The sequence below is a fragment of the Undibacterium sp. Ji49W genome, from assembly GCF_049340205.1.
Classification (GTDB): Bacteria; Pseudomonadota; Gammaproteobacteria; order Burkholderiales; family Burkholderiaceae_D; genus Undibacterium.
Genome location: NZ_JBMPOW010000002.1, coordinates 1 through 115,343 on the forward strand (window position 1 = coordinate 1; position 115,343 = coordinate 115,343).

Genomic DNA, 115,343 nt, shown 5'->3' on the forward strand with positions numbered 1-115,343 from the left:
GCTTTACAGAGTCGACAGAGTTCAAGGCCAGTTCCCAATCCAAGGTCTCGCTGACGCTGGATTATATCGGGCTGCTGGGTCATGCACCGGATGCAGCAACCTTCAATCAGTTGCTGGCGCAGTCGGGCACGGATGCGGTGACGCTCATCGGGCAGTTTATTAATTCGCCTGAGTATTTGGCGAGGTTTATGCCGGTTTGAGGGGGGGTGACCCAAGTTAGTTTGTACTGATTTATTCTGTTAATGCAATAAAGCACTGCCCCTTGTTTTACTTCCTTATGGATGAAAAACAAGGGGCAGTGATGTTATAGAACCCAGACAATATCAAGCCTGCGTTGGCCATTGCATAATGGCCAAATCAGGGCCAAATCAGGGCCAAATCAGGGTCAGATCAGGCGCCGTTACGTTGCGTCCACGGTATCACCGTTGACGCCTCTTTCTTGGCTTGCTTTGCTGCCTTCTTTTCCTTGGGTGTGCTGGCGGCCTGCTTCTTGGTTTCTTTATTACTCTGTTGTACCTTACTCACGATAATCTCCTGGTAACACCAAGAATTTGGTGACTAACCAGTATAGGCGCATGCGCCTGCCATAACCGTCGCCACAAAAATATATTCAGTAGGACTTACGCAAAACCGCCGCAGCTACGTTGCAGCGCCTTGCTGGGACAATTTTGCGTAAGTCCTATTCAGAAGACATTCCTTCCAGACTGGTAGGCAGGTGTCAGCTGCCAGACCGGAAAATCTCCCTTCCATCCCAAGAAATCTGCATTCCGTCTCTTACTCAGCATTTTTGAAGCTGGCTTGTACTACAGTCATAACATCAAAATGCTAGAACTCATTTCATAGGGATACGTCATGCTAGAGATACGCCACGTCAGCAAACATTTCGGCAAAAAACTGACTGCGGTCAAGGATGTGTCCTTGCAGCTTGAAGCCGGCGTGGTGGGTTTGATAGGGCATAACGGTGCAGGCAAGACGACCCTGATGCAAATGGTGGCAACACTGACGCAACCCAGCAGTGGCAATATCCTTTTCCAGGGACAGGATATTGCCAAAAAACCGCAAGCCATGCGTAGCCGGCTGGGGTTTCTGCCGCAGGATTTTGGCGTATATCCGAATCTGACAGCACTCGAATTCATGCAATATTTTGCGGCCCTGAAAGGGGTACGTGACCCGGCCCGCATCCATCATTTGCTGGAACTGGTGAATCTGCACGATCAGGCAAAACGTCAGGCCGCGAGCTTTTCTGGCGGCATGCGACGTCGCCTGGGTATCGCCCAGGCTTTGCTGAATGATCCGGACATCCTGATTGTCGATGAACCAACCGCAGGTCTGGATCCGGAAGAACGTCTGCGTTTCCGCAATCTGATCAGTGAGCTGGGGTTCAAGAAACTGGTCATCATGTCCACCCATATCGTTTCTGATGTGGAAAGCATTGCCAGCCAGTTGGCCATCATGCGCAAAGGGGAATTGATCGCCTTTGAAACGCCGGAGCAAATTCTTGCGCAGGCCCACGGACAGATCTGGTCGGCCGAAGTGGACGCGCAGGAATACGAAATCCTGCGCAAGCAGGTACACGTGCTGCAATCCCACAAACAGGGAAGTCAAGTCAGTCTGCGCATTGCACACCCTCACCAACCCTGTACTGGTGCCAGGCATGCTACGCCCAGTCTGGAAGAAGCATTGATGGCACAACGTTACGCAAGCCAGGAGCTGGCAGCATGACTTTCCATCTGATCTGCACGCTGATATTGAATGAAATCAGATTGCGCATGCGCCGTCTGAACACCGTCGTGACCATGCTGGTGGTCATCGTGCTGGCGTGGATGATGATTCCCGATCCGGGCACGGGCAACACCCTGATGTCAATCAACCATGCCCGCGTTTTATATACCAGTTCGACCATGGCCCTGGGTAGCGCGTCACTCGCCAGTCTGTTGCTGGGCCTGGCCGGTTTTTATCTGGTACGTGGTCGCATAGCAGAAGATTTGCGCAGCGGCAGTGGTAGCGTGATTGCTGCCACGCCGGTTGGCAATGTCTTGTTTTTATGTTGCCGTGCACTGGGTGGCACGCTGTATTTGCTGACCCTGATACTGGCACTGCTGGGGGCGATGCTGATATGCCATTTGTTACGCGGCGAAGCTCCCATCGAACTGGGTATCTATGTGCAGACTTATGTCCTGCTACTGTTGCCGATGGCTTTGTTTTGTGCCAGTTGCGCCATCCTGTTTGACAGCTTCTCACCACTGATGGGTAAAGCAGGTGATGTGATTTTTTTCTTCATCTGGGTAGGACAACTGGTACTGATGGCAAAAATAGATGGCTCAGTCGCAGGCAGGATTGATCCCGCCATGTATTTTGATTTTATCGGCCTGGCTACGGCCATGGCAAATTTGAAGGCTTATGTCGACACCACGTATCTTTCGCTGGGCACTGCCAGCTTTGACCCGGCACTAACGGCCATCACCCTTCCTGCATCGCTGTGGTCGCTGAAAGTGATGACGATACGTGCTATCAGCGCCTTGCTGGCCATCATGCCTTTGGTTCCGGCAATCATGTTATTCCACCGATTTTCACCAGACCGCGTACGGATGGCACGTGCCAGACAACGCCGCTCACCACTAGGATATCTGAATCAATGGCTGCGCCCGTTCGCACGGCTGGCACAGCCCCTGTTCCGTCTGGCACAGGCATTGCAGGGCATGACTGGTCAGCTTGTGGCGGAGATGGCGCTGACCGTGGCCAGTGCACCTGTTGCCGGCCTGGTCTTGTTGCTGATACCTGTCCTGTCCCTACTCCTGTCCGCCACTTCACTGCCTGGCCTGTTGATGCTGACGGTTGCCATATGGGGAATATTGATCAGTGACATCAGCACACGCGACGAACAAACCACTACTGCGGACATGACCGGCAGTGCCGCTGGGGGCGCCAGTCTGGCGTATATCCGCCATCTTGCTGCCAGCGCCGGCATTGGTTTCATGCTGACCGGTGTCATCGCCTTGCGCTGGCTGGTACATGAGCCGGTGCGGGCGGCAGCCGTCATCACCGGCATCATCAGCTTCAGTGCTATCGCCAACCTGCTGGGCCGCCTGTCCGGCACCTCACGCACCTTCATGTCGTTATTCCTGTTTGGTCTGTATGTCGCAGTCAATACGACCCATATCAGCATGATCGATGCATTCGGTTTCAACGGTGTAGCCAGTCTACTGTCAGTCAGCATGCAGGTATTAATTGCCGTGGCGGCTTGCAGCGCAGGTATCCTGCAACAAACGATGAAAACCTGGGTTGTCGATATCAAGGGTAGATAAGGTCCTATCTACTCATAATGCCCACGCCTCTGATGACGCCAGCTTGTCTGGACTAATAAGCTGAGCACAAGCTGTGGATAAGACATGTATAAGTCACCCGAAAATAGTGGATAAGTGGTGAGCAACCGGTTGATAGCTTGTGGGTAAGTCTCCTGCAGCGCCGGACCGTCCTCCGTCATCCTGACTGCCCGCATGCTGAACGCGGACAAATAACGGACGGAGCGGACAAATCACCTTAAAAATTTTCCCTTAATATTCAACAACTTACAACTGGCACGGTTTCTGCTAAATGTCATGCATTCAATTCAACAAGCATGCACATCATGATACGAGATACCTCAGCCCAAGATACCAAGTTGTCCACCAGTAAGGGGCAAACCCGCAAGCGCCTGTTGATCATTGCATGCACCAGCCTGGCTGGCATCACTGCCCTGGTGTTGCTGATGTCTGCCTGGCGTGGCAGCAGCCAGTCGGTGAATGCATCGCGCCTGCACATTGCAGAAGTCACTCACGGTACTCTGGTCAGGGATGCATCCGTCAACGGCAGGATTGTGGCGGCAATCAGCCCTACTCTGTATTCCAGCGCCGGTGGTACGGTCACGTTGAAGGTGAGCGCCGGTGAAACGGTCAAGAAAGGGGATATCGTCGCCGAAATAGAATCGCCCGACCTGACTGACCAGTTTAAACGCGAACAATCCAATACCGAACAACTGGAAGCCGAAGTCGCTCGCCAGCAGATACTGGCAAAAAAGCAAAAGCTGATCGCCCGCCGTGATGCTGACCAGGCAGAAATAGAGCGCGTGGCTGCACAACGGGCCTTCCAGCGCATAGAAGCCGCAGGTGTCGTTGGTGTGGTCGCCAAGAATGATTTCCTGAAAGCGCAGGATGCCATGCATTCCACAGAAATACGTTCCAAACATGCAGCGCAGGCAGCCGATCTGGAAAACGAAGACGTGACCCTGGAACTGAAAACAAAAATGAGCCAGTTGCAGCGTCAGCGCCTGAGCCTGGACTATGCCAAACGTCGCGTCGACGAATTGAAATTACGCGCACCGGTAGACGGTATCATCGGCAGCCTGGCCATTTCCAACCGCAGTGTGGTGGCAGCCAATACGGCACTGATGACCCTGGTTGATCTGTCGCAACTGGAAGTCGAAGTGGAAATTCCGGAATCGTATATGACCGATCTGGGTCTGGGCATGAAAGCAGAAATCATGATCAACAATAACAAGATCATGGGTACCTTGACGGCTATCTCGCCAGAAGTGGTGAAGAACCAGATACTTGCCAGAGTCCGTTTCAGCGGCAAGCAACCTGAAGGCTTGCGTCAAAGCCAGCGCGTCTCAGCCCGCTTGCTGATGGAAGAAAAAACCAACGTCATGATCTTGCCGCGCGGCCCCTTTGTTGAGGCAGACGGCGGACGCTTTGCCTACGTTGTTGACAAAGGTATAGCCCAGCGCCGTCCCATCAAATTGGGTGCAACCAGTATCTCTGCAGTAGAAATTCTCAGTGGTTTGAAGGACGGCGACAAAGTCGTGATATCAGGTACCGATACATTTGAAAGCGCGACCAGCGTTTCTATCAATAATTAATTAATTTAAAAAGGAATATCCCATGTTACGCATGAAAAGCCTGAGCAAAGTTTACCGTACCCATTTGATAGAAACCCATGCCCTGCGCGGCTTTGACATCCATGTCAAGGAAGGTGAATTTGTCACCGTGACCGGCCCGTCCGGTTCCGGAAAAACCACCTTCCTGAACATCGCCGGTTTGCTGGAAGATTTTAATGATGGTGATTATCTGCTCGACGGCATCAATGTCAAAGGTATGAATGACAATGCCCGCACCCGTTTGCGCAATGAAAAACTGGGTTTCATTTTCCAGGGCTTCAATCTAATTCCTGATTTGAATTTGTTCGACAATGTCGATGTTCCCCTGCGTTATCGAGGTTTGAACGCCACTGAACGCAAGGACCGCATAGAAGCGGCGCTGGCCCAGGTTGGTCTGGCTTCGCGCATGAAACATTATCCGGCGGAATTGTCGGGTGGACAGCAGCAACGGGTGGCCATTGCACGTGCACTGGCCGGTTCTCCCAAATTATTGCTGGCCGATGAACCGACCGGTAATCTGGATACACAAATGGCCCGCAGTGTCATGGAATTGCTGGAAGAAATCAATGCCAAGGGTACGACCATTCTGATGGTAACGCATGATCCCGAACTGGCTGTACGCGCCCAGCGCAATGTCCACATCATCGATGGTCAGGTCAGTGATCTGGTGCGCAAGATGCCTTCGCTGTATGACGCCAAGGCGGAAGGCAAGGCAGATGACTCTGCCAATGAAGTCGATCGTTCGGCTGTCGCCTAAGGAGTAGTGACATGTTTCAATATTATTTTTTTCTGGGCATACGCAGCCTGCGCCGCAACCCGGCCCTGACTGCACTGATGGTGCTGACCCTGGCTGTGGGCGTTGCTGCCAGCATTTCCACACTGACGATTTTGCATGTGATGTCGGGTGACCCGATACCACACAAGAGCAACCGTCTGTTCACTCCCGTGATGGACAATGGCCCGCTGAAAGGCTACACACCAAACGATAAACCGAATGATACCCAGTTGACTTACCGGGATGTCATGAATCATCTGCCGACCCAAATTGGAGAAAGACGTACGGCTATGTACGGCATATTAATGGCCATAGAACCGGCACGCAAAGACTTGCCTGCAATAGAGCCAGAAGGTAGCGCTGTGACCAAGGACTTTTTCGCCATGTTTGATACACCCTTTTTGTATGGCCAGGGGTGGACTGATAACGACGACAAGAAAGCTGCCGACGTTGTCGTGCTTGGAAAAAAACTGGCTGAAAAACTGTACGGCAATACCAATCCTGTTGGTCAGTACCTGACCATGATAGGCCACCAGTTCCAGATAGTCGGCGTACTCAATACCTGGGAACCAAGTCCACGCTTTTACCGTAACGCCACATTTGGCACGCAGGAAGATTTTTTTATTCCTCTTGCAAGCGCCATCCGGCATGAGATTACCCACGCTGGCGGCATGGGCTGTACTGGCGACACCGCACCCGGCTGGCAGGGACGACTGGATTCTGAATGCACATGGTTAAGCTTCTGGTTTGAATTGAAGTCAGAAGGTCAGCGTCAGGAACTGCAAAGCTATCTCGACAATTATGCTGCTGAGCAGCGCAAGCTGGGCCGTTTCATGCGTCAGACAAAAAACAAACTGTTCAATGTCATGGAATGGCTGGACGAAGCCAAAGTGGTTGGCAACGACAATAGATTGTCTGCATGGCTGGCGTTTGGTTTTCTGCTGTTATGCCTGGTGAATACTGTGGGTCTTTTATTGGCCAAGTTTTCTGTACGGGCATCAGAAGTGGGGGTGCGACGTGCACTGGGTGCATCCCGCAAAGAAATATTTAATCAGTTTCTCATCGAAAGCAGCGTCATTGGTCTGGCTGGCGGTGTCACTGGTCTGCTACTGGCTTTTGGCGCACTCGCCCTGATCGCCATGCAATCGAAACAGCTTACTGTAGTCGCACACATGGACTGGCAAATGCTGGCCATCACCTTCGTCATGTCAGTCACGGCAGCCATATTGGCGGGATTATTCCCGACCTGGCGCGCATGCCAGGTGACGCCTGCAATACAACTCAAATCACAATGAGGCTAATATGAAACTCAATCTGGAAATTCGCCCCATTTTGTCTGCGCTGATGCGTAGCAAGACAGGCGCCATCCTGGTGGCCCTGCAAGTCGCAATCAGTCTGGCAATCCTGGCCAACGCCGTGTACATCGTACAACTGCGCATGGAAGTAGTTGCACGCCCCAGCGGCCTGACAGAAGAAAATGACCTGTTCTCCATCAACCTCAGCAACCGTAAATTGGCTGAGCATGCAGAACAGATCGCCACCCAAAAGCAGGATGAAGCAACCATACGCGGCGTTGCTGGCGTGCAGGGCGTCACAAGAGTAAGCCAGACGCCATTGTCCTGGTCGGGTAGTACCACTGGTGTTTCGCTGGACAGAAAACAGGCTGCCACCAGCGCCAACGTCTCGATGTATGTCACGTCCGAATCCCTGATGAAGCTCTGGGGCATCAAACTGGCCGACGGGCGTGACTTCAATCAGGGTGAGTTTCGCGAAATTGACACCAGCACCAGCAAGGAATTTCCTGATGTCGTCATCATCACCAAAGCCCTTGCAGAGAAACTGTTCCCTGACCAGGCCAGTGTTGTAGGAAAAACGATCTATTTTGGCACTGGTGACGATGCCTATGCGACGCGTATCATTGGCGTGCTTGAACGCTTGCAAACCCATGCCGCCCAAATCGGCGCAAAGGGTGAAATTTCAGTTATCTTGCCAATACGCATGTCGAATGACCCGTATTCCAAGTATTCAGTACGCGCTGAACCAGGTCAGCGTGATCGTGTCATGAAGGATGTTGAGACGGCGCTCAGAAAAGCGTCTGCAACACCCCTGATTATCAATATGCGCACCCTGGAAGAAGACCGAACCAGACGCTATCGCGCTGACAATGGTCTGGCCTGGATGCTGATCGCTGTTTGCGTATTGCTCTTGTTGGTGACTGCCAGCGGCATCGTGGGTATTTCCAGCCTGTGGGTGACACAACGCCGCAAACATATCGGCGTGCGACGTGCGCTGGGTGCGCGCCGGATCGACATCCTGCGTTATTTCGTGACAGAGAACGTCATGATCACCAGTATCGGCATTTTCTGTGGCACGGCATTGGCAATCGCCCTGAACCAGCTACTGGTCAGCAAACTGGAACTGACCAAATTACCAGTGCAATATTTGCTGGTAGGAAGTGTTATTTTCTGGATACTTGGTATCATCGCGGTTGCGGGGCCGGCAGCGCGTGCAGCAGCTATATCCCCGGCCACAGCCACACGCAGTACCTGAAGCCCTGAAAATCCAGACACCAACCATGCCTACTGTACTGATTATTGATGATAACGCCACCGTTGCGGTGGCACTGGAAGTACTGTTTTCGCTGCATGATATCGATGCAATCTGTGCCACATCGCCAGAACAGGGCCTGGCGATGCTGGACCAGCACGCCGTTGATCTGGTGATACAGGATATGAACTTTACAGCAGATACCACCTCTGGCGAAGAAGGCGAAGCTTTGTTTAGTGAAATTCGCAAACACTTTCCAGATTTGCCCGTGGTGTTGCTGACAGCCTGGACCCATCTCGATACCGCCGTCAATCTGATCAAGTCAGGCGCGGCGGATTATCTGGGCAAACCCTGGAATGATCAAAAGCTGCTGACAACCGTCCGTAACCTGATAGAACTGGGCCAGACCAATCGTGCACTGCAACCGCGACTGCAAAGAGAGCGCAAGCAAAAACGCGAGCTGGAACAAAAATTCAATCTGTGCGGTCTGGTCTGGAATGATGCCGCCACCGAGCGCGTGCTGGGCATGGCTTGCCAGGTTGCACGTGCCGATGTGCCGGTGCTGATTACCGGCCCCAACGGCGCGGGCAAGGAAAGGATAGCGCAAATCATCCAGGCCAATTCCAGCGTCAGGGACGGCCCTTTTGTTATCCTGAATTGCGGTGCCCTGCCGTCAGAACTGATCGAAGCTGAATTGTTTGGAACCGAAGCCGGTGCCTATACCGGTGCCGGCAAGGCCCGCGAAGGCAAGTTTGAAGCCGCTGACGGGGGCACTCTGTTTCTCGATGAAATCGGCAACCTGCCTTTGGCGGGCCAGATGAAATTATTGCGTGTACTGGAAACCGGGCGTTTCGAACGCCTGGGGTCCAACAAGGAAAGACAGGTCAAGGTCAGGGTACTCAGCGCCACCAATGCCGACTTGCAAGCCATGATCAGGGCCGGCAGCTTCCGCCAAGATTTGCTGTACCGCTTGAACGTGATTGAATTGCATCTGCCACCGCTGGCCGAACGGACTGGCGACATCTTGCCGCTGGCAGAATCTTTTCTGTCCGACGGTAAAAGCCTGCACCCGACGGCAGAAAGCTGCCTGCAACAATATGCATGGCCAGGCAATGTCAGGGAACTGAAAAATGTCTTGCAACGTGCCTGCCTGCTGGCGGCTAAAAATGAAATCATGCCAGCCGATTTAGGCTTGCCTGCCAGTATCTCCTGGGCCAGTAGCGACAATGAACCGGACAAGGAAGCCATAGAACGGGCACTGAGCAAGGCCGGTGGCGTGGTGGTACAGGCAGCGGCTGAATTGGGATTAAGCCGGCAAGCCCTGTATCGCCGCATGGACAGGTTGGGCATCAACCGTAACGCATGATGTCAGACTCATCAGACAAGCATGGCAAAACCGGGAAAACGCTGGTACCGTCATTGATCAGCCGTCTCAGTCTCAGCGTTGCGGGCCTGCTGACCCTGGCGGTATCACTGACTACCGGCCTGCACTACTGGCTGGATCTGCATCCCCTGCTGACAGCTTCCATCAGCCTGCTGGTGATGCTGCCTGTCGGCGTGATCATCATACGCAGCCAGTTGCATTCCGTCATACGGCTGTTCCATACGCTGGCCGGTACGGTCATCAGTTATCAGGACAATGATTTTTCTTTTGGTGTGCATTGGCCGTATGCCGATGAACTGGGGGAACTGGTCGACGCCCACAATGCGCTCGGCGACATATTGCGCAGCCAGCGCCTGGACCTGGTACAGCGCGAGCTCCTGCTCGACACCATGCTGCAAAATACGCCGGTAGCCATGCTGCTGACCACCGATCAAAGCGTCATCGTCTTTGCGAATATCGTGGCCCGCCAATTGCTCAATCAGGGGCGCAAGCTGGAAGGTCATCATTTCAATGAATTGCTGAACCGTGTTTCACTGTCTTTGCGCGAAGCCATACAGCGCGGCGGTGATGGTCTGTTCACTGTCAGTGCAGCCAGTGCCGATGAAGAGGAAGAAGTCTATCACCTGGCACGCCGTCATTTCAGCCTGAATGGACGACATCATGAATTATTCCTGCTGCGTCACCTGACGGTGGAATTGCGCCGTCAGGAAGTACAGACCTGGAAGAAAGTCATACGCGTCATCAGTCATGAATTGAATAATTCACTGGCCCCCGTGGCCTCGCTGGCCAATTCGGCCACGGAACTGGTACGACGCGGACAAACGGAACGCCTGCCTGCCATCCTGCACACCATAGAAGAGCGCACCCGCCATCTGGAAAGTTTTATCGATGGATATGCCAGGTTTGCGAAATTGCCGACACCCCGTCTGGAAAACATCAACTGGATAAGCTTCATCAACGGATTGAAATCGCAAATCACGTTCACGATAAGCGGCAACATCCCCGATGAAAGCATCAATGTTGACCCGGCGCAAATGGAACATGCCCTGCTCAACCTGCTGAAGAATGCGCATGAATCGGGTTCAGTAGAAAGTGAAGTCGGTCTGGCCATACGTGTCGTGCAGGATATTGCCCGCATAGAAATCATGGACAGGGGTAGCGGTATGACGGATACGGTAATGTCGAATGCGCTGATTCCCTTCTATTCCACCAAACGCAGCGGCACCGGACTGGGGCTGGCACTGGTACGAGAAATCATAGAAGCCCATGGTGGGCGCATTACTCTCAATAACAGGGAAGGCGGCGGACTGTCAGTCAGCCTGTTTTTGCCTGTCAACCACGCGGTAAGATAAGTATAGTCCACCGTAAATACCGCACCACGGACCGCAGTAAAAATTTCCGCAGTAAAATTTACACTTACTGCATCCCCACCAGCGGTAAACTCATGCGCATGGAAAGACCACCTTCCTGGCGGTTACTGGCCACAATGCGACCACCATGTGCCTGTATGACGCGCTGGGTAATTGCCAGGCCCAGACCATAGCCATCGGTATTGCGCTCGGCATCATGGCCGCGATAAAACGGTCGGAAAATATTGTCCAGTTCAGCTTCTGGAACACCGCTGCCTTCGTCAAGCACCGTCACCTGGATTTCATTGCTCAGCACGGCTACTTCCAGTGTCACTGTGCTGCCCGGCCGGGTATGCCGCAGGGCATTGCGCAAAACGTTTTCAAATGCCCGGTACAACAACTCATATTTTCCCTTTACACCGACCAGGGCAAGTCGTTCCGGCTGACAGGTGGTGACAAAATTTTTCTGTACAGACTGCGCTTCAAAGCTGGCGGTATCCATCAGCTCTATCATCAGTTCATCCATGTGGATGAGGTCTTGTCCTATATTCGCACCGGCTTCCAGCCTGGACAAGGTCAGCAGTTCACCCACCAGCTTGTCCATGCGTATGGCTTCACGCTCCATCCTGATCATATATTCTTCGGCTTTTTGCGGCTGCTGTCTGGCCAGGCCGATCGCTGCCTGCAAGCGCGCCAGTGGCGAACGTAATTCATGCGACACATCATGCAAAAGACGGCGCTGGCTCTGCAAGGCACCTGTCAGTTGTTCAGCCATGCGGTCAAAGTCACGGCCCAGTGCCGTCAACTCATCCTGCCGCTGTCCCATGCTGTCGCCTATGCGGGTATGCAGGCTGCCGCCTGCCAGTGCATGAAAAGCTTCGCTCAGGCGACGTATCGGTTTCGCCATGTACCATGCCATCAAGGCCGCAAACAGCAGGCTGGCGAAAAACGCTACCGACATGGGCACCAGCGCACGTGAAATTTCATCATGCGGTTGCCCGCGCATTAGTGGTGGCCCACCTCTGAATGACGGTTCCCCACGCGGTGACATACCAGGTCCAGGCCGTTGTCCATCTCCAGAAAAACGCGGCCCATCGCCGAACGGCGGTGGCTTGCCAAAATCAGCAGTACGTGTTGTGGTAGTGTCCTTATCCAGCTCCAGATGCTTGAGCCAGAAAGTGGTACTGATACCGGCAATGGCAGTCAGTTGTGCCAGCCAGATAAAGAAAAAGAACTTCCAGAACAAGCGCCCCATGATTACTCGCGGGTCAACATATAGCCCTGCCGGTAGACCGTCTGTATGACGGTACGGCCATCAGAAAATGCACTGATTTTCTGCCGTATGCTGCTGAGGTGTACATCGATATTGCGATCAAACCTGGTCAATGGCCGGCCCAGGCCCTGCTCCGACAAATCGCTCTTGCTGACAGTCTGGCCAGCATTTTTTGCCAGCAATTCAAGCAGGCTGAATTCGGTACTGGTCAGATCCAGCAATTTGTTATTCCATTCGGCCCTGCGCTGTCCTGGCCATATTTGCAAGGAACCCACCACCAGGGTTTGGCGGTCATGCTCGATATTGACGCCGATCTGTGTACGTCGCAAGATGGCGCGCAACCTGGCCAGCAATTCGCGTGGCGTGCAGGGTTTGGGGACGTAATCATCCGCTCCCAGTTCCAGACCGATGATGCGGTCGACGTCATCACCCCTGGCGGTCAGCATCAATACCGGGATGCGGCTTTCAGCGCGGATACGGCGCAAGGCATCAATACCGTTCATGCGCGGCATCATGACATCCAGTACGGCGATTTCATGTTCACCGGTCAAGGCTTCCTTTGCAGCCTGTTCGCCGTCATGGGCTGTCGTAATGACAAAACCTTCACGCTCAAGGTATTCCTTGAGCATGCCTACCAGTTCGACATCATCGTCAGCGAGTAATACCTTGGTCATTGGGAGCAGCCAGTTATCAATATACGTTATGTAAGTTTATAAATCATAGCAAACATCGCCTGGATTTTTGGCAAATTTACCTGCTTTTACAGTGTTTTCAGTTCAATTACACAAATTCCTTACCTATCTTTACGTTAGATTTACGGCGCTTTACAGCTTGCAAAGACAAAATACCACAACCGCAACTTCTATATACACACCATGGACAAGCTTAGCCCACACCTCGAAACCGACCTGAACAATCTGTTGCAGATGGCCGCCAACAGAAGGCAAATGCTGCGCTGGCTGTCGGCCGGTAGCGCCATGTCCCTGCTGGCTTGTGGCGGCGGCAGTTCTACCGCAACCGGTACAACAACAACGACCGGGACTACCACCACTACCGGCACCAGTACCGGCACTACTACAGGCACGACCACAGGTACCACAACAGGAACGACAACCGGCACTACCACCAGTACAGGTTCATGCACGGTCATCCCGGAAGAAACAGCCGGCCCATATCCTGGCGATGGCAGCAACAGCAATGGCACCAGTATTGCCAATGCGTTGCTGCTGTCTGGCATAGTGCGCAGCGACATACGGTCCAGCATCGCTGGTGCCAGCGCAGTGGCTGCTGGCGTACCGCTGACAATCAAATTACAGTTGGTGAATACCAAAACCAGTTGTGCATCCCTCGCCGGTTATGCGATTTATTTGTGGCATTGCGACCGTGATGGCAATTACTCCATGTATTCGTCAGGCATCACCAATGAAAACTATTTGCGCGGCGTGCAGGAAACCGACAGCAGCGGCAATGTCAGTTTCACGACCATCTTCCCTGGCTGTTATTCGGGCCGTATACCGCATGTCCATTTTGAGGTGTATCCAAGTTTAAGCAAGATCAGCAGCGCCAATAACAAGGTGAAAACATCGCAATTCACCTTCCCGATGGCGACGCTGAATGAGGCCTATCAGGCTACCGGTTATACCACCAGTGTACGCAATCTGGCACAGATCACGTATGCAACCGATAATGTGTTCAGCGACGGCACCAGCCTGCAAATGGTCAGTGTGACCGGCAGTGCCACGCTGGGCTATGTGGTTACCTTGTCCGTGGCGATTTCTGTATAAATTTTGTGGTCGCTTGTCTCTTGCTGACGCCTGCATTCAAGCAGGTATCAGCGGCAAGCGTATGGTCAATTGAGTTCCCAGGCCACTGGCTGAGTGCAAGTCAAATTCGCCGTTAAAAGCCGCGACCCGTTCGCGCATGCCGGTAATGCCTATGCCTGCTGTACTATGGCCCATGTCGAAACCGGCACCATCATCACTGACCTCGATCTGCAATAGCTGTTGTTCAGGCATCATGGTCAATGCCACCTCTACCTGTGTGGCATGGGCATGCTTGAGCACATTCGACAAGGCTTCCTGAATAATGCGGTAAGCAGAAATCGCCAGTGCATTGTCGAGTTGCGAAAAGTCACCCTCGCTGTCAAAGTGAAACTGGCAAGCGTGCGCATTGCTGTTGTAATGCCTGAGCATGTCTTCGACTGCTCCCTGCAAGCCCAGCATGTCCAACACTTCTGGTCGCAAGCGCCGTACCAGGTTGCGGCCATTGGCATACAGATCCAGCGTCAGCGTGGTGATGGCCCTGGCTCTTTCCTGTATTTCGTCTGCCGCCGCACCTGGTGTCATCTGTTCCGCCAGATGCAGGATGCGCTGTGATTCCAGCCGTGCAGCGATCAGGGATGCATTCAATTCATCATGAATCTCGATCGCGATGCTTTTGCGCTCATCTTCAACAATGGTATGCACTTTCTGTATCAGTTTTCTTTTTTCTGCATTTGCCTTCAGTGCTTCATTGCGCGATTCCAGCAAATCCCTGGTTCTTTCCTGCACCTTGTTTTCCAGGTCTTGCTTGGCCTGTTGCAGGCTGACCGACATGGTATTGATGGAAGTCTGCAAATCACCCAGTTCACCGCCAGTGCTTAATTCCAGGGTGGTGGAATAATCACCTTCGCGTATCTCGCGCAGGGTTTCTATCGATCGCTGCAAGGGATAAGTCAGACTTTGCGACAGGAACACGGCCACCATGGCACTCACCAGCAAGGCCAGTGCACTCAGTGCCAGTTCAAACTGGAAGCGCTGACTATGCTTCTCCTGTAAACGTGTGGGCGACATGGTGACCCGGATATAGCCAATAATGTCACTGTCTTTTCCAGCTTTTTTGGCGGCTTCCATGCTGCGTACGGACAAGCCCGCATTCGTGGAGTCTTTCAGAATATTGACCCATACCAGTTGCTTCTTGATGGGTACTTCGACGTAACGCTCATCCCCCTGCAAACGCTTGGCGGAGATGATATGGACGATATCTTTTTTGTCGGTATCGAGGACGTCGATCCTGAAAATGCTGTGATCTGACTGCATGACATCGGCCATGGTGCTTCTCAAGCCTGCCATGTTTTTGGACAACAGATTGTATTCCACACTTTCCGCCAGCGCGGTCGACACGACATAGGCCCGCTCGGCCAGTTCCGTGCGGGCTTCCTGTAGACGCGAGTGATAGGAATACCAGACGACTGAACAGAACATGTAAATCACCGGCAACAAGGTGATCAGTATCACCCGCGTGCGTATTCCCCAATTCTTCCAATTGAAGATATGCATGCCCGACATCAGCAGCCCGTCGCCGGTGGCAGCATCATGGGGCGATCAGTCCATGTTTGACAGCCAGCTTGGTGATGTATGCGGGCCGGTGTACACCGAGTTTTTCCTTGATGGCCTGGCTGACATTGCTGATGGTTTTCAGCGACAGATCCAGACGTTCGGCAATTTCGGCATTGGTCAGACCTTCTGCCATCAATTTGAAAATTTCCAGATCTCGCTCGCTGAGCAGGGATTGCGGTGACTCATCACCACGCACCGACAGATTCGCCAGCCGTTCAGCAATCTGCGGCAAGAAATACAATTCGCCCTGGTGCGCGCGTTGTACAGCGCTGGCCAGATCCGCTGGGTCACAGTCCTTGGTGACAAAGGCCCTGGCACCCAGGCGATAGGCTTCCTTGATCAGCGCATCCTGATCGAACTGGCTGAGAAAGATGATTTTTGCATCAGGGAATGTCACCAGGATGTCACGCGCAGCATCCAGCCCTGTCAACTCAGCACCAAAGCGTATGTCCAGTACCACCACGTCTGGCAGCAGGGCTGCATATTGATCAAAGGCTTCTTGCGGGGTTCTGGCCTGTCCCAGCACCTTGATTCCCAAGTTACTGAGCGACATGGCAAAACCTGTCATCACAATAGGGTGATCGTCAGCCAGTAATACCTTGATAGGGTTTTGCGTTTGCATATTCACACTATTTTCCTGTACGGCAGGGCAGATTACCCTTTACACGCAATGATAATGCTTTTTGCTAGCAATATCACCTTTCAAGATGCTGTAGCAGGATTCGCTGTCAATTTTTAAGCGACTTATTGCCGTGGCTGCGCTTTGGACGTGCTTAAACAAGCCCAAGTGTTCGGATTTAATTATTAATTCGATACATCAATTCCATTTTCCCACGCTAGAAAAACAACATTCCTCTCTATAAAAGCAGAATAAATTCTTTTAAATTTATATTTAAATGCTTTTAAATAGCAATTTATATTGCTATATTAAAGCATATGGATTGCACGCAAGCTTTCTTTCCCTCCCCGACAAAGGAAAAAGCTGTCACGTGTTGGTCCAGATTTACACCAGCATGGTTTGCAATAGCCGCTTGCAATACCGCCTTATGACTGGCCCGAGCCCAAACCAGGAGAAAAATATGGAATTCACAGAAAACCTGCATCAATCCCGGCATCATTCCCGGTATCAATACATTAGGCGTCTGTCACGTCTGGGTGCCGTCGCGGCATTGCATGTAGTCTTGCTGGCAGTTGTGCTCAACGACATGAAAATCAAGATTGCGCTGCCGCACGCTGATCCGCTGATCGTGGATTTTGAAAAACCCAAACAGGAAAAACCTGTCACGCATGATCCTGTCATTGAACCCAGCAAGCCACCACCGCTGAAATCTGTTGTCATTGATCCGCCTGTTGTTGATGGCCCTGTGATTCATACGCCGCCGCCAAAAACGACAGATAACGATGGACCGGCAGTTACTCTTGGAAAAGAAGGTACAGGTAACGGCAACGGAACCACAGGCGTAAGCGATTTACCTGCGCAGGCGAAAGCGCCGGTCCATGTAGCGGCGGTAGTTGACATGAGCCGCTGCGAAAAACCTGTCTATCCCGCCAGCTCCATACGCAATAATGAAGAAGGAACCGTGACGCTCGCCATGCTGATCGGTACCAATGGTCGTGTGATGGATACCAGAACCGAAGGCAGCAGCGGCTTTCGCAATCTGGACCGGGCTGCCAGCCAGGCATTGTCCTTGTGCCGCTTCACACCCGGTACTATCGATGGGGTAGCACAACAAAGCTGGACCAAGGTGCAATACGTATGGAAAATCGATTAGACAGCGATCCACCGTGGCTGACATAGCTTTGACACGCTTTGGTCATACAAGCGCTTTACAATCTGGGGCTTGATTGCCCCTTTTTTGGAAGAGCCATGTCTGACGATCTTACTTCACGCAACAAACCGCAGCGCCGCCAGTTCCTGCGCCACATGACTGCCGGTGCCGGCGCGCTGCTGGGTGGCACTGCCTTGCCTGGCATGGGGCAGGCGCAGGGATGGGAGCAAGGACAAGCACCTGCATTGATCACGGCAGACAAGGCCAGACCACAAATGCCATGTGGTGCCATGAGCGGTGACATCACCGGCAACAAGGCCATCATCTGGAGTCGCACGGACAGGCCAGCCCGCATGCTGGTTGAATATGCGAATAACGAAGCGTTCAAGAATGCACATCGGATTACAGGCCCGGTGGCACTGCCAGGTACAGACTACACGGCCCGGGTAGATCTCAGTGGCTTGCGCACTGGCCAGCCGACTTTTTATCGCGTGCGTTTTCAGGATGCGCAAAATCCTTCTGCCATCAGTGAAGCCGTCAACGGCAGCCTGCTGCTGCCGGGCGGCACCCAACGTGATATCTGCTTTGCATTTTCTGGCGATGAAGCTGGCCAAGGCTGGGGCATCAATGAGGCATTCGGTGGTTATCGCATCTATGAAAGCATGCGCCGTTTCAAACCAGATTTTTTCATTCACTCTGGCGACCAGATTTATGCCGATGGTGCCATACAGGCACAAGTCACTCTCGACGACGGCAGTATCTGGAACAACCTGGTGACGCCAGCCAAGTCCAAAGTGGCCGAAACCCTGGAAGATTATCGCGGCAATTTTGCCTACAACTTTATGGATGCCAACAAACGCCGCTTTGCTGCCGAAGTGCCTTTCCTGGTGCAGTGGGATGATCATGAAGTACGCAACAACTGGTATCCGGGCCAGCAGATAGGTGAAGCAGAAAAACGCTACCAGCAGCGCGACCTGAACACGCTGGCAGACCATGCACGCCGGGCGATGTTTGAATACAATCCCTATCGCATCAATCAGCATGACCCGGACCGCATTTACCGCATGTTCAGCTACGGCCCCATGCTGGAAGTCTTCATGCTGGATGAGCGTAGCTATCGCGGCAAGAATTCGCCCAATCTGCAAACCGAATTGAATGAGGATGCGGCCTTCCTTGGCAAGCCACAACTGCAATGGCTGAAACAGGCATTGTTGCGTTCACGTTCAACCTGGAAAGTCATCGCCAGCGATATGCCGATTTCCATCGTCGTACCTGACCTGAACCCGGATGTACCCAAAGGCACATATGAAGCATGGGCCAATGGCGACAATGGCAAACCGCTGGGACGTGAACTGGAAATTGCCGAGATACTCAAATTCATCAAGCAACACAATATCAAGAATGTGGTCTGGGTCACTGCCGACGTTCATTACGCAGCAGCGACTTATTACACGCCGGAAAAAGCCAGGTTCACCGACTTTAAACCTTTTTGGGAATTTGTCGGTGGCCCACTGAATGCCGGCACCTTTGGCCCGAATGAAGTCGATCAGACCTTTGGCCCCGACGTGAAATACGTCAGCGTGCCACAGGGCATGAAACAAAACCGCTCACCGGCAGAATTGCTACAATTCTTTGGCATAGCCAAAATAGATGCAAAGACCAGGGCAATGACCGTATCCATTCATGATATCGACGGCAAGAGCTTGTATAAAGTTGATATACATCCAGAAGCCTGACCGTTTCGCGCCTGAGAACAATACTGTATTTCAGAATGCAAAAAGCCTGGTGAACACACCAGGCTTTTTGTTGTTGCTGCTACTGCGCTGCTACTGAGTCGCTACTGCTCTGCTAACGGCAGCTTACTTGTAAACAGTCACCGGTTCAGTGTTTTGTACAGGCACGACAGGCTGAGCGTTCTGCCCACGTCCATACTGACCACGGTTGGCACCACGCGGGGCGCCGAACTGCACTAACAATTCATCATAGGCTGCGTCAGCCAGGCTGCGGGAAGTCTCTTGCATGACCTTGCCACGGCTGAACACAACGCGGTCACCAGCGCGGCTGATGATTTTGGTATCAACACCGGAACCGCTGGCGCTGAAAGCAGCCTTGACTTCATAGGTCTTGGTATTGATCAGGCTGAAATCAGCAACCAGATCCAGTGACAGGCTGGCTGTCATGGAATTACCGTATTGCAGCTGATTGCTTTCCTGGCGGAACTGGATATTACTGACAGTGCCAAACAAGACATAATCAGCACCCGGATACATGCCTTGCTTGATACGGCCTATGATGTCGTAAATTTTTTCCATAGGCTTGCCAACATAAGGACGCGCCTGCACCAGGGACACACCACCGCCCTTGATCAATGCACCTTTCAGGTCAGCGGTATATGTCTTCAATTCACCACGGTCGATATAGGTATAAAAACCTTCCGCTTCGTAGTAATTGCTTTCGCTCTTGGCATTGACATTACCACGCTGGGAATAGCTGTGATCGGTTTCACGTTCGCTATAGCTGCCCTTGACACTGCTCTTGCTGGAAGCAGACACAACGCGGAAGTATTCACTGACTTTTTCTTCATACGTCAGGTCAGTCACCGCAATTTTTGGGATAGTAACTCTTTGTTCAGCTGCACTGGCAGACAATGCTGCTACAGAGCAGAACAAGCCTGCCATCAATTTTTTCAAATTCAACATCGTATTGCCTCTTTAAGAGAATAGCGCTTCAGAATGACGCACGAAATTAACGCTTGGAAGTCTTACGAATTTCTTTTTCGTCTTGCCATTCGATGGAACCATCTTCCACGTCATACAACTTCAAGGTCATTTTGTAGAACACGTCTTTGGTGTTTGCACTTTGTTTGACGATGGAAACAATCTCACCTTCGAGGGAATACTTGGCGGCTGTCATGTTACCGATCTTTGCCTTACCCTGAGCTTTATACAAACCGCTTTGGTTTTGACGCTGCAACTCATCAACACCTTGCTGCATTTCATCAGCACTACGGGTGAATTTCACCTTGCGGCTTTTCACCAATGCAGTCTGAATACTGTTCATGATGGATTTGGTATCGATGTATTCACTGGTCTTGTTGCGTACACCTGCCAGTGTCATGGTCGGGCGATTTGCCAGTACCGGATCTTCCAGCAGGGAACCGACCATCTTTTCTGCAATCATCTGCAAGTCGGTGGAACCGAATTCATTGGTGACGGTTTCTACTGCCTTGTTATCGCCATAGCTGGTCTGACGTGCCAGGCTAACGGTAGGTTGAGACAGTTTTGTCTGGCAGGCGCTGAGTGAGGCACATACCAGAACCAGCATGACGCAGGATTTGGACAGTGAGGAAATGGTTTTCATAGGTACTCCGTAAATAAATTTTATCTGGTTCAACTCTGCAAAATCTGCATCCACTTAGCGTGGCTCTGCACTCATCTCAATCTTGAAGTCGGTCGCTTGCGGACCATAGGCTGTACCTTTGATGAACTGGCTTTGCTTGCCCAGTATCATCAAGGGTTTCCACACTTCACCATCACCGACCTGCATGCCTGCGGCATCTGTCCAGCGGAAGCGGTAATACACGCGGACATCCTTGACGATCTGATTGACCAGCTCTGCCTGCACTACAAGGACATCATTTTTGCGTTGTGAACGCAAGTCAGTCACCTGAACACCTTCCAGCGTGCCGCGCACGATCAGCTTGGCGGCAATGCCGGGGGAAACGGCGTTAGGAATATCATCAGCCATGACTGGTGCTGCAAAACAGGCTGCAACCAGAGCGGTGCATGCTGCAAATTGTTTGGAAAACTGTTTCATATACCCTCGGTTATCAATTGGATGTCAATTGGATTTGGCACTGCTGGTGGAATTGCTGGTGGTTGCTGTAGCCGCCTTGGCTGCCGGTTTCGCCTTTGCTGCAGTTTTGGACTTGCCTTTTGCAGTTTCAGCAGGTTTGGCTTCCGGTTCAGCCTGCAATTGTGCCACAGGTGTGACGCTGCCAAACTTTGCCTGGTCACCCAGATAGGTCTTGTCCTGATACATGCGAACTGGCACGACCATGTAACGACCATCCACCGTCAGTTTCATGCTGTCACCCGGACGATTGGAAAAATTCACTTCATATTCACCAGGTGCAATAAAGGCACGCGCAACAAAAACGCGTTCCGGCAGACTGCGCCACATGCGGTCATCCGCCGGGCTTTCGGTCGCAGCAACAGCAACGTTGGCGGCCAGACCGGCAAGCGCGCCGAATTTTTTATTGACCTGATCCTGCACCAGAGCCTTGGTTACGGTACGCACCGCAGCACGCATTTGTATGCCTGGCAATTCGTCTTTCAAGGCTTTGCGGGCCATGACGTTGAAGTCAGTGACCAGCGCCGTCGGCAACACCTGCCCGGCGATACGCACGCTGTCAATCACAGGGGCGTTGGCATCGGGATAAATCACCGGGAAAGCAAAGGAAACCGTCACCAGCCCCCTGCCGGTCGGTACCGGGAAAGCAATCTTCTTGGATTGGCGCGCTGGCGAATTACCGGCTTCGATAATGAACAGAACATCCGTCACGCCTTTCTTGCGGCGGAAGCTGGTGCGTTGATCGAGGCCCTTGAGACCATCTTCCAGCACCGGCAAATCAGGACGCAATTCTATCGCCTTGCGATAGCCAGGCGCGGCCAGGCCAGGTTCATTGAGGGCTTCATACACAAAACCAGCCATGTAATGACTGAGTGCATTCTGGTAGCCATTTTTGAGTTTCAGAACTTCAGGATCATTCAGGGTTTCTACCGGATAGCCATTGAGTTCCTTGCCAGACGTAGTGACACCTTTGTCTTTGGCTTCTTTTTCGGCTTCTGCGGTTTCCTTGGCGCGGAATTCAGCAATCACGGCTTCGCGTTCATGGGTACGTTTGATATCGACACGTGCTGTATCCAGATCACCCAGGTTCAGGCGGTTCATGGCCATGCGTGTGGTCAGCATGACTTTTTCATAGTCCTGGCCTTCATAATCACGGCTGGCATCACCCATGATGGTGGCACCAATCTGGCCCATCAGTTTCTGCGGCGAGGACTTGGCTGTTTCTTCCCATTCCTTCACTTTGGTGTCGGCAACATCGAAAGCATCCAGGCTGTCCTTGTAGCGCTTGCCTATGCGCATCAGCTCGCCTTTTTCCAGGTTCAGCAACAGATCCGCTTTGTTATTGCCTTGTGTTTGTGCTTCCACTTGCTTGATCGCTTCATCGATCTGGCCGTTCTTGGCGACAGAAAGTGAAGCAGCCACTTTGCTGTCATGGGTTGGCGTGGTCACGCAACCGGCGAGCAACAGTGCCGCGACAATAGGGGTATAAGAGACAGTCAGTAGGCGCATAGTTATGATTATGTTTTTTTGGAGAAACGGAAAAGCACGACATGCAAAACGCCTCCTTCAAGACACGACAAATACTACGGCGCAAGCACAGCCAATAAGTATAGTAAGGCTTTGCCATATTGTCATTGAAAGAACTGCTACAAAAATACAGTTATGTAACGAGTTGTAATTAACTCGTTATAAAAACGTATTACTGCATTGAAGTTTGATGCACATCTGTTTCTGCCAGCCAATTATCGACCTGATGCATGAAATCGGGCAGACGATTCACGTCCTTGCCGCCCAGGCTATGTCCCACGCCGGGAAAGCGACTGATATGAATTTGCCTGCCAGCCAGCTTGAAGGCTTGCTGCAAATCATCGACCGCACCGGGCGGTATCACAGGATCGGCTTCGCCCACTGCCAGAAAGACAGGTATGCCTGCATGCAGCAAATTCTGTGTTTGTGGAATGGCTGCAATTTCAGACCAGTAACGCCAACTGCGCCCATGTATGCGTGTAGCATCCGGATCAGCCGGCACTATCAGCAAAGCGGTCTGCAAGGTTTGCCAGCCCTGTTGCATAGCTGGATAATGCGTAGCCAGTGCACGGTAAGCATCCAGTGCATTCTTGCCTGAATGCGACAGCAACACCAGATGCGTCGCCTGTATTTGTTGCGCCAGTACCGGTGCCAGTTCCGCACCTTCTGACACACCCAACACAATCACACGTTTTGGCGTAATGCCCTGTCGTTTCAGATTGGCCAGTTGCACCCGCATGAATTCGAGTTGATCTGCCTGCCAGCACGAGGGATGATCGGCACGCACAAACGCGTCACCACATGCCTGGCCATTTGAGCCAGGTAAAATATACCGCTTGTGCAGAATGAGTATGCGTGTACGGCCAGATTCGCCCTCCAGTCCAGAAAAATATTGCGGCAAAAATTCACCCATGCTGACGCAATCCGAACCGGAAATCACAAAGATCAGATTCGCCAGTGGCGCATCACCATCCTGTTGCCGCCAGGGCTTTTTTTCCAGTTGATAGTAAATCGCCTTGCCACCATCAGGGAACTGGAATTGACTCAGTTGTACCAGTGTCCGTCCGCGTTGCAGTTCGGCCATGCTGCATGCAGATAACAGACAACATAGCATGATGCTCATCAGCGCTGCTGCATACCAGCGCATTTGAACGCCGCCGCGCAAACGGTTGAGATTAAATATGGTCATGAATCGCGGCTTGGCTGACTATCTATCTTTGCAGTTTATTTTGAAAACGCCTTGCGTGACCCATCTTCAAAGACCTGATCATCCGACAATTGTTTACCATTTTCATCCCAGCTACGCTCGCGCTGTATGCGGCCACGCTCATCATAATGCGATTCACGCACCAACTTGCCGTTTTGCGCAAAACCCTGGTGGATGCCGACCGGGCGTTCAAGATAACGGCCTTCAGATACATAACGTTCCTGGCTGGACATCTGACCATTATCAAAATAATTGCGCACTTCCTTGATATCGTTCTTGCCTTCGATCAAGAATTTCTCACTGCGCCTGGGTTGACCATTCAGATAAAAGCTGGCGTCAGATACCAGACGATTCTGGCGGCGGCCGTCTTTTTCAGTCAGGGCGTACAGTTGTTCACGTACTTTTGCGCCACTTTCGTGATAGTCAACTTCGCGCTCGATAACGGCAGTTTTTTCTATCATGTTCCAGACTGTCTCCTTGCGTAAAATACCCGTGTCAGAATATTGCTTGCGGGTTTTCTGCTTGCTACCTGACTCCTCCACCGTCTCTGGTTTGCCATTGTCATGAAAATAGGTGGATTGCTGGCGAACACCCGCCAGCAAAACGTACTGGCTGCGCAAGCGGCCATTTTCGGCGTACAACTGTACCTGCGATGGCTTGCCATTAAAACCGCACAAGGCAGCGTCATTCGCATGCGGTGCCAGCAAGGGTTTATCGGCACATTCAATGTCGCTCAGTTGTTTGTCTGAGGTATATTTGACAGCTGCTTTTTCATTTGGATTTTCACCGATAAAGGCGATGCGTTTTACCGCGCCGTTTGGATGCCATTCACGCACCAGCCCCCGCACATTGCTATTCACATAGGTTTCGTCACGCAGCACTTGTCCATTAGGGGCAAATTCACGCGAACGGCCGTGCATGTTACTGCGTTCATTGACGTTAAATTCTTTCGTCAACACACCATCTTTGTAATAGCGCCGGACACCCATGAAGACACCGGCCTGCAATTCCTGCTCGCGCACCAGTTTGCCGCTATTCCTGTCCACACATTTCATGATGCCGGTCTTGCCTGCTGTCGTGCTGCCATTCGCAGGATTGACCGATTCCTTGTTCAGCTCGCAGTCTTCAATCGCGAATGCGGCAGTAACAGGCAGCAGCAACGCCGCAGCCACAAGCAATTGGACGCGAAATGCGCCTGAGGAAATGGAAAAATTTTTCATAAAACCTGAGGATAAGTAGCAAAATAAATATCAATATGCGCAACTTTATCATTACTAAATGAAGAATCCTGTAAAACTTGGTAAGCAAGAAGGACGTCAACAGGGCTATTACAAACCCTCAGTAATGTCTGGATAAAGCACGGTCAGCAGGTATCACCCATCAAATTCAAGCAATATTTTTTTGACAATTTACACCTTCTAACCTTAGTCTGCCCCCATGTCAAGACTGGCGCAAAGTCGCAAATTGCGTATCATCTGCGCCTTGATTGCTTTTTTATTGTCTGGATTCTGGATTTATGTTGCCTTCGATTGAACAAAGACTTGCCGTAGAGCTGGCTGCCAAGCCGGTTCAGGTTGCCGCTGCTGTTGCCTTGCTGGACGAAGGTGCGACCGTCCCGTTTATCGCCCGTTACCGTAAAGAAGTGACCGGTGGCCTGGATGACATCCAGTTGCGCCTGCTGGAAGAGCGCCTGCGCTACCTGCGCGAGCTGGAAGACCGCCGCACCGCCATCATCGCCTCGATAGAAGAACAGGGCAAGATGACACCGGTACTGCTGGATGCCATCACCCATGCCGAAGACAAGACTCGCCTGGAAGATTTGTACCTGCCGTATAAACCCAAGCGCCGCACAAAAGCGCAAATCGCCGTTGAAGCTGGCCTGTTGCCACTGGCCGACGCCTTGCTGGCTGACCCCATGCTGAATCCGGATACCGAAGCAGCAAGCTATCTGAAACCTGCCTTCACGACCGACAATGGCGACAACCCCGGCGTGCCGGATGCCAAAGCAGCACTCGATGGCGCACGCCAGATCCTGATGGAACGCTTTGCCGAAGACGCGACTCTGTTGCAAGCCCTGCGTGAATACCTGAATGACCACGGCATCGTGGAATCCAAGGTCGTTGCCGGCAAAGAAGAAGCCGGTGAAAAATTCGCTGATTATTTCGATTATTCAGAAACCCTGGGCACCATTCCTTCGCACCGTGCGCTGGCCCTGTTCCGTGGCCGCCGTGAAGAAATGCTGACAGTTAGCCTGCGTCTGGACAGCGAAGAAGAAAAACCAAAATGGGATGCGCCGCTGAACCCCTGCGAAAGCCGCATCGCTGCCCGCTTTGGCGTGAGCCAGAAAGACCGCCCTGCCGACAAATGGCTGGTGGATACCGTGCGCTGGGCCTGGCGCGTCAAGGTCTTCATGCATCTGGATACAGAATTGATGGGCAAGCTGCGCGAAACTGCAGAAGTTGAAGCCATCAATGTCTTTGCCCGCAACCTGAAAGCCCTGTTGCTGGCCGCGCCTGCCGGCCCGCGCGCCACCATGGGTCTGGATCCTGGTCTGCGTACCGGCGTCAAGGTGGCGATTGTGGATGCAACCGGCAAAGTGGTTGAGTATGCGACGATTTACCCGCATCAACCGCGTAATGACTGGGATGGTTCGCTGCATGTATTGGCGCAACTGGCGGCCAAACATAATGTCTCGCTGATCTCCATCGGCAATGGCACGGCCTCACGTGAAACCGACAAACTGGCAGGCGATCTGATCAAGCTCAAGCCTGAACTGAAGCTGACCAAGATCGTGGTCTCTGAAGCTGGGGCATCGGTCTACTCTGCTTCTGAATTTGCTTCCAAAGAATTGCCTGACCTGGATGTGTCCATACGCGGTGCGGTATCGATTGCCCGTCGCCTGCAAGATCCACTGGCTGAGCTGGTGAAGATTGATCCCAAGTCCATCGGTGTGGGTCAGTATCAGCATGATGTCAGCCAGTCACAACTGGCGCGTTCACTCGATGCCGTCGTTGAAGATTGCGTGAATGCGGTTGGTGTCGATGTGAATACTGCTTCTGCACCTTTGCTGGCACGTGTGTCCGGCCTGTCGTCCAGTGTGGCGCAAAGCATAGTCAATTTCCGCGATGCCAAAGGCATGTTCAATTCACGTTCTGACCTGCGTGCGGTACCGCGCCTGGGTGACAAGACTTTTGAGCAGGCTGCCGGTTTCCTGCGCATCATGAATGGTAGTAACCCGCTGGATGCGTCCGCAGTCCACCCTGAATCTTATCCACTGGTAGAAAAAATCCTGGCGGATATCAAGAAGGATGTGAAGGGCGTCATTGGCGACTCTGGCTTGCTGAAATCTTTAAATCCTGCCAAATACGCCGATGAAAAATTTGGTGTACCGACCATCACTGACATCATAGGCGAACTGGAAAAACCGGGCCGCGACCCACGTCCAGAATTCACTACCGCCACCTTCAAGGATGGCGTGGAAGAAATCAAGGACTTGCGCCCTGACATGATTTTGGAAGGCGTGGTCACCAACGTTGCCGCCTTTGGCGCTTTCGTTGATATTGGTGTGCATCAGGATGGCCTGGTACATATCTCTGCCTTGTCCAACACCTTCGTCAAAGACCCGCATACGGTCGTCAAGGCTGGCCAGGTGGTCAAGGTGAAAGTGCTGGAAGTCGATGTCAAACGCCAGCGTATCGCCCTGACCATGCGCCTGACAGACGCCGCACCTGTGGCAGGCAGCAAACCTGAACAGCGTGGCGACCGTAATGATGCCAAGCGCCTCAATCAACACCGTTCACAAGCCCAGGCACCGGCACCTGCCGGTAATGCGATGGCTGCGGCGTTTGCGAAGTTGCGTGGGTAAGTAGTAAAAATAAGCAATAAATAAGCAATAAGCTTGCTTACCAGACTGTCCCAAATTGTGACAGTCTGGTCAGTGTTGCGAAATAATGTGACACCTTGATTTGTCATTCCTCTCCCCTCAGTAAATCTATCACCAGCATTAGCGGTAAATTACTCTCTGTAACTTCTCCCTCTCTCATCTGCACCTGCTGTACTTTTCCGCCAAGAAAACATTCTTAGCATGGCACGCCGTTTGCGTTGTTATCCCTGTGTTGCATCAACTGCGCACCATCTGACAAACAACGGAGACCACCATCATGAACATGGCAGACATCAGCAAACTCGGTATCAGCAATCCTTTCGCCAAACGTTACGACAATTTTATCGGCGGCAAATTTGTGGCCCCGGTCAAGGGAGAATATTTCGAGAATATCAGCCCGGTCATCGGTCAGGCTTTTTGCGAAGTCGCACGTTCCACCGCAGAAGATGTGGAACTGGCACTCGATGCCGCCCACGCTGCAAAAAAAGCCTGGGGCAAAACCTCGCTGGCTGAACGCTCCAACATACTGAATAAAATTGCCGACCGTATGGAAGCCAATCTCAGTCTGCTGGCAACCGCTGAAACCATAGACAACGGCAAACCCATACGCGAAACGATGGCGGCGGATATCCCGCTGGCGATTGATCACTTCCGCTACTTCGCCGGCTGCATACGTGCACAAGAAGGGTCGGTCGCACAAATCGACGACCAGACTTATGCCTATCATTTCCACGAGCCACTGGGCGTGGTCGGCCAGATCATTCCCTGGAATTTCCCTATCCTGATGGCGGTATGGAAAATGGCACCGGCACTGGCTGCCGGCAACTGCATCGTCCTCAAACCGGCAGAACAAACCCCGGCATCCATCATGGTGCTGATTGATCTGATCAAGGATTTATTGCCGCCTGGCGTCTTGAATATCGTCAATGGCTTTGGCCTGGAAGCTGGCAAGCCATTGGCAAGCAGCAAACGCATCGCCAAGATTGCCTTTACCGGCGAAACTGGCACGGGCCGCCTGATCATGCAATATGCATCGCAGAATATCATCCCTGTAACCTTGGAACTGGGTGGCAAATCACCGAACATTTTCTTTGCCGACGTCATGGATCATGACGACGCCTTCTTCGACAAATGCCTGGAAGGCTTTGCCATGTTCGCGCTGAACCAGGGGGAAGTCTGCACCTGCCCTTCACGCGTGCTGATACAGGAATCCATCTATGATCAGTTCATGGCAAGAGCCATCAAACGCGTCGCCGCCATCAAGCAAGGCAATCCGCTCGACAGCACAACCATGATAGGTGCACAGGCTTCGCAGGAACAACTGGAAAAGATTTTGTCCTATCTGGACATAGGCAAACAGGAAGGAGCGAAACTCTTGCTGGGCGGCGAAAGAAATATGCTGGATGGCGATCTGGCCAAGGGTTATTACGTCAAACCAACCATCTTCGAGGGCCACAACAAGATGCGCATCTTCCAGGAAGAAATCTTTGGTCCTGTAGTATCGGTGACCACGTTCAAGGATGAAGAAGAAGCGCTGTCTATTGCCAACGACACTTTATACGGCTTGGGTTCTGGCCTTTGGACACGCGACGGTTCACGCGCATTCCGTGTTGGCCGCGCCATCGAAGCTGGCCGTGTCTGGACCAATTGCTACCACCTCTACCCTGCCCATGCAGCATTTGGTGGTTATAAACAATCCGGCATAGGTCGCGAAAATCACAAGATGATGCTGGATCACTATCAGCAGACTAAAAACCTGCTGGTGAGCTATAACCCGAATGCGATGGGGTTCTTTTAGTAATCATTAAATTCAAGACCTCTCAACACAAAGACACAGAGGAAGGCAGGAAACAGTCAGGATTTTTAGCTCCTTCCCCTTCAAGGGGATATTTGTGGGAATTCGCAAAGCATTGCTTTGCGCCACAAATATCTAAGCCGCATGCAAGCGGCGCAGTGGAATGGTTGGGATGGGGATGGGGTTCTTCAGAAAACAGAATAATGGTCTATCAACCGAAACCCATCCCCACCCTAACCCTCCCCTTGAAAGGGAGGGGACTTATTCCTAGTTTTGTTGCGAAATGAAATAACGAAAAAATCCTCGGGAAACAAAAAATGACCAATAAACCCGCCCGCGTCACCGCCACACCTGCTGCGCTGGAATTTATCAGTGCGCTGAGAACCAAATACGGTCCGCTATTATTTTTCCAATCTGGCGGTTGTTGTGACGGCAGTTCGCCGCTGTGTTACGCCCGGAATGAATATGGCATCGGTGATGCCGATGTGTATCTGGGCGATCTGGATGGCACGCCGTTTTATATGGGCAGCGATCAGTTTGAATACTGGCGACACACGCAGCTGATTATTGATGTGGTGGCTGGCATGGGCGGCATGTTTTCGCTCGACAATGGTACAGGCAAGCGCTTCCTGACGCGTTCGCGTCTGTTCACGGACGAAGAAAATGACTTGTTGGGTACTACCGTGCTGCACGGCCCGCAAGTGTAATCAATCGCCCTTCAACGTCGCCAGTTTGCGATAAATCGTATTGCGTGACACACCCAATGCCTTGGCAGCAGCCGAGACATTTCCCTGATGTAGTTGCAGAGCCTGCTGTATGGCATCCATTTCCAGTACTTCCAGACTGGATGCCGCTTGAGTGGCGGTTGCTGATGGAGAGGCTGGCGCGCTTATAACATCCATGTCTTCCAGGAAATCTTCGGGTAAATGTTCCAGGCGGATTTCCATATCGGCATCCGTCATGACGATGGCCGTGCGCAATAAATTTGTCAGTTGCCGGAAGTTGCCCGGCCAGCCATGTGCATGAAATAGCTGCATGACTTCCGGCGCGATTCTGTATTGCCTGCCTTCGCTTTCTGTCGCCAATACTTTTTCTATGACGACATCCAGGTCTGAACGCTCACGCAGGGGCGGCAGCCGTACAACCAGTCCATTCAACCGGTAATACAGGTCATCACGAAATTCGCCCTTACCTATCATCTCGCGCAGATTGCGATTGGTGGCACAGATCAGGGCCAGATTGACGGGGATAGATTTGCTGCTGCCCAACGGTGTCACCATGCGCTCCTGCAATACGCGCAGCAAGCGGGCTTGCAGGTTCAATGGCATGTCGCCGATTTCATCAAGGAACAGCGTGCCGCCATTCGCCTGCAAGATTTTGCCTATATTACCCTTCTTGCGTGCACCTGTGAATGCGCCGTCTTCATAACCAAACAATTCTGATTCAATCAGAGTTTCGGGTATCGAGGCGCAATTCACAGCGACGAAAGGGCCAGATTTACGGGGCGAATCATTATGTACCGCCTGAGCCAGTAATTCCTTGCCGGTGCCTGTTTCGCCTGTCACCAGGACGGAAATATCGCGCCCTATGACACGTTTGAGTTTATCAATGGCGCGGGCGACCTGTTCATCACCCGTGTCCAGATAATGCAGGCTGGAAAGTTTGGCTTTAACTTCAGGAATCTGCGGTTCACGCGCATTGTCCAACACATGCCTGGCTGCTGCTGACTGGCGCTTCAAACCCTGGCTCCTGGCATATACGCGCACACCGTTGTGCAGGCATAGCGTCAGCAAACCCGGTGCAGCCGTGCGGTAATGATCGTGCAACGCGGATACCGGCAAACCAAACAGGGAAGAAAAGGTATGTGTCTGCAAGGCAGATAAAGGCAAACCCAGTTGGAACAAGCCGCTACGGCTGGCTGATAAAAACCGACCATCACTGTCAAAGCAGGCGATGCCTTCCATCAGGGTGCCCAGAAATTCCGGGCGGCTATGAAAACTGAGTTTGATGGCGTCCTGGAAAGAAGACGCAAACAACTGGTTTTCTATCATCTGCGCCGACATGCGCACCAGAGCCATGGTGTGCTTGTGGAAATTATGCTGGTCACCCGTGACATCCAGCACCCCGATGACATTGCCCATGACATCAAAAATCGGTGCAGCAGAGCAGGTCAGGAAGCTGTTGGCTTCCAGGTAATGTTGGTCGGCGTGCACGATAGTAGGTGTTTTTTCTGCAATGGCGGTACCGATGGCATTCGTGCCTTTGCTTCTTTCTGACCACGCCACACCGGGGCTGAGTGCCACTTTATCGGCTTTTTCAAGGAAATCGGCATCCCCCAGGGTATGAATGATCAAACCATTCACATCCGTCAATATAACCATATTATGGGTATTGATGATTTGCTCATACAGGGTTTCCATGACCGGCACGGCATGGCGGTGCAAGACCCTGTTTTGCTCCAGCAAAGCTTTCAGGTCGGTTTTGCCCAAAGGGCCATAATCCGGCGCAGCACTGCGCGGTATACCATAGGCGGCGGAACGTTCATGGGCCTGTTCTATCATCATGCGATCAGATGTAGCAGAAATCAGGCCAGGGTCAGGAAATTGCCCTGGTGAAATTCTTGTGTCACGTATATGCATACGGGTCTCCAGCAACATGGCCGATTTTATTGGCTCTGAGGGCTTAATGTAACACTATTGGAATCTGATGTCGGGAACTTCAGGCAGATTATAGTCTGCCCTTTCCCTATTGCCTTGACCCAGGTCAGCTACACTGAATTGTGCTTTCCACTATAATGGGAAGTATTCGTAATTAAAGGAAAATAGCCATGAGCGACGTACAAAGCTGGATCAAAGAAACTGTCACAGGAAACCCTGTCGTTTTATTCATGAAAGGAACTGCCCAGTTCCCACAATGCGGCTTCTCTGGCCGTGCGGTGCAATTGCTGAAAGCCAGTGGCGTGGAAAACCTGGTCACCATCAATGTACTGGAAGACCCGGAAGTACGTCAGGGCGTCAAGGATTATTCCAACTGGCCTACCGTTCCCCAGCTGTATATCAAGGGTGAATTTGTTGGCGGTTCTGACATCATGAATGAAATGTTTGAAAGCGGCGAACTGCAAGCCTTGCTGAAAGATTAAGACCCGAATGACAGATCACGCCGCCCCCAAGCGCCTGATTGTTGCCATCACTGGTGCGACGGGTGCTGTGTATGGCGTGCGCCTGTTGCAGGCCTTACGCAATATTTCCAGCGTAGAAAGTCATTTGCTGATTTCAGAAGCAGGCGTACTGAATCTGCATCAGGAAATGGACATGAAACGCAAGGATGTCGAAGCCTTGGCTGATGTTGTCCACAATGTGCGCGATGTCGGTGCCAGTATTGCCAGCGGTTCGTTTTTATCCGATGGCATGGTGATTGCACCCTGTTCGATGAAAACCCTGGCTGCCGTGGCCCATGGTTTGTCCGACAATCTGATCACCCGCGCTGCCGATGTGGTCCTGAAAGAACGCCGCCGTCTGGTCCTGATGGTGCGTGAAACCCCTTTCAATCTGGCCCACCTGCGCAATATGACGGCAGTGACTGAAATGGGTGGCATCATCTTCCCCCCACTGCCCGGTTTTTACCACCGTCCGCAATCCATAGACGAGATGGTTGACCACACCATTGGCCGCGTACTCGACATGTTTGCCCTGCCACATACGCTGACGCCACGCTGGCAAGGCATCAAAGACAACACCTAGCCAGCCGCTCAAACACGACTGTCATGGCTGGGTCATATGCCCGTAGTACATTCGCGGAAAACTTTTTCCACGCAATATACTACGAGGCCATGTCCCATGAAACAAAGCAAGGAAAACCTGTTGCTGAGCAGCCTGACTTTAGCGGTGGTTGCAGCCGTATCATTGACTGCCTGTGGTGGTAGCAACAATACGACCGTCACGCCTACCCCTGTTCCTGTGAATGGGGTGTTTCTGGATGCGACAGTCGAGGGCCTGGATTATTCCATATCCGGCGGTAGTAAGCTCAGCACATCCAGTACCGGGGGTTTTACCTGTAACGCTGGCGATACAGTGGCATTTTCTGTAGGTGCTGTCGCCCTTGGTTCTGCCCCTTGTGCGGCCATGGTCACGCCACTGAACCTGGCCAACTCCAGCAACGTCAAGGATGACAGTGTGGTCAATCGCCTGCTGTTCCTGCAATTGCTGGATGAAGACAATGATGTTGCCACCGGCATCAAGATTCCTGCTACAGTAAAGACTGCACTCGCCAGCCAGACCCTGGATTTCAATGCCACTGCGGCCAATTTCAATACCGCAATGACTAATGTGCTGGCCAAGCTGCCTGCGAACTACCAGAAGCTCACCGTGGATGCAGATCGCCGCACTCTGGTACGTGAACATTTTGAAGACACCATGGCATCCAAACTGGGTACACCCGTTGTTGATACAGTCACGCAAACCAATGCCCTGGGCACGGTCAGCGCCAGTATCACACGCTATCAGATACAGGCAGCAGACAATTTCTTTGTACCGTATGAAGGCACGAATGCTGCAGTCAAGGCCGAGTTCCCCAAAGGCTTTTTGCCATCTTATGGTTCTGGCCTTACATTCAAGGGCAAGGCCGCTGATGGCTCACTGGAATTTTATGGCATCACCGACCGTGGCCCGAATGGTGATGGCCCCAAAGTGCCGAATTCTGTCGTGACTGCTGGAGCAACAGGCACCAGCGACGCCAAGTTTTTCCCCTCCCCCAGCTTTACGCCATCATTTGGCCTGATCAGCATAGGCAAGGATGGCGCCATCCTGAAATCCAGTACGCCGATCAAGTTCAGTAGCACCATCAATTCTTCTGGCCTGTCTATCGCTCCGGGCAAGCTGGGCTCTTCTGCCGAAGTGCCATTGAATGATGCGGCCAAATTTGACGCCAGCAGCAAAACCACGTTCAGCGACTATGGCCTGGATACCGAATCCATCGTTTACGATGCCGCACGTGGTGTGGTCTGGGTGTCGGACGAATACGGTCCTTTTATCTTGAAAATAGATATCGCCACTGGCATCATCCTGAAAAAATATCAGCCGGGCACAGGTGCAGCCGACCTGCCTGCTGTCTTGCTGAAACGCCGTGCCAATCGCGGCATGGAAGGCCTGTCACTGGAAGTCGCGACCGGCAAACTGAATGGCTTTATACAAAGCCCGCTGGATGATGGCAAGGCAAATTACATCGTCCCTGGTGCTACTGCGGCAACCAGTGAAAGCATCAAGGACTATGCCAAGTTCAACCGCTGGGTAGAGTTTGACCCGACCACAGAAAAAACCAAGCTGTATGCCTATCCTATCGACAGTACGCAATACACCGCAGGCAAGACCGGCAATGCCAAACTGGGTGACATGGTATCGCTGGGCAATGGCAAATTCATCGTCATCGAACAGGGTACAGGCCCGGACGGCAAAGCGTTCAACAAACTGATGCTGGTGCAAGTACCAGGCAATGCCACCGACATCGCCAATATGAGTAGCGACCTGGAAAAGAGCAGCATGACAGGTGCAGCAGTCAATGGTGTCAATTATGCTGATGTCGTCTTGCTCAAGAAAACCCAGTTGTTTGATCTGAACAATGCAGGTTGGTTGGCAGAAAAAGCCGAAGGTCTGGCCCTCGTCGATGAAAACACTCTGGCACTGACGAATGACGATGACTTTGGCATGAAGACCGTGATTGTCGATCCTAGCGGTGCCATCATCGCTGGTGCCGACGTGACTAAATGCACGGTCGATGCCAACGGTGCCATGACAACCACCGCAGGAGTGTTGGGCTGTACCGCAGGTAATACCATGCGCGTAGCCCGTGGTGCGGATACCGAACGCCCCAACCGTATCTGGCTGTTCAAGTTCAGCAAGAAGCTGGCGGATTTTAACGTGCCTTCCTGATAGCGCCGGTCACGCAAGTATGCGGACCTAAAAAAACGAAAAAAAAACGGTACAGATAACAAGTCTGTACCGTTTTTTATTGGGGTGAATGAGAAATCAAAGATTGTTTTTCAAAAATTCCCATTTGGCTTTTTGCAATGACCATATGGTCCAGTCACCACGTGGGCCGTGACCTGCACCTGGGTACAATTGCAGACTGTAGTCCTTGCCATTCTTGATCAGTTCATCAATGAACATGACGGTATTTTGGGGGTGTACATTGTCATCCATGGTGCCATGCATGATGAGAATTTTTCCGCTCAGATCCTTTGCTGCTTTCAAGACACTACCCTTGTCATAGCCTTCAGCATTTTCCTGAGGCAAACCCATATAACGCTCGGTATAGATACTGTCATACAGGCGGTAATCCGTCACTGGCGCACCGACAAAACCTATCTTCCAAGCTTTGCTATGTGTCATCGCATACGAAGTCATGTAGCCGCCATAGCTCCAGCCATTCAGGGCTATCCTGTCCATGTCGGCCCAGCCCTGCTGGCGCAGCCATTCCAGGCCATCAAGTTGATCCTGCAATTCCAGTTGTCCCAGTTTTTTATGTATCGGCCAGGCGCTGACGGCGCCCTTGTTGCTGGCACTGCGGTTATCCAGTATCCACACCACATAGCCCTGTTGCGCCAGGAAGTGATGCCAGAGATTGCTATTCCAGCGGTCCGTGACCTGTGGTGCCATAGGGCCGGAATACAGATGCTGGTAGACAGGGTATTTTTTCTTCGGATCAAAATCCGGTGGCAGGAACAGCAAGCTTTCCATCAAAAAGCCGTCACGTGATTTGATTTGCTGTTGTGTCACGGTCGCCAGTTTCAGGCCCTGCATTTTTTCCGGCATGCCGACATCGTCAACCAGTTTCAGGGACGTACCTTCTGCATTGAATACAGCCTGCCTTGGCGGCTGCTTCAAACTACTCCAACTGTCGATGAAGTGGGTATAAGCCGTATTCCAGCGCGCCAAATGCGTACCTGATTCTGCCGTCAGTCTCTGCAACTTGCCACCCTCCAGGCTGACTGCATACACATCGTTGCCAATCGGATTACGTTCATTCGCGGCAAATAATACCCGCCCCCGGCTTTCATCCACACCATACACACTACGGATATCCCACTCACCCTGGGTGATGGCTCCTTTCAGCTTGTACTGTTTGTCATACCGATACAGGTGCCGATGCCCGGTTCGATCTGATTCCCAGACAAAGCTGCCATCTTTCAAGAACTGGGGAAGTGGCAAACGATCCGTCCATGCCGGGCCGCTTTCGCGCAGCAATTGCGTGCTGCGGTACTGTGCATCGTATAAACGCAAATCCAGCCAGGTCTGCACCCGGTCTTGCCAGGATGCCAGCAACTTGCCATCCGGCGTCCAGCCCACCTGCACGATCAGGGTTTCCTTGCCAGGATAAGGGTTCTCAGTCCAGCTGGTGTTGCCAGCCATATCAACGACACCCAGTCTGACTTCGGGATTGGGATCACCTGCCTTGGGATAACGGGTACGTTCAGTCCTGACCGGTTGTACATGATCACCGCTGAGGGTATACACCGGTACCTTGCTTTCATCAAAGCTCAGGTAGGCCAGTTTTTTTGAATCGGGTGCCCACCAGAAAGCGCGCAGACGGCCACGGCCATACACCTCTTCCATGTAGACCCAATCAAGGCGACCATTGAATACCGTTTCACTACCGCCTGTGGTCATACGTTTTTCGGTTGCGCTGGCGACATCGGTCACATACAGATCATTGCCTTTCAAATACGCGACTGATTGCAGATCGGGAGAAAGCAGGGCTTCATCTTCGGCCACGTCAGGCGTATGCGTCAATTCCCTGACCTTGCCCTGTTGCAGATCAAGCAGCCATACATCATTCTTGTAGGTGAACAGATAAGACTTCAGTTCCGGCTTAATCAGCGGTGTCAGCTTATCCACCTGCGCCTTGGCTTCGCGTTCCGGAATGCCCGCCGCCGTCATCATGGCCAGGATATTGCCATCTGCTGGCAGCGCCTGCTTTTCCCAAGTGGCAGGGTTAACTACCCACTGCTGGACGACGCCGTTGGTACTCTGGGTTTCTATCAGACGGTTTTGTGCATCCCATGCCAGACGAGTGAGGGTTTTGGTATCAAATTTTTCTTTTTTTGTCGGGTGATATAGCATTTCCAGACTCAACATTCCCTCCTGTGCATGGACGGCCGTAACCACCAGCAGCGGGAACAGGAACAACAACTGCGATACCTTGCGAAGTTTCATAAGACTCCTACTCTTTCCATTTCATTAATACTGACCAGACTTTTTGCCAGACATTCATGATCAAACCCTTGCATCAAGGAATTATGACCGCTATGCAGCGGTAGCAGTTCAAGTATTGGAGAGTGGAATGAGAAAAAAGCAGGGAATGCCGGAAAGGCGGGGGATACAGAAAGCTGACTATTCCGGCTTAAATATGACAGACCCGGCGCCCCGGGTATGTCTGTCCTGGAAAATCTGCCTGTCAGAAACCATCATCAAGCTGGAAAACATCACATTATAAAAATCTGGCGTACACGTCCGGCCATTCCCTCCATGTGAAGGGGCCGTACCAGGTCAATCAGTAAGTCAAGGTAACGGTAACAGTATCGCTATACGTACCAGCGGCGACACTCTGTCCACCAGGTACCCGGCCATACACGGAAATGGATTGGGCGGAACCAGTACCTGTACCAATCGCCGTATCGGAACCCACGGTATTGCCCCAGACGGTGCTGCGACCTGCATCCTTGTAGAGGGAATACGTCAGCGTGCCACTGACAGAACCTGTCATCTTGCGGGCTGCCATGGTTGCGCCCGAGCCACCACCGGCATCCAGCCCAACGTTATAAGATGTGCCATTAGTGCAAGTGATGCTGACGGCTGCGCTATTGTCGATCTGGCTGCTTGCATAGGTACCAAAAGCCAGGGAAGCACCAGTCACGGAACAAGCCGACAAGACGGTAGCAGACACTGACAGGCTGCCAGTAGAAGTCGCTGCAAAGCTGCTGGCTGAAACGCACAGGCAGATGGCAGAAAACAATTTGGTGATCAGGCGGTTACGGTTTGCGTTGGACATGATGTTTTCCTCAAGCTGAATTATCGGGTTTTGGTTTTACCAGAAGTCGGATTTTTCATATTTCTGAATAAAACGCTGTGATAGAACTTTATGCTCAGCATGCTTTCAGTGGTATCAGGGTAAACCTGAGTTTCTCTGTATATGACTCAGGGTTTTCCTGATCTTACTCAATCAGTATGTCAGGGTAACGGTAACGGTATCGCTATACACACCGGCATCGGCATTCTGTCCGCCAGGTACCCGGCCATAGACAGACATGGATTGGGCAGCACCAGTACCTGTACCAATAGCCGTATCGGAACCCACGGTATTACCCCAGACGGTGCTGCGACCGGCATCCTTGTACAGAGAATAACTCAGGGTGCCGCTGACAGAGCCTGTCATCTTGCGGACAGCGGTAGTTGCACCCGAGCCACCACCGGCGTCCAGCCCAACGTTATAAGATGTGCCATTGGTGCAAGTGACGCTGACGGAAGCGCTGTTATCGATCTGGGCATTTGTGTAACTGCCAAAAGCCAGGGAAGCCCCCGTCACCGAACAGGCAGCCAGGACGGTGGATGACACTGACAGGCTACCAGTGGAGGTCGCTGCAAAGCTGCTGGCTGACATGCACAGAAAGACGGCGGGCAATAATTGGTGTATCAGGCGATGGCGGTTGACGCGGGACATGATGGTTTCCTCAGGCTGGGTTCGGGTTCTGGTTCTGGTTCTTCTGTAAGCCAGGTTTTTCACTGTTTTGAGTACCTGCACTGCAATAGAACTTTATGCCCGACAAGCTTTATGTGGTATCAGGGTAAGCCTGAGTTTTGCCGTATATGACTCAGGGTTTTCCTGATATCGACAAAAATCGGTAAAATTATTTACCGCGTGTTGAAAACCTGTTTCATCCATACATCAGTCAATACATTCTTCAATACGTCAGCAAAATCGTGACCGTATCGAGATAGGCTCCGGCCTTGACGTTCTGTTTGGCAGCGATACGCCCATACACGGAATAATTGCGTATCACCGGTACCACTACATTGAGCAGGTAACCGTCATTCACTACAGTGGAGCTGGCAGTGCCATCCCCCCAGACGGTGGTGCGCCCGGAATCACTATATAGCTGGTACGTCATTTGTGAGCTGCCATTAGTCATGATCCTAGACCCTATGGTGCCTGTCAGACCGGCATTCAGCTTGACGCTATAGCTAACCAGTATCGACACCAGGGCATTACAGGTCACCGTCACCGTGCCGCTGATGTCAGAGGGCGTATTCGATAGCGGATCATAGGTACTGAACGTCACTGGCAGCGTGGAAACCGTACACGTCAGGGCTTGTGCCTCGTAACTGAAGGCCAGCATCAGGATCAAAAATAGTTGACGAAAATAGCGCATGGTCATTTACAGGTAAGTGGTCCTATCACGGGTATCGTGTCTTTTTGTGGAAGACTGCCCGCGCTCATACGACATCTGGCCCCGGTTGCAGTAATGATTTCGAGGTTGTTATCGATCTGCACTTCAGGAAAATACGTTTCACCGTCATACCCGACCAGTGCCTGCATGCCGCCGCGCTTCATGCGGACCTGGCTGCCGACAGGCAGGAATTTGCCATCCTGGTCACGCAATATGATGCGCGCACCCAGGCTTCGGGCAAGTTTGAAATGCGCAATGACACCGTTACGGTGCTGTGGTCTGACTGTTTGCTCAGACACGCCAACCTGTACATCCAGTGGCAATTCCGTGAGGTCAAGGGAAATCCTGTTGAGTTCATACGAGCGCAAGTCGGGTATCAGCAATTTGCCACGCCGATCAGTACGGCCCACCTTGCGGTTTTCAGCAAATACCGGGACATCGCTGATACCGTTGGTATCCACGATGGCAAAACTGTCATCCACCCAGTTGGATAAAAAGAAAGAGCGGTCAGCCCATACCAGGGCACCCCGCACATTGACACGTTGGCTCAATACGTCGGCATTTTGTGCAAAGGCAAAACTGGCGCGCGCAGCATCACCCCGATACGAAAACTCAGCCAGCCTCTGCGTATAGTCACCTTCATTTGTCTGCAACTGCCAGCCGATGTCACCGGCTACAATAGCCGGCCGGGATGCCTGTAGCGCCAGGTTGCGCAAGCCACCACCAGAGGTATAGGTAGCGCTGGCACTGTCCCTGCCACCGAGGGCCATCAACAGGCCCACAGTCAGGCTGTAACTTTGGTCTGTACTGTTGTGAAATCCTGTCAGAAAAAAATTCGCGCGATTGAAAATAGATTTGAAATAAGAAAAGGAAAATATGTCGGCATCCACCTGCCTGATATCGGGCATATTTTCCGTACCCGGCAAAGTCATTTTTGCCGAGGTATACCCCAGATTTAAAGAACCATATTGTTGCGAGTACAAGCCAACACCAGCATTCAGCAAAGTGCGCGGTACAGGGGAACCATAGACAGCTCCGATGTCGCGATAATCACGATCTGCCTGCAACTTTGAAATGGAAAAACTGGCCTCTGCCGCACGCCGCTCAAACCCCAGCATATATTGCTGGCCACGGCGATCCCCCATGCTGCTGCCGCTGATTGCAGCGCTCAGCACGCCCCAATCGTACAAGGTGGTTGCCAGCCCCATTCCAGCCAGGCGCAGGCCGTTGGCAGCTTCGGCATGTCCTTCCAGAGTCAGGGTTGGTGACCATCCGTAGCGCAACGATGTGGATGCCACCATGCCGCCATAATCGCTGCTCTGCAAGCCATAATTCCTGCGTAACGCGCCAGCCTCCAGCGAATACGAAAACAGGCCATCCCGCAGCAATTTTTCACTGGCATAAAACGGTATGTTCCTGAAGGTCTGACGACCCAATGCGTCGGTCACCGCAATGGACATGGTACCGGCACCTGTGGCGACCGGTGCACGTCGGATCTCAAAAGGGCCCGGCGGTACCGCTTCCGACAACTGACGTATTCCGTTCAGGAACAGATCCACATTGGAAGCCACTACCGCTTCACCACGCAGGTCTGGCGTAGGAAAAGTGACCAGGTCTGGCCGCAGACTGAAATCAGTAGAAAGCTGCAAGCCTCCCATCCGTACCGGTCTCGACCACATCAGTCCATTGCTGATAAAGTCACCGGCACGATAACGCTGCATGGACGTGAGACTGGAATAAGTGTACGTGCTGTCAAGCCGCAAGGGACTGAACTTGCCGCCCTGTGCATAGGCCAGCCCAGTATTACTGAATACATGGGGGCCGTAAAATACCCTGGCCTCTGCCAGGCCACTGACAGCCCGGACGCCCGAGGTCTGCGACGCCAGGACGTCATAATTAAGCAAGGCACCCAGGCTCTTGCCGGCCAGTGCTTCGTCGTCGGCGGAAGTTACGGTCAATTGTGTGGTAGTCAGCAAATTCGCGCGCACATTGATATTGATTTTCTGCGCTGCCATATCAAGTTGAAAATCATCAGAAAAGCTGGACAGGTCGACTTGTTCGCCCTTTTGGCCTGTAAGACGTAAGCCGGCAGCCTGTAACTCATCAACGCTTGCATATAACTTGCCGGCGCGTCTGGTAAACGGCAGTACTGATTGCGTCTGACGCCCGTTCACACTCACCTCCAGTAATAATATTTCGTCCACCGGAGCAGCCTGAAGCAAAGTCGTCATACAAAAAAACATGGCACAAATGACCAGTAATTTCATGGCATGACGATGGTATCCACTTCGATGGCACCGGTATCTGCCGTTGCATATATCTTCACCGGCAATCCGGCTTTGAGCTCTGTAGCCGATTCAAATTCATAGCGACGTTTTGCACCTGGCAGGGCATACGGGTTGGCAGCGGCTTTCGGTACCAGACGTCTACCGTCCGGCAGGCCCACGCTGATGTTAAGTAACCTGGTCCTCTGGCCGCCCTGATTTTCTACAGTGATGGTTTGCTTGCTGCCGGCTTCGACACGCCAGTTGATGCGTGCTGCCTGCGGCTTGTCCGGTACAAGAAATACCGGCATGGAAATACGGAACTTGAAATTGACTGCGACCTGACTTTCGTCTGGAATTTCATCAATCAACAGGCGATAAGCCAGCTCGACATTGCTGGACTGGGCCTTGCGTGACACCACCCGTATGACCTGGGATGCGCCAGGCGCGATGCTGAACATGGGCGGGCTGATCAGCAGGGTCTCGGTGCTGTTGAGCTGATCATCATTGTCCAGTTGGGTCCATTCAAAACCACGGACTTGCAGGGAAACAGCGTGATCGTCCTTATTGACGATACGTATAACACCAGCCGTACGATTCATGCCCAATTCAAGTACGACAGGAGCGATCTCGAAATTGGAAGCACGGGCAGAGAAAGAACCTGCCATCAAACTGAAACCAAGAATTAAAACACATGCATAAGGAAACATGACGTCTCCTCCATAGCGAGGTTTTACATCAATAGGTCAGGGTGATGCTTACCGCTTCATTGTAATTACCAGGTGTAACTACCTGACCAGCCGGGATGCGACCATATACAGGCAGATTTTGCAGATTGCCATTACCGGTACCGGCGACGGCATTGCTGTCCACAGCATTTCCCCAGAGCTTGCTATGCGACGCATCCTGAAACAAGGCATAGCTCAGTGTGGCATTTGACGGACCGGACATTTGTCGTGCATTGGCATTGGCACCACCACCGCCAAGACTCACCACGTAAGCCGTGCCTTGCGAACAATTCACACCTATATTGCTGGTTTGTTCAACAGGCGTAGTTTCATAATTGCCAAAGGAAATTGCCGAACCCTGTACTGTGCAAGATGGGACAACCACTGCAGATACTGCCAGGCTGGCAGTACGATTCTCTGCCAGCGCTGGTGTTAGTATAACAAGTAAACTGGAGAACATTGCAAAATTAATTATTGATTTTGGCAATGTTTTTATTTTATTGAAAAAAATACACATTATTTTATATGAGGGACATCAATCTTCACCGGCATGGTCGATTACCTGAGGCAACCAAACCTCTGAGCGCAGGTTTTAGCCTGCATTCATCCGGCATTCATCTGTTTTGACAAAAAATTACACTTAATTCTATAATAATTGCTAATATCTAATTTGCAATTATATTTGTTGTTATGACTAGCTTTTCTGGCGGTAAAACAATCAGGCAGGACTAAGCACAAACAACAAGTCTGAAGCTGTAAGGATATAGCGATATTCCCTTATCAGCATGCAAAATCGCTTTTTTATACAATATTTTGCCTTCTACTTGCTAACTGTATAAGGACCAGTTGATGAATATACCGCTGCGCGTACTTTTGGTTGAAGATGTCAGCGAAGATGCGGAGCTGATCGTCCGCGAACTCAAGCGCGGCGGCTTCGCGCCTGACTGGTTAAGAGTGGACAATGCCAAGGCGATGCAAAGCGCACTGGAAGAATCGAAGTGGGATATCGTCATTTCTGACTATTCCATGCCTTCTTTTAGCGGCTTGAATGCGCTAGAAGTTCTGAAGCGCCTGAAGGTACAGATTCCCTTCATCATTACTTCAGGCACCATCGGTGAGCAAACTGCGGTCGAAGCCATGCGTGCCGGTGCCGATGATTTCTTTCTCAAGCAGAATATTGCCCGCCTGCCACTGGCAATCGAAAGAGAGTTGCGCGATACCGTCCTCAGGCGGAAAAAACTGGCCAGCGAAACCTCGCTGCGGGAAACTCAGGCACGTTTCCATGCCTTTATGAATAATGCCCCCATGCCTGCCTGGATCAAGGACAGGGACTTGCATTATGTCTACGTAAATACAGCCCAGGCCAGCTTCTTTGGCATGTCGCCAGCAGAAATGATAGGGCGCGATGACTTTGATCTTATGTCGATTGGCGCCGCACAAAACTCACGTCATCATGATGAACAAGTCCTGGCCACCAAGGAAAGCCTCAGCACCCAGGAAACCATCGCAGATGAAGGCCTGACCGCTCGGATATTGAATATCACCCGCTTCCCGCTCAATGTGGGTGAGTGCACGCTCATGGTCGCCGGCCTGGCAATTGATGTGACGACACAGGTGCATATTGACAAAAACCTGAAAGCAGCCAATCAGCGCCTGCAGATATTATCCAGCAGCGTTATAGAGGTGCAGGAAAGAGAACGCCAGCATCTGGCACGTGGTCTGCATGATGACGTGGGGCAGTCACTGACCGCGCTCAAAATCATGCTACAGGCAGCACAGAAAAATGATGCAGAAAACCGCAATGCCAAGCTACAGGAAGGCATAGAACTGGTATCCAGCATTTTGTCACAGGTACGTACACTGTCACTGGAATTGAGGCCACCACAGCTTGACAACCTGGGCCTGGTATCGGCCCTGCGCTGGTATGTGGAAAGCAAGACCTCAGAAGATGGCTTGCATGGCTGGTTTGAATATGAAGGTGAAATCACCAAGCTGCATCCGGATATAGAAAATACCTGTTTTCGCATCGTCCAGGAAGCCATCACCAACATCCTGCGGCATGCCCGGGCCAGCAATATCTGGGTCAGGCTGGACAAGAATGAAAGCAATCTGATCTTGCGTATACGCGATGACGGCAAGGGCTTTGACGTGGACAAGGCGCGCGAGCATGCAGTACGTGGCAATAGTTTCGGACTACTGAATATGGAAGAACGTGCCCTGCTGGTGGGTGGCACGATGGATATCACATCTTCTCTGGGTAGTGGTGTAAGCATCGATGTCGTGCTTCCGTTTACCCCCGGCATCAGGGAGCTCACATGATCAATATACGTGTTTTGCTGGCAGATGATCACGCGCTTGTGCGCAGCGGCATACATTCACTGCTGAAATCCATGCCTGGCATACAGGTGGTGGCCGAAGCTGCCGATGGGGCCGAAGCCCTGTTGCTGGCAGGCACCCACAAGCCTGATCTGGCAATTCTGGATATCGCCATGAAAGGCATGAATGGCGTCGAAGCCGTACGCCGTTTCCGTGCCCAGCAACCAGATATCAAATTACTGATGCTATCCATGTACAGCAGTGAAGAGTATGTGATGCAGGCACTGAATGCCGGTGCCAACGGTTATTTGCTGAAAGATTCCGCCGCGTATGAGCTGGAAAAAGCCATACGTCAGGTCATGCAGGGCCAGCGTTATCTGGACTCCATACTGTCACCCCAGGCACTGGATGAATATATGCGCCGGGTACTCGACAAGGGCACCAATGTTGAAGTGCTGACGCCAAGGCAAAGACAGATATTGCAATTGATCGCTGAAGGAGACAACACCAAGGAAATTGCCTACCGGCTCAATCTCAGCGGCAAGACGGTCGAAACCCACCGGGCACAGTTGATGGAACGGTTGGATATTCATGATGTACCCGGCCTGGTTCGCTATGCCATACGCAAGGGCCTGACTACAGCAGAAAAATAATGGCACCCGTTACGGTGCCGCGCAGTACTCTGCGCTTATGAACAGGGTAAGCCTCTTATTTGGGCACCTTGTTCATCACTGTCCAGTACAGACCAACCTGAGCAACTACGCTCATGAAAGCATCGAAATCAACCGGCTTGATCAGGTAGCTATTCACACCCAGCTTGTAACAGTCGGTCACGTCGCGTCCTTCTGCTGACGAAGTCAGCATCACTACCGGAATAGTCTTGCTGCGGTCATCAGCCTTGAAACGCTTGAGCACTTCGACACCATCCATTTTAGGCATTTTGATATCCAGCAAGATCAGCTTGGGATCGCCCTTGTTGCGGTTCGCGTATTCTCCAGTACAAAAGATGAAATTCAATGCTGCCACACCATCCTTGACCCAGACCAGCTTGTTGCCCAGGTTATTCTTTTTCAGCGCGCGTATCGTCAACTCCGCATCTTCTTCACTGTCTTCGACCAGCAAAATTTCTACGACTTCCAGTTCATCCATTGTGCTCTCCTATTGGCAAGGTGAAAAAGAAAGTGGCACCTTCCTCGACTATTGATTCCGCCCAGACGCGCCCGCCATGCCTGCTGACGATACGATAAACGATAGCCAGACCAACCCCAGTACCGCTGAATTCATCAACATGGTGCAAGCGCTGAAACACACCAAACAATTTGTCATAGTATTCCATATTAAAACCGGCACCGTTATCCTTGATCATATACTTCAGCACACCATTTTCTTCGCAGCCGCTGATTTCGATACGTACCTGATTTTTTTTACTGCTGTACTTGATGGCATTCGACACCAGATTCACCCAGACTTGCTTCATCAGACTGCGGTCAGCAAAAGCTGATGGCAATGCCAGCACCTGTATCTCTGGCGGGTTCGGGATGTGCTGGATCGCTTCGTGTATGACTTCGTGCACCAGTGCCGTCATATCAATCTGAAATTTGACGACATCCTGACGACCCAGCCTGGAAAAAGCCAGCAAATCATCAATCAGATTCCCCATGCGCTGACTATTACTTCGTATGACTGCCAGGTAGCGTGTTGCGCTTTTATCCAGACTGTCAGCATAATCCTCTTCCAGCATGCGACCGAAACCATCGATGGCGCGCAAGGGTGCACGTAAATCATGCGAAATGGAATAGGTAAAGCTTTCCAGATCGGCGGTACGCTCGGTAATCCGTGCTTCCAGTGTCTGATTCAATTCCTGTAGTTCATCGTTCAGTACTGCCTGCTCACGGGTTCTTGCTTCCACCTTGTTCTCCAGCTCTGCATTTGATTCTTGCAAAGCCTGCTCCAGTGCCGTACGTTGATCATTCTGATTTTTAAGTAGCCAGAAAGTAAAAAGTAAAATGGCAAAGCCAAGCAGGTTACCCATCACAATAATTGAAATCGTACTGGACGTACTTTGTATGGAATCCTGCTTTCTTTGTACCAGCAAAAGACTTTCCGCATCGGCAAACTGGGTCATCGCCATGATCAGCGGTTTAAATTCCACATCCAGCCTGGCAGCATTCGCATTCTGGGATTCTTCAGGCAAAATCTTCCGCGCCGCTTCCAGGTGCCGCTGCAATATCATGCGCAACTGCGCCAGCCTGTTTTGCTGTACGGGGCTATCTTTACTCAGACGCTGCAACTCAAGTATTTTGTCGTCAATGGCCGCCGTGACAGAATTGAATTCATGCTGATCGCTGGCACGCCTGGCCTGCTGCAAGGTATCTGTCACTTCATTGGCAAACAATCTGACCTGATAAGTATGGTCAACCCAATTGGTACGTGCATCCAATGCGCGCAAACTGCCATAAGACACAAACATGGTAGTCAGCAATACCGTGATTGCCACTCCAAGGAATAGATAGATATTCGATTCTTTTTTTGTCGCATTGGCAGACCCGGATTGCTCCAGCAACAGCGCACAAGCAAACAGACTCATGCCCAGGCCGGTTGAAAAAGCCATGCGCGGAAAACCGTACCAGGTATAGGCAAGGTCCAGCAGCAAGGCGTAGCCCACCATACCCAGCACACTGATCGTCAGCATGATGGCCGCGAGCATGCGCGGTTTAAGATAAAAGGCCAACTGTTTGTGCTGTAGACCGATACCCCCGACAATGAATGCCAGTGCAGTATTGGGTGCCATACGGCCTGGATAAGGATTGGCATCATCAAACCAGCGATGCAGCCATGGCATGTCCAGTCCGGTGCCAATGGAGAGCAGATTTTCCAGCAACATCGTACTGCCAATCAGGATGATAAGGACACCCGCCAGATTACGCACCATCGTGCCCGGTAGCACGCGAAACATCGGCAAAGCCAATGCCATGCCCGCACAAAAAAAACAGAATGCCGTCGAAAATACCATCACCGTACTGCTGGGGAAAATTAAGACCCATAGTGGCTTATGGGTCACCCAGCCCAGCATTGTCTCTGCACCGAGCGCCATCAAGCCTAGCCCGATCAATCCCGGTTGAGTGACAAGCCGCTTCATAGTCTGACGCTCCTTGCGGTCAAAGTTTGATGCATATCCAAACACATATCACTTCTGGATCAGGCCCAGGCACGTTGTTACGGATGTGCATAAAATTTTAGTAGATTTCAACCATGGCAATTTCAACAATTGACAAAATGAGAATATCAGAAAAAATCGATTTTGCCAGTAATTATTGCAATCGATTATCTATTTAAACAAGTCTCATCGAATTTCTGCGAACAATTGCATACATTAAGGATGCTAAGCACGCTACCAGATCATGGCAAATACCAGCCTGACTGTCGCACTTCATATTGAAAAACTGCTGGGGGAGATTTACAACAAGAAAGAAAACAAAGAAAAAACCCACCGTTATTGCTAACGATGGGTTTTTAATTTGGTGCCGACTGCCGGAATCGAACTGGCCACCTGATGATTACAAGTCAACTGCTCTACCAAATGAGCTAAGTCGGCGAAACTTTTTTCGTTTTTGCTACGTTACCGTTGCATTCCCGAAGACAAAGATTATAGGCTACTTTATTATTTTTAGCGAGGGCTTTTCTGATTTTTTTTCAGGTTTTTTTACTTCTTCCTGCGAGGCTACAGTTTCGGCCGTTTCCGCCGGTGCTGGCTTGCTGTTCACTGCGGCCAGGCCGAGTACAGGCTTGACGGGTTCATCTGCTGCTGCATCCGTTTCCGGGTTCTCATTTGCTTCACTGAGATCGACTTCGAACGCCATACCCTGACCGTTTTCACTGGCGTACACCGCCATGACGTTTTCAACCGGCACATGGATATCGCGCGATACGCCGCCGAATCTGGCTTTGAAGGCGACGGCGTCGTTATCCATCTTCAGGCCACTGGTGGCACCAAAGCTGATGTTCAGGACAATCTCGCCATTGCGTACAAATTCCATGGGAACACGAGCGGCATGATTCACTTTGACTGCCATATACGGGGTGTAGCCATTGTCGGTACACCATTCATAAATGGCACGCATAAAATAAGGCTTGGTGGATATTTCTTGCATGGCTATACCATCAGACGGAAAGTGTATTTCAAGAATAGGCGCGGAGCCTAAAAACAACAAGGCTGACGTAGTGCATCAGCCTTGTTATCCCTATCTGCTACGGACTGCGCTTAACGGCGCATGACCTTTTCAGAAGGTGTCAGTGCTTCAATATAGGCAGGACGAGAGAAGATTCGTTCTGCATATTTCATCAGCGGTGCTGCTGTCTTCGACAATTCTATGCCGTAGTGATCGAGGCGCCACAACAATGGGGCAACGGCCACGTCCAGCATGGAGAATTCATCACCCAGCATGTATTTGTTCTTGACGAACAAAGGAGCAAGCTGCGTCAGACGATCGCGGATTTCTGCGCGAGCCTTGTCCTGTACCTTGGCCGACGCGGTGTTCTTGTCGTTTTCCAGAGTATGGACGTGAATGAACAATTCTTTTTCGAAATTGAACAACATCAGGCGGGCACGTGCACGTTGCAGCGGGTCTGCCGGCATCAGTTGCGGATGCGGGAAACGTTCATCGATGTATTCGTTGATGATATTGGATTCATACAATATCAATTCACGCTCAACCAAAATCGGTACCTGACCATAAGGATTCATGGTCGAGATATCTTCCGGTTTATTAAACAGATCAACATCGCGGATTTCAAAATCCATGCCTTTTTCAAACAGAACCAGGCGGCAACGTTGGGAAAATGGGCACGTTGTGCCCGAGTAGAGAACCATCATTTTATAGTTCCTTAGAAACGATCAGGGCGAGGAGCCAGTTTTGCGCACCTCACCCCTGGGATTACACGTCCATTTACGACGGAGAAAAACGGACGATCTCAAAAATCCCCGGTCCACACTGCAAGCAGCGTCAACCGGGAACATTACATTTATTTAACTTCTTTCCAGTACGACGCATTCAGACGCCATGCCAGTGTTGCCAGTGTTGCCATGAACAGCAATACCCAAACACCCAGGCGTTTACGTGTGCTTTGTGCAGGCTCACCCATCCATTGCAGGTAAGCGACCAGGTCACCCACTGCATTGTCATACTCGAGAGAAGTCATGGTACCTGGTTTGACTGTTTCAAAACCGTCGAATTTATGTACGGTTTTGGATTCGTCATGCGCGTCTTTTTCTTCTACCATTTTGACTTTACGCGTGCCTTGCAGTTCCCACAGTACATGTGGCATGCCGACGTTAGGGAACACCATGTTGTTCCAGCCAGTTGGACGGGATTCATCTTTGTAGTAGGTACGCAGATAAGTGTAAATCCAGTCTGCACCAGAACCAGCTTCAGATGCCTTGGCACGGGCAATCACGGACAGGTCTGGTGGCACTGCGCCAAACCAGGCCTTGGCATCTTTTGCTGCCAGCGTGGTTTTCATCAGGTCACCAACTTTTTCACCCGTGAACAACAGGTTTTGCCTGATCTGGTCATCTGTCAAACCGATATCTTTCAAGCGGTTGTAACGCATTGCAGACGCAGAGTGGCAATTCAGGCAGTAGTTGACGAACAGTTTTGCGCCGTTTTGCAAAGCAGCCATATCCGTAGAACGGTCAGGTGCGCGATCCAGTGGGAAAGTACCGCTATTTGCCAGTGCCAGTGCAGGAGCAAAAGCCAACACAGCGATCAGTTTTTTAAGTAATTTCATGCTTATTCTTCCTCGCTTTTTCTCAGTGCGCTGCAAATGTAACGCGCTTTGGCACAGGCTTAAATGTACCCATTGCACTCCACCATGGCATCAGCATGAAGAAGCCGAAATAAATGATCGCGCAAACTTGAGAAATACGCTCACGAATTGGTGAAGGCGGCTCGACACCGAGGTAACCCAGGGTAACGAAGGCAATACCGAAGACGATGTACACATATTTGTGCCAGTCTGGACGATAACGTATTGATTTAACTGGAGAAACATCCAGCCAAGGCAGGAAAGCCAGGATCACGACGGAACCGCCGAACAATACCACACCCCAGAATTTCGCATCGAGAGCGCCTGGCATCATGCCAGCAATAGCGACCAGTGCAATGCCTGCAACTGCGATCTTCAGCAATTGTGGCAATTTGGTAGTCAGCCAGATCAGTGCCACATAAGCAGCAGCACCCGCTTGCACGACGAACAGGAACTCGGAAGTGGTTGCACGCAGAATCGAATAGAAAGGCGTGAAATACCAGGTAGGAGCAATGTGCGGAGGCGTTTTCAGGGAATCTGCCGGGATAAAGTTATTGTATTCCAGGAAGTAACCACCCATTTCCGGTGCAAAGAACACGACTGCACTGAAAATTGTCAGGAACACAGTCACGCCAAAGATATCGTGGAAAGTGTAGTAAGGATGAGAAGGTACGCCATCAACAGGGTGACCATCCGGACCCAGGTTTTCCTTGATTTCGATACCGTCAGGGTTGTTCGAACCCACTTCATGCAAGGCGATCAGATGCGCAACCACCAGACCCAGCAAGACCAGAGGAATGGCGATGACGTGGAAAGAGAAGAAGCGATTCAATGTCGCATCAGATACCACATAGTCACCACGGATCCACAGGGACAGATCAGGGCCGATGAAAGGAATGGCACCAAACAGGTTAACAATAACCTGAGCGCCCCAGTAAGACATCTGACCCCATGGCAGCAGGTAACCGAAGAAAGCTTCGGCCATCAGGCACAGGAAGATGGCAAAACCGAACAACCAGATCAGTTCACGTGGCTTGCGATAAGAACCGTACAGGAAAGCACGGGTCATGTGCAGATAGACCACAATGAAAAATGCCGAGGCGCCGGTCGAGTGCATGTAACGCACCAGCCAGCCCCAGGGCACATCACGCATGATGTATTCAACCGATGCAAACGCCAGCGTTGCGTCTGGCTTGTAATGCATGACCAGGAAGATACCGGTAACGATCTGGATAACCAGCACCAGCATCGCCAGGGAACCAAAGATGTACCAGAAGTTGAAGTTCTTTGGCGCGTAGTACTTGCCCCATTGATCATTCCACAGCTTGGTCAGCGGGAAACGGGAATCAACCCAGTTCAAGGCCTTGTCAACGACAGGAGCGTCCGCCGGGAGTTTTTTCTCAACAAATGCCATGATTAAGCCTCGCCTTTCTCATCTTTACCGATGATGATTTTGGTGTCTGATAAAAACATGTGACGAGGCACATCCAGATTTTGCGGAGCTGGTTTGTTTTTATATACACGCCCAGCCAGATCGAAAGTCGAACCGTGGCATGGGCAGAGGAAGCCGCCTTTCCAGTCATCCGGCAAGGATGGCTGCGCGCCTTCCTGGAATTTTGAACTTGGAGAGCAACCCAGGTGAGAGCAGATACCGACGGCAACCAGAATGTCACTGTGTTCTTTACGTGAACGACTTTGCTTTTCGCAATAATCTGGCATTTCCATGGTGTAGGGTTTTTCTGACTTTGGATCAGCGACCTTGTCTTCTGTCTTGGCCAGACTCGCCATCATTTCTGGTGTACGCTTCAGTATCCATACTGGCTTACCGCGCCATTCCGTAGTCGTCATCTCACCCGGTTTCAAGGCCGAAATGTCGACTTCCACCGGAGCACCTGCTGCCTTGGCACGCTCGGATGGCTGGAAAGTGCTTACCAGCGCCCCTGCCGTTGCCAAGCCTGCCACACCACCCGCCGCGCAAGTGGCGACGAGCAAACCGCGACGGCCGGAATCGACCTGCTTTTCGATACTCATACCAACCCCATTCTGTCAATAATCAAAACTTGATGAAGCAAAACCCAGCTTCTAGCAACCTTAAATTATAAATGAGCCGGGTATGGTTTTAAAGAAAAAGATATCCGAATCATCAACTTGAAGGCTTTTTTCAACATTTAAGCCCTCATTTGCGCGCTTCAGCTAGTCTTAAGCCTGTTTAAAGTCCAGAATCCTGATAAGGATTTGGTATTTGCACAGAGATGGAAAACAAAATTGACAAAATTCTCCATCCTTTTCATATGATTTGGGCATTAAAATCTTGTCACTTATATTTTGGGCATGGCATTTGTAGCCGCCCTGGCCGCCAAACAGGAGATTTTCATGAGTATGTTGCAAGAATTTAAAACCTTTGTCAGCCGTGGCAACGTCGTTGATCTGGCCGTTGGTGTCATCATCGGTGCCGCTTTTGGCAAAATCGTTGATTCGCTGGTGGGTGACATCGTCATGCCTGTCATCGGCCGTATCGTCGGTGGTCTGGATTTTTCCAACTACTACATTCCGCTAAATGGTCAGGGTACGCATCTGGTACTGGCCGAAGCGAAAAAAGCCGGTGGTGTTATCGCTTATGGTAATTTCGTCACGGTCAGCGTTGGTTTCGTTATCCTGGCGTTCGTGATTTTCCAGATGGTCAAACTGGTCAACGCCATGAAAAAGGCAGAGCCGACACCAGCACCGGCACCAGAGGTGACGGCAGAAGATATTCTGTTGTTGCGTGAAATACGCGATGCATTGAAGAAGTGAACATGCCATTCCCCCCCCTTGCCTGCAAGGGGGTAGAACTTCAACGATACCTCACACCGGATTATCAATATCCACGAAGCTATGCTCAATGCCGAGCTTCGCTGCAATGAAATTCCCCAGGTTTTGAACGCCAAAACGCTCGGTCGCGTGGTGACCACAAGCCAGGTAAGCCACGCCTGATTCACGCGCCAGATGTACGGTGGGCTCGGAAATCTCCCCACTCAGGTAGACACTGGCACCTGCTGCAATCGCCTGATCCAGCATGTTCTGCGCGGCACCAGTGCACCAGGCTATGCGTCCCAATGGTGTTGCCGGGTCACCGATCAGCAAGGGCTTGCGCCCCAGTTTATGCTCAACATGCAGCGCCAGATCGGCCATTGTATTGAGTTGAACATTGTCTGCCTGCCCTAGCCAGCCAAGGTCATTTTCACCAAAACGCCCATCCGGCAGCAAACCCAGACAGCGGGCCAGGCCAATGTTATTACCCAGTTCCGCATGTCCGTCCAGTGGCAGGTGGTAGGCAAATAATGAGATATCATGCTTCAATAGCAATTTCAGCCGGCGGTGTTTTTGTCCGATCACGCGCATGTCTTCGCCGCGCCAGAAATACCCGTGATGCACGAGTATGGCATCAGCCTGAAGTTCCACCGCTTTCTCCAGCAAGGCAAGATTGGCGGTCACGCCGCTGACGATATGTTTTATTGTATCCCGCCCTTCCACCTGCAAGCCATTTGGGCAATAATCACGAAAGTAACTGACTTGTAATTCTTTTGCCAAAAAATGGCCCAGTTCATCCCGATTCACTGATTTCATACTCATTCTCACTATGCGTCGTCTTTGGTTATTGTTTGCCCAAACTGTCACTGTCGGTCTGGCGATATGGTTTATTGTAACCACCTTGAAACCCGCCTGGGTAAAAGGTGGTTATCGTGCGGGGCAGGATCTGCCCATGAATGCAGGTGTCACCGTCAAGGAAGCACCACCGAATAGCGTGCCGGCACAAAGCTCGTATGGTGCGGCGGCCAAGCATGCCATGCCGTCGGTCGTGAATATTTACACCTCGAAAGAGGTCAGGCAGCGTCGCAATCCCTTGCTCAACGATCCATTCCTCAAGCGTTTTTTTGGCGATCAGCAAAACCCGCAGGCAGAACGTCTGTCCAGCCTGGGTTCTGGCGTGATCGTCAGTACCCAGGGCTATATTCTGACCAATAACCATGTGGTCGAATCTGCCGACGATATCGAAGTCGCATTGGCCGATGGTCGCAAGGCCAATGCCAAAGTGGTCGGCACCGATCCGGAAACCGATCTGGCGGTCATTAAAATCGATTTGACCGATTTACCTGCCATCACCTTTGGTCGCTCGGACCAGGCCAGCGTTGGTGACGTGGTGCTGGCCATAGGCAATCCCTTCGGCGTCGGCCAGACTGTCACCATGGGCATTATCTCGGCCCTGGGCCGTAATAACCTGACCGACAATGCCTTTGAAAACTTCATCCAGACCGATGCCGCCGTCAATCCCGGCAATTCTGGTGGTGCACTGGTGGATGTGAATGGCAATCTGCTTGGCGTCAATACCGCAATTTATTCGCAAAACGGCGGTTCGGTAGGCATAGGTTTTGCCATTCCGGTATCCACCGTCAAGCTGGTGATGGAATCCATCATCACCAATGGCCACGTGGTGCGCGGCTGGATAGGTGTAGAACCGCAAGACATCACGCCCGAGCTGGCTGAGAGCTTTGGCCTGAAGCAAAAATCCGGTGCCATCATCGCTGGCGTCATCCGTGGCGGCCCAGCCGACAAGGCTGGCATGAAACCAGGTGACATCCTGATCGCAATCGAAGGTAAAGCCGTGGGCGACACCACCCAGATGCTGAATCTGGTAGCGCAGCTAAAACCTGGCAACAAGGCTAAAATTACCGTCTTGCGTGACACGAAGGAACCCACACTGGAAGTCCTGATAGGCAAACGCCCACCGGCACGCAGAGAAGAACAGAGAGAGTAAAACCCCATGCACCTGATTGATTTGCAAGCTTACCTGTCCGAACTGGGCGACAACAATAACCGCGCCTGGTTTGTCATGAACAAGCCGCGCTACGACATCCTGCGCGCAGAATTCTTGCAACTGGTAACGGAACTGATTGCCGACATCAGCAAGTTTGATCCGGCGATTGCCGGGCTGGAACCGAAAAAAGCGTTGTTCCGCATCAACCGCGATGTGCGCTTTGCCCATGACAAATCGCCCTACAAGACAACATTTTCCTCGTCAATTTTACCCAGCGGGCGCAAAAAACCCAGCGAAGGCGGCGGGCCAGCTTATTATTTTCAGATGGATGGTACAGGACGCCTGTTTTATGCCTGCGGTGAATACATGCCGCCATCAGACCGCCTGAAAGCGATACGTAACCAGATCGTGGCTGACCCGGATGGCTTTGCCAAAGTATTGAAGGACAAGAAGCTGAAACAGTATTTTGGTGTCTTGCAGGATGAAGGCAAGCTGCAACGCCCGCCGAAAGGCTTTGATGCTGATCTGCCTCACATAGAGCAGATCAAGCTGAAAAATTTCATGGTGTGGACAGAATGCCCACTCAAGGGCATGGATACGGATGACCTGAAAGCCACCCTGCTGAAAGCCTACCAGAGCGCAAAGCCGCTGGTAAGCTGGTTAAGATCAGTTCCCGCCGTTTGATTCTGTCGATTCGGGTGCCTGAGTTGCCTTCACGAACAGCGGAGCAATCAGCAAACCCAGTTCAAACAGGATAATCATCGGTATGGCCAGTGAAAACTGGCTGACGATGTCCGGCGGTGTCACGATGGCGGCGATGACAAAAGCACCAACGATGACATAGGGGCGTATGGCCTTGAGTTTTTCCAGCGGTACCAGACCCATGCGTACCAGCACCACCACCACCACCGGCACTTCAAATGTCACCCCAAACGCCAGGCACATGGAAATGATGAAATCCAGGTAGTTTTCTATATCTGGCGCCACACTGATCGAGGTCGGCGCAAATTCATTAATGAATTTGAAGACGCGGCCAAACACCAGGAAGTAACAGAACGCGACGCCGCTCAGGAACAGGACCGAAGAAGAAATCACCAGCGGTGCCACCAGGCGCTTTTCATGGGTGTACAGGCCAGGAGCGATGAAAGCCCATGCCTGGTACAGTATCCACGGCAACGCCAGCATAAATGCCATCAGCAAGGTGACTTTCATTGGCACCAGGAATGGCGATATGACGCCTGTCGCTATCATTTTGGAACCCGCCGGCAGGGATGCCAGCATGGGTTTTGCAAGAAAGTCATAAATCGCCGATGGGCCAGGCCAGGCCATCAATGCTGCACAGGCTATACCCAGGCCATACATGGCCTTCACCAGCCGGTCACGCAACTCGACCAGGTGCGAGATGAAGCTTTCTTCAGGACTATGTTCCGTTTGCTCGCTCATGCGAATACCGCCAGATTATAAATACGCAAAAACATAAGCGACAATTAAAAGAAGCTGCTGCCAGAACGGGCTGTTACCCGATGGCGTGCCATTCTGGCCGAGCCTGAGATGATCTTCTGTCTTTGACCATGACGATTTTTGTACCAGGCAGGCACGGCAGAAGACCGTGCCAGTTTCTTGCGGCGGAAGTTTTTTGCCTTGACAGCCAGTTGTTCTGGCGTAGCAGTATGCAGGAGTGCAGACTCGGTTTCCTGTCCGATGTTGCGCAGTTCATTTTCGGTTTCTGACCAGGTCTGATGTATCGACTGCTCGACATTCTGGGCAGCCTCCTGCACATCCTTTTGCATCTTGCGCAACTCTTCCAGCTCGATTTCGCGGCTGACTTCGGATTTCACTTCATTGATATAGCGCTGCGCCCGTCCCAGCAGGGTACCGGCCATCCTTGCCACTTTTGGCAATTTTTCAGGGCCTATCACGATCAAGGCAACCACACCAATCAGGGCGAGTTTGCTGATACCCAGATCTATCATTGGTCAGACCTGGGCAGGAAATACGGATGAATCGTCAAAAAAAACATCACAGCTTGGATTTTTCTTTTGCTTCTACGTCTATGGTGCTTTTATCGGCAACCTGCTGGGAAGCAGCAGTTTTTTCCTCTTCGCCTTTGACGCCATCCTTGAAACCCTTGACGGCCTTGCCCAAGTCTGAACCGACATTACCCAGTTTTTTGGTACCAAACACCAGTACGATCACCACCAGAACAATCAGCCAATGCCAAATACTCAATGAACCCATTACTTACTCCTTGTGAGAGACTTGCTCCCGAAAAATATGATGATCAGAACGTTCAGTCCTGATAAGAATCCGATAACCGTAACGCGTATTTTATCGCACGGTCAAGCCAGTCTCAGCGTTGCCCACGCCATGGTTTGGGGCCGCCGATCACATGCATATGCAGATGATACACCTCCTGCCCGCCATCCGGTCCGGTGTTGATCAGGGTTTTATAGCCCCCGGACAGGCTGCCATCGGCCAGTTGCACTGGGGCACAACCATGTTCCTGCGCCAATTTTGGCGCCAGAGCCAGCATTTTACCCAGTAAAACCGTATGTTCCGGCTGCACAGCCGACAAAGTATCGATATGGGTTTTAGGGATAATCAGCAGGTGCACCGGGGCAGCCGGATTGATATCCTTAAAAGCCAGCAATTCTTCATCTTCATACACCGTGGCGGAAGGAATCTGTTTGGCAGCTATTTTACAAAAAATACAGTTATCCACGTTTTATCCGTTCATTTCAACAAGATGCATGATTATTTTGATACCGTTTGATACCAGTTAATACCGCTGAATACCGCTTAATACCAATTAAAGCCGGTTGATATCAGTCAGGCATCCTTGCGTGCCGCTTTTTCTTCTATGCCAGAAATACCTTCGCGCCTGGCCAGTTCGTCCAGCACCTGTTGAGGGCTGAGATCATACTGCGCCAACATGACAAGCGAATGAAACCAAAGGTCAGCACACTCATATAAAAGCTTGGTGGCGTCACCCGAGACGCGTGCATCCTTGGCCGCCATCACGGTTTCTGTTGCTTCTTCGCCTATTTTTTTGAGTATGGCATCGTCACCTTTGGAAAACAGGCGGGCGACGTAGGATTTGTCCGGATCACCACCATTGACCAGCTTACGGCTTTCTATGATCTCTGCCAGACGCTGCAAAGTCTGCTCTTGTGTTACTGTCATTTCACGGCACTCATTGGTAAATACTTACTTGTAAATACTTTCGGGGTCTTTCAGCACAGGGTCAACCGCTTCCCAGTCGCCATCATTCAGGCTGCCTTCAAATTTCTGGAAGAAGCAGGAATGGCGTCCTGTATGGCAGGCGATGCTGTCCGTCTGTTCTATCTTCAACAAAACCACGTCTTCATCGCAATCGATGCGGATTTCCTTGACCTTCTGGATGTGGCCCGATTCTTCGCCTTTATGCCAGAGTTTTTTGCGCGAACGGCTCCAGTAAACGGCTTCACCCAGTTCCACCGTTTTTGCCAGGGCATCCCGGTTCATCCAGGCAAACATCAGTACGTCATTGCTGCTGGCTTCCTGGGCGATGACAGGCACCAGGCCGTTTTCATCCCATTTGACCTTGTTCAACCATTTTGCCGCGCTCATGACAACCTCATGGGAATATGTTGTGCCGCCATAAATTGCTTTGCTTCACCGACTGTATGTTGTCCGTAATGGAAAATGCTGGCTGCCAGTACGGCATCCGCACCGCCGACTTTGATACCGTCCGCCAGGTCTTGCAGACCACCCACACCACCAGAGGCAATGACGGGAATGGAGACCGCATCCGACACTGCACGGGTCAGGCCCAGATCAAAACCCGAACGGGTACCGTCCTTGTCCATGCTGGTCAGCAAAATTTCACCGGCCCCCAGCTTGGCCATGTGCTGTGCCCATTCAACCGCATCCAAACCCGTGGCATTGCGGCCGCCATGGGTAAATACTTCCCATTTGCCTGGTGCTACATTTTTGGCATCGATGGCAACGACGATGCATTGCGAGCCATATTTATGCGCTGCATCGGCCACCAGTTGCGGATTGGTCACCGCCGACGTATTGATGCCAACCTTGTCGGCACCGGCATTCAGCAGTCGACGCACATCGGCGACCGTACGCACGCCACCGCCGACCGTCAGCGGGATAAACACTTGCGAAGCCACGGCTTCGATAATCGGCAAGATCAGATCACGGCCATCAGATGACGCGGTGATATCAAGAAAAGTAATTTCATCTGCGCCCTGCCCGTCATAGCGACGGGCGATCTCTACCGGATCACCGGCATCGCGCAGTTCCTGGAAATTAATGCCCTTGACGACGCGACCGGCAGTCACATCCAGACAAGGGATAATACGTTTGGCTAAGCTCATTCAGTTTCTTCTTCATCATCGAATTCACCGCTAAGTTCATCGGCACGATCCTGTGCTGACGACAAATCCAGGGTGCCTTCGTAAATCGAACGGCCACAGATCACACCTTCCACACCTTCATCCTGCACGGCACACAGGGCTTCCACGTCTGCCAGGTTGTGCACGCCGCCAGAAGCAATCACAGGAATGCTGACGGCTTGCGCCAGCTTGACGGTTGCTTCAATGTTCACGCCACCCATCATGCCATCACGACCGATGTCGGTATAGACGATGGCTTCGACGCCATAATCTTCAAATTTTTTAGCGAGATCGATAACTTCATGGCCTGACAATTTGCTCCAGCCATCGGTAGCTACCTTGCCATCCTTGGCATCAATGCCGACGATGATCTGACCTGGAAACGCGCTGCAGGCATCTGCCAGAAAGCCAGGGTTCTTGACCGCTGCGGTACCGATGATAATGTAGGACAGGCCGTCGTCCAGATAACGTTCTATTGTGTCCAGATCGCGGATACCACCACCAAGTTGCACAGGGATTTCTTCGGTATCGGTTTCTTCGGCATAGTCACGCACAGCCTGAATGATGGCTTTGACCGCAGCCTCATTTTTTGGCTTGCCGGCAAAGGCACCGTTCAAGTCCACCAGATGCAGGCGACGTGCACCCTGGCGCAGCCAGTGACGTGCCATTTCAGCAGGATCTTCGGAGAACACGGTAGCCTGGTCCATATCACCTTGTTTAAGGCGTACGCAGTGACCGTCTTTCAGGTCGATAGCAGGGATGAGCAGCATGATATGAGAAAAGTGTGGGCGTCAGATTGACAATAAAATGGATAAGTAAAAAGAATAGGCAAAACGAATAAGCAAAACGGAAAGCAAAAAATCTGTTCAGGAAAAAATGCGCTCAGGGTTTCCAGTGTACAAAATTCTTATACAGTTGCAAGCCGGCTGCTGCACTCTTTTCAGGGTGAAACTGTGTCGCAAAAATATTGTCGCGGGCTACTGCGCAGGCAAATGGACTGCCATAATCGGTCACACCGACTGTATGCTGGCCATCAGCAGGGCGCGCATAGTAGCTATGCACAAAATAAAAATAAACATCGTCTGCGATATCTTGCCACAAAGCGTGAGACTGTGATTGCTGTACACGGTTCCAGCCCATTTGCGGTACTTTGAAGCGTGAGCCATCTTCCTGCAACTGACCTTCCAGCGCAAAGCGTACCACTCTGCCGGGCAACAGGCCCAGGCCCGGTGTTTCACCTTCTTCACTGATGTCAAACAGCATTTGCTCACCTACGCAAACACCAAACAGGGGTTTGTTACGGGCGGCTTCCAGCAAGGCATCTTGCAACCCCGATTCACGCAGGCAGCTCATGCAATCAGGCATGGCGCCCTGCCCCGGCAGGACGATACGGTCTGCACTCTGGATATCGGCGATTTCGCCCGAGATCAATACATTGGCATCTGGCGCAACGGCACGCAGGGCTTGCGCTACCGAGCGCAAATTGCCCATACCGTAATCTACAACAACAATTTTGTTCATAATGATTTGCCAGCAAGGCTGGCATCAGGATTTAAAGGCTGCCTTTGGTCGAAGGTATGGTCCCGGCGGCGCGTGCATCGAGCTCGGTTGCCATGCGCAAGGCGCGGCCAAAAGCCTTGAATACCGTTTCGCATTGATGATGGGAGTTGTCGCCACGCAAGTTATCGATATGCAGAGTCACCAGCGCATGGTTCACAAAACCCTGGAAGAACTCACGCGTCAGGTCCACATCAAAATTGCCTATCATGGCGCGGGTAAAGGGAATATGGTATTCCAGACCTGGGCGGCCAGAAAAATCGATGACGACGCGTGACAATGCCTCGTCAAGAGGTACATAGGCATGGCCATAACGGCGGATACCTTTTTTATCACCTATGGCCTTGGCAAATGCCTGGCCCAGCGTAATACCGACATCTTCCACGGTATGGTGAGCATCGATATGCAAATCACCGACGGCTTCAATGTCCAGATCGATCAGGCCATGACGGGCGATCTGATCCAGCATGTGGTCAAGAAAAGGCACACCGGTGTTCAGTTTTTGCTGGCCAGTACCGTCAAGATTGATGGCGACACGGATTTGCGTTTCATTGGTATTGCGGGTAACCGCCGCAATGCGTTCAATTGGCTTATTCATTTTGATGATAAAGATGCTGCCAGGGCAGCAAGAAAAAGAGCATTCTCTTCCCGGGTACTGACTGTAATGCGCAGACAGTGTCCCAGCAGATTATGCATTTTACCTACATTTTTGACTAAAATTTTTTGTTCGCGTAATTTCACAAAGACTTGTTCGGCATTCGCAACACGAATCAACACAAAATTGGCAGCCGATGGAAACACTTGCACGTCTGGCAAGCTTGCCATCGCTGCCATCAATTCCGTGCGCTGCTGACGCAATTCGGCTGCCTGGGCATCCAGTACTTCTACTCTTGACAACACAAATTCTGCCGCCGCCTGCGTCAGTACATTGATATTGTAGGGGGGACGCACTTTTTCAAATTCATGCATCAGGGCATTATTGCCCGCCATATAACCAAGGCGTATACCTGCCAGGCCGAGCTTGGACACGGTACGCATGACCACCAGATTATCAAACTCTGCCAGCCGGGACATGAAACTGGCCTGGGCAAAGGGTTGATACGCTTCGTCAACGATGACGATACCCGTATCCCCCACTGCCTGCAAAATGGCAAGCATGTCATCGGCATCATACAAACTGCCGGTAGGATTGTTCGGATAAGCCAGATAGATGATGGCCGGTTGATGCTCGGCAATCGCCGCCAGCATGGCCGTTTTGTTCAGCGTGAAATCGGGGTTCAGGTCTACGCCCACAAATTCCAGCCCGGCAAACAGGGCCGACATCGCATACATGACAAAACCGGGCACCGGCGCCAATACCTTGGCACCTGGTTTGGCGCAGGCGATGGATACCATGCTGATGAGTTCATCCGAGCCGTTGCCCAGCACAATGTCATGGCCGGCAGGCACACCGAGCTTGTCGGCGATCAGTTGCTTGAGGCTGGCATACGCTGGCTGCGGATAACGGTTCAATGCCACACCCGCCAGATGCTGCGCCAGTTCCTGCTGCATGTCGGGTGGCAGCAGGTAGGGGTTCTCCATCGCATCCAGCTTCACAAAACCGCTGGCATCCGGCACATGGTAGGCGGACAGGCTGGCGATTTCAGGACGTATCAGTTTGGTGATGCTCAATTATTGCTCCATGTTCAGGCTCAGTTCATTGAAAATCGCGCAGGCCGGGTCTGAGTGATTAATCACTCAATCAAACAGAGATTTCTTCCGTATCGATCAGGGCCAGGCGATTTTCTATCATTGCGCAATAGTCGGCATTCAATTCGAAACCGACAAAATCACGCCCGCAACGTTTGGCAGCTACGGCGGTGGTGCCGCTGCCCATGAAGGGATCGAGAACAACACCGCCGGGTGGGCAGGAAGCCTTGATCATGCGCTCGATGATTTCGAGCGGTTTTTGGGTAGGATGTTCTTCGCGTTCGGCATGCTCTCTGTGCAGGCGCGACACACTCCAGACATCTTTGGGATTGAATCCCATTTCCAGCCATTTCGCGCCTTCGAAAATTTTCCGGCTGCGCGCTTTCTTGGTGGCTGCATCATACGGGATGCGTATTGCATCCAGATCAAAATAATAATCTTTGGCTTTGACAAAAAAGCCTATGGTGTCATGCACTGATGAATACTTGCGCACGCTGCCCCCCATGGAGGGTACCCGTCTGTCCCAGATGATTTCATTCATCATGCTCATGCGCTGCTTGAGCATGACAAAGACTTCTGGTGAATATCGCCAGGTCAGGAAGATGTACAGGCTGCCATTTGCTTTCAGTTTGGGCAAGGCCAAATCCACCCATTGCGCCATCCATTCCAGGTAGGCCGCAGATTCCATCTTGTCGGAATCATTGCCATAATCCTTGCCCAGGCCATACGGCGGGTCAGCCAGCAATAAATCGATACTGGCATCGGGCAAGCGCGCCAATCCTTGCAGCGCGTCTTCACAAAAAATCTGGTTACGCCATTCAGCCATCATATGCAGGTATTCATGGCAGACAGCGGTTTCGCCTTCATGACTTGAGCCGCAATTCTGCGCTGCGCGCGTGGGCCTGCAAGCCTTCGCCATATGCCAGCTCAGCAGCTACCTTACCCAGGGTCTGCGCGCCCTGCTCGCTGACGTGGATCATTGATGAACGCTTCTGGAAGTCATATACGCCCAGCGGTGAAGAAAATCTTGCGGTACGCGAAGTCGGCAACACATGGTTGGGGCCTGCACAATAATCGCCCAGTGCTTCAGATGAATAACGCCCGAGGAACATGGCCCCGGCATGACGTATCTTGTCTGCCCATTGCTGCGGATTTTCTGCGGAAATTTCCAGATGTTCGGCCGCGATGCTGTTGGCTATTTCACAGGCTTCATCCATATCGCGCACCTTGATCAGGGCACCGCGATTGGCCAGTGAAGTGCGTATCACTTCATGCCTGGGCATGTCTGGCAATAACTTGACGATGCTGGCCTGCACGGCTTCGATATAGGCTTCGTCCGGGCACAACAAGATAGATTGTGCCAGCTCGTCATGTTCTGCCTGCGAAAACAGATCCATGGCGACCCAGTCCGGGTCGGTCGTGCCATCGCACAAGACCAGAATCTCGGAAGGACCGGCAATCATATCTATGCCGACCACGCCAAACACACGGCGTTTGGCCGCAGCCACATAGGCATTACCTGGGCCAACAATTTTATCAACAGGTGGTATGGTTGCCGTGCCATACGCAAGCGCCCCGACAGCCTGGGCACCACCGATAGTGAACACGCGATCAACACCGGCAATTGCCGCCGCCGCCAATACCAGCGGGTTCTTCACGCCATCTGGTGTAGGCACGACCATGATGATTTCTTTGACGCCTGCCACTTTGGCCGGTATCGCATTCATCAATACGGAAGATGGGTAAGCAGCCTTGCCGCCCGGTACATAGATACCGACGCGATCGAGTGGCGTAACTTTTTGCCCCAGCACCGTGCCATCCGCTTCGGTATAACTGAAACCGGCAGAACCACATTCTGCTTTTTGAATTTCGTGATAAGCGCGTACGCGTGCTGCTGCAGTTTCCAGCGCTGTGCGACGCTCGGTATTCAGGGACGCCAGTGCTGCCTGCATTTCTTCCTGTGTCAACTCCAGCGCGGCAACGCTACTGGCATTCAAACGATCAAAGCGATTGGTCGCTTCCAGCACAGCGGTGTCGCCGCTGGTCTTGACGCTAGCCAGAATCTGGGCGGCAGCGCGGTCTATCGCTTCATCTTCACTGGCTTCAAAGGCCAGCAGTGAAGTCAGTTTCCTGGAAAAATCTGCATCGGCGGTATCAAGCCGGGTAATCAGGGATGCCATGCTGTTCTCTTGGTCAATTATGCATTTGCTTTGGAGGCGCGATCAAATGCCTCCAGTATGGGTTGCAGGCGTTCACGTTTCAATTTCAGCGCTGCCTGGTTGACCACCAGTCGTGAAGAAATTTCCATGATGTGTTCGACTTCTACCAGATTATTCGCACGCAGGGTGCTGCCGGTACTGACCAGATCGACAATCGCATCCGACAGACCAACCAGCGGTGCCAGTTCCATCGAACCATACAACTTGATCAGATCGACGTGCACCCCCTTGCTGGCGAAATGCTCACGCGCAGTTTCTGTGTACTTGGTGGCGACACGCAGGCGTGCCCCCTGACGTACGGCATTTTCATAATCAAAACCAACCGACACCGCCACCGACATGCGGCATTTGGCAATATTCAGATCGATAGGCTGGTACAGGCCTGCACCACCATGTTCATGCAGGACATCCTTGCCGGCTACGCCGAAATCGGCGGCGCCATATTGCACATAGGTAGGCACATCAGATGCACGTACGATAATCACGCGCACATCAGGATCATTGGTGGCCAGAATCAACTTGCGTGATTTCTCTGGATCTTCTGCCACACGTATGCCCGCTGCTTCCAGCAATGGCAGGGTTTCTTCAAAGATGCGGCCCTTGGACAAGGCCAGTGTCAATTGCGAAGATATGGGTGAAGACATTATTTGACTCGCTGTATCTGTGCACCAACTGCGGAGAGTTTGACTTCCATACGGTCATAGCCGCGATCCAGGTGGTAGATACGGTCGATCAGGGTTTCACCTTCGGCCACCATGGCAGCAATCACCAGCGAGGCAGAGGCACGCAAATCAGTGGCCATCACCGGCGCACCGACCAGTTTGTCGACGCCATTCACAATCGCCGTGTGACCATCGATTTCTATCTTTGCGCCCAGGCGGTTCATTTCCTGCACATGCATGAAACGGTTTTCGAAAATGGTTTCTGTCACGCGGCTGGTACCTTGCGCAATACAGTTCAAGGCCATGAATTGCGCCTGCATATCAGTAGGAAAACCCGGATATTCGGTAGTGCGGAACCCGACAGCCTTGGGACGTCCACTCATTTGCGCACGTATCCAGTCCGGACCTGTGGTCAGAATAACGCCAGCTTCACGCAATTTATCCAGAGCGACATCAAGAATGTCACTACGGGTATTTTTCAGGGTAATGTCACCACCAGTGGCAGCTACCGCGCACAGGAAGGTTGCGGTTTCTATACGGTCAGCGATCACGGTATGGGTTGCACCATGCAAGCTGTCAACACCCTGGATGACCAGACGATCTGTGCCTATGCCTTCTATCTTCGCACCCATGACAACCAGCAGGTTGGCCAGATCAGTGACTTCCGGCTCACGTGCGGCGTTTTCCAGCACGGTTTCACCTTCGGCCAGCGTGGCGGCCATCAGCAAATTCTCGGTACCCGTCACGGTAATCATGTCAGTGACGATGCGGGCACCTTTTAGTTTCTTTGCCCGTGCATGAATATATCCTGCTTCTATGGTGATCTCGGCACCCATGGCTTGCAGGCCCTTGATATGCTGATCCACAGGACGAGAACCAATCGCGCAGCCACCTGGCAACGATACCTTGGCTTCACCAAAACGCGCCAGCAAGGGGCCAAGCACCAGTATCGATGCACGCATGGTTTTCACCAGATCATACGGTGCTTCCAGCTTGTCGACGGCATTGCCATTGAGGGTAGTCACACCATTTTCCTGCGTGACTTGCAAACCCATCTGACGCAGCAGCTTCAGCATGGTGCTGACGTCCTGCAAGGATGGCACATTGTGCAAAACCACGTCACCCGAAGTCAGCAAGCCTGCGCACAGGATAGGCAGTGCCGCATTCTTGGCACCGGAGATGTGTATGTCACCATTCAGGCGCTTGCCGCCTGTAATCAATAATTTATCCATTATGCGGCGTACTCTTCAGGAGTCAGTGTTTTCATCGAAAGGGCATGTATTTCTTCACGCATGCGGTCACCCAGCACGGCGTACACCAGTTGGTGGCGCTGTATCGGGCGCTTGCCGGCAAAGGCAGCAGAAACGATCACGGCCTTGAAATGCTGGCCGTCGCCTTCGACTTCCAGGTGCGTACATTCCAGACCGGCTGCTATGTAATGTTTAATTTGTTCGGGCGTAGGAAACACGGCTAACTTTCTTGATCAAAATGGTGAAGCAACTGGTGTATTCATTAATGCTAACTCCGGGACGTACTTAGTGTCGTACTCAGTGTCGTAACTTATATCCACGTTTCAGCATATTGATGGCGATGGTAGCCAGCAACAGCGAAAATAGACATACGATCAGCAAACTTTGCAAAGGATCAACGTCGGACTTGCCGAAGAAGCCAAAGCGGAAGCCGTCTATCATGTAGAAAAACGGGTTGAAACGCGAAATACTTTGCCAGATACCAGGCAGGGAATGGATGGAATAAAACACGCCCGACAGGAAAGTGGCAGGCATGATCAGAAAGTTTTGAAAAGCAGCAAGCTGATCAAATTTTTCTGCCCAGATACCGGCGATCAAACCCATGGTGCCCAACATGGCCGCACCAAGGAAAGCAAAAATCGCTATCCACCACGGTGCGACAAAATGCAGGTCGGCAAACCAGGCCGTTACGATGAATACACCAGCACCGACGGCAACACCGCGCAGGATGGCTGCCAGCACATAAGCGCTGAAAATCTCCCAGTGCGACAGCGGTGGCAGCAAGATGAATACCAGGTTACCAGTGATCTTGGACTGTATCAGCGATGAAGAAGAATTTGCAAATGCATTTTGCAAGACACTCATCATCACCAGGCCCGGCACCAGGAAAGCCGTGTATTTGACACCAGGATAGACCTGCACATGATCTTCCAGCACATGTCCGAAAATCAGCAGATACAGGATCGCCGTCATGATGGGCGCGGTAATGGTTTGCGTGGCTACCTTCCAGAAGCGCAAGACTTCTTTGTAGAACAGGGTATTAAAGCCGGTCAGGTTACTCATTTGGCGCCCTCCATAATTTGCAGGAAGACATCTTCCAGATCCGCTTGCAGCAATTGCATATCCTCTATCACACAGCCATCCGCACGGAAGGCTGCCAGCATGCCTTCGACCTGATCATAGTCAGTCACACGCAGGGCAAACTGGCGTGGATCAGACGGTGTTTCATGCGTGATGACTTTGTCGCGCAGGCTGGCTGGTAGTGTCACCACTGCACTGGCCGCCAGCGTAATGCGCAATTGTGAGCCGGAAATGCGTTTGATCAGATTCGCTGTGCTGTCCAGCGCCACCACCTTGCCCAGTTTCAGCATGGCGATGCGGTTACACAGCGCTTGCGCTTCTTCCAGGTAATGCGTGGTCAGGACCACGGTATGGCCTTCGCGGTTCAGACGGGCAATGAATTGCCACAGTGTCTGACGCAATTCCACGTCGACACCGGCAGTCGGTTCATCCAGCACGATGACGGGTGGCTTATGCACCAGCGCCTGTGCGACCAGCACACGACGCTTCATACCACCAGACAGGGCGCGCATATTGGTGTCGGCCTTGTTGGTCAGATCAAGGTTTTCCATCACCTCGTCTATCCATTTGTCATTATTTTTCAGACCAAAATAGCCGGATTGCATGCGCAGGGTTTCGCGTACGGTGAAGAAAGGATCAAACACCAGTTCTTGCGGCACCACACCCAGCTTTTTGCGGGCATTGCGGTAATCCGTGACCACATCGTGGCCTTGCACGGTGATATTGCCAGCATCAGCCCGGTTCAGGCCCGCCAGAATGGAAATCAAGGTAGTCTTACCGGCACCATTAGGCCCCAGCAAACCGAAAAACTCACCCTCTTCGATAGTGAGTGAGACGCCCCCCAGTGCTTGTAGCGACTGGTAGCGTTTTTGTATATTGGTAATTTGTATGGCTGCCATCTGGCGTTGTTTGCACTTTACGTGCTCATCAGGGGTAGAAAGAACAAGAAGCTTGGGCTTAAACGCCATTCAGGTGGCGAAACCTTTGATTATAGGGGATTTTCCGGATTTGATCTGGAATGGCACAGCGTCATGGGCAGGCGCTGTGCATTTCAGTGACTGGCAGCACGACGCTACCAGGTGGGAAGCGTCAATGTCGTTCTGGAACGGCGACCTGAAACTGCTCGCTCAGGCCATATAAAGAGATCAGACTGAGCAAACTACCGGGAACGCCCTCGAACTGTAGTTGCGCGCCGCGCTGCAAGGCATGACGTTGCCATTCAATCATGACCGCCACGGCGCTTGAATCTATCTTGCTCAGATCAGACAAATCGAAGGCTAATTGCCCCGAGGCAATGGCAGACAAGCCCGCAGTCACTGCTGCGGGGGCATTGTCATGGCATAACTCGCCTGTTACTTTATACACAAATACCTCTTCAGGCTTATTTGCTGGCTGTTTTGCCAGCACCGGCAGCTGCCAGTTTTTTGTTCTTGTCAGCCAGTGTCTTGATCAGACCATCGATACCAGACTTGGTGATTTCTGCCGAAAAGCTGCCTTTATAGGTTTCCACCAACCATGCACCAAGTACATTGATGTCAAAAATCTTCCAGCCAGATGCAAGCTTCTCCAGGCGATAGTTCAACTGGATAGGCTCGCCACGGGTCTGGATCACCTGGGAACGGACTTCCACTTCTGTATCGTCAGCGGCAGCACGCATAGGTTTGAATTCTACGCGCTGGTCCTTGATCTGGGATATAGCGCCAGAGTAAGTGAACACTAACAGAGTGCGGAATTCGTTAGTCAACTGCTTTTGCTGGTCAGGAGTAGCTTCTTTCCAGCTTTTGCCGGCAGCCAGCGATGTCATGCGTGGGAAGTCGATGTACGGCAGGATCTTGCTTTCCACCATGTCATAGACACGCTTTTGATTACCGGCCTGAATTTCCTTGTCATTCTTGGCCAGATCAATGATTTCCTGACTGATGCGTTTGACCAATACATCCGGCGCTTCTTGTTGCGCCATCGCATTACCACCAAACAGGGCCATACCAAGCGTGGCCAGAGCAATTACTTTTGTGATCAGATTTTTCATTTTTATTCCTTTTTATGCGATATGCATACCGCGTTAACCTGCCAGCCTGCAACCAGGTTGACGGCTGTTATTATTTCTTACAATTTGTGCACGCCAGATCAGCATATCCAACAAGTAATTTACACAAACACAACGAACTTAATCATCTTCAGGATTTACCTGACCAGCCCTACGTTGCAAATAAGCATCCCGGAAAAATACATATTTATCCAGCGCCGCTTCTTCGAGCAAACTGCCGGCATCCAGCACCGATGCACGTTTGTCCACCAGACGCAACACTGTACCTATGTTTTTCACGTAGACCGGCCGCTTGTAGGTCCACAAATCACCTTTCATATCAACCGGGGTCGCCAGCGCATCACGTACTGTTGATGGCCCCAATACCGGCAACACCAGATACGGCCCGGACTTCACACCCCACTTGCCCAAGGTCTGCCCAAAGTCTTCATTGTGCTTGGGCATACCGGCAGCAGAACCGATGTCGAGCAAGCCGCCGATACCAATGGTGGTGTTGACGGCAAAACGCATGACGTCAGTCACACCATCATTCACGCGCCCCTGCAATATATTGTTCACCGCATTCCAGACATCACCGATATTGCTGAAGAAGTTACCGACACCGGTTTGCACAAACGTTGGCAAGGCAGCACGATAGCCTTCAGCCACTGGTTTGACGATAGCCTGATCGATGGTGTCATTGAAACTGAACATGGCACGGTTGAAACCTTCGAGCGGGTCACGCGGGTTTTTACCGATATTGGTCTTGGTACTCAATACATCAAGGGTTTGATCTGCCTTGTCCTTGATCTTGTCGACCGTTACCGTACTGCATCCCGTCAGCACGATGCTGGTGAGTAGCAGTAACAGGGGCAGCAGTCTGCGCAACCCGGAGAATGCAGGAAATGGGGATTGGGATTTCATTTTTTCTCTTCCGTATTGCCATCTGCGGCTTTACTGAACAGGAATTGGCTGATGAGGTTTTCCAGCACAATCGCATCCTGTGTAAATTTAATTCTGTCACCAGCAGCCAGGAATTTATCTTCGTCGCTGCCAGGTGCCAGACCTATGTATTGTTCGCCCAGCAAACCCGCCGTCAAAATCTTGATGGATGAGTTCTGTGGGAATTTATAGCGTTTTTCGAGATCCATCACGACCGTAGCCTGGAAGGTTTTATCATCAAACTTGATTTGACTGACGCGACCGACCACCACGCCAGCGCTTTTCACTGCGGCTCTGGGTTTAAGGCCACCGATATTATCAAAACGTGCCGTCACGGAATAGGTTTGCTCAAACGAAAGCGAACTCAGGTTACCGGCCTTCAGCGCCAGGAACAGCAAAGCCAGTGCACCCAGCACCACAAACAGACCAACCCAGAAATCCAGAGATTTTTTTTGCATTTTCTTTTTCCTACATTTTGTTAGCCCGCCATTTAGCGGGGCATCAACAAATCAATCCGTATGCGCCATCAGTAGAAATGAAACTCTTCATCATTACAGACGGGCGATGTTTAAAATTCAGGCATGCTGTACTTGCTCGCATATTCTATATACACGCTATACAAGGTGTATGTTTCCTCATCGTGTCATCCACGATCATTGAAACATCCACGCCGTCAGTATGAAATCCAGACACAACACCAGCAAGGAAGACACTACCACCGTCCTGGTGGTGGCACGCGCCACGCCCTCAGGTGTAGGCTGCGCTTCATACCCTTGAAACAGGGCGACAAAACTTACTGCAAAACCAAATACGATACTCTTGATGACGCCATTACCTATGTCTTGCCAGATTTCCACGCCAGCCTGCATCTGCGACCAGAAGGCGCCATTATCGACGCCTATCAGTTTCACGCCAACGATGTAACCACCAATCACACCCATCGCATTGAATATCGATGTCAATATTGGCATGGCAATAATACCTGCCAGAAAACGTGGTGCCAGCACCCTTTGTATAGGATTAACTGCCATCATTTCCATGGCGGCCAGTTGTTCACCTGCCTTCATCAAACCTATTTCTGCCGTCAATGAAGTACCTGCACGGCCAGCAAACAACAAGGCCGTCACCACCGGGCCCAGTTCACGCGTCAGTGACAGTGCCACCAGTAAACCCAGTGCTTCTTCTGAACCATAACGGTTCAAAACATAATACCCCTGATACGCCAGCACAAAACCGATGAACAATCCCGACACGGCAATGATCAGCATGGAATAATTGCCGATGAAATGTATCTGGTCTGTCACCAGGCGCGGCCTGCGCCACAAGCCCAGACAATTACTCAGGATAGAAAAAAAGCTGCGTGCAGAATAGCCAAGATCAGCCACAGTCGACCTGACAGCACCGCCTATTTTTTCAATTATCATGCACGCTTCTCCAGTCTAAGATCATCCTGTAGGGAAGCACCAGGGTAATGAAAGGGAACCGGACCATCTGCCTCGGCATGCACAAACTGCCTGACGTAAGGATCATCCGAGACCTGCATTTCTTCCGGCGTACCCTGTGCGACGATTTTGCCCTTGGACAAGAAATAGACATAATCCGCTATCGCAAAGGTTTCATGCACATCATGCGAAACCAGAATGGATGTAGACCCCAGAGCGTCGTTCAAGTTCCGTATCAGATTGGCAGCAACCCCCATGGAAATCGGGTCAAGACCGGCAAATGGCTCATCGTACATGATCAGTTCGGGGTCCAACGCCACTGCGCGCGCCAAAGCTACCCGTCTGGCCATACCACCTGAGACTTCAGACGGCATCAGACCTGCTGCATTACGCAAACCGACTGCCTGCAATTTAAGCAGCACCAGGTCGCGTATCATGGATTCACTCAGATCCGTATGCTCACGCAAGGGAAAAGCCACATTATCAAATACGCTCAGGTCGGTGAACAAGGCACCGTGCTGGAACAGCATGCCCATTTTGCGGCGGATAGCATACAAACCACTATTATCGAGCTTGCTGATTTCCTGTCCATTGACGCTGACACTTCCTTGCTGGGCGCGAATCTGCCCACCGATCAGACGCAGTATCGTTGTCTTACCTGATCCAGAACCACCCATCACGGCAATCAGTTTACCGCGTGGAAAATCCATATGCAGCCCGGACAAAATTGCCCGATCTCCATACCCAAAGTGGATATCACGAATTTCTACAAGATTTGGCACAGCAGAGAAGATAGTTTTGTAAAAGCTAGATTGTAATGCAGAACAGCAAAGAGGGTTGTACAGACAACTATGATAAAAATGCAACGATTCGCGATAAATTCGGAATAATTGAATAATTCCACGCAAAATGCAGCAAAACTAACCATCTCAAAATTTTATTCAAAAATGAGGGATGAAAAATAAATTTTTTAATGAACGATAAGTCAGTTATTTACAAATACTTACCCTTGAATCAACTTCTTTACTGTGTTAACGAACCTATTCAGGTATCCAGCATACACAAAAAACTGCTGCTACGTGATCAAGCATGAGTAATGTATGTGCATGTAACAACACAAATGAATCGGGGCAAGCCTTAAATGCCTGCCCCTTGCTTGCCCTTGCCTGCCCCCTTGCTTATTTCATATATCCAATACTTACTTCTGTTGCCTGCCCTTTGCCACTCTTATCAGCAGCATAGAACAACCAATACAGGTATTCAGTACAATTCCAACTAACGCGGCAGTACCGATTCGCCCATCAGGAATGCATCGACTTCACGTGCACACTGACGGCCTTCGCGTATCGCCCACACCACCAGCGACTGGCCACGACGCATATCACCTGCGGCATACACTTTATCGACATTGGTTTTATAGCAGCCGGCACCATCCGTGGTCGCTTTGACATTGCCACGCGCATCCTTGTCTACACCGAAAGCATCCAGTACCTGCTGGACTGGCGAGACAAAGCCCATGGCCAGCAAGACCAGATCGGCTTTCATTTCAAATTCGGAATCCGGCACTTCCTGCATTTTGCCGTCTTTCCATTCAACGCGACAGGCGATCAGCTTGTCGACTTTGCCGCCCTTGCCTTCCAGACGCTTGGTGGCAACTGCCCAGTCACGCTCGCAACCTTCTTCATGTGAAGAAGAAGTGCGCAATTTGGTTGGCCAGTAAGGCCAGACCATGGGCTTGTTTTCCTGTTCTGGTGGCTGTGGCATCAGTTCAAACTGGGCAACCGATTTGGCGCCATGACGATTCGAGGTACCGACGCAATCCGAACCGGTATCACCGCCACCGATCACCACTACATGCTTGCCACTGGCCATGATCTGGTCTTTGACCTTGTCACCGGCATTCACCTTGTTTTGCAATGGCAGAAAGTCCATGGCGAAATGCACGCCTTTCAATTCGCGGCCAGGCACTGGCAGGTCACGTGGTGTTTCTGCGCCACCGGCGATGATGACGGCATCAAATTCTTTTTGCAGTTGTTCAGGCGAGACGGTTTCCTTGGCCCAGTTGGTGACTGTTGCCGGGAAATCCTTGCCGACGAATATGCCGGTACGGAAAGTCACGCCCTCAGCTACCATCTGATCTACACGGCGGTCGATATGCGATTTTTCCATCTTGAAGTCAGGAATGCCATAACGCAGCAAACCACCAACGCGGTCATTCTTTTCAAACACGGTCACATCATGGCCAACACGTGCCAGTTGCTGCGCGGCGGCCATGCCTGCGGGGCCAGAACCGACCACGGCGATTTTTTTGCCGGTTTTGATGGAAGGCACTTGTGGCACAACCCAGCCATTTTCCCAACCTTTGTCGATGATGAAATGTTCTATCGACTTGATGCCTACTGCGTCACTGTTGATACCCAGGGTACAGGCAGATTCGCAAGGTGCGGGGCAAATACGGCCGGTAAATTCCGGGAAGTTATTGGTGGAATGCAGTGTATCCAACGCCAGTTTGTAATTGCCGTTGAAAACCAGGTCATTCCAGTCTGGAATGATGTTATTGACCGGACAGCCGTTGTTACAGAAAGGAATACCGCAATCCATACAACGTGCGGCCTGTACCTTAGCCTGACCATCATCCAGATGGACCAGAAATTCCTTGTAATGCTTTTTGCGTGACTGTGGTGCTTCGCTTGCTTCCTGCAAGCGCTGGTATTCCATGAAGCCGGTGATTTTACCCATTTTCTAACCTCAATATCGTTGCGGGCCTTTGCCCTGTCTTAATCTGAACAAGCTGAATAGTCTGAACAACACAAGCAGACACACCGCAGCCAGGCTGCGGCGTGGTCATCCGTTTTATGCTGTGACTTTTTCCTTTTTTCCTGCGGCTTGTTTGGCCGCATACATTTCACCCAGTGCGCGCTTGTATTCGGTAGGGAATACCTTGACGAACTTGGCGCGGCTACGGGCCCAGTCGTCCAGCAGATTGCGGGAACGGGTACTGCCTGTATGTTTGAAATGACGCTCGATCAGATTACGCAGAATGGCTTCATCTGTTTCTCTTTCACCGCCACTGAGGCGGCTATGCCAGATGGATTTGTCCAGCGTAGCTACCTGCACATCACCTGCCAGCAGTGGCTCCAGGGTCACCATGGACATATTGCATTTGGCTTCGAATTCGCCTTCCGGGTCATACACATAAGCGATACCGCCCGACATACCGGCAGCGAAGTTGCGGCCTGTGTTACCCAGCACGATGACGGTACCGCCAGTCATGTATTCGCAACCATGGTCACCGGTTCCTTCGACCACTGCCAGCGCACCAGAGTTACGTACCGCAAAACGTTCACCGGCAACACCGTTGATAAAGGCTTCGCCAGAAATCGCACCGTACAGCACGGTATTGCCGCAGATGATGTTATCAACCGCCCAGCCACGGAATTCGGTATTCGGACGGATGATGATGCGGCCGCCGGACAAACCTTTACCCACGTAGTCATTGCCCTCGCCCACCAAATCCAGGGTCACGCCATGCGCCAGGAAGGCACCGGCAGACTGACCGGCCGTACCCTGCAACTGGATATGGATGGTGTCATCCGGCAAACCGGCATGGCCGTATTTTTTGGCCACTTCACCGGACAGCATGGTACCGACAGTGCGGTTCAGGTTTTTGATAGGTGAGATAAAGGATACTTTTTCGCCGGTTTCCAAAGCGATTTTTGCCTGAGCGATCAGCTTGTTATCCAGTGCCTTGTCCAGACCATGATCCTGTACATCAATATGACGTATTGCTGCACCTTCAGCCACTTCTGGCTGATGGAAGATGCGGCTGAAATCCAGCCCCTTGGCTTTCCAGTGACCAACCGCTTTGGATTTGTCGAGCAAATCAACGCGACCAATCAGATCGTCATACGTACGGATACCCAGTTGCGCCATGATCTGACGCAGTTCTTCAGCAACGAAGAAGAAGTAGTTCACAACATATTCAGGCTTGCCAGAGAACTTGGCACGCAAGACCGGGTCTTGTGTCGCCACGCCGACCGGGCACGTGTTCAGATGGCATTTGCGCATCATGATGCAGCCTTCAACCACCAGCGGTGCTGTCGCAAAACCGATTTCGTCTGCACCCAGCATGGCTGCGATGGCAACGTCACGACCGGTTTTCATCTGACCATCGGCCTGTACCCGCACACGGCCACGCAAGCCATTCAAGACCAGCGTTTGCTGGGTTTCAGACAAACCCAGTTCCCACGGTGTGCCGGCATGTTTGATGGAAGACAAAGGTGATGCGCCGGTACCGCCATCATGACCGGCGATCACCACGTGATCCGCCTTGGCTTTGGAAACACCGGCAGCAATCGTACCTACACCCACTTCAGACACCAGCTTGACCGAGATCGATGCTTTTGGGTTGACGTTTTTCAAATCATGAATCAACTGTGCCAGATCTTCAATCGAATAAATATCATGATGCGGTGGAGGCGAAATCAAGCCCACGCCAGGTACCGAGAAGCGCAGTTTGGCAATGTATTCAGACACTTTGTGGCCTGGCAACTGACCACCTTCACCAGGTTTCGCACCCTGCGCCATCTTGATCTGTATCTGGTCTGCGGAACTCAGATATTCTGCCGTCACACCAAAGCGGCCAGATGCCACCTGCTTGATTTTGGAACGCAGGGAATCACCATCCTGCAAAGGGATATCGACTTCTATCTGGTCTTTGCCAACAACAGATGCCATAGTCTGGCCCTGCTTGATAGGGATGCCTTTCAGCTCTTGCTGATAACGCGCAGGATCTTCACCGCCTTCACCCGTGTTCGATTTACCGCCTATGCGGTTCATCGCCACAGCCAGCGTGGCATGTGCTTCGGTACTGATGGAACCAAGAGACATCGCACCAGTCGCAAAGCGTTTGACGATTTCCTTGGCAGCTTCAACCTGATCCAGAGGAATAGCCTTGGCTGGGTCTATCCTGAATTCAAACAGGCCGCGCAGAGTCATGTGACGCTTGCTTTGATCATTGATGATCTGGGCGTACTCTTTGTAAGAATTGTAGTTGTTGGAACGGGTGGAATGCTGCAGTTTGGCAATCGCATCCGGCGTCCACATATGGTCTTCACCACGTACACGGTAAGCATATTCACCACCGGCATCAAGTGCATTTTCCAGTACAGGGTCGCTGCTGAAAGCCAGTTTATGCAAACGCAGGGCTTCTTCTGCCACTTCAAACACGCCTATGCCTTCAACGTTGGACGCAGTACCCTTGAAGTATTTATCCACCAGCGATTTGTTCAAACCAATGGCTTCAAAAATCTGCGCGCCACAGTAAGACATGTAGGTCGAGATACCCATCTTGGACATGACTTTCATCAAGCCCTTGCCCACTGCCTTGGTGTAGTTGTAGACCGCTTTTTCAGCCGACAAATCGCCGGACAGGTCTTTCGCCATATCGGCCAGTGTCTGCATCGCCAGGTAAGGATGAACAGCTTCTGCGCCATACCCCGCCAGCAGGGCAAAGTGATGGGTTTCACGGGCAGAGCCGGTTTCCACCACCAGACCTGTCGTCGTACGCAAGCCTTTGCTGACCAGATGCTGATGCACGGTCGAAGTCGCCAGCAATGCCGGAATGGCGACATAGTTGGCATCCATCTTGCGATCAGTAATGATCATGATGTTATGACCAGACTTGACCGCATCGACCACTTCAGCACAGATAGAAGCCAGGCGTGCTTCAATGCCGTCCTTGCCCCATGCCACCGGATAACAGATATCCAGTTCATACGACTGGAACTTGCCGCCGGTGTTCGCGCTGATGTTACGCAGCTTGGCAATGTCGGCAAAATCCAGGATAGGCTGTGACACTTCCAGACGCATAGGCGGATTGATGTTATTGGTATCCAGCAGATTCGGTTTTGGACCAATGAAGGATACCAGCGACATCACCATCGCTTCACGAATAGGATCGATAGGCGGATTGGTGACCTGGGCAAACAATTGCTTGAAGTAATTATACAAAGGCTTCAGCTTGTTCGACATGACTGCCAGTGAAGAGTCGTTGCCCATCGAGCCGATGGCTTCTTCGCCAGCCAGGGCCATAGGTGCCATCAGGAACTTCAGGTCTTCCTGGGTGTAGCCGAATGCCTGTTGGCGATCCAGCAGACTGGCGCTGTATTCAGCCTTGTCTGCACCTGGCTTCAGGTCATTGAGCTTGATGCGTACTGATCGTATCCATTGCTTGTAAGGCTTGGCATTGGCATAGGTATCCTTGATTTCCTTGTCATCGATGATGCGGCCTGCTTCCAGGTCGATCAGGAACATCTTGCCTGGTTGCAGACGCCATTTTTTGATGATCTTGGATTCAGGAATCGGCAAAACACCGGATTCAGATGCCATGACGACCAGATCATCATCCGTGATGATGTAGCGTGCTGGGCGCAGGCCATTACGATCCAGTGTGCCGCCGATCTGGCGGCCATCAGTAAATGCCATGGCGGCCGGGCCGTCCCATGGTTCCATCATGGCGGCATGGTATTCATAGAAGGCGCGACGATTTTCATCCATCATGGTGTGATTTTCCCAGGCTTCCGGGATCATCATCATCATGGCTTGCGCAATAGGATATCCGGCCATGACCAGCAGTTCCAGCGCATTGTCGAAACTTGCCGTATCAGACTGACCTTCAAAAATCAGAGGATACAGCTTTTGCAAATCATCGCCGAGTACGGCGGATTTCATCACGCCTTCACGGGCTCGCATCCAGTTGAAGTTACCTTTTACCGTATTGATTTCACCATTGTGCGCAATCATGCGATACGGGTGAGCCAGCGGCCATTCAGGGAAGGTATTGGTAGAAAAACGCTGATGCACCAGCGCCAGCGCAGAAACACAGCGCTCATCCTGCAAATCTTTATAGTAGACACCAACCTGGTCCGCCAGCAACAAGCCTTTATATACAATGGTACGGGCTGACATGGATGGCACAAAGTATTCTTTGCCGTGGATGAGCTTCAGCGCTTCAATCGCGTGTACTGCGGATTTGCGGATGATATAGAGTTTGCGTTCCAGCGCATCCGTCACCATGATATCCGGGCCACGGCCTATGAAAATCTGGCGTATGACAGGCTCTTTTTCGCGCACGGTAGGCGACATCGGCATTTCGCGGTCCACCGGCACATCGCGCCAGCCAAGTACCACCTGGCCTTCGGCGCGCACGGCACGCTCGATTTCCTGTTCACAGGCCAGACGGGATGCATGTTCCTTAGGCAGGAAGATCATGCCGACACCGTATTCACCTGGCGGCGGCAGGTCGATGCCCTGCTTGGCCATCTCTTCACGATAGTACTGATCAGGAATTTGGATCAGGATACCGGCACCATCACCCATCAGGGCATCCGCACCAACGGCACCCCTGTGGTCCAGGTTTTTCAATATCAGCAAACCCTGATCAACGATGGCATGGGTCTTTTTGCCTTTGATATGGGCAACAAAACCGACGCCACAGGCGTCGTGTTCATTGGATGGGTCGTATAAACCTTGAGCATGCATAGTGATCTCCGGAAGACAAATTTAAATTCAGCACTTACGCAAAACCGCTATTACCTGTTCAGCAGAACCGGGGTCTGCCAAAACCCATCTGCAAGATGGCTTGCAGGCATCAAGGTGGGAAGGCAGGCAGTTCAAACAGTTTTGCGTAAATCCTGAAAAGGGCCAAGGGAGAGAATACTGCGGTGCAAAATATTATTCAACAAGTTTATTTAGGGTCAGTGTCAAAATAAATTAATCAAAAATTCCTATTTATTTAATTAGGGACATAGTAAATTCAGGCGAATTTATAGTCGTTTAGACATTTTTCAGCTTGTTGATTACATGGATTGAGTGATGCCAGCCTGAAGGTTAAGGGATGATGCCGTTCAGGAGTTGGCGGTAGTTTTGCGGGGGCGACCACGCTTGATGGGCTCTACCCGTCTTTCAGTCAGTTTACTCATCTCTATCTTGAAGCGGGATGAACCCAGCATCCAGGCTTTGGACGTTGCCTGGGTAATTTCCATGATTTGTTGACTGGACAAACCATGTTCCATATTTTCGCGGTAGGCAGCTTCACGTTGAAACGGTGTATTGCCTAAAGCCCAATAGGTGCTGTGATCAGTGATCAGCGGGTCAATGTGCAGGCCTATGTGGTGACGATAGCTTGACCAGGTGTAATCCAGCAAATCCGTCACCAGGCCTGCTCGCTGAGGATTGCTTTCTATATAAATACTGCAGGGTATGAAGTAAACGGCAGATTCGATCACTGTGGCGCGATAACGCCCTTGCCACAAGGTGCCGGTACGCTGATATTTGCGATTGAAATAGGGGACATAGTGGCGCCCCAGCCATTGCATCATCTTGCCCAGGCCGGTTTCATCGCCTGGTGTCAGCAATAAATGCAGGTGATCAGGTAACAGCGCATAGGCATGAACGGCGACATCAAACAGGCTAGCCGCCTGCTTCAGCCAATCGAGAAAGGCTGCATAATCTTCCGCATCAATAAAAACCATGGCACCAGCGTTTCCACGCTGGATGACATGATGTTGCTGATGCGGGATAACGAGTCGGGCTAATCTGGCCATGGCAGGGCAAGCAGGGTGCAATCCAAAAAAAGAGACTGGATTGTGCTTGCCCCAAGCGTACTTGTCAAAATATATTGTCCTGATGCAGCATCAGGGCAATTCAACAAATCAGATCACAGCGCTATCTGACTAAGGTCAGAACACCGGGAGACTGCAATCAGGCTGCAATCAACTGTGGTGCTGCAGGGCTTTTCAGACGGAACACTTTCAGTGCACGCTTCGCATCTGGTACGGCGACCACTTCTGGTACACCGGTCATCAATTCGGAAATACGGCTTTTCAGGGCCTTGGCTTGCGTCGCCAGTTTGAAATGCGCTGCACGCTGCGTCTGTACGATACTCCAGCGCGCTACCGGTGCATGGCCGCTGCCATCAAGCAAGGATTTTTCGCGCAGCCAATTCTCAAAAGAACGGGTTGTCATGTCGCTCTCAATCCAGATCAAATGATCTGAAGTCATTTTCTTGCTGTTGTCCGATGGGCGAACCAGTATTTCATAAATCATTTTTCTGACTCCTATAAGTGAAACTTTGCTTAATAGAAGTGGTCAGCAAAGATTCTTTAGTCCAAAAACGATTCGACTTGCAGTTCAGTTGACATGGAAAGTTACAAAACTCAGGATTTTTTTTATATTTTTTATAAAAAAACAATAAAAAAGCCTGTTTTTGCATCAAAAACAGGCTTTTTGGCGTTTTCCCTTAACAATCTGTAACAAATACAAAGTCAACTTATAAGACGGTTTCTCGCTAATGCGTCCAGATAGATATCGGAAAAACAAGCACAATTGCGTCATATTTCTATTGTTCGTTTCATTTGAACAGGCAGCTTGACTGGATTTACCTGACTTCATTCCGATCGCATAATCAAACCAGAATCGTCAGATTACAAATCCAGATATCGCAACAAACACCTCCTGCACGTTGCACAGAACCTGCTATCAATAAATAGGGACAGTATCGCCTACCCCTCCCAAAAACTTTCCGGGATGATTTTAATAAAAAGTCATCTGTGCGCTAACGCCAAGCAACCAGTTGCGCCCCAGGGCAGCTTCGTAAAAGCGTCGGTTGGTGTCACCAACGATCACCGAGCCAACATAGGTCTTATCAGATAAATTATTGATACGTAAAAATTCCTTGAAACGCCAGGTGCCGGCATACTGCCTGGCACCAACGCGAAAATTGGCAATGGCATATGCAGGGGCAGCTGTCTCTTTATTGCTATCTTCCACATATAACTTGCTGCTGGCCAGCAATTCCAGCCCTGCATCAAGGCTGTCGTCCCGGGCGTGCCATGCAAGCTCACCATACCAGTTGGTATTTGGCACGCCTGGCAGTCTGTTGCCTGCTGCAATAGCGCCATAGGTTTCATCATAGATTGCCCGCAAGACTGTGCCGGAGAACCTGGCACTGATGCCATTGCGCCAGGACCAGTCCAGCGCAACTTCCATACCCTGGCGCAAAGTACTGGCGGCATTCCGGTAACTGGTGCGTCCGCCGACGGCAGTGTCAACCACCAGTTCATCCGCGCTGCGCACCTGGAAGATGGCCGCATTCAAACGTGCACCACCAGGCAAGATGGTTTTCATACCGGCTTCTATCTGGGTATTGTGTGCGGCCCGCAAATTGAAATTAAATCCGCTGCCACTACCTGAATAAAATAATTCGTTCAGCGTGGGGCTTTCCATGCCACGCGCCACACTGGCATACAGATTCAGTTCTGGATTCCATTTATACAATACCCCTGCAAATTGCGTGGTTTTCGCATACTTCAGGCTACCGCTATCGTTGCCATTCGCCAGAAAATAATCACGTACCTGGATATCAAGCTGGTTGCGTCGCAAGCCGGCACTGACGCGCCACGGGCCCGTCACCCATTCTGTTTGCAGGTAAGGATCAAGGCTGGTGACGATATCCTGTTCATTACGTCGCAAGTTACCTTTCACCCCATAATGGGCAAGGATAAAATTTTCAAATCCCTGACGCCTGTCACTCGACCTTGCATACTCCAGACCGAGTGTCGTAGCCAACACACCACCGGCCAATTCAGCCGTGTGAAGCCAGTTGGCTTCCGCGCCATAAAAATGCCGGTCAAAATCAACCACCCCACCAGACTGACTGGCATTTGCCTGAAGCGCTTTGGAAAACGCCTGATACTGGTTGACCTGACGGTCGCCATCATACAAGCTGAGCCGCAAGCGACCAGTATCCATCAGTTGTTCATAAGTCAGCCCGAATTGCGCATGATGGATGCTTTTTCGGGTGTTATAACGTTCGGCAAATGAGCGCTTTGGGTTCTGGGTGTCTGAACTATCGATTTCCGCCTGCCGTGGATTATTCAAAAATGTCTGCCATTGCACGCCCAGCGGGTCCTGGGTATCGTCCTGAATCAATCTGTTTGCGACCAGTGTCAGCTTGCTTTTGGCCCATGGCACAAACGCTATCTTGGCAAAATTGGTTTCACGTCTGGCGGCGCTATGCTCGCGGTAGCCACTGGTCTGGAAACGCGAGCTATCCACCACATAGCTGATGCCAGCAGTTTCGCCCTGCGCATTGACGTCGATCTTGCCGACACCTTCACTGCCGCTGACGACACTCACCTCAACGGAAGGATGCCCCTTGCCGTCTTTGGTCAGCAACTGCATCACACCACCAGAATGATTGCCATAGATGGCGGCAAGTGGCCCACGCAAGACCTCGATGCGGCTGGCGACATCCAGATTAAAGGTGGTGGCCTGCCCCTGACCATCGGGCATGGTGGCTGGAATGCCGTCGCTGATCAGCCGCAAGCCACGCACGCCAAAAGCAGAGCGTGCGCCAAAACCACGGGAAGATATTTGCAGGTCTTGCGCATAATTTTGCCGGTTCGATACCACCAGGCCAGGCACAGACATCAGCGCTTCTGACAGATTGACACGCATCTGCGCTTCGCCCAGGCGGGCATCATCCACGACATCAATCGCTGCCGCCAGATCAAAGCTGCTGCGTTCAACCCGGCTGCCACTGATGACTACGATATCCTCAGGTGTACCGGCATAGGCAGTTGCCTGGCTAATAAAACTACAAGGCACCAGCAAGCTCACCCACAGCAATCTCTTTTTACACATGTATCTTCTTTGTTTCAGGTGATCAGGCGCTGCCGGAAAACAGATATGCAGAGAGTAGCACGCCCAGATCAGGCGTCATTCCCCGCCTCACTGGCCTTGCGTTGTGCAAGGTATTCATATTTGCTGGGCAAGATATGATCAACGCAAAGCTGGGCCAGCGTCCAGTTATCACGTCCCTTTAGCAGTTCTATCATCAATGCATGGTGGGCGACTGAAATCTGCAGTTTTTCTGGTACAGCCAGCGAGTTGGTGCGGATTGCATAACTCAAGTTCATGTAATCCTGAATTGAGCGTTCCAGATAGAGGTTGCCACACAGCGAAAATATTTTCGAATGGAATTGATCATTCAATTCATGCACACCGCGCAGGTAAGCATTCTTCACATGCACTAAATACGTTTGATGAATCGCGTTCAATTCATCAATAAATTCTGGCGGTGCCGGAAGCTTGAACATCAGCACGGCCTGACGCTGCAAGAATTCACGCACCTCATAAATCTGGCTTACCTCTTCCTGCGAAAACGAACGTACACGAGCCCCCTTGTTGGGTTCTCGCATGACTATCCCGGTACGCTCAAGCCGATTCAAAGCCTGACGCACACAATGCCGCGTTGCGCCAAAGCGCTGCATCAGGAGATCTTCCACCAGACGCTCGCCAGGCTTTAGACGCAAAAAAAGTATGTCCTCTTCCAATTGCATGACCAACTCAGCTTCACTGATGACGTGCAGGTCGGCATCCGGGTATGAATCAATAGTACTGCGCTGTGTTTGAGGCATGGGTAAAACTCATCAGGATTGGAAACAAAGTGAGCATGACAAAACCAGTCATTAGATAACTATCGATAATACTACTCACAACAAATCAACGACAATCAATGCCCTACTCAAATTTTATATTAAAAAACAATAAGTTAATCACAAATACAAGAATTCAATCAAAAACATGAGAGCAATATTATTGACAATACTTCCCTCAAACACAATACTGGCCCAGACAAACAAGGCCACTATCACTTATAAGAATCCATACCCAGTGGACACAGAGAGACATGGCAAGCACCTTGCGTCGTGCAGCCGAATGCCACTGCGCGCTCATTCATCATCTTTGCCATCTGAAAAATGACCCTATCATGAAAAGTATCATTCTTAGTTGCTGCCTGTTGCTTGCTTTGGGGGCATCTGTCACTGCACACAGTCAGACCCCTGCAGTCGCACTGCAAGTCGATCTGGCCAGGGAAAAAGGTGACATGAAGCCGATATGGGCATGGTTTGGGTATGACGAACCCAACTACACAACAATGAAGGATGGCAAGAAGCTGCTCAGCGAAATCGCCGCGCTCAGCCCGACCCCGGTGTATGTACGCGCCCACAATCTGATGACTTCCGGCGATGGCACTGCCGCGCTGAAATGGGGGTCAACCGATATGTACAAAGAAGACAAAGACGGCAAGCCCATCTATGACTGGACCATCATCGACAAGATTTTTGATACCTATGTCGAACGAAAAATGAAGCCTTTGGCACAAATCGGTTTCATGCCGGAAGCGCTATCCCGGGTACCGCAACCTTATAGACACAATTGGGAACCCGGCAAAAAATACAAAGACATCATGACCGGATGGGCTTACCCACCCAAGGACTACAACAAATGGGCAGAACTGATTTATCAGTGGGTAAGGCACAGCGTGGACCGCTATGGCCAGGCCGAAGTCGAGAGCTGGTATTGGGAATTATGGAATGAACCGGATGGCGCCTATCTAAAAGCCGAAGATACAGAGCGCGAATTTTTCAAGATGTACGACTATGCAGCCGATGCCGTCAAACGCGCCCTGCCAACGGCACGCATGGGTGGCCCGCATACCGCCGGTGTGGGAAAATTCTTTGACAACTTTCTGAAGCATGCGTTGTACGAAACCAATATGGCGACAGGCAAGATTGGCGCACCGCTTGATTTTGTCGCCTTTCACGCCAAGGGTTCACCCAGGCTGATCAATGGCGTGGTACAAATGGGTATCATGGCGCATCTCAGTAAAATTGATCGTGGTTTTTCTATCGTTGCCTCTTATCCCGAGTTGAAGAACATCCCCATCATCATTGGTGAATCTGATCCTGAAGGTTGTGCAGCCTGCGGTATGCAGACCAATCCAGAAAATGCCTATCGCAACGGCACCCTGTATTCCAGCTACACTGCAGCCTCCATTGCACGCGAATACGAGATTGCCGATCGTCGTGGCGTCAACCTGCTGGGTGCCGTCAACTGGTCATTTGAATTTGAAGACCAGCCATGGTTTGCCGGTTTTAGAGACCTGGCCACCAACGGTGTCGATAAACCGGTACTGAATGTATTTCGCATGTTGGGCATGATGTCGGGCAAGCGGGTCGAAGTCAGTGGCGATATTGCCTACACTACCGAAGCCGTCATCAAAACCGGCGTAAGTGCAGAAAGAACCGACATCAATGCACTTGCCACCAAAGACAAAAAAACTGTCAGCATTCTGGTGTGGAATTACCATGACACTGACATCATAGACGCGGGTTCACCAGTAGCATTAACCATCAAGGGCATACCTGCTGATAAACTGACCGTGCACCACTATCGTATTGATGAAGCACACAGCAATTCCTATGCTGCCTGGAAAAAGATGGGCTCGCCACAAAACCCAAACACGGCACAGATTGCAGAACTGGAAAAAGCTGGTCAACTGGCTGAACTCGAAGCACCTGCACACTTACAGGTGCAAGGGCAGCAGGTCACAATACATATGCAGTTACCGCGCCAGGCTGTTTCCCTGGTGAAGTTAAGTTACTAGACTCCATTCACCCCGACACCAACAGAACGCCATGAAAATCATTACTCTGCTCACCACCCTGCTGCTACTGAACACTTCATCTGTTTTTGCAGGAGAAGGCAGCGATCTGTATAAGCAAAGCTGCGCTCAATGTCACGGTGCCAATCGTGAAGGAGGCCTTGGCCCCGCTCTGGTCAAGCGGCCATGGGTAAAGGTCGATGGAAGAAAAGACAGTCTGCAACGCTTCATTAGCGAAGGTTCACCCAACTCCGGCATGCCCGCATGGAAGAATGTCTTGAACCAGAAGCAGATTGCTGCCCTTGCAGAATATCTGTTGCTGTCTGAGCCGGTGGCGCAGGCAGTGACCAAAGAAACGCGGGCAGATCCTTACCCCGAACTCAAGAAATTTCGTCTGCCCGTCGGCTTTTCCATCTCTGTGTACAGCGATCAAGTTGAGAACGCACGCGGCATGGCCGTGACTGCATCCGGTATTGTCTTTGTCGGATCACGTAAAGTGGGAAAAATTTATGCCGTCATCAATAGCGGCAAAGATGGCGTGCCACCGAAAGTCGTCACCGTTGCCAAAGGACTGGATTCCCCTATCGGCCTGACCTTGCTGAATGGTTCACTGTACGTGGCGGAAATGACACGCGTCATTCGCTTTGATGACATCGAAAAAACCTACGAAAAATCGCCGCAACTGCACGTGGTCAAAGATGATTTCCCTAAAGACAAATGGCATGGCGAGAAAATAATCAAGGCTGGCCCGGATGGAAAATTATATATACCCATAGGTGCGCCATGCAATGTCTGCGACAAGGAAGATGCGCCACATTCCAAGATTTATCGTATGAACCCTGATGGCTCAGGCTTTGAAATCTATGCACGCGGCATCAGAAATTCTGTCGGTTTTGCATGGCATCCGGCCAGCAAGGAGATGTGGTTCACCGACAATGGTCGCGATGAAATGGGTGACAATATGCCATCCGATAAATTGAACTACGCCCCCAAAGCCGGCATGCATTTTGGCTTTCCGTATTGCGCTGGCGGTGCCGTTGAAGACCCGGAATTTCACAAAAACAGGCGCTGCGAAGAATTCACAGAACCGGCAGCAAAGCTGGGGCCACATGTTGCCTCACTCGGTCTGGCATTCAACGATGGCACGCAATTTCCTGCGCAATACAGGAATCAGTTATTTATCGCAGAACACGGCTCATGGAACCGTACACAAAAAATCGGCTATCGCGTCGCACTGATCACCTTGTATAACAACAAGGTCGTCAGTGATACCGTGTTCATCGAAGGATTTTTGCAGGATGAAAAAGTGATTGGTCGCCCGGTTGACATTGCCTTCCTGCCAGATGGATCCATGCTCATCTCGGATGACTTTGGTGGGCGTATTTATCGTGTCAGCTATAGCGAGAACACCAAAAAATAGCAGGCGGCCTTGCTACAGGCAAGGCTAAGTATCTATAAAAAAAACGACATCAGGCAATATGCCGGTGTCGTTTTTTTTGTTCTTTCGTTTTACAAAATTTATACAAGTATACGTGCGTAACGTACAAACCATGCTTTTGGTTGACAGCCTGATCTGCGTTTAGATCAACAACACTAACAGGCTGAAACTGTCTTTTTTTCGTCAACGCGGTTGTCATTGACCGCGTTCTTGGCTTACGTAGCTTAACTACGCAAAACAAAGCAAGCAAACCCAAACAGGAATAGGAAAACATCATGAACAAAATCATCACCGCTTTCATCGCCGCCACTGTTGTTATGGGTAGCGCATTTGCACAGACTCCTGCAGCATCCGCCACAGCAGCCAGCACGCCAGTGAAAGCCGCATCAGCATCTGCTGCAGCCAGCGTAGCGAAATCCGCTCCTGCTGCCAAAGCCAGCTCTGCATCTGCTTCTGTCGCTGCCACAACTGAAGCCAAATCTGCGGTAACAGAAAAAGCAACGAAACACGCAAAACACACGAAGCAGGAGAAACAGGCCAAACAGCCCAAGCAAGTTAAGCAGACAACAAAGGACATGAAAGCGGACGATGCCAAGGTAGCACCAACTGCATCAGCACCAGCAGCATCGAAGTAATCCGCTAGGAATGGCGGCCTCATCAAGAGGTCGCCGCTTAAAGAACAACGCCCAATGTATATTGGGCGTTGTTTTTTGTGTTGCACCTGTATGTAACTTACCCTGCCCAATCGCAATTCAGGCGCAATGCACCTTGATCAATTGAAATCCATCACTTCGCGGTAACACGGAAATAATCGACATCCATGCTGGAACGTGGCGTCGTCATTTTTTCGCCAATACTGAACAGGCCAATCTGGGCTCCCACCCAACGTCCCTTGCCAACCTTGAAGGCTTGAGCAATTTTCTGGAAATTCACGTTATCTGTACTATACGAAAAACTTGCAAGGGCACCATCAGCCATATTCAGGCGTAAATATAATGACGATGGGGCAGACGGCAAGATCACTTGTGGTGCTTCCGTGCAGCGATCACCAGACCCGGTGCAGGTCACATAGACCAGTTGTGTCACGCCCGCTGTTTTCTGTAAGCCCAGCCAGGCATATTGCATGGCATTCAGAATCAAACCGGCCCGGTCACCATCTGCCGCATTGTTTAACTGCACATGTGTATTGACTGTAAATTCTGGCGCGGGCAATTTTTGCGTCAGCACCGACGGCGCACGCCGTACGTTATTGATCACTTCGGGTTCAATTTGCGTGTACAGGCGCAATACGCCAGGGCGTTCAGTCAATGAATACCATTGCGTGTTGAAGTTGGCATTCCATTCCCATTGAAGACCCAGCCTGCTTCCATTGAATTCATCCGATGTCGGTGGCACCTTAATTACAGCACCCTGCACCGGCTTTGCATAAGTCAGCACTGGTTGCCCGGTGCCAGGTTTCGGACCATCTTCACCGATAAGAGGCCAGTCATCTACCCAGCGCATGGGCTGCAGGTGCATGACACGGCCATAGGCTTCCTTGTCCTGGAAATGCAGGAACCAGTCCCTGCCATCCTGCGCCCGCACCCAGGCACCCTGATGCGGACCATTGATGGGACTATTGCCCTGATCCATGACGGTGCGGACTTCATATGGCCCATTGATACTGCGTGAGCGGAATACTGCTTGCCAGCCCTGCTCAACCCCGCCTGCCGGCGCAAACACATAGTAATAGCCATTGGCCTTGTAAAACTTCGGGCCTTCCAGCGTACGGTAGTCAGGTATTTTATTGCCATCGATAATAGTCTGGCCCGCACTGTCCAGCAAACGGCTGCCATCCGGAGCCATGGTGCGCAAGGTCAAGAGATTATTGATACCGGCCCGGCTTTTTGCCCAGCCATGCAACAGATAAGCCTTGCCATCTTCATCCCACAGCGGAGTGGGGTCGATGATGCCTTTACCCGGCAGCAAAAGCTTGGGCGTGCTCCACGGTCCGGCAAAATCTTTTGCCGTGATAACGAAAATACCCAGATCGGGATCCGGATAAAATATCCAGAATTGATTGTCGTGATAACGCAGGCACGGTGCCCAGACGCCTTCGCCGTGGCGTGGCACCGCGAAACGTTCCGCTGGTACCAGTTGTGGCAGGGCATGGCCTACCAGTTCCCAGTTCACCAGATCCCGAGATTGCAGTAAAGGCAAACCCGGCGCACTGTTAAAACTCGAAGACGTCATGAAATAGGTGTCACCTACACGTATCGCATCCGGGTCAGAATAATCGGCATGCAGCACAGGGTTTTTATAGCGCCCATCACCCAGGTCGGCTACCCACGGCTCTTTTGTCGCATCGCCTTGGGTGCTTGGATTATGCTGACAGGCAGCGATGCCAAACCCAATAAGTAAGGTTGACGTGATACGGCACAAGGTGGAAAACGTGTAATTGGACATGCTGGTAACGATCATTTTAATATTCTCGCGAAGAGCTACAGCAACAGCTTCAGCGGCAGCTCTTCGGCTTGTTAAGTAAAAATAATGCTCAAAGCAAAATCAGAATGCGTACTCTGCCTTGACAGTATAAGCACGACCTATGGGTTTGGCGACGTTTTGCGCAAACACCACGCGTGAACTCAAACGCTGATTCGACAAAGGCGGGTCCACATTCAACAGATTGTTGATGCCAAAGTTCAACCTGAATTTATCTGAAAATCTATAGTTGGCACTCAGGTTATAGATGATGTATGAATCAATCACGTTGTAATACGGCTGCCCGATTTTTTGTGTAGCCAGTGCATTGGTGTCTTCATAACTGGACGTATACGATTGCGACAACTGCGTCGCGAATTTGCCCATATTCCAGGACAAACGCAAATTATGACGCCAGCGGTAAATATACGTATTGGCTGAAGTAGAACCCGTCGCCAGTGCACCTGGCCTGCCTACGCTATCCACCCAGGCCCCGCCGACATCGTTTTGTCCTTCATATTTGTTGACGTAAGTGCCATCCATGCTCACACCAAACTTACCCCATCTGGAAGTTGGGAAGAGATAACGGAAATTGACATCAACACCACGCGTGTGTACCCCGCCCATGTTCAGACGCGTCACCACGATGTAGTTCAGCGTGCCATCCGGGTTGCGCACAAACAGGTTGGCATATTTGTTGACATCAGAAAAAATCGTCTCTTCCGTAATCTGGGCGATGGTTCCCTTCATGCGGATATCCCATATATCGAAGGACAGCATCATGTTCTGCACAGGTTCAAGCACGATACCTGCCGTCAGCGTGCGTGATTTTTCTGGTTGCAGATCAGGATTTGCACCCGTCAATATGGTCTGCTGGGTATTACATACGCGTGCCGGATCAAGATTCAGGCTGGCATATTTGGGATCGGTCGTCAGCGTCCCGGTATTTGGCAGTGACGGAGTGGTACTTGGACAAAGCAAAGGGTCATCCCAGCGATTGGTAGACGGTGTCTTGGTCCGTGGTGTGCCATACAGTTCAGGCAAGGTCGGGGCACGGAAGCCGGTGCTGGCCGTACCACGCAGCATGACAGACTTGTGCGGTTCCCAGCGTATGCTGGCCTTGGGGTTCACTGTAGAACCAAAATCACTGAAACGGTCAGCACGGGCAGCGAAGGTCAGATCAAGCTCTTTGGTCAGCGGAGCGTCCAGTTCCACATACAGGCCCGCAATGGTGCGGGCACCACTTGGATTGGCACCGGGCGTACCGGACACCTTGTAGACGACTTCATTGGTAAGAAGGCTCGTGGAGTCGGTATAGGTTTCCCTGTGCAAATCACCACCCACTGCCACCGACAGCGACCCGCCGGACAATTCTGTCAGTGAGCGCGACAGATTGAAATCAGGGCCAAAGTATTTCACGCTGGCGGTGCGATAGGTAATGTCATCCACCTTGATGCTGTTGAGGTAGGCCTGCCCCGTCGCATCCTGTGCACCGAAGGGATTCAGGATACCGTTTGCCACACCGTCATACAGCTTCGGTGTGCTGACAAAACCACTCTTCCAGCCCACCCGGCGCTTGCTCATCGCGGCATTGAAGCCTACACGGTAATCCCAGCCCATGAATTCGCCCTCATCAGCGATGACCAGGCGATTGGTATTTTGACGGTCATCCGTAGCGGCTGGGCCAAGCTCATCCAGGCTCCAGGTCAATGCCAGGTCCTGCCCGGTCACCCCGGCAACTGCCGGCACGCCGCCGCTGCCGCCTGGGTACCATTTACTGCTCTTGGTAATAAACAGCGGTTTGCGTACCCCGGGGTTGAACTTGTCATAATCCGTTTGCGCACCAAATACCTGCGGCGGATTAAGTGCATCGATATAGGATTCGCTAGCAAGCACTTCCACCGTCAGCAATTTGTTGTCGCCGTGGCGCAAAGATCCTTTGCTAAACAAGGTAGTCTGCCGGTTCTCGGGCAAGAGTTGTGGATAAAGAGTAGGGTCGAGAATACAGGTCTTGATGCCAGAACCAGTAGCCTTGATCGAAGGAAGACTGTATTGCGCGCCATACGTACTGGAGCAACCGGTGGCCCAATACGGGTTTCCGGTAGTGCTGGTCGCCTTGCCATTGGTGTACACCGTAAAGTTGGCAGGGGCAGACGAAGAGCCTGAGGTATTGGTGCTGAATACACTTCCCCCCAGGCGGGCGATGGCATCCGGATCGGTGATATTCGGTCTGTCCTTTTGCAACAGGGACGAGCGCGTCTGCGTATCAAACGCTGCATACACGTTCCAGCCATCCTTGTTCAAATCACCCTTGCCACCAGCGATAGAAAAACGACGCTGGTCACCGCCACCTGCACGTTCTGGTGCCACCACACTGGCAGCCAGCCTGATGTCGGTCAGCGTACGCCGGGTGATGAAATTGACGACCCCGGCGATGGCGTCGGTACCGTAAATTGACGACGCACCGTCACGCAAGACCTCAACGCGCTCTATCGCACTCATGGGCACGACGTCAACGTTAATCGAACTGTCGCCGATGGCTTCATTCGGCAAACGACGGCCGTTCAGCAAGACCAGGGTGCGGTTGGTGTTCAGGCCGCGCATATTGATCATGGTGCCGCCACCGCCACCGCCAACTGGTTCATTGGTGGCGCCCATGACAAAGGACGTGGCTACTTCGGACATGGTTGTCAGCCCCTGTGCTTCCAGCTCTTCGGCCTTGTAGGTAGTCAGCGGCAAGGCGTTTTCCGTAGCCAGCCGCTTGATCGAGGAACCAGTGATTTCTATCTTGGTTACTGGCGCTGAAGTTGGGGTTGAGGTTGCCGGGCCTTGCTGAACCTGCTGAGCCTGGGCCTGGCTCATCAAGGTCAGCACGGCCAGGGTGACCGTGCTGAGTGCCAGGCCTGGGGCTGTGGCGCGCCTGATTTTGTTCATTGTCTATCTCCTTGTTTTATCGTTTTTTATATGTACTTTATTTGTACTTCATGCTTACTTCATTTGAACTTCATGCTTACTTCATGTTTCCTGCTACAGCCTTACTTACTATCCGATGGCGATGGGTTCCAGCCTTTGCCGTTATCGAAACCTGCGAAAACCAGGCGGCGACTGGCGAAGCGTGTCGCCACCTGTTTTTCAGTCAATGTGTGCCCCGGCAAACGCTGCGATACATCCAGCGGTTTGCCGTTGATATCCATGCTGCCGTATTCACCCCAGCCAGCACCGGGCTGCGTCTGTGCGGATTCCGGGCGCGGCGTCAGCCAGCCTGCGGGGGCTATATGTTTGTCCATCATGCAGTGGATGAAACTGACGCTGTCCCAGGTAGTTGGTGGCCCCTGGCGTGCCAGATATGTCGTGCCGGGCAAGACATCGTTTTGTCCGGGACCATTGCCATGCGTCAGGCGACTGTTCAGAAAAACAAAGCCGGCTTCACTGGCGGCAACCGTGCGTGCCTGCACCACATAGCCACCGCCCTTGCCGGGATTGGCACTGTCACCGACAGAACGGATTTCACTTTCTTCAAACAAGGCAGCCCTGTTGGCACCCCAGATAAAATCGACGTTACCAGCGATCAGTGAACGGTAAAACCACGAGTAACCCTTCACCTGTATCGTGTCTTGTTCGCTGAAAAAGCTGGCATGCTGCGCGACCAGCCGGCCGCGGTCACTGCTGAACACCAGGGTTTCTGCCTGAGCGCCCACACTTTTGGCACGCACTGCTGTATTGACAAGCGTGAGCGTATCCAGCGTCAACAGGTCGGCATCTTCAATCAGAAATACCGAACGACCACCAGTAACCGATGGCGTCAATGGGCCCTGACTGACACCGGTTCCGGGATTATTACCGTCGTCGTTGTAAGCTTGCAGAATGACGCCATCCCGGCTTTCACCATGCAGGGTGATATTGTCCTTGCCCCGCAAATACAGTAACTGCTCATACCGACCATTGGCGATGCGTATGGACACCGGTTCCGCACGCGACAGATAGCGCATTGCATGATTCAAGGCCCCCTGCACGGTACGGAAATCAGCCGGGCCATCATCATCAACCGTCAGACTGGTGCCAGATGGCGCCAGCTTACGCGTGCTGAAACCCCAGCCGGCAGCTTGCCCCAGCCCGGTAAATGCCTGCCCCGCCAGGCTGGCGTTGACGAAAACACCGGCGTCAATGGCGATGTAATACGCCGTGCCATACGCCAGGCGCGCACTGTGCGGCTGAATAGTCACAGTCTTGCCGTCTACCCGGATAGGCCGGAAGCGCACCACGCGTTTGAGGTCCTGCCCTTCATAACCAATTTCATCAATATCTTCACCGACGCGAATGATATCGACCAGGGCATTGTCTGAGGCGCGATAAATCCGCACCGATCCGCCCGTCCCGAGGGTTGGTGCCTGATCAAATTCCATCTGCAAATGGGTATCCACTGGCACGTCATCAGCATGCGACGCCGGCCTGACTTTGCCTTGCAGTGCATACTGTTGTGATGATGGGGTAAAAGCCGGATCAACCCGCACCGCGACATACGTGGCCACGTTGACATCTGCCTTGCTGCTGACTGCGATGGTTGCCAGACCAGGGCGCTTAGCCGCAAGTACCAGCTTTCCATCTTCAATAACAACGCCTGCAATGCTGGTGTCGCTGGACAGGGCATTGAGGGCAAGGCTGAGCTTGTCCTTGCCAGAGAAGGCAAGCACGGGAAAATGTTGGCTTGCATCGCCGACCTGCAAGCTGACACGATCCATCCTATGCGCCAGTGCAAGACGCACGGGCTTGCTGGCAGCAGCGCCGATGCGTACATCATCAAACTCGACACTCTGGTCTTTGGCCAATAAGCCTATCCGTTTCTCAAACGGTGAAGAATCCGTGGCGCTGACCAGCATTTCCCCATTCAGGTACAGCACCAGCGCGTCACCGGCAACGTCCAGCCTGACGGTGTAAAAGCTGCCATTGGGGCCAGCATCTTTTCCAGACTGTTTTAGTTTGAGTAGTTTGCCGTTCTGCATTTTAACCAGGTCAATGGCTAGCCTTTGTCTGTCGAGATTGATACTGAGGCTGGCACCCAACCAGTTATTATCATCCTGGTAGCGGGCGATCAGATAAGCCTGCCCGCCAGTCGAAGAGGGGACTGCATTGCTGACTGGACGCATGCGTGCCTCGACAAAGTAGGCATCTTTTGCTTGTGCAACAGGTTCGGATGCCAGCAAGGGTGCACCCTGACCATTGAGCACCAGCACATGATTGCCTGATCCATCCTGGCTTTGCACCGTTGCGCCAGATGCGCCAAGGTCTTTGCTTGGCCACCGCTCTGTTCCATGCTCAAAATCGTCGCACCATGTAGCATTGCCCGGACAAGTGACGGCGCATGCAGGTAAGGACAATATGGCCGCCAGCAAGGCAAGCAGTAAATGTCTTGTGTTCATTGATATGTGTAGTGAAATTTTCTGAAAGAAGCCCCAACCCACAACCCACAGCAGTCATTAAACTGGTAGCTGAAGCTCTTGCATCATGATTGTGGAAACGGTACGAAGCGTTCAGTGCAATTGACCGCCTGCGCGTCCGGGGCATTCAGTTGCCCCGTCAGTTTGGCAAATTCAAGTTTGATCACCGGATTGCCATCCACCACCACATCCTTCAGTGCCAGGTGCAGCGGACGTTGTTCGTCATAGCCTTGCAAGATCACTTGCCCCGGAGTCAGGCTGTGCACACGCTCCATGCGGATGTCGGTATAGGAAGGAATCAGATCTCCCGCCGGGCCGGGTTCGTATTGCGTGTTGATGTACAGCGGCCAGCGTATATCGCGCAGGCACACGTCGCGATATACAACACCAGAAACGATGCCACCGCGCCTGTCATTGCTCTTGATGCGCAAGCCTGACGTGGTTCCATCCATCACCAGGTCTTCGACCAGTACATTGCGTACGCCACCATTGGTTTCACTGCCTATCGACATGCCATGGCCGCTATAGAAATGGTTATGCAGGATGGATATGTTTTCGCTAGGTCCATTGCTGCCAGCCTTGATGGCGACATTGTCGTCACCCGTACGGATGTGACTGTACGCAATCGTCACATTGCGCGATGCACCCGGGTCTATACCGTCGGTATTGCGTGCATCATGCGGTGTATCGATGCGGATACCCCAGGCAGTAAAGCCATCGACACGGTTCATCGCCACGTGGAAATTGGGTGAATTGCGCAAAGTAATGCGGTGCATGGTGAAATCCTGCACCTTGTCCAGTTGGATAAGACGTGGCACATTCTGGCGCTGCTTTTCTTTTTGCGCACGACGTGCAATTTGCCACCAGCTTTCGTTTTTACCTTCGATCAGTTGGCCGCCCTGGCCATCGATCACACCTTCACCCATGATGCCTGCACCCCACACGCCTTCGACGGCAATGAATGGCTGGCAGCCTTTGCCTGCGGCATCGTTGCTGCCACAGGTTTTTGCGCCACGATCAAAAAGTAAAGGATTGGTGCTGGCATACAAGGTCACGCCTGCATCTACGACCAGGGTGACGCCGCTGCGAAACTTCAGAGGGCCGGAAGTAAATGCCGTATTGCCATTGTTGGCCGCCAAATGTACGGCTTTACCGGGCAAACAGTTATCCATGGCTGTCTGGATGCGCGGTGCATCGTTGCGATTGGGTGTTGATGGCTCTGCCAGCAAGACTGTACATGTCGCCGGCATCACAGGCTCGCGCACGTTGCGCGTATCCTGTGCCTGTGCGACATGAACCAGTGAGGCAAGCGCAGTCAGGCCAAGCAAACCCTGCCATTTAAGGATATGTCGACGAATTTGAATGGAAGTAAAACAGTGCATTGTCAGTCTCCAGTTATAACTAACGCGCATGCCTGCGGCATGACGTTTAACTGGAGCACCTCGCGTACTCCGCGCCGTTAAAACGAGGACCATCGCAAAACGATGGCCGAGGTTGCACGGTAGACTATATTTTATAGTATTACAAATTACTTTTGCATGATCAGCACCATGTCTGATACAAGTTCAAAAGCAAGTACAAAAGGGTATCAGATGACAATGCATCAGACCATTGCTTTGGGTGCAGCTAGGAAGAATCGTTATTCGATTTGGTGGTTTTCACAATTCCTGGATGTGACAAAGTTGCAGATTTGACGCAAAGCAGGTTCATTGCCCGATACACTCAGGCTTGATTCAATTCCCGCAAGCTTTCAATTGCTTCGGCAGATACCCAGATCAGCGTGTTCATATAACTATCTATACGGTCCACCAACTCTTTTCTGGGTCCGTCTTTCCAATCGCTGGAACCATAAAAAGCATTCTGTTCCTGCTCCAGTGCCTCACGACTTTCATACGAACGTATCAAGTAATAAGTGGCTTCTTCATGATCTGAATGCCCGTAAGCAACGACATCCATATTCCGGCTCTTTAGCATGGGTACGGCCAGGCCATGTACCGCCTGGTGGAACGCCTCAGCCATGCCGGGCTTCAGGCGATAAGTGCGTATTTCAATTAATCGTTTCATCATGTTCACCGGTGCGTGGGAATACAAGCTACTCAATTGTTGCGCAAATATCAGACTAACTCAGACTATCTTCTCTTCGCATAGTTCACCAATTTTATGCCGCGCCTTCCGTCTGGTTTCGCTACGCAACACAATTGCTTATTTAACTACAAAACAAGGGCATCCTGAGTTAATATGGCGCACGTCTTTTCTGTCCATCTGCCACCGCAACATTACCGCCCAATAAAAATCATGAAAAATCTGAGCCTGGCATCCCTGCTTTTCTTCGCTACAACAGTCACAACACTAAGCCACGCGCAAACACCGCCGCCAGCCAAGGCCTTTCACTACTCCACCATAGACGCATTGCTGGCAGGCGCCTATGAAGGTGAATTGACCGTCGATGAGCTTAAACTGAAGGGTGATTTTGGTATCGGCACTTTCAACCGGGTCGATGGAGAGATGATTGTTCTGGATGGCGAAGTATTCCAGTTCAAAGCCGACGGTTCCGTCGTCAAAGCCAGCGGCACCCAGTTGACACCTTTTGCCGTCGTCACCAGATTCAACACGGACTTTCGCTATGACATCAGCAAAGAAACCAGCATGAAAGAGCTGGAAGACATGCTGGATCAGCGCCTGGACAATAAAAATCTTTTCTATGCGATCCGGGTAGAGGGTGATTTCAAACAACTGACCACGCGCGCTATTGCGCCACAAGACAAACCCTACAAACCACTGGCCGAAGTCACCAAGACACAAACCCTGTTCAACTATACCAATACCAAAGGTGTACTGGTCGGCTTTCGCAGTCCTGGTTTTGCCAAGGGCTTTAATGTACCGGGCTATCACTGGCACTATCTGTCCAACGATCACAAAGCCGGCGGCCATGTACTGGCACTCAGCCTTAGCCATGGCGCGATCAAAGTCGGTGCGGTATCCGATATCGAAATCAAACTGCCAACCAACGATCAGTTTGCCACGACCAATCAAACGCTCGATCGTTCTAAAGAGTTGAAGGCGGTTGAGGGCTTGCGAAAAGATTAAAGATCATTGCCAGCCTCCAGTAACTACCGACATACATGCAAGCGGTATGTCGCTAACTGGAGAAAATCAGCCACTCAACATCGCTAAAACGAGGGTCATTGCCATGCAACGCGCCCCCGGGGTTTATATATATTGAATAGTGTTGCAACAGATCATATCGCCATCAAAACGGTATCTGCTTCATCTTCTGACATGGATGCTGCGCACTCTCCTACGCTGGTCCTACTCCCTCTAAAAAGTAATACAACTACCATGGCTTTACTGATTGCAAACGATCAGTGACATGCCACCGCGGCATTTAGCGGAAAACTTTAAGGAGTTAAGTATGACCTCTCAAGCGAACAATAACCAGTCTCAAAAATCAAGCAATTCACAAGGTGGCACGCATGAGCAACACATGAAAGCCGGTCAGCAAAGCCACAAAAATGATACCCAGGGCGCCAGCCAGGGTTCAAAATCTGCCGGCGGCAATAACAGTGCTGGCAACTCACAACGTAACGATTCCAAATCCAGTTCGAACTCAAAAAATCGTTAACTCCTTGCTGCTATTCAATTAAATAGCAGCAACTACGTAATTGCTGACTAATTGGTACAGTCGCATAATGAAAGGACAGGCTGGGAAATTTGAAACTGATACATATCTGCGTGGTGTGCATCATGATGCCTCGCTATTCCCAAGCCTGTTAGTGGCACCATAGACTTATCACAACGGATGACTACGCTTCCAGTTTCTACTTGCATTTTCTTGTATTGTGACACGATCTTTGATAACGATATTTTGTGATTATCGTGTTCAGTGACACTCATTTCTCAGAATATGAAAACGTATGACACAAAGCTGTACAACAAAGCTGTACAACAAAGCTGTACAACAACGTTTTACATTAATACCAAATGTAAATCAGATCAATACATGACATCTATAACTCCACCAAACACGATGCTACAGTGCTCACAATAAAGAATAAAATGAAGTTCAGATTCAATAGGTCAAGCTTTCTCAAAGTGGTGAATCCCGGGAATACCCTGAGTTGCCCATTCCAATACCATCAATATGGAATAAGCCTTAACCGGCTCGCAATATTGCGCCTGCGTATTAAAATTACGCATTGAAGAGCGCAAGGTAACTCATAAAATAAAAGAGCAAATTTCGTTTCCCCTTTTGAAGATTCCATTGCCTGCAAATTACTACCGTCTATAAAGTGGTCAAAGAGCGTTAAGAAATTGAATTTCTTGTCGCCCCATAACATATACTTTCCGTATCCCGGCTACGCTGAAAATCCATCAAGTAGTTGCAGAATCTGGCTCAATTCATATGGCTTGGTCAGCACATGGCAGGGGAAATTGACATATGTATGAATATGGGGACTATGACCGGATGAAAAAACAATATGCATATCCGGCGCATTCAGCATGGCTTGCTTTGCCAGGGCGACGCCCGACATTTTGGGTAAATTGATATCCGTCAGCAATACGTCAAAACGCTGTTGCTGTAGTAATTCCAAAGCGCTTTCCCCACTTGAAGAAGGGACGGGCATATGCCCTATCATGTCGAGCATTTCACATAACATCTCCAGCAAATCCTGATTATCTTCAACAACCAGAATACGCAAACCTGATCCAGGCTGACTACTAGAATCATTGGCGAAAGAGGTTTCGTGTCCGTTATCAGAATTAGGATTTACCATTGTTACCTATCTTGGTTGAAAACAGCCTTGCCTGCAAGCTGCACGCAGGATGATCTGCATTCAACTCATTTATCTTGATCGAAGGTTTTTTCATTATTTCAATAAGTTAAAAGAGGAAGCGCTATTCAATCTTTCACTCATTGGCGAGGTAAATCGATAGTGAACACGCAACCTTGGCCTAACTGGCTTTCCACCGTCAGTAAGCCGTCGTTCGCTTCTACACTGCGTCGTGCAATGGAGAGCCCAAGCCCCAGGCCGCTTTTGTTGGAACCACTCTGAGTGAATGGCTGAAATATATCGCGGGCAGCATCCTTGCCCAGCCCTGGCCCGCTATCTTTGACATTGATGCGTATGCGGTCAACTGTAGCGTCAACGCCAAGCGTGACAACACCATCTTTTCCACTAAACTTGAAAGCGTTCTGTAGTAAATTTCCCAACGCGGAGAACAACAAATCCTTGTCTGCATCGACCATCAGTATGGAAGGAGTTTGCTCAACATTGAAATTACACTTGTGCAGCTCAGCTTCGAGCGAATAGGAACATTGCACTTCTGCAATAAAATTGGCAAGATTGAAGACCGCACGGTGCAACATCATGCCAGGCCCTATACGAACTTCAGCCAGAGACCGGTCAATCAATCCTCGAAGGCCCACCATGCTACGATCCAGTACACCGCCAGTAGGACCCGTCAGGCCAACATTGCCCGACTTGATGGCCGCTAGCGCGAGCATTGCCGTGTGCAAGTAATTGCGAAGCTCATGGGCGAAAAAACCTAAACGCTGGTTTGCTTCCAAAGCCTGTTCATCGGCGATCACCAAATCGCGGTGCTCACTAAACGCCGTCACAGCGTCTGCGATACCGTTGTCAAGACAACGATTGAGCGTACGGAACTCAATGACATCGAATTTCTCGTTAAGGTCTATTGATAGATCAGATACGGCCTGACAAAGATCGCCATAATTATGAACTACTTCATTGATCGAGTAGCCTAGCGTCAGAAGATCTGCTCCATGAATTGCAGCGCTCACGCCTAATTCTGCGTAGCGACGAGGATCACCTAATGCTGAGCCAGATACAGCAAGTGCTTCAACCATATTCCCCCGGCTTTCCGCCTTTAATGTGCGGATCAGTTGATCCAGGAACATAGGAATACCTTGTTCCAATTGTTGCTTGTTCGGAGATCTGCCAGATCGTGCTAAGACTTTTTCGCGACATCTACGCTCAAGCTCCGCTCGATGGGCGATCAAAAATTCGTGCATCATGTAGATCTCCCAGGTATCCCAAACCTGCGAATTACAGGTCTACGGCGAGAAGTGCCGGTATGGGGATTTACGTCAAGGAAGCGAAACGTATAAAAGGATGATGGAGTCTTGCCCTCAATAAATCTGTGCGCCAGAGCACATTCACATCAAAAATTCGAGGAAATACAGGGAATACCCTGTCTTTGGGTATCTCTGGATAACTAGAGCCTGGCAATCACTCAGGCGGCATGTCATGTGACCGAAACAGTAATCACTGCATCTGAAAATTTTCCTGACTCGTTTCCAGATGGCAGGCCTACTGATGATGTCCTGGTCTCATACAAAAGACTTCAAAAACGCTGGACAGGAAAAAAGTTTTTTCATGTCCAGGGCTTTTGTATTGTTCCATTTATTGCAGGGACGGCAAATCAATTTCATTCTTGCGTTCCTGTATTGCTTCGCCCAGGGCAGTCAGATTCAATTTCGACTTTTTTGCTTTGGGAAACATTTCTGCTTCTTCTTCCTTTACATGGTGCTTTATTTGTTCTGATAAGACTTTGACTTTGGCGTCATAGAGATCATCACCAGGCTCCATGGCCAAGATCTGCGCAATCAAATCCTTGGCAGCAGCATGTTCTACAGTGGCTTCGTCCATCATGTCCCTGGTATCTTCACCGACCTTGCGCATGGCTGAATAAAAAATCTCTTCCTCGGCAATGGTGTGTTTGGTCAATTCCAGGCAAATCTGCCGGGCAATTTTCTTTTTGCTGACTAAAGCCTTATCGCCCAGGCTTTCGAATTTTCTGAATAAGGCTTTCACGTTTTTATGGTCCTGCTTGAGCAGGCTGACAGCATCTTGCGCTACCGTGCCTTTCGCCTTTTTTGCAATAACTTCAGGGAGTTTTACAGACTTGGCTTTTGCCGAAGGTGTCGCGGTGCGCATGGTGTATCCTTTATGTCATAAAAAAGAGAAAACGCAATTTGTCTGTCTATCCAGCCTGATTCAAGAAGATTACATATGAACTAAGCTGGACAGGGTCAGTCATCTTAAAACCTGTGCAATCAATCGTAGTAAGCGCTTGGAAGTAAATTCTTAGGAACAAGCCCTGCATCGAAGGCATGCAGAAGCGTCATCCAGCTTAGTATTTCCAAATTCTCTCTACGATACTTGCACGCTTACACTAATGGCCTTACCAATTTCTCGCGATTCCATTGTCGTGTTTTTGCTGCTGTCAGAAAGTCCTTCAATTTATCCGTCGATATCACAGCAACGTCTTTATTGATACAGGCTGCCTTCAATAAAATATCGCCACCCTTGTCGTAAGCAATTGCTTTCAAGTGACTATAGGCATCTCTGACAAAATCGATGCTTGTCATATCGTGCTCCAGTTTTTTTGCCGATTCGCTAGATAGAACAAGGGCGATTGCATCAAATATTACCGAAGGGCTTCCTGCCAGTTGCCCATCCACCTTGGTTTCTGTGCCATCGGACAGATGGATACCATTAATCCGGGGAGCAATAACTTTGTACTTCGCATCTGCACTGGTAACGGCAGCTTTGAGCTTTTCCAGGGCACTGGCGTCCGAGCCTTCGGCAATGAGAATGCCAACCACGCGACCTGCCAGCGTGTCCTTCATCTTGTCTATCAATTGCAGGGCCGGTGACGCCGGCAAGTCCTGTACCTCTACCAGCACAGGCGGTGCCACTGGCAACACTTTGATGCCAAGGCCAACAGCAACGCGTCGCGCCAGTTCTTCGTTGATATGCAGCATATGGCCGACCATTGCTTCGCTTATATGCGGATGCTCGACTTTTGATAACTCAAAGATAAGTGCTGCAATGATATGTGCTTGTTCGGTTTCGTTCTGGCTGGCGTAAAATTGACGAGCCTGGCTGTAGTGATCTGCAAAACTTTCTGGGCGTATCCGGCCTTTGTCACCAGCTACAGGTTCTGCCATGCTTTTAAAACCTTTCACCGGCTGTTCACGCGGCGCATCCTTGACCAACGAATTTGGCTCATACGCTACCCTGCCGGTAGCGTGCGCCATTTGCATATGCCCATCGCGCTGGTAATTGGCAAACGGGCACTTCGGTGCATTGACCGGAATCTGATGGAAATTGGCAGAACCCAGCCTGGACAGCTGCGTGTCGAGATAAGAAAATAAACGCCCCTGCAATAAAGGGTCATTGGAAAAATCAATACCAGGGACAATATGTGATGGGCAAAATGCGACTTGCTCAGTCTCGGCAAAGAAATTATCCGGCCACCTGTCAAGTACCATACGTCCAATGAAAGTCAGTGGTACCAACTCTTCAGGAATAAGCTTGGTTGCATCGAGATGATCAAACGGAAATTGATCTGCTTCTTCCTGGGTAAATAGCTGTACGGCCAACTCCCATTCAGGAAAATCACCCGAAGCGATGGCATCGAAAAAATCGCGCCTGTGAAAGTCAGGGTCAGCACCAGCAATTTTTACTGTTTCATCCCAGATGGTAGACTGCAACCCGGCCTTTGGGCGCCAGTGAAACTTCACGAAACTGGCATGACCATCTGCATTAATGAGGCGGTAAGAATGCACGCCAAAACCCTCTATCATGCGTAGTGACCTTGGCAGTGTGCGGTCCGACATGATCCACATTACCATGTGCATGGCTTCAGGCGTCAGTGAAATAAAGTCCCAGAACGTATCATGTGCCGTCGCTGCTTGCGGAAAACCGCGATCCGGTTCCATCTTTACCGCATGGACAAGATCGGGAAATTTGATGGCATCCTGGATAAAAAAGACAGGAATGTTATTGCCAACCAAGTCCCAATTGCCTTCCGATGTATAAAATTTAACCGCAAACCCGCGTACGTCTCTTGGCGTATCAACCGAGCCAGAGCCGCCGGCCACTGTAGATATACGGGTAAATACAGGGGTTTGACGGCCAGTTTCGATCAGGATTTTGGCGGTGGTATATTTTTCCAGCGAATGTGTCAGCTCAAAGTATCCATGTGCCCCAGTTCCACGTGCATGTACTACACGTTCCGGAATACGTTCATGATCAAAATGGGTAATTTTCTCTCTTAAGATAAAGTCTTCCAGCAAAGTCGGGCCTCTGACGCTGGCTTTCAGAGAATTTTGATCATCGGCAATGACCACACCTTGATTTGTCGTCAGTTCCGGATGATTTTTCCCGGCAGTCTGATGTAGTTCGCCACCGTTACCAGTCAATGTAGTGGTGCGGCTTTTTGTTTGCTTTATTTCAGTATTGACTATTGTCGTATCAGTTTTGGACATGGCAGGCATTCTACAAAGGATCAGTTTGGACACGATCAAAGTTAAACATGGATCAGATCGACGTTTAATTTGGCTTAACTGACGATAGACCAAAATCTCGTCATTCTTTGTTCGGAAACGAACGCTCAGATCAGGCCGACAATAAAAATTACTTTTTATTTTCAAAGAGTGTTTGAAATTTTTTGTGTTTCATATTCAAGAATAAAAAAAACGGACTGCGTTATACAGTCCGTTTCTGCGATGCAAGCAGGCTTTTATTTCAAAAAAATTCCTGAAAAAGCTTAAGACACACTTGCCTCGGACGTTGAGTTGATGTCTTCTGCACCGGCTTTTTTGTAAATGTCTTTTGCAATTTCAGCCTGATCAGAATTATCGGTATGCACGGAGATCAGCACATTGCCACCGCGAATTTTTCCGTCATACAATTTTGCTTCGTATTCAGGAATCCCCATACCCACCAGGCCACCAATAATGCCGCCAGCGGCCCCAACCAATGCTGCACCACTCAATGCAGCCATGATAGGACCGGCAGCAATGAAAGGACCGACGCCAGGGATTGCCAATGTGCCTATGCCTGTCAGCCAACCCAGTATGGCACCGACACCCATGCCAGCAACTCCGCCAGTGGCAGCACCTTCAGGTAATTTGGTGTTTTGCTCATGTGCAAAATCCCGTGTACCAGTCTGATCAGGTAACAAGACCGAGATGTCAGCGCTTGAAAAGCCTGACACCTTCAGCCTGTCGACGATAGTTTCTGCTTGAACACGATTTGTTGCGATACAGTAGATTGCGGTTTTCATATAATTTCCTTGAGTGAATTAAGTTGCATGCCTTACTTATCGGTGTTGCCTGCTTTCTTGCCCGCTTCAGTTGTTTTTTACGTCCAGTGAATTATTAATGGAACTCACGCCTTTGACAGCCTGGACAATTTTTTCAACCTTCGATTTTTCGTCCGCGGTTTTTACCGGCCCCCGCAAAGTGACGGCACCTGCATCCACCATAATTTTGATGTTATGAGCCATCACCGACAGCGATTTTTCCTGCACTACTGAACGCCGGACCGCGGCAAGAAGACTCCTGTCTTCTGGTGTATTGAATTGATCTTCTGGCGTTTTATTCCCGGCATACTTGTCCCGGTTATTGATTGCCGTATTATCGACGTTAGACGCACTTTTCCCCTCTTTAACAACGGGGGGAACCGGATCGGCCGCAAAACCTGTGCATGGCAATATAGTGGCGCACAGCAATGCGGCGGTGCCTATGTGATTAACTATTCGTCCCATTCATCCCTCCTGATTAAGTCCGTTGTGGACAAGTGGCGCCAGATTAAGACAATTAATCTACCGACATCTGTGCGGTAGACCACACGCAATGACAGGCCGAGATATCACCAAGCTTATTTCATCTTAGAAATAGCCTGTATCCGTGTTGCTTCAGTATGGTGTATAGGAGCTTTGGAATTTTTTACTCTGAAACAATATTGAATAAACAGAGAATTCTGTATAAATTGCATAAAGCTGACTGGTAAGATTTTTCCTACATATATGCTCGCTATTGTCTGGTATTGCATGTACGACATTCTGGTTACCATGTCAGCTCTACTGCAAAGCAGCGACCATCATTCGCCAGCATATTCGTCGGCATTTCTGGTAGCGATGCGGCAGAGAAAGTACAGCGCCACCCTATCTTTTCAGAGGAGTCATCATGAGGATTTTTTTCGGTTTCCCTTTTTCAAGCAATAATCAAAAACTTTCTGAACTCAAGGAGCAAAAAGTTGATCCTGGCATTGCAGCGACAGACATGGGCTGCGCTAAAAAACCGAAAAACTTGATTCCCGCAAAGCAGCATATGCATTTGAAGAAAATGGAAGAACATCGCCGGAATTTACGAACCATGTATTTTTCCAGCTAAATGATGACTCCATGCAAAGCCTGGCTGGGGACGCCTGGTCAGGAGCACCGGGTCATCTAATTGTGCAACAGTCTCTTTGCAACAATCTCTAGTATTCAAAAGAGTGAAATAATCAAGACGAAAAAAGTCATAAAAGATTCAAACAATCCAATCTACAGTTCAAGTGCTGATTTTAAGGATGAACTGGATCAACTGATCAGCCGGCTGCCATCCATGTCCGAATTTCTGCCGATAACAATTGCAAATTACCTGAGATGATTTGCACCAGATTATCGAAATCATGGGCTATACCATCCGTCAATTTACCGATTGTCTCCATCTTCAGCGCGTGCTGCAATGCCTGCTTGATTTTTTTCAATGCGACTACAGCTTCATATTTTTAGGCAATGTCCCTGGTAATCTTGGCATAGCCGACAAACTCACTGAAAGCAGTATAAATAGGATCAATCACGACGTGGGCGCGAAATTGGTTGCCATCCCTCCTGACACGCCAGCCTTCGGTCTCGTAACACCTTAAGTTTCAGCAATCTACAGTACGAGCGCAGGCACACCCGCCCGCTGGTCTTGAGGTATATGGAATTGGGAAAAATATTGACCTATGATTTCTTCCGAGGTGTAGCCATTGAATTTCTACGCACCGGCATTCCAGATCACCACCCGGCCATTGATATCAAGCTTGTATATCGCGTAATCAGTGATCGCATTAACCAATAGCTGAAAACGCCGTAGGTCAATCGGGTTTTTATCGTCTGGAAAATGAAGTCAGTTCATGAGAAAAATCTCTGGATTTACGTGTTCCATTCTTGAGCTTATATAAGTCCATCCTCATCAGATTCGTCCAAGCGATTGCAGTCGCTGGCTCATCAAACAATACTTTAGCGGTACGATTAAGCATAGGCAAAAAACGTCTTTTCCAACTGCCCTCCTTCAGTTGATCTCGATAACGACACATAAGTTGCTCGAGATGGCCTTCACGCTCATAGTATGTACGAAGAGTTTTTTCCTATCCATTGGTCTCTTTCCCAACGAACATGATGCGAATTCGCGCATTTAAATATTCATTATGAATTGAAATCAGGAGTGGAGAAGATAATCCATCCAGGTGATTATTATTATCAAAAGAAGGCTGATAACGATGCAATATGGATTCGTAAAATTTGTTTAGGCTTGCCTGCAATAATTCACGTTCACTCATCTTCTTACTTTCAAACTTGTATCAGCGGTCTATGAAATCAGGAAGTGGGCGCGAACACAATCACATGCCTGGATTTTTCTGAAACAGGTAGCGAAAATGATTAATGAAAAATAGTTATTGATCCGCTTGTTTCAACATCATATTCATATAAAATCCGCAATAAAATCCACTAAATGGTAACAGAGTTTTTACCAGCATCGTTTTCGATACTGGCAATAAATAGGGGAGCGAATGCGTACCATCCATATATTTCCAGCCATACTGAGTTTACTTCTTTCATCGTATGTAGCCGGGCAAACCAATGTGCCTGCAACACCTGAAATAGCCGTGGAAAAAACTGTTCCGGTCAACACTGTTACTACTGTTACTACTGTTACTACTGTTACTACTGTTAACAGTTCGGGTTCGCTCAAAGACAAACTACAGGCCATGTTCAACACAGCCTGTAGCAGAGACGAATTTTCTGGTGCCTACCTTGTCGCCAAGGGCAATCAGATCATCAGCGAGGCAGCATGCGGTGAAGCCAGCAAGCGCTATCATGTCGCCAATACTATCGATACACGATTCAACGTTGCCTCGGTCGGTAAAATGTTTACCGCCGTTGGCATAGGCCAGCTCGCAGAAGCAGGGCGTTTGTCGTATCGCGACCCAGTGAGCAAATACCTGGATGCAAGCTGGCTGGCACCAGCCGTTGCGAAGAAAATTACGGTAGGCCAGTTACTGTCCCACACATCAGGTCTGGGGGATATTTTTAATCCCCAATTTCTTAACGGCCCTTACATGCAATTGGCGACACTCAAAGACCTGGATGGCTATAAGACATTTACGCGTGATGCCGCTCCCGTTTTTGAACCAGGCAGCAATTATTTTTACAGCAATATAGGCATGCTTTTGCTGGGAGTAATCATAGAAAAGGTATCCGGGCAAAGTTACTATGACTATGTGCGCCAGCATGTGTTTTTACCCGCAGGTATGAACAGCACCGATAACTATGTCAGAGACGAGGGGACAGAAAACCTTGCTACCGGCTATATGGACAAAAAAGACAGAACAGCAGGCAAAAAAGAAAATACCTTCCTGATGTTATTGCGCGGCGCCCCTTACGGTGCCGGCTATTCAACCGTGCATGACCTGTTGCGCTTTGCGCAGGCACTGCAAATGGACAAGCTGCTAAAACCAGCAACGCGTAAGCTGTTTTGGCAAGACCACACCGCTGGCCGTGCAGACAAGGGTAGCTATGGGTATGGTTTTGAATTGGGTACCGGCACACTGGGCAAAGTCGCAGGTCATAGCGGACAAATGCCAGGCGTTTATAGCAAGCTGGATATGTATCTGGACAAGGCTTATACGGTCGTTGTGCTGTCCAACTATGACCCTGGCCTCTTGCCTTTGGCGGAGCGTATTGCCATGGTGCTGGAGAGTTTGCCGGAACCAGTCTCGCAGTAAACTGGTTCACCTTGCATGGCATATATAAGTATGGTCGCGCCCCGGAGGCACGTCGCCACTTGCCGCATCAAAGCAGAAAATGTTGAAGACAATTCGTGCGCGGTACACCTGGGTTACTGCTATTCAGGGATGTGTGATTTTTTGCCGATAAAAGTATTGTACCGATTGAGATACGCAGTATTTGTCGGCATGAATGAAATCTTCCGGCGAAGTGTCGCTTAGAACGTAGATGCCCACTACGCATTGCCGATTTTGTCGACAGCACCGTAAATAGTACGGGCAGCGGCGCACGGGCCCATCACCTGCGCCGTCATTGGCACCATCAGCAAGCACTTACTCCGCTCGCCCCCAGACACAACGTTCCAGAGGCATGTTGACACCCTTGTTATTTTAAGTCGATTGCAATCCCCCTCCAGCCTGCTTCGCCTCAAATGTTGCTTAATGCATCATTAATGTAAATTTAGCAAAATAATGCTGGTATTTATATTATCATATAGTAAATTCATTATATTAATTTCTACTGCCTGTCTGCCGCTTGTCTACCGCCTTTATAAGTGGTGGCAGACGGCTAGCAGGCAGGCAAAAACTGGCCTTATGGTCAGCCTGCTTTTTACTCCACCCTTTTCACCCGCGACACCAACTTGCCAGCTATAGGAGAAGCGCCATGAACACCTCATTGATTCTTGCCAGCCCCCGGCAGCCACACCCCAGCAGGGGGCAAGCATGATACGCCTGCAACTCAATCCCATTGCCAGTGTTGCCGATGCCCAGGCCATGCTGCAAACCGCCATCAATGTTGAGTTTGGCACCCTGCCGCCCTACCTGTATGCTCAGCTCAGCATACTGCCTGGCAGCAATGCCCCGGCCATGGCCCGCTTGCAAACCATTACCCATCAGGAAATGATCCACCTCTGCCTGGGTGCAAACATTCTCAATGCCCTTGGCGGCAGTCCCAAGCTGGTGGCACCGGTTTATCCTGGCCCCCTGCCTGGCGACATCGGCTTTGACGGCAAAGTGCTAACCCTGCACCTGCTGCCTTTTGGCAAGTTCGCCATGAAACAAGGCATGGACATAGAAATGCCGGTCGATCCGATCGACTTCCCACAACTCAAAATGACCACCTTGACTGCCACCAAGGCTGTCACCATAGGCCAGTTCTATGAAGCCCTCGATGCCTACCTGAAATCGCTGCCCGCCACCGCCTGGCAGATCAACCGCAACCAGATCAGCGACGCCCAGTTTTTCCCTGGCCAGATCTTTGCCGTCAACAACTATGCCGATGCACACCGCGCCATTCAGGTCATCGTCTCCGAAGGTGAAGCCACCAGCACCAGCCCGCTCGATTTCAGTAACGAACTCGCGCACTTCTACCGCTTTGAAGAAATCTACCGCAACCAGGTGCTCACCAGCATCCCAGGCAAACCCGGCTTTGCCTGGGGCGAGCCGCTAGGCGTTGACTTTGCCAAATCCTATCCCGCCGTTGCCGACCCGCAATTGCTCGACTACAGCAAGCAGCCAGAAGCCGCCCGCGCCGCCCAGCAAGCCTGCACCGTCGCCTACACCGCCATGGTCGACAGCCTGAACCTGGCTTTGAACGGCGATGCCGCCCAACTCGGCATTGCCGTGCGTCGCATGTTTGACCTGCGCATGGCCGCCATCCACGTCCTGCAGACACCGCTGGCCGACAAGAGCAAAGTGGCCGGCCCGGCCTTCATCTACCACGCTGCCTGAACACGGCACACTGCAACGATCACGGGAGAAACAGCATGAGCATTCTGCAATTACCACGCATCCACTTCAAGGGACAAATGTCCTGGGACCCCATCGTCACCAACAACTACCCCAAGTTCTATGATGAAGACAATGCACAAACCGTCTTGACACCAACCGAAAGCATGAAGCAGTTCCGCCAGGCCGCCATCGAAGCGGCCAAGGGTGGCAACTGGAACCCGGACGGCACCCACCGCGCCGCCTTCTTTGAGACCAGCGTCACCGCCGTTGATCTCGGCCATGGCGCGGTCACTACCGACAAACTATGCGGCGCACCGGCTCTGCTCAACGCCATGCTGGTTGACCTGGAACCGTATGGCGCCTGCACCTCACAATTGTTCTTTGACACGCTGCGCTTTGGCATAGACGGCGGCTGCCGCATTGTTGCCCCCCGCAATGAACGCTTCACCGCCCGCTACATCAACTTTGGCCGCAACTCATTCGGCTTTACTGCTGGCGGCGCCTCCGTCAACTGGCAAACTACCTTCGCCACCGCTGGCCTCACCATCAACAGCCACGGCAGCGATGCCCTGCACGCCCTACAGCAAGCCCTGTATGAACCCGATGCACTCGGCCTGGTCGTCAGTTTTAATGCCTACCGCACCATCTATTTTGATGATCCCACGCTGCAAAATGGCGTCCCCATACCGGTACAAAAACAACGCGACCTGCTCTACAAAAAATTGATAGCCGGTGGCTTCCAGCCCAATCCCGCCCGCAGCCTCATCGTCGGCACCATCGGCGTCTGGCGCAAAGGCGAAGCCGCGCACGAACCAAGTGACCGCGCCCTGCTGCCCGATGCCAATGCCAAAGCCTTTGTCGCCACCGCCCACGCCCGCATAGACCGTGGCCATGTCAACCTTGACCTCTCCAACAGCATCAGCGAAACCGGCGCTGCCCTCATCAAACAAGACCTTGGCACCCTGCAAGTGGTGGCCGTCGATGCTGCCAGCAAAAAAGAATACCAGCTGGCCAGCTTCAACTACCCACAATATGACCACCACGCCTATGAAGCCAGCGCCGGCATCGTCAGCGTGCCTCTCAATCCAGCCTTAAGCGCCGCCGACCTGGCCCATGCCGAACTGGCTGACTGGCAATTACGCAGCAGCAAAGAAGGCTTGCTGCTGAGTGAATCGGCAACCCGCATCATCCCGCAAAGCCCCAACCTCTATCTTGACCAGGGCCCGGCTGGCAACACCAAAATGCAAGTCTACCTGCATGGCAAACCCCTGCACAAAATCAGCGACATCACCGTCTATCAAACCGATGCTGCTGGCCAAACCATCACTGGCACGCAAGAGCTCAAAACCAATGCCCAGGGTCAGCTCGTCATCAGCGCCAACGCCAGCGCTGGCCAGGTGTATGCCTACCTTCCCCTGATTGGCAAAAACTTGCCTCCGCCCGACCTGAGCAACGGCATCGACACCCAGACCTACACCTATGCCTATGTGCGCGTACTGCCCGCCGACAGTGCCACCGCCGCCCTTCCCCCAACCTGGGACAATGTGTATAAAAACGTCCTCATCAACTGGAATGCCATGGCCCCCTGCATGGACAACTGGCTAGACCTGGCCAACCCCGTGCAAGTCCACAACTACGCCAGCATCCTGCACCGTCTGACCGACCCCAAAGCCTTTGAAAGCTACCTCTTCATGCCCGTCACCCGCGACATGACAGTCGGCCAGCGCAGCCTGCTCAACAACTTCCTCAAACAAGCCCTGCCCCACCCAGTCGAACTGGCAGAAAAAATCGCCCTTCCCACTTTGGCCGCCGCAGCTCCAGCACCGGCAGCGACGCCAGTCAGCGACAGCATCGCGCCCCAGCAACAGCCAACCGGCAAGCCCAATTTTGCCGAGCTAAGCCGCAGCCTGCGCAATGTCGATCATGAATAGGGAGACGTGAAGCAGAAAGAAGTGAAATAGAGAGAAGTAGCGCAGGCAGCACCAAGGCAGGGCGCAGGCTTTTGTTCAAGAACCTGCGCCTTCATCTTCACAGACGAATACAGGGAATTGGCAAGCATCTATATCGATCTCGGCCCTGATGCAGCACTGGCACAACAGGTAGCAACCCAATTGATGGCACACGATGCGTTGGGAGCGCATGCCAGAGATGAATCAGGTATTACCGACATGTTACCAGCAAGCGCATCTTCCGCATTGCAGGCAATGACAACAGCATCACCATCATGATGATGGCCGTGGTCAAACAACTTGATTTGCTTGGCGGCCCGGATTTGAAACTGGCCATCGTACCACATGATCTTGATCGTATCGTCGGCCAGATGGAACGTGGTGAAATTGACTTGTTGGCCGGTGGTGCCCGCTTTGCGCCAGAAGCTCTGCGGGTGCGGCAAATCACGCGTATGCATCACAGACTGGGACAACGCAAGGGGCATCCGCGTGGCACTGGCCCACTGACATTAAAACAGTATTGCGCCCTGCGTCACGTGATGGTCTCTAACGAAGGCGGCTTTCGCGGCTTCATGGACAACCTGCTGGAGGCGCGTGGCCTGAAGCGTGAAGTGGCAATCTCGGTATCACAATACAGCCTGGTGCCAACCATCGTGACCGCCACCGACTTCGTCTGCACCATGCCAGAAGATTTCCTGTCCGCCCACGCCGACC

General features: G+C 51.3%; 106 protein-coding genes and 1 tRNA gene (1 of these 107 running past the window's edge). 37 read left to right on the forward strand and 70 right to left on the reverse strand.

Annotated elements, in window-relative coordinates:
* Positions 1-200, forward strand: a 200-nt coding sequence (locus ACO0LK_RS02405; RefSeq protein ID WP_422971835.1) for a hypothetical protein, incomplete at its 5' end; no start/stop codon positions are given.
* 190 nt (positions 201-390) lie between these two features.
* Here ACO0LK_RS02405 and ACO0LK_RS02410 read toward each other — a convergent pair.
* Positions 391-525: a hypothetical protein gene (locus ACO0LK_RS02410; RefSeq protein ID WP_268977627.1), complete on the reverse strand. Its 135-nt coding sequence runs from the start codon at positions 523-525 to the stop codon at positions 391-393.
* A gap of 327 nt (positions 526-852) precedes the next feature.
* Here ACO0LK_RS02410 and ACO0LK_RS02415 point away from each other — a divergent pair, with 327 nt between their 5' ends.
* From ACO0LK_RS02415 to ACO0LK_RS02450, 8 genes are all read left to right on the forward strand, one after another.
* Positions 853-1,722: an ABC transporter ATP-binding protein gene (locus tag ACO0LK_RS02415; protein WP_422971838.1), complete on the forward strand. Its 870-nt coding sequence runs from the start codon at positions 853-855 to the stop codon at positions 1,720-1,722.
* Positions 1,719-3,305 (forward strand): hypothetical protein, encoded by a 1,587-nt coding sequence (locus ACO0LK_RS02420; RefSeq protein ID WP_422971839.1) that lies wholly within the window; start codon positions 1,719-1,721, stop codon positions 3,303-3,305. The genes ACO0LK_RS02415 and ACO0LK_RS02420 overlap by 4 nt, the downstream gene beginning before the upstream one ends.
* 323 nt (positions 3,306-3,628) lie before the next feature.
* Positions 3,629-4,897 carry an efflux RND transporter periplasmic adaptor subunit gene (locus ACO0LK_RS02425; RefSeq protein ID WP_422971841.1) on the forward strand — a complete coding sequence of 423 codons (1,269 nt, stop codon included), beginning with the start codon at positions 3,629-3,631 and terminating at the stop codon, positions 4,895-4,897.
* 22 nt (positions 4,898-4,919) lie between these two features.
* Positions 4,920-5,672, forward strand: a complete 753-nt coding sequence (locus ACO0LK_RS02430) for an ABC transporter ATP-binding protein (protein ID WP_422971843.1) — start codon at positions 4,920-4,922, stop codon at positions 5,670-5,672.
* Between the two features lie 11 nt (positions 5,673-5,683).
* The gene (locus ACO0LK_RS02435) at positions 5,684-6,985 is read left to right on the forward strand and encodes an ABC transporter permease (protein ID WP_422971845.1); all 1,302 of its coding nucleotides are present in this window, start codon (positions 5,684-5,686) and stop codon (positions 6,983-6,985) included.
* A gap of 7 nt (positions 6,986-6,992) precedes the next feature.
* Positions 6,993-8,240 (forward strand): ABC transporter permease, encoded by a 1,248-nt coding sequence (locus ACO0LK_RS02440; RefSeq protein ID WP_422971847.1) that lies wholly within the window; start codon positions 6,993-6,995, stop codon positions 8,238-8,240.
* A gap of 25 nt (positions 8,241-8,265) precedes the next feature.
* A complete protein-coding gene (locus ACO0LK_RS02445; RefSeq protein WP_422971849.1) occupies positions 8,266-9,603 on the forward strand; it encodes a sigma-54-dependent transcriptional regulator in 1,338 nt (445 codons plus the stop codon).
* Positions 9,603-10,973, forward strand: a complete 1,371-nt coding sequence (locus tag ACO0LK_RS02450; RefSeq protein WP_422971851.1) for a sensor histidine kinase — start codon at positions 9,603-9,605, stop codon at positions 10,971-10,973. Before ACO0LK_RS02445 ends, ACO0LK_RS02450 begins: the two co-directional genes overlap by 1 nt.
* Before the next feature lie 64 nt (positions 10,974-11,037).
* On the opposite strand, the gene ACO0LK_RS02455 is transcribed toward ACO0LK_RS02450, so the two are convergent.
* Together ACO0LK_RS02455 and ACO0LK_RS02460 are read right to left on the reverse strand one after the other, a co-directional pair.
* Positions 11,038-12,225 carry an ATP-binding protein gene (locus ACO0LK_RS02455; RefSeq protein ID WP_422971853.1) on the reverse strand — a complete coding sequence of 396 codons (1,188 nt, stop codon included), beginning with the start codon at positions 12,223-12,225 and terminating at the stop codon, positions 11,038-11,040.
* Between the two features lie 2 nt (positions 12,226-12,227).
* Complete coding sequence (locus tag ACO0LK_RS02460) at positions 12,228-12,917, reverse strand: response regulator (protein WP_422971855.1); 690 nt, start codon at positions 12,915-12,917, stop codon at positions 12,228-12,230.
* A 201-nt stretch (positions 12,918-13,118) separates the two neighbouring features.
* Between ACO0LK_RS02460 and ACO0LK_RS02465 the strand changes: the two genes are divergently transcribed.
* Positions 13,119-14,027 (forward strand): intradiol ring-cleavage dioxygenase, encoded by a 909-nt coding sequence (locus ACO0LK_RS02465; RefSeq protein WP_422971857.1) that lies wholly within the window; start codon positions 13,119-13,121, stop codon positions 14,025-14,027.
* A gap of 36 nt (positions 14,028-14,063) precedes the next feature.
* On the opposite strand, the gene ACO0LK_RS02470 is transcribed toward ACO0LK_RS02465, so the two are convergent.
* Both ACO0LK_RS02470 and ACO0LK_RS02475 read right to left on the reverse strand, forming a co-directional pair.
* Positions 14,064-15,560 (reverse strand): ATP-binding protein, encoded by a 1,497-nt coding sequence (locus ACO0LK_RS02470; RefSeq protein ID WP_422971859.1) that lies wholly within the window; start codon positions 15,558-15,560, stop codon positions 14,064-14,066.
* A 34-nt stretch (positions 15,561-15,594) separates the two neighbouring features.
* Positions 15,595-16,242, reverse strand: coding sequence for a response regulator (locus ACO0LK_RS02475; protein WP_422972441.1), 648 nt, complete (start codon positions 16,240-16,242; stop codon positions 15,595-15,597).
* A gap of 457 nt (positions 16,243-16,699) precedes the next feature.
* On the opposite strand from ACO0LK_RS02475, the gene ACO0LK_RS02480 reads away from it, so the two are divergent.
* Positions 16,700-17,392: an energy transducer TonB gene (locus tag ACO0LK_RS02480; RefSeq protein ID WP_422971861.1), complete on the forward strand. Its 693-nt coding sequence runs from the start codon at positions 16,700-16,702 to the stop codon at positions 17,390-17,392.
* A 95-nt stretch (positions 17,393-17,487) separates the two neighbouring features.
* Positions 17,488-19,125, forward strand: a complete 1,638-nt coding sequence (locus ACO0LK_RS02485; protein WP_422971863.1) for an alkaline phosphatase D family protein — start codon at positions 17,488-17,490, stop codon at positions 19,123-19,125.
* 123 nt (positions 19,126-19,248) lie between these two features.
* Here ACO0LK_RS02485 and ACO0LK_RS02490 read toward each other — a convergent pair whose 3' ends face one another.
* From ACO0LK_RS02490 to ACO0LK_RS02515, 6 genes are all read right to left on the reverse strand, one after another.
* Positions 19,249-20,088, reverse strand: coding sequence for a hypothetical protein (locus ACO0LK_RS02490; protein ID WP_422971865.1), 840 nt, complete (start codon positions 20,086-20,088; stop codon positions 19,249-19,251).
* Positions 20,089-20,134: 46 nt separating this feature from the next.
* Positions 20,135-20,749 (reverse strand): penicillin-binding protein activator LpoB, encoded by a 615-nt coding sequence (gene lpoB / locus ACO0LK_RS02495; protein ID WP_422971866.1) that lies wholly within the window; start codon positions 20,747-20,749, stop codon positions 20,135-20,137.
* 54 nt (positions 20,750-20,803) lie between these two features.
* Positions 20,804-21,205 carry a YcfL family protein gene (locus ACO0LK_RS02500; protein WP_422971868.1) on the reverse strand — a complete coding sequence of 134 codons (402 nt, stop codon included), beginning with the start codon at positions 21,203-21,205 and terminating at the stop codon, positions 20,804-20,806.
* 24 nt (positions 21,206-21,229) lie between these two features.
* Positions 21,230-22,750, reverse strand: coding sequence for a COG3014 family protein (locus ACO0LK_RS02505; protein WP_422971870.1), 1,521 nt, complete (start codon positions 22,748-22,750; stop codon positions 21,230-21,232).
* A 190-nt stretch (positions 22,751-22,940) separates the two neighbouring features.
* Positions 22,941-23,957, reverse strand: a complete 1,017-nt coding sequence (locus ACO0LK_RS02510) for an alpha/beta hydrolase family protein (protein WP_422971872.1) — start codon at positions 23,955-23,957, stop codon at positions 22,941-22,943.
* Between the two features lie 35 nt (positions 23,958-23,992).
* Positions 23,993-25,195, reverse strand: coding sequence for a hypothetical protein (locus tag ACO0LK_RS02515; protein ID WP_422971874.1), 1,203 nt, complete (start codon positions 25,193-25,195; stop codon positions 23,993-23,995).
* Between the two features lie 296 nt (positions 25,196-25,491).
* Between ACO0LK_RS02515 and ACO0LK_RS02520 the strand changes: the two genes are divergently transcribed.
* From ACO0LK_RS02520 to ACO0LK_RS02530, 3 genes are all read left to right on the forward strand, one after another.
* The gene (locus ACO0LK_RS02520) at positions 25,492-27,840 is read left to right on the forward strand and encodes a Tex family protein (RefSeq protein WP_422971876.1); all 2,349 of its coding nucleotides are present in this window, start codon (positions 25,492-25,494) and stop codon (positions 27,838-27,840) included.
* Between the two features lie 295 nt (positions 27,841-28,135).
* Entirely contained in the window at positions 28,136-29,656 is a 1,521-nt protein-coding gene (gene adh, locus ACO0LK_RS02525) for an aldehyde dehydrogenase (protein WP_422971878.1), read from the forward strand.
* A 314-nt stretch (positions 29,657-29,970) separates the two neighbouring features.
* Positions 29,971-30,360 carry a DUF779 domain-containing protein gene (locus ACO0LK_RS02530; RefSeq protein WP_422971880.1) on the forward strand — a complete coding sequence of 130 codons (390 nt, stop codon included), beginning with the start codon at positions 29,971-29,973 and terminating at the stop codon, positions 30,358-30,360.
* Here the strand turns inward: ACO0LK_RS02530 and ACO0LK_RS02535 are convergent, their stop codons facing one another.
* Positions 30,361-32,214, reverse strand: a complete 1,854-nt coding sequence (locus ACO0LK_RS02535) for a sigma-54-dependent Fis family transcriptional regulator (RefSeq protein ID WP_422972444.1) — start codon at positions 32,212-32,214, stop codon at positions 30,361-30,363.
* A 266-nt stretch (positions 32,215-32,480) separates the two neighbouring features.
* On the opposite strand from ACO0LK_RS02535, the gene grxD reads away from it, so the two are divergent.
* The 3 genes from grxD to ACO0LK_RS02550 all read left to right on the forward strand — a co-directional run bounded on the left by grxD (position 32,481) and on the right by ACO0LK_RS02550 (position 35,577).
* Positions 32,481-32,792 carry a Grx4 family monothiol glutaredoxin gene (gene grxD / locus ACO0LK_RS02540; protein WP_186947667.1) on the forward strand — a complete coding sequence of 104 codons (312 nt, stop codon included), beginning with the start codon at positions 32,481-32,483 and terminating at the stop codon, positions 32,790-32,792.
* A 7-nt stretch (positions 32,793-32,799) separates the two neighbouring features.
* Positions 32,800-33,393: a UbiX family flavin prenyltransferase gene (locus tag ACO0LK_RS02545; protein ID WP_422971883.1), complete on the forward strand. Its 594-nt coding sequence runs from the start codon at positions 32,800-32,802 to the stop codon at positions 33,391-33,393.
* A 96-nt stretch (positions 33,394-33,489) separates the two neighbouring features.
* Positions 33,490-35,577, forward strand: a complete 2,088-nt coding sequence (locus ACO0LK_RS02550; protein ID WP_422971885.1) for an esterase-like activity of phytase family protein — start codon at positions 33,490-33,492, stop codon at positions 35,575-35,577.
* 96 nt (positions 35,578-35,673) lie between these two features.
* Here the strand turns inward: ACO0LK_RS02550 and ACO0LK_RS02555 are convergent, their stop codons facing one another.
* A complete protein-coding gene (locus ACO0LK_RS02555; RefSeq protein WP_422971887.1) occupies positions 35,674-37,860 on the reverse strand; it encodes a S9 family peptidase in 2,187 nt (728 codons plus the stop codon).
* Positions 37,861-37,987: 127 nt separating this feature from the next.
* Here ACO0LK_RS02555 and ACO0LK_RS02560 point away from each other — a divergent pair, with 127 nt between their 5' ends.
* Positions 37,988-38,140 carry a hypothetical protein gene (locus ACO0LK_RS02560; protein WP_422971889.1) on the forward strand — a complete coding sequence of 51 codons (153 nt, stop codon included), beginning with the start codon at positions 37,988-37,990 and terminating at the stop codon, positions 38,138-38,140.
* A 57-nt stretch (positions 38,141-38,197) separates the two neighbouring features.
* On the opposite strand, the gene ACO0LK_RS02565 is transcribed toward ACO0LK_RS02560, so the two are convergent.
* From ACO0LK_RS02565 to ACO0LK_RS02590, 6 genes are all read right to left on the reverse strand, one after another.
* A complete protein-coding gene (locus ACO0LK_RS02565) occupies positions 38,198-38,695 on the reverse strand; it encodes a Csu type fimbrial protein (RefSeq protein ID WP_422971891.1) in 498 nt (165 codons plus the stop codon).
* A gap of 171 nt (positions 38,696-38,866) precedes the next feature.
* The gene (locus ACO0LK_RS02570) at positions 38,867-39,364 is read right to left on the reverse strand and encodes a Csu type fimbrial protein (protein ID WP_422971892.1); all 498 of its coding nucleotides are present in this window, start codon (positions 39,362-39,364) and stop codon (positions 38,867-38,869) included.
* Positions 39,365-39,605: 241 nt separating this feature from the next.
* Positions 39,606-40,073 carry a Csu type fimbrial protein gene (locus ACO0LK_RS02575; RefSeq protein ID WP_422971893.1) on the reverse strand — a complete coding sequence of 156 codons (468 nt, stop codon included), beginning with the start codon at positions 40,071-40,073 and terminating at the stop codon, positions 39,606-39,608.
* A 2-nt stretch (positions 40,074-40,075) separates the two neighbouring features.
* Positions 40,076-42,322, reverse strand: coding sequence for a fimbria/pilus outer membrane usher protein (locus tag ACO0LK_RS02580; RefSeq protein ID WP_422971895.1), 2,247 nt, complete (start codon positions 42,320-42,322; stop codon positions 40,076-40,078).
* 32 nt (positions 42,323-42,354) lie between these two features.
* Positions 42,355-43,065: a fimbrial biogenesis chaperone gene (locus ACO0LK_RS02585; protein ID WP_422971897.1), complete on the reverse strand. Its 711-nt coding sequence runs from the start codon at positions 43,063-43,065 to the stop codon at positions 42,355-42,357.
* Between the two features lie 28 nt (positions 43,066-43,093).
* Positions 43,094-43,543: a Csu type fimbrial protein gene (locus tag ACO0LK_RS02590; protein ID WP_422971899.1), complete on the reverse strand. Its 450-nt coding sequence runs from the start codon at positions 43,541-43,543 to the stop codon at positions 43,094-43,096.
* Between the two features lie 389 nt (positions 43,544-43,932).
* On the opposite strand from ACO0LK_RS02590, the gene ACO0LK_RS02595 reads away from it, so the two are divergent.
* Both ACO0LK_RS02595 and ACO0LK_RS02600 read left to right on the forward strand, forming a co-directional pair.
* Positions 43,933-45,402, forward strand: coding sequence for a response regulator (locus ACO0LK_RS02595; RefSeq protein WP_422971901.1), 1,470 nt, complete (start codon positions 43,933-43,935; stop codon positions 45,400-45,402).
* Positions 45,402-46,052, forward strand: a complete 651-nt coding sequence (locus ACO0LK_RS02600) for a response regulator (RefSeq protein ID WP_422972446.1) — start codon at positions 45,402-45,404, stop codon at positions 46,050-46,052. The genes ACO0LK_RS02595 and ACO0LK_RS02600 overlap by 1 nt, the downstream gene beginning before the upstream one ends.
* A 55-nt stretch (positions 46,053-46,107) precedes the next feature.
* On the opposite strand, the gene ACO0LK_RS02605 is transcribed toward ACO0LK_RS02600, so the two are convergent.
* On the reverse strand, positions 46,108-46,548 hold the full coding sequence (locus ACO0LK_RS02605) for a response regulator (protein ID WP_422971903.1): 441 nt from the start codon (positions 46,546-46,548) through the stop codon (positions 46,108-46,110).
* Complete coding sequence (locus tag ACO0LK_RS02610; RefSeq protein WP_422971905.1) at positions 46,541-48,373, reverse strand: sensor histidine kinase; 1,833 nt, start codon at positions 48,371-48,373, stop codon at positions 46,541-46,543. Before ACO0LK_RS02610 ends, ACO0LK_RS02605 begins: the two co-directional genes overlap by 8 nt.
* Between ACO0LK_RS02610 and ACO0LK_RS02615 the strand changes: the two genes are divergently transcribed.
* Positions 48,372-48,521 carry a hypothetical protein gene (locus ACO0LK_RS02615; protein ID WP_422971907.1) on the forward strand — a complete coding sequence of 50 codons (150 nt, stop codon included), beginning with the start codon at positions 48,372-48,374 and terminating at the stop codon, positions 48,519-48,521. The two genes, ACO0LK_RS02610 and ACO0LK_RS02615, sit on opposite strands and share 2 nt — an antisense overlap.
* Positions 48,522-48,918: 397 nt before the next feature.
* Here the strand turns inward: ACO0LK_RS02615 and ACO0LK_RS02620 are convergent.
* The 6 genes from ACO0LK_RS02620 to petA all read right to left on the reverse strand — a co-directional run bounded on the left by ACO0LK_RS02620 (position 48,919) and on the right by petA (position 53,235).
* Positions 48,919-48,994 (reverse strand) — tRNA-Thr (locus ACO0LK_RS02620).
* A 58-nt stretch (positions 48,995-49,052) separates the two neighbouring features.
* Complete coding sequence (locus ACO0LK_RS02625) at positions 49,053-49,550, reverse strand: ClpXP protease specificity-enhancing factor (RefSeq protein WP_422971909.1); 498 nt, start codon at positions 49,548-49,550, stop codon at positions 49,053-49,055.
* Positions 49,551-49,660: 110 nt separating this feature from the next.
* Positions 49,661-50,272: a glutathione S-transferase N-terminal domain-containing protein gene (locus tag ACO0LK_RS02630; RefSeq protein ID WP_110256517.1), complete on the reverse strand. Its 612-nt coding sequence runs from the start codon at positions 50,270-50,272 to the stop codon at positions 49,661-49,663.
* 149 nt (positions 50,273-50,421) lie between these two features.
* A complete protein-coding gene (locus ACO0LK_RS02635; protein ID WP_422971911.1) occupies positions 50,422-51,186 on the reverse strand; it encodes a cytochrome c1 in 765 nt (254 codons plus the stop codon).
* A 22-nt stretch (positions 51,187-51,208) separates the two neighbouring features.
* Positions 51,209-52,621, reverse strand: coding sequence for a cytochrome b (locus ACO0LK_RS02640; RefSeq protein ID WP_422972448.1), 1,413 nt, complete (start codon positions 52,619-52,621; stop codon positions 51,209-51,211).
* The gene (gene petA / locus ACO0LK_RS02645) at positions 52,621-53,235 is read right to left on the reverse strand and encodes a ubiquinol-cytochrome c reductase iron-sulfur subunit (RefSeq protein ID WP_422971913.1); all 615 of its coding nucleotides are present in this window, start codon (positions 53,233-53,235) and stop codon (positions 52,621-52,623) included. The genes ACO0LK_RS02640 and petA overlap by 1 nt, the downstream gene beginning before the upstream one ends.
* 342 nt (positions 53,236-53,577) lie before the next feature.
* Between petA and mscL the strand changes: the two genes are divergently transcribed.
* Entirely contained in the window at positions 53,578-53,997 is a 420-nt protein-coding gene (mscL, locus tag ACO0LK_RS02650) for a large conductance mechanosensitive channel protein MscL (RefSeq protein ID WP_422971915.1), read from the forward strand.
* A 51-nt stretch (positions 53,998-54,048) separates the two neighbouring features.
* Here mscL and ACO0LK_RS02655 read toward each other — a convergent pair whose 3' ends face one another.
* Complete coding sequence (locus ACO0LK_RS02655; RefSeq protein ID WP_422971917.1) at positions 54,049-54,816, reverse strand: Nif3-like dinuclear metal center hexameric protein; 768 nt, start codon at positions 54,814-54,816, stop codon at positions 54,049-54,051.
* Positions 54,817-54,823: 7 nt separating this feature from the next.
* On the opposite strand from ACO0LK_RS02655, the gene ACO0LK_RS02660 reads away from it, so the two are divergent.
* Both ACO0LK_RS02660 and ACO0LK_RS02665 read left to right on the forward strand, forming a co-directional pair.
* Positions 54,824-55,999 carry a Do family serine endopeptidase gene (locus ACO0LK_RS02660; protein WP_422971919.1) on the forward strand — a complete coding sequence of 392 codons (1,176 nt, stop codon included), beginning with the start codon at positions 54,824-54,826 and terminating at the stop codon, positions 55,997-55,999.
* 6 nt (positions 56,000-56,005) lie between these two features.
* Positions 56,006-56,683 carry a DUF2461 domain-containing protein gene (locus ACO0LK_RS02665; RefSeq protein WP_186947687.1) on the forward strand — a complete coding sequence of 226 codons (678 nt, stop codon included), beginning with the start codon at positions 56,006-56,008 and terminating at the stop codon, positions 56,681-56,683.
* On the opposite strand, the gene tatC is transcribed toward ACO0LK_RS02665, so the two are convergent.
* From tatC to ACO0LK_RS02815, 30 genes are all read right to left on the reverse strand, one after another.
* A complete protein-coding gene (gene tatC / locus ACO0LK_RS02670; RefSeq protein WP_422971921.1) occupies positions 56,666-57,442 on the reverse strand; it encodes a twin-arginine translocase subunit TatC in 777 nt (258 codons plus the stop codon). The two genes, ACO0LK_RS02665 and tatC, sit on opposite strands and share 18 nt — an antisense overlap.
* Positions 57,443-57,486: 44 nt before the next feature.
* Positions 57,487-57,972, reverse strand: a complete 486-nt coding sequence (gene tatB, locus ACO0LK_RS02675) for a Sec-independent protein translocase protein TatB (RefSeq protein ID WP_422971923.1) — start codon at positions 57,970-57,972, stop codon at positions 57,487-57,489.
* A gap of 46 nt (positions 57,973-58,018) precedes the next feature.
* Positions 58,019-58,237: a Sec-independent protein translocase subunit TatA gene (gene tatA / locus ACO0LK_RS02680; RefSeq protein ID WP_162060924.1), complete on the reverse strand. Its 219-nt coding sequence runs from the start codon at positions 58,235-58,237 to the stop codon at positions 58,019-58,021.
* Positions 58,238-58,349: 112 nt separating this feature from the next.
* A complete protein-coding gene (locus ACO0LK_RS02685) occupies positions 58,350-58,721 on the reverse strand; it encodes a histidine triad nucleotide-binding protein (protein ID WP_186947690.1) in 372 nt (123 codons plus the stop codon).
* 107 nt (positions 58,722-58,828) lie between these two features.
* Positions 58,829-59,182, reverse strand: coding sequence for a phosphoribosyl-ATP diphosphatase (locus tag ACO0LK_RS02690; protein WP_422971925.1), 354 nt, complete (start codon positions 59,180-59,182; stop codon positions 58,829-58,831).
* Positions 59,183-59,206: 24 nt separating this feature from the next.
* On the reverse strand, positions 59,207-59,608 hold the full coding sequence (gene hisI, locus ACO0LK_RS02695) for a phosphoribosyl-AMP cyclohydrolase (RefSeq protein ID WP_422971927.1): 402 nt from the start codon (positions 59,606-59,608) through the stop codon (positions 59,207-59,209).
* On the reverse strand, positions 59,605-60,369 hold the full coding sequence (gene hisF, locus ACO0LK_RS02700) for an imidazole glycerol phosphate synthase subunit HisF (protein WP_186947693.1): 765 nt from the start codon (positions 60,367-60,369) through the stop codon (positions 59,605-59,607). Before hisF ends, hisI begins: the two co-directional genes overlap by 4 nt.
* Positions 60,366-61,157 (reverse strand): 1-(5-phosphoribosyl)-5-[(5-phosphoribosylamino)methylideneamino]imidazole-4-carboxamide isomerase, encoded by a 792-nt coding sequence (gene hisA, locus ACO0LK_RS02705; RefSeq protein ID WP_186947694.1) that lies wholly within the window; start codon positions 61,155-61,157, stop codon positions 60,366-60,368. The genes hisF and hisA overlap by 4 nt, the downstream gene beginning before the upstream one ends.
* 112 nt (positions 61,158-61,269) lie before the next feature.
* Positions 61,270-61,908: an imidazole glycerol phosphate synthase subunit HisH gene (gene hisH / locus ACO0LK_RS02710; RefSeq protein WP_422971930.1), complete on the reverse strand. Its 639-nt coding sequence runs from the start codon at positions 61,906-61,908 to the stop codon at positions 61,270-61,272.
* 31 nt (positions 61,909-61,939) lie between these two features.
* Positions 61,940-62,542 carry an imidazoleglycerol-phosphate dehydratase HisB gene (hisB, locus tag ACO0LK_RS02715; RefSeq protein WP_162060928.1) on the reverse strand — a complete coding sequence of 201 codons (603 nt, stop codon included), beginning with the start codon at positions 62,540-62,542 and terminating at the stop codon, positions 61,940-61,942.
* Positions 62,539-63,615, reverse strand: coding sequence for a histidinol-phosphate transaminase (gene hisC, locus ACO0LK_RS02720; RefSeq protein ID WP_422971933.1), 1,077 nt, complete (start codon positions 63,613-63,615; stop codon positions 62,539-62,541). The genes hisB and hisC overlap by 4 nt, the downstream gene beginning before the upstream one ends.
* A gap of 70 nt (positions 63,616-63,685) precedes the next feature.
* On the reverse strand, positions 63,686-64,459 hold the full coding sequence (locus tag ACO0LK_RS02725) for a DNA-methyltransferase (RefSeq protein ID WP_422971935.1): 774 nt from the start codon (positions 64,457-64,459) through the stop codon (positions 63,686-63,688).
* 37 nt (positions 64,460-64,496) lie between these two features.
* Complete coding sequence (hisD, locus tag ACO0LK_RS02730) at positions 64,497-65,813, reverse strand: histidinol dehydrogenase (RefSeq protein ID WP_422971937.1); 1,317 nt, start codon at positions 65,811-65,813, stop codon at positions 64,497-64,499.
* Positions 65,814-65,830: 17 nt separating this feature from the next.
* Positions 65,831-66,484, reverse strand: coding sequence for an ATP phosphoribosyltransferase (gene hisG, locus ACO0LK_RS02735; protein WP_186947935.1), 654 nt, complete (start codon positions 66,482-66,484; stop codon positions 65,831-65,833).
* An 11-nt stretch (positions 66,485-66,495) separates the two neighbouring features.
* Complete coding sequence (gene murA / locus ACO0LK_RS02740) at positions 66,496-67,746, reverse strand: UDP-N-acetylglucosamine 1-carboxyvinyltransferase (protein WP_422971939.1); 1,251 nt, start codon at positions 67,744-67,746, stop codon at positions 66,496-66,498.
* Entirely contained in the window at positions 67,746-67,982 is a 237-nt protein-coding gene (locus ACO0LK_RS02745) for a BolA family protein (protein ID WP_186947700.1), read from the reverse strand. The genes murA and ACO0LK_RS02745 overlap by 1 nt, the downstream gene beginning before the upstream one ends.
* A 79-nt stretch (positions 67,983-68,061) precedes the next feature.
* Positions 68,062-68,817: an ABC transporter permease gene (locus ACO0LK_RS02750; RefSeq protein WP_422972453.1), complete on the reverse strand. Its 756-nt coding sequence runs from the start codon at positions 68,815-68,817 to the stop codon at positions 68,062-68,064.
* A 5-nt stretch (positions 68,818-68,822) separates the two neighbouring features.
* Positions 68,823-69,743 (reverse strand): ABC transporter ATP-binding protein, encoded by a 921-nt coding sequence (locus ACO0LK_RS02755; protein ID WP_186947701.1) that lies wholly within the window; start codon positions 69,741-69,743, stop codon positions 68,823-68,825.
* 190 nt (positions 69,744-69,933) lie between these two features.
* Entirely contained in the window at positions 69,934-70,209 is a 276-nt protein-coding gene (locus tag ACO0LK_RS02760; RefSeq protein ID WP_422971942.1) for an STAS domain-containing protein, read from the reverse strand.
* 16 nt (positions 70,210-70,225) lie between these two features.
* On the reverse strand, positions 70,226-70,873 hold the full coding sequence (locus ACO0LK_RS02765) for an MlaC/ttg2D family ABC transporter substrate-binding protein (RefSeq protein WP_422971944.1): 648 nt from the start codon (positions 70,871-70,873) through the stop codon (positions 70,226-70,228).
* Positions 70,874-71,011: 138 nt separating this feature from the next.
* Positions 71,012-71,794: an MlaA family lipoprotein gene (locus tag ACO0LK_RS02770; protein ID WP_422971946.1), complete on the reverse strand. Its 783-nt coding sequence runs from the start codon at positions 71,792-71,794 to the stop codon at positions 71,012-71,014.
* Positions 71,791-72,270, reverse strand: coding sequence for an outer membrane lipid asymmetry maintenance protein MlaD (gene mlaD / locus ACO0LK_RS02775; protein WP_422971948.1), 480 nt, complete (start codon positions 72,268-72,270; stop codon positions 71,791-71,793). The genes ACO0LK_RS02770 and mlaD overlap by 4 nt, the downstream gene beginning before the upstream one ends.
* A gap of 195 nt (positions 72,271-72,465) precedes the next feature.
* On the reverse strand, positions 72,466-73,236 hold the full coding sequence (gene mlaE, locus ACO0LK_RS02780) for a lipid asymmetry maintenance ABC transporter permease subunit MlaE (protein ID WP_422971949.1): 771 nt from the start codon (positions 73,234-73,236) through the stop codon (positions 72,466-72,468).
* The gene (locus ACO0LK_RS02785; protein WP_422971951.1) at positions 73,233-74,036 is read right to left on the reverse strand and encodes an ABC transporter ATP-binding protein; all 804 of its coding nucleotides are present in this window, start codon (positions 74,034-74,036) and stop codon (positions 73,233-73,235) included. Before ACO0LK_RS02785 ends, mlaE begins: the two co-directional genes overlap by 4 nt.
* A 493-nt stretch (positions 74,037-74,529) precedes the next feature.
* Positions 74,530-75,993, reverse strand: a complete 1,464-nt coding sequence (locus ACO0LK_RS02790) for a glutamate synthase subunit beta (RefSeq protein WP_422971953.1) — start codon at positions 75,991-75,993, stop codon at positions 74,530-74,532.
* Positions 75,994-76,107: 114 nt separating this feature from the next.
* Positions 76,108-80,796 (reverse strand): glutamate synthase-related protein, encoded by a 4,689-nt coding sequence (locus ACO0LK_RS02795; protein WP_422971955.1) that lies wholly within the window; start codon positions 80,794-80,796, stop codon positions 76,108-76,110.
* A gap of 365 nt (positions 80,797-81,161) precedes the next feature.
* Positions 81,162-81,860 (reverse strand): transposase, encoded by a 699-nt coding sequence (locus tag ACO0LK_RS02800; protein WP_422971957.1) that lies wholly within the window; start codon positions 81,858-81,860, stop codon positions 81,162-81,164.
* A 157-nt stretch (positions 81,861-82,017) separates the two neighbouring features.
* Positions 82,018-82,281, reverse strand: a complete 264-nt coding sequence (locus tag ACO0LK_RS02805) for a hypothetical protein (protein WP_422971959.1) — start codon at positions 82,279-82,281, stop codon at positions 82,018-82,020.
* Between the two features lie 567 nt (positions 82,282-82,848).
* The gene (locus tag ACO0LK_RS02810) at positions 82,849-84,960 is read right to left on the reverse strand and encodes a TonB-dependent receptor family protein (protein ID WP_422971961.1); all 2,112 of its coding nucleotides are present in this window, start codon (positions 84,958-84,960) and stop codon (positions 82,849-82,851) included.
* A 68-nt stretch (positions 84,961-85,028) separates the two neighbouring features.
* Complete coding sequence (locus ACO0LK_RS02815) at positions 85,029-85,736, reverse strand: GntR family transcriptional regulator (protein ID WP_422971963.1); 708 nt, start codon at positions 85,734-85,736, stop codon at positions 85,029-85,031.
* Between the two features lie 353 nt (positions 85,737-86,089).
* On the opposite strand from ACO0LK_RS02815, the gene ACO0LK_RS02820 reads away from it, so the two are divergent.
* The 3 genes from ACO0LK_RS02820 to ACO0LK_RS02830 all read left to right on the forward strand — a co-directional run bounded on the left by ACO0LK_RS02820 (position 86,090) and on the right by ACO0LK_RS02830 (position 89,839).
* On the forward strand, positions 86,090-87,769 hold the full coding sequence (locus tag ACO0LK_RS02820) for a GH39 family glycosyl hydrolase (protein WP_422971965.1): 1,680 nt from the start codon (positions 86,090-86,092) through the stop codon (positions 87,767-87,769).
* A 31-nt stretch (positions 87,770-87,800) separates the two neighbouring features.
* The gene (locus ACO0LK_RS02825; protein ID WP_422971967.1) at positions 87,801-89,186 is read left to right on the forward strand and encodes a PQQ-dependent sugar dehydrogenase; all 1,386 of its coding nucleotides are present in this window, start codon (positions 87,801-87,803) and stop codon (positions 89,184-89,186) included.
* 293 nt (positions 89,187-89,479) lie between these two features.
* The gene (locus tag ACO0LK_RS02830; RefSeq protein WP_422971969.1) at positions 89,480-89,839 is read left to right on the forward strand and encodes a hypothetical protein; all 360 of its coding nucleotides are present in this window, start codon (positions 89,480-89,482) and stop codon (positions 89,837-89,839) included.
* A 151-nt stretch (positions 89,840-89,990) separates the two neighbouring features.
* Here ACO0LK_RS02830 and ACO0LK_RS02835 read toward each other — a convergent pair whose 3' ends face one another.
* The 5 genes from ACO0LK_RS02835 to ACO0LK_RS02855 form a co-directional block, all read right to left on the reverse strand.
* Positions 89,991-91,649, reverse strand: a complete 1,659-nt coding sequence (locus ACO0LK_RS02835; protein ID WP_422971971.1) for a glycoside hydrolase 43 family protein — start codon at positions 91,647-91,649, stop codon at positions 89,991-89,993.
* 99 nt (positions 91,650-91,748) lie between these two features.
* Entirely contained in the window at positions 91,749-94,598 is a 2,850-nt protein-coding gene (locus tag ACO0LK_RS02840; RefSeq protein WP_422971973.1) for a TonB-dependent receptor plug domain-containing protein, read from the reverse strand.
* 101 nt (positions 94,599-94,699) lie between these two features.
* Positions 94,700-97,081 carry a pectinesterase family protein gene (locus tag ACO0LK_RS02845; RefSeq protein WP_422971975.1) on the reverse strand — a complete coding sequence of 794 codons (2,382 nt, stop codon included), beginning with the start codon at positions 97,079-97,081 and terminating at the stop codon, positions 94,700-94,702.
* Positions 97,082-97,164: 83 nt separating this feature from the next.
* Entirely contained in the window at positions 97,165-98,481 is a 1,317-nt protein-coding gene (locus tag ACO0LK_RS02850; protein WP_422971977.1) for a glycoside hydrolase family 28 protein, read from the reverse strand.
* Positions 98,482-98,821: 340 nt separating this feature from the next.
* Complete coding sequence (locus ACO0LK_RS02855; protein WP_422971979.1) at positions 98,822-99,163, reverse strand: NIPSNAP family protein; 342 nt, start codon at positions 99,161-99,163, stop codon at positions 98,822-98,824.
* Positions 99,164-99,394: 231 nt separating this feature from the next.
* Between ACO0LK_RS02855 and budA the strand changes: the two genes are divergently transcribed.
* Positions 99,395-100,186: an acetolactate decarboxylase gene (gene budA, locus ACO0LK_RS02860; protein WP_422971981.1), complete on the forward strand. Its 792-nt coding sequence runs from the start codon at positions 99,395-99,397 to the stop codon at positions 100,184-100,186.
* Positions 100,187-100,511: 325 nt separating this feature from the next.
* Positions 100,512-100,721, forward strand: coding sequence for a hypothetical protein (locus ACO0LK_RS02865; RefSeq protein WP_422971983.1), 210 nt, complete (start codon positions 100,512-100,514; stop codon positions 100,719-100,721).
* Between the two features lie 733 nt (positions 100,722-101,454).
* Here the strand turns inward: ACO0LK_RS02865 and ACO0LK_RS02870 are convergent.
* From ACO0LK_RS02870 to ACO0LK_RS02895, 6 genes are all read right to left on the reverse strand, one after another.
* Positions 101,455-101,874: a response regulator gene (locus tag ACO0LK_RS02870; RefSeq protein ID WP_422971985.1), complete on the reverse strand. Its 420-nt coding sequence runs from the start codon at positions 101,872-101,874 to the stop codon at positions 101,455-101,457.
* Between the two features lie 137 nt (positions 101,875-102,011).
* The gene (locus tag ACO0LK_RS02875) at positions 102,012-103,136 is read right to left on the reverse strand and encodes a sensor histidine kinase (RefSeq protein WP_422971987.1); all 1,125 of its coding nucleotides are present in this window, start codon (positions 103,134-103,136) and stop codon (positions 102,012-102,014) included.
* Positions 103,137-103,524: 388 nt separating this feature from the next.
* Positions 103,525-104,058 (reverse strand): hemerythrin domain-containing protein, encoded by a 534-nt coding sequence (locus tag ACO0LK_RS02880; protein WP_422971989.1) that lies wholly within the window; start codon positions 104,056-104,058, stop codon positions 103,525-103,527.
* A gap of 233 nt (positions 104,059-104,291) precedes the next feature.
* Complete coding sequence (locus ACO0LK_RS02885; RefSeq protein WP_422971991.1) at positions 104,292-106,397, reverse strand: catalase; 2,106 nt, start codon at positions 106,395-106,397, stop codon at positions 104,292-104,294.
* 281 nt (positions 106,398-106,678) lie between these two features.
* On the reverse strand, positions 106,679-107,197 hold the full coding sequence (locus ACO0LK_RS02890) for a hypothetical protein (protein ID WP_422971993.1): 519 nt from the start codon (positions 107,195-107,197) through the stop codon (positions 106,679-106,681).
* A gap of 66 nt (positions 107,198-107,263) precedes the next feature.
* The gene (locus tag ACO0LK_RS02895) at positions 107,264-107,680 is read right to left on the reverse strand and encodes a BON domain-containing protein (RefSeq protein WP_422971995.1); all 417 of its coding nucleotides are present in this window, start codon (positions 107,678-107,680) and stop codon (positions 107,264-107,266) included.
* Between the two features lie 421 nt (positions 107,681-108,101).
* Between ACO0LK_RS02895 and ACO0LK_RS02900 the strand changes: the two genes are divergently transcribed.
* Together ACO0LK_RS02900 and ACO0LK_RS02905 are read left to right on the forward strand one after the other, a co-directional pair.
* A complete protein-coding gene (locus tag ACO0LK_RS02900; protein ID WP_422971997.1) occupies positions 108,102-108,308 on the forward strand; it encodes a hypothetical protein in 207 nt (68 codons plus the stop codon).
* A gap of 280 nt (positions 108,309-108,588) precedes the next feature.
* Positions 108,589-108,825, forward strand: a complete 237-nt coding sequence (locus ACO0LK_RS02905; protein WP_422972468.1) for a hypothetical protein — start codon at positions 108,589-108,591, stop codon at positions 108,823-108,825.
* 486 nt (positions 108,826-109,311) lie between these two features.
* On the opposite strand, the gene ACO0LK_RS02910 is transcribed toward ACO0LK_RS02905, so the two are convergent.
* A complete protein-coding gene (locus tag ACO0LK_RS02910; RefSeq protein ID WP_422971999.1) occupies positions 109,312-109,503 on the reverse strand; it encodes a hypothetical protein in 192 nt (63 codons plus the stop codon).
* A 231-nt stretch (positions 109,504-109,734) separates the two neighbouring features.
* Between ACO0LK_RS02910 and ACO0LK_RS02915 the strand changes: the two genes are divergently transcribed.
* From ACO0LK_RS02915 to ACO0LK_RS02935, 5 genes are all read left to right on the forward strand, one after another.
* The gene (locus ACO0LK_RS02915; protein ID WP_422972001.1) at positions 109,735-110,949 is read left to right on the forward strand and encodes a serine hydrolase domain-containing protein; all 1,215 of its coding nucleotides are present in this window, start codon (positions 109,735-109,737) and stop codon (positions 110,947-110,949) included.
* Between the two features lie 723 nt (positions 110,950-111,672).
* The gene (locus tag ACO0LK_RS02920; protein ID WP_422972003.1) at positions 111,673-112,680 is read left to right on the forward strand and encodes a ferritin-like domain-containing protein; all 1,008 of its coding nucleotides are present in this window, start codon (positions 111,673-111,675) and stop codon (positions 112,678-112,680) included.
* Between the two features lie 35 nt (positions 112,681-112,715).
* The gene (locus ACO0LK_RS02925; protein WP_422972005.1) at positions 112,716-114,611 is read left to right on the forward strand and encodes a hypothetical protein; all 1,896 of its coding nucleotides are present in this window, start codon (positions 112,716-112,718) and stop codon (positions 114,609-114,611) included.
* 117 nt (positions 114,612-114,728) lie between these two features.
* Positions 114,729-114,908: a hypothetical protein gene (locus ACO0LK_RS02930; RefSeq protein ID WP_422972007.1), complete on the forward strand. Its 180-nt coding sequence runs from the start codon at positions 114,729-114,731 to the stop codon at positions 114,906-114,908.
* Positions 114,905-115,343, forward strand: the 5' portion of a protein-coding gene (locus ACO0LK_RS02935) for a LysR substrate-binding domain-containing protein (protein ID WP_422972009.1). The gene runs 140 nt beyond the window's last position; only the first 439 of its 579 coding nucleotides appear in the window; its start codon is at positions 114,905-114,907; its stop codon lies off the right edge, out of view. Before ACO0LK_RS02930 ends, ACO0LK_RS02935 begins: the two co-directional genes overlap by 4 nt.

Coding starts and splice junctions, on each gene's coding strand:
- hisH (WP_422971930.1), bottom strand. CDS start 61,908: ATGAACAAAATTGTTGTTGTAGATTACGGTATGGGCAATTTGCGCTCG.
- adh (WP_422971878.1), top strand. CDS start 28,136: ATGAACATGGCAGACATCAGCAAACTCGGTATCAGCAATCCTTTCGCC.
- ACO0LK_RS02875 (WP_422971987.1), bottom strand. CDS start 103,136: ATGATGCACGAATTTTTGATCGCCCATCGAGCGGAGCTTGAGCGTAGA.
- murA (WP_422971939.1), bottom strand. CDS start 67,746: ATGGATAAATTATTGATTACAGGCGGCAAGCGCCTGAATGGTGACATA.
- lpoB (WP_422971866.1), bottom strand. CDS start 20,749: ATGAAAACCATTTCCTCACTGTCCAAATCCTGCGTCATGCTGGTTCTG.
- ACO0LK_RS02920 (WP_422972003.1), top strand. CDS start 111,673: ATGATACGCCTGCAACTCAATCCCATTGCCAGTGTTGCCGATGCCCAG.
- petA (WP_422971913.1), bottom strand. CDS start 53,235: ATGAGTATCGAAAAGCAGGTCGATTCCGGCCGTCGCGGTTTGCTCGTC.
- ACO0LK_RS02430 (WP_422971843.1), top strand. CDS start 4,920: ATGTTACGCATGAAAAGCCTGAGCAAAGTTTACCGTACCCATTTGATA.
- ACO0LK_RS02855 (WP_422971979.1), bottom strand. CDS start 99,163: ATGAAACGATTAATTGAAATACGCACTTATCGCCTGAAGCCCGGCATG.
- ACO0LK_RS02560 (WP_422971889.1), top strand. CDS start 37,988: ATGAGAAAAAAGCAGGGAATGCCGGAAAGGCGGGGGATACAGAAAGCT.
- hisB (WP_162060928.1), bottom strand. CDS start 62,542: ATGAATAAGCCAATTGAACGCATTGCGGCGGTTACCCGCAATACCAAT.
- ACO0LK_RS02805 (WP_422971959.1), bottom strand. CDS start 82,281: ATGACAACCCGTTCTTTTGAGAATTGGCTGCGCGAAAAATCCTTGCTT.
- tatA (WP_162060924.1), bottom strand. CDS start 58,237: ATGGGTTCATTGAGTATTTGGCATTGGCTGATTGTTCTGGTGGTGATC.
- ACO0LK_RS02625 (WP_422971909.1), bottom strand. CDS start 49,550: ATGCAAGAAATATCCACCAAGCCTTATTTTATGCGTGCCATTTATGAA.
- ACO0LK_RS02830 (WP_422971969.1), top strand. CDS start 89,480: ATGAACAAAATCATCACCGCTTTCATCGCCGCCACTGTTGTTATGGGT.
- ACO0LK_RS02755 (WP_186947701.1), bottom strand. CDS start 69,743: ATGGCAGCCATACAAATTACCAATATACAAAAACGCTACCAGTCGCTA.
- tatB (WP_422971923.1), bottom strand. CDS start 57,972: ATGATAGATCTGGGTATCAGCAAACTCGCCCTGATTGGTGTGGTTGCC.
- ACO0LK_RS02885 (WP_422971991.1), bottom strand. CDS start 106,397: ATGTCCAAAACTGATACGACAATAGTCAATACTGAAATAAAGCAAACA.
- ACO0LK_RS02445 (WP_422971849.1), top strand. CDS start 8,266: ATGCCTACTGTACTGATTATTGATGATAACGCCACCGTTGCGGTGGCA.
- ACO0LK_RS02635 (WP_422971911.1), bottom strand. CDS start 51,186: ATGAAATTACTTAAAAAACTGATCGCTGTGTTGGCTTTTGCTCCTGCA.
- ACO0LK_RS02595 (WP_422971901.1), top strand. CDS start 43,933: ATGAATATACCGCTGCGCGTACTTTTGGTTGAAGATGTCAGCGAAGAT.
- ACO0LK_RS02415 (WP_422971838.1), top strand. CDS start 853: ATGCTAGAGATACGCCACGTCAGCAAACATTTCGGCAAAAAACTGACT.
- ACO0LK_RS02820 (WP_422971965.1), top strand. CDS start 86,090: ATGAAAAGTATCATTCTTAGTTGCTGCCTGTTGCTTGCTTTGGGGGCA.
- ACO0LK_RS02505 (WP_422971870.1), bottom strand. CDS start 22,750: ATGCGCCTACTGACTGTCTCTTATACCCCTATTGTCGCGGCACTGTTG.
- ACO0LK_RS02880 (WP_422971989.1), bottom strand. CDS start 104,058: ATGCGCACCGCGACACCTTCGGCAAAAGCCAAGTCTGTAAAACTCCCT.
- ACO0LK_RS02795 (WP_422971955.1), bottom strand. CDS start 80,796: ATGCATGCTCAAGGTTTATACGACCCATCCAATGAACACGACGCCTGT.
- hisA (WP_186947694.1), bottom strand. CDS start 61,157: ATGCTGCTCATCCCTGCTATCGACCTGAAAGACGGTCACTGCGTACGC.
- ACO0LK_RS02570 (WP_422971892.1), bottom strand. CDS start 39,364: ATGTCCCGCGTCAACCGCCATCGCCTGATACACCAATTATTGCCCGCC.
- ACO0LK_RS02480 (WP_422971861.1), top strand. CDS start 16,700: ATGGAATTCACAGAAAACCTGCATCAATCCCGGCATCATTCCCGGTAT.
- ACO0LK_RS02520 (WP_422971876.1), top strand. CDS start 25,492: ATGTTGCCTTCGATTGAACAAAGACTTGCCGTAGAGCTGGCTGCCAAG.
- ACO0LK_RS02535 (WP_422972444.1), bottom strand. CDS start 32,214: ATGATAGAACAGGCCCATGAACGTTCCGCCGCCTATGGTATACCGCGC.
- ACO0LK_RS02810 (WP_422971961.1), bottom strand. CDS start 84,960: ATGTGTAAAAAGAGATTGCTGTGGGTGAGCTTGCTGGTGCCTTGTAGT.
- ACO0LK_RS02655 (WP_422971917.1), bottom strand. CDS start 54,816: ATGAGTATGAAATCAGTGAATCGGGATGAACTGGGCCATTTTTTGGCA.
- ACO0LK_RS02905 (WP_422972468.1), top strand. CDS start 108,589: ATGGGCTATACCATCCGTCAATTTACCGATTGTCTCCATCTTCAGCGC.
- ACO0LK_RS02765 (WP_422971944.1), bottom strand. CDS start 70,873: ATGAAAAATCTGATCACAAAAGTAATTGCTCTGGCCACGCTTGGTATG.
- ACO0LK_RS02870 (WP_422971985.1), bottom strand. CDS start 101,874: ATGGTAAATCCTAATTCTGATAACGGACACGAAACCTCTTTCGCCAAT.
- mlaE (WP_422971949.1), bottom strand. CDS start 73,236: ATGATAATTGAAAAAATAGGCGGTGCTGTCAGGTCGACTGTGGCTGAT.
- ACO0LK_RS02800 (WP_422971957.1), bottom strand. CDS start 81,860: ATGGCCAGATTAGCCCGACTCGTTATCCCGCATCAGCAACATCATGTC.
- ACO0LK_RS02450 (WP_422971851.1), top strand. CDS start 9,603: ATGTCAGACTCATCAGACAAGCATGGCAAAACCGGGAAAACGCTGGTA.
- ACO0LK_RS02690 (WP_422971925.1), bottom strand. CDS start 59,182: ATGACAGTAACACAAGAGCAGACTTTGCAGCGTCTGGCAGAGATCATA.
- ACO0LK_RS02790 (WP_422971953.1), bottom strand. CDS start 75,993: ATGGGTAAAATCACCGGCTTCATGGAATACCAGCGCTTGCAGGAAGCA.
- ACO0LK_RS02575 (WP_422971893.1), bottom strand. CDS start 40,073: ATGCGCTATTTTCGTCAACTATTTTTGATCCTGATGCTGGCCTTCAGT.
- ACO0LK_RS02555 (WP_422971887.1), bottom strand. CDS start 37,860: ATGAAACTTCGCAAGGTATCGCAGTTGTTGTTCCTGTTCCCGCTGCTG.
- ACO0LK_RS02460 (WP_422971855.1), bottom strand. CDS start 12,917: ATGACCAAGGTATTACTCGCTGACGATGATGTCGAACTGGTAGGCATG.
- ACO0LK_RS02585 (WP_422971897.1), bottom strand. CDS start 43,065: ATGTTTCCTTATGCATGTGTTTTAATTCTTGGTTTCAGTTTGATGGCA.
- ACO0LK_RS02420 (WP_422971839.1), top strand. CDS start 1,719: ATGACTTTCCATCTGATCTGCACGCTGATATTGAATGAAATCAGATTG.
- ACO0LK_RS02900 (WP_422971997.1), top strand. CDS start 108,102: ATGAGGATTTTTTTCGGTTTCCCTTTTTCAAGCAATAATCAAAAACTT.
- ACO0LK_RS02890 (WP_422971993.1), bottom strand. CDS start 107,197: ATGAAAACCGCAATCTACTGTATCGCAACAAATCGTGTTCAAGCAGAA.
- ACO0LK_RS02440 (WP_422971847.1), top strand. CDS start 6,993: ATGAAACTCAATCTGGAAATTCGCCCCATTTTGTCTGCGCTGATGCGT.
- ACO0LK_RS02665 (WP_186947687.1), top strand. CDS start 56,006: ATGCACCTGATTGATTTGCAAGCTTACCTGTCCGAACTGGGCGACAAC.
- ACO0LK_RS02815 (WP_422971963.1), bottom strand. CDS start 85,736: ATGCCTCAAACACAGCGCAGTACTATTGATTCATACCCGGATGCCGAC.
- ACO0LK_RS02660 (WP_422971919.1), top strand. CDS start 54,824: ATGCGTCGTCTTTGGTTATTGTTTGCCCAAACTGTCACTGTCGGTCTG.
- mlaD (WP_422971948.1), bottom strand. CDS start 72,270: ATGCAAAAAAAATCTCTGGATTTCTGGGTTGGTCTGTTTGTGGTGCTG.
- ACO0LK_RS02510 (WP_422971872.1), bottom strand. CDS start 23,957: ATGACCATATTTAATCTCAACCGTTTGCGCGGCGGCGTTCAAATGCGC.
- ACO0LK_RS02550 (WP_422971885.1), top strand. CDS start 33,490: ATGAAACAAAGCAAGGAAAACCTGTTGCTGAGCAGCCTGACTTTAGCG.
- ACO0LK_RS02605 (WP_422971903.1), bottom strand. CDS start 46,548: ATGGATGAACTGGAAGTCGTAGAAATTTTGCTGGTCGAAGACAGTGAA.
- mscL (WP_422971915.1), top strand. CDS start 53,578: ATGAGTATGTTGCAAGAATTTAAAACCTTTGTCAGCCGTGGCAACGTC.
- ACO0LK_RS02850 (WP_422971977.1), bottom strand. CDS start 98,481: ATGCACTGTTTTACTTCCATTCAAATTCGTCGACATATCCTTAAATGG.
- ACO0LK_RS02455 (WP_422971853.1), bottom strand. CDS start 12,225: ATGGGGCGCTTGTTCTGGAAGTTCTTTTTCTTTATCTGGCTGGCACAA.
- ACO0LK_RS02545 (WP_422971883.1), top strand. CDS start 32,800: ATGACAGATCACGCCGCCCCCAAGCGCCTGATTGTTGCCATCACTGGT.
- ACO0LK_RS02580 (WP_422971895.1), bottom strand. CDS start 42,322: ATGACGACTTTGCTTCAGGCTGCTCCGGTGGACGAAATATTATTACTG.
- ACO0LK_RS02530 (WP_422971880.1), top strand. CDS start 29,971: ATGACCAATAAACCCGCCCGCGTCACCGCCACACCTGCTGCGCTGGAA.
- ACO0LK_RS02515 (WP_422971874.1), bottom strand. CDS start 25,195: ATGAAAAATTTTTCCATTTCCTCAGGCGCATTTCGCGTCCAATTGCTT.
- ACO0LK_RS02840 (WP_422971973.1), bottom strand. CDS start 94,598: ATGAACAAAATCAGGCGCGCCACAGCCCCAGGCCTGGCACTCAGCACG.
- ACO0LK_RS02910 (WP_422971999.1), bottom strand. CDS start 109,503: ATGAGTGAACGTGAATTATTGCAGGCAAGCCTAAACAAATTTTACGAA.
- ACO0LK_RS02835 (WP_422971971.1), bottom strand. CDS start 91,649: ATGTCCAATTACACGTTTTCCACCTTGTGCCGTATCACGTCAACCTTA.
- ACO0LK_RS02895 (WP_422971995.1), bottom strand. CDS start 107,680: ATGGGACGAATAGTTAATCACATAGGCACCGCCGCATTGCTGTGCGCC.
- ACO0LK_RS02610 (WP_422971905.1), bottom strand. CDS start 48,373: ATGGCATTGGCTTTGCCGATGTTTCGCGTGCTACCGGGCACGATGGTG.
- ACO0LK_RS02925 (WP_422972005.1), top strand. CDS start 112,716: ATGAGCATTCTGCAATTACCACGCATCCACTTCAAGGGACAAATGTCC.
- ACO0LK_RS02425 (WP_422971841.1), top strand. CDS start 3,629: ATGATACGAGATACCTCAGCCCAAGATACCAAGTTGTCCACCAGTAAG.
- hisI (WP_422971927.1), bottom strand. CDS start 59,608: ATGAGCGCGGCAAAATGGTTGAACAAGGTCAAATGGGATGAAAACGGC.
- ACO0LK_RS02500 (WP_422971868.1), bottom strand. CDS start 21,205: ATGAAACAGTTTTCCAAACAATTTGCAGCATGCACCGCTCTGGTTGCA.
- ACO0LK_RS02915 (WP_422972001.1), top strand. CDS start 109,735: ATGCGTACCATCCATATATTTCCAGCCATACTGAGTTTACTTCTTTCA.
- ACO0LK_RS02435 (WP_422971845.1), top strand. CDS start 5,684: ATGTTTCAATATTATTTTTTTCTGGGCATACGCAGCCTGCGCCGCAAC.
- ACO0LK_RS02490 (WP_422971865.1), bottom strand. CDS start 20,088: ATGTTGAATTTGAAAAAATTGATGGCAGGCTTGTTCTGCTCTGTAGCA.
- ACO0LK_RS02465 (WP_422971857.1), top strand. CDS start 13,119: ATGGACAAGCTTAGCCCACACCTCGAAACCGACCTGAACAATCTGTTG.
- ACO0LK_RS02485 (WP_422971863.1), top strand. CDS start 17,488: ATGTCTGACGATCTTACTTCACGCAACAAACCGCAGCGCCGCCAGTTC.
- tatC (WP_422971921.1), bottom strand. CDS start 57,442: ATGAGCGAGCAAACGGAACATAGTCCTGAAGAAAGCTTCATCTCGCAC.
- ACO0LK_RS02615 (WP_422971907.1), top strand. CDS start 48,372: ATGCCCGCACAAAAAAAACAGAATGCCGTCGAAAATACCATCACCGTA.
- ACO0LK_RS02470 (WP_422971859.1), bottom strand. CDS start 15,560: ATGCATATCTTCAATTGGAAGAATTGGGGAATACGCACGCGGGTGATA.
- ACO0LK_RS02590 (WP_422971899.1), bottom strand. CDS start 43,543: ATGTTCTCCAGTTTACTTGTTATACTAACACCAGCGCTGGCAGAGAAT.
- ACO0LK_RS02865 (WP_422971983.1), top strand. CDS start 100,512: ATGACCTCTCAAGCGAACAATAACCAGTCTCAAAAATCAAGCAATTCA.
- budA (WP_422971981.1), top strand. CDS start 99,395: ATGAAAAATCTGAGCCTGGCATCCCTGCTTTTCTTCGCTACAACAGTC.
- ACO0LK_RS02825 (WP_422971967.1), top strand. CDS start 87,801: ATGAAAATCATTACTCTGCTCACCACCCTGCTGCTACTGAACACTTCA.
- hisF (WP_186947693.1), bottom strand. CDS start 60,369: ATGAGCTTAGCCAAACGTATTATCCCTTGTCTGGATGTGACTGCCGGT.
- ACO0LK_RS02770 (WP_422971946.1), bottom strand. CDS start 71,794: ATGAAATCCCAATCCCCATTTCCTGCATTCTCCGGGTTGCGCAGACTG.
- ACO0LK_RS02565 (WP_422971891.1), bottom strand. CDS start 38,695: ATGTCCAACGCAAACCGTAACCGCCTGATCACCAAATTGTTTTCTGCC.
- ACO0LK_RS02475 (WP_422972441.1), bottom strand. CDS start 16,242: ATGCAAACGCAAAACCCTATCAAGGTATTACTGGCTGACGATCACCCT.
- grxD (WP_186947667.1), top strand. CDS start 32,481: ATGAGCGACGTACAAAGCTGGATCAAAGAAACTGTCACAGGAAACCCT.
- ACO0LK_RS02845 (WP_422971975.1), bottom strand. CDS start 97,081: ATGAACACAAGACATTTACTGCTTGCCTTGCTGGCGGCCATATTGTCC.
- ACO0LK_RS02725 (WP_422971935.1), bottom strand. CDS start 64,459: ATGGCTGAATGGCGTAACCAGATTTTTTGTGAAGACGCGCTGCAAGGA.
- hisD (WP_422971937.1), bottom strand. CDS start 65,813: ATGGCATCCCTGATTACCCGGCTTGATACCGCCGATGCAGATTTTTCC.
- ACO0LK_RS02630 (WP_110256517.1), bottom strand. CDS start 50,272: ATGATGGTTCTCTACTCGGGCACAACGTGCCCATTTTCCCAACGTTGC.